The organism is Prevotella amnii CRIS 21A-A (genome assembly GCF_000177355.1).
In the GTDB taxonomy this organism is placed as follows: domain Bacteria; phylum Bacteroidota; class Bacteroidia; order Bacteroidales; family Bacteroidaceae; genus Prevotella; species Prevotella amnii.
Window position 1 is genome coordinate 1 of the sequence record NZ_ADFQ01000064.1, and the last position, 101,095, is coordinate 101,095.

At 36.2% G+C, this 101,095-nt stretch carries 87 protein-coding genes, 1 tRNA gene, 1 other RNA gene and 1 riboswitch; of the genes, 47 read left to right on the forward strand and 42 right to left on the reverse strand.

All coding sequences use genetic code 11. The annotated features are described in order from the left end of the window. Positions 1-123: 123 nt before the first annotated feature. Positions 124-399 carry a 30S ribosomal protein S15 gene (gene rpsO / locus HMPREF9018_RS05625; protein ID WP_008449347.1) on the reverse strand — a complete coding sequence of 92 codons (276 nt, stop codon included), beginning with the start codon at positions 397-399 and terminating at the stop codon, positions 124-126. A gap of 209 nt (positions 400-608) precedes the next feature. Between rpsO and typA the strand changes: the two genes are divergently transcribed. Beyond that, entirely contained in the window at positions 609-2,411 is a 1,803-nt protein-coding gene (gene typA / locus HMPREF9018_RS05630) for a translational GTPase TypA (protein ID WP_008449260.1), read from the forward strand. 96 nt (positions 2,412-2,507) lie between these two features. On the opposite strand, the gene HMPREF9018_RS05635 is transcribed toward typA, so the two are convergent. Continuing rightward, positions 2,508-4,025, reverse strand: coding sequence for a DUF438 domain-containing protein (locus tag HMPREF9018_RS05635; RefSeq protein ID WP_008449232.1), 1,518 nt, complete (start codon positions 4,023-4,025; stop codon positions 2,508-2,510). Between the two features lie 329 nt (positions 4,026-4,354). Between HMPREF9018_RS05635 and HMPREF9018_RS05640 the strand changes: the two genes are divergently transcribed. The 5 genes from HMPREF9018_RS05640 (at position 4,355) to HMPREF9018_RS05660 (ending at position 9,444) form a co-directional block, all read left to right on the forward strand. Beyond that, positions 4,355-4,780, forward strand: coding sequence for a DUF2147 domain-containing protein (locus tag HMPREF9018_RS05640; RefSeq protein WP_008449381.1), 426 nt, complete (start codon positions 4,355-4,357; stop codon positions 4,778-4,780). Positions 4,781-5,140: 360 nt separating this feature from the next. Further along, positions 5,141-5,239, forward strand: a riboswitch (TPP riboswitch). Between the two features lie 25 nt (positions 5,240-5,264). Then, the gene (locus HMPREF9018_RS05645; protein ID WP_008449282.1) at positions 5,265-7,664 is read left to right on the forward strand and encodes a TonB-dependent receptor; all 2,400 of its coding nucleotides are present in this window, start codon (positions 5,265-5,267) and stop codon (positions 7,662-7,664) included. A 25-nt stretch (positions 7,665-7,689) separates the two neighbouring features. Then, positions 7,690-8,307 carry a nicotinamide riboside transporter PnuC gene (pnuC, locus tag HMPREF9018_RS05650; RefSeq protein ID WP_008449314.1) on the forward strand — a complete coding sequence of 206 codons (618 nt, stop codon included), beginning with the start codon at positions 7,690-7,692 and terminating at the stop codon, positions 8,305-8,307. Between the two features lie 4 nt (positions 8,308-8,311). Beyond that, entirely contained in the window at positions 8,312-8,986 is a 675-nt protein-coding gene (locus HMPREF9018_RS05655) for a thiamine diphosphokinase (protein WP_008449228.1), read from the forward strand. Between the two features lie 137 nt (positions 8,987-9,123). Further along, positions 9,124-9,444, forward strand: a complete 321-nt coding sequence (locus HMPREF9018_RS05660; protein WP_008449351.1) for a cupin domain-containing protein — start codon at positions 9,124-9,126, stop codon at positions 9,442-9,444. 30 nt (positions 9,445-9,474) lie between these two features. Here the strand turns inward: HMPREF9018_RS05660 and queG are convergent, their stop codons facing one another. From queG to HMPREF9018_RS05695, 7 genes are all read right to left on the reverse strand, one after another. Next, positions 9,475-10,407 (reverse strand): tRNA epoxyqueuosine(34) reductase QueG, encoded by a 933-nt coding sequence (queG, locus tag HMPREF9018_RS05665; RefSeq protein ID WP_008449251.1) that lies wholly within the window; start codon positions 10,405-10,407, stop codon positions 9,475-9,477. Between the two features lie 158 nt (positions 10,408-10,565). Next, on the reverse strand, positions 10,566-11,204 hold the full coding sequence (locus HMPREF9018_RS05670) for a polysaccharide deacetylase family protein (RefSeq protein WP_008449306.1): 639 nt from the start codon (positions 11,202-11,204) through the stop codon (positions 10,566-10,568). Positions 11,205-11,302: 98 nt separating this feature from the next. Then, positions 11,303-14,635: a glycosyltransferase family 117 protein gene (locus HMPREF9018_RS05675; RefSeq protein WP_008449325.1), complete on the reverse strand. Its 3,333-nt coding sequence runs from the start codon at positions 14,633-14,635 to the stop codon at positions 11,303-11,305. Positions 14,636-14,999: 364 nt separating this feature from the next. Further along, positions 15,000-17,147 carry a peptidylprolyl isomerase gene (locus tag HMPREF9018_RS05680; protein ID WP_008449271.1) on the reverse strand — a complete coding sequence of 716 codons (2,148 nt, stop codon included), beginning with the start codon at positions 17,145-17,147 and terminating at the stop codon, positions 15,000-15,002. A 95-nt stretch (positions 17,148-17,242) separates the two neighbouring features. Beyond that, positions 17,243-18,508, reverse strand: a complete 1,266-nt coding sequence (locus HMPREF9018_RS05685) for a hemolysin family protein (protein WP_008449320.1) — start codon at positions 18,506-18,508, stop codon at positions 17,243-17,245. Between the two features lie 13 nt (positions 18,509-18,521). Then, complete coding sequence (gene lptC, locus HMPREF9018_RS05690) at positions 18,522-19,181, reverse strand: LPS export ABC transporter periplasmic protein LptC (RefSeq protein ID WP_008449370.1); 660 nt, start codon at positions 19,179-19,181, stop codon at positions 18,522-18,524. 7 nt (positions 19,182-19,188) lie between these two features. After that, positions 19,189-20,496: an outer membrane protein transport protein gene (locus tag HMPREF9018_RS05695; protein WP_008449355.1), complete on the reverse strand. Its 1,308-nt coding sequence runs from the start codon at positions 20,494-20,496 to the stop codon at positions 19,189-19,191. Between the two features lie 154 nt (positions 20,497-20,650). Here HMPREF9018_RS05695 and HMPREF9018_RS05700 point away from each other — a divergent pair, with 154 nt between their 5' ends. The 7 genes from HMPREF9018_RS05700 (at position 20,651) to HMPREF9018_RS05730 (ending at position 30,545) form a co-directional block, all read left to right on the forward strand. Beyond that, a complete protein-coding gene (locus HMPREF9018_RS05700; protein WP_008449309.1) occupies positions 20,651-21,880 on the forward strand; it encodes a lipoprotein N-acyltransferase Lnb domain-containing protein in 1,230 nt (409 codons plus the stop codon). Between the two features lie 14 nt (positions 21,881-21,894). Beyond that, the gene (locus HMPREF9018_RS05705) at positions 21,895-22,251 is read left to right on the forward strand and encodes a hypothetical protein (RefSeq protein WP_019035607.1); all 357 of its coding nucleotides are present in this window, start codon (positions 21,895-21,897) and stop codon (positions 22,249-22,251) included. Between the two features lie 168 nt (positions 22,252-22,419). Continuing rightward, entirely contained in the window at positions 22,420-25,773 is a 3,354-nt protein-coding gene (gene secA, locus HMPREF9018_RS05710; protein ID WP_008449235.1) for a preprotein translocase subunit SecA, read from the forward strand. A 236-nt stretch (positions 25,774-26,009) separates the two neighbouring features. Beyond that, positions 26,010-27,875, forward strand: coding sequence for a DNA topoisomerase 3 (locus HMPREF9018_RS05715; protein WP_008449295.1), 1,866 nt, complete (start codon positions 26,010-26,012; stop codon positions 27,873-27,875). 4 nt (positions 27,876-27,879) lie between these two features. Next, entirely contained in the window at positions 27,880-29,199 is a 1,320-nt protein-coding gene (locus tag HMPREF9018_RS05720) for a methyltransferase RsmF C-terminal domain-like protein (RefSeq protein WP_008449293.1), read from the forward strand. Positions 29,200-29,224: 25 nt separating this feature from the next. Next, on the forward strand, positions 29,225-30,019 hold the full coding sequence (locus HMPREF9018_RS05725) for a thymidylate synthase (RefSeq protein WP_008449336.1): 795 nt from the start codon (positions 29,225-29,227) through the stop codon (positions 30,017-30,019). Between the two features lie 40 nt (positions 30,020-30,059). Then, positions 30,060-30,545 carry a dihydrofolate reductase gene (locus tag HMPREF9018_RS05730; protein ID WP_008449220.1) on the forward strand — a complete coding sequence of 162 codons (486 nt, stop codon included), beginning with the start codon at positions 30,060-30,062 and terminating at the stop codon, positions 30,543-30,545. A 52-nt stretch (positions 30,546-30,597) separates the two neighbouring features. Here the strand turns inward: HMPREF9018_RS05730 and folK are convergent, their stop codons facing one another. The 6 genes from folK to HMPREF9018_RS05760 are packed head-to-tail and all read right to left on the reverse strand — an operon-like array spanning position 30,598 to position 34,940. Beyond that, entirely contained in the window at positions 30,598-31,020 is a 423-nt protein-coding gene (gene folK / locus HMPREF9018_RS05735) for a 2-amino-4-hydroxy-6-hydroxymethyldihydropteridine diphosphokinase (RefSeq protein WP_008449363.1), read from the reverse strand. Next, the gene (locus HMPREF9018_RS05740; RefSeq protein WP_008449257.1) at positions 31,013-32,197 is read right to left on the reverse strand and encodes an S-adenosylmethionine:tRNA ribosyltransferase-isomerase; all 1,185 of its coding nucleotides are present in this window, start codon (positions 32,195-32,197) and stop codon (positions 31,013-31,015) included. The genes folK and HMPREF9018_RS05740 overlap by 8 nt, the downstream gene beginning before the upstream one ends. 10 nt (positions 32,198-32,207) lie before the next feature. Further along, complete coding sequence (truB, locus tag HMPREF9018_RS05745; RefSeq protein ID WP_008449368.1) at positions 32,208-32,909, reverse strand: tRNA pseudouridine(55) synthase TruB; 702 nt, start codon at positions 32,907-32,909, stop codon at positions 32,208-32,210. A gap of 34 nt (positions 32,910-32,943) precedes the next feature. Next, positions 32,944-33,798: an undecaprenyl-diphosphate phosphatase gene (locus HMPREF9018_RS05750; RefSeq protein WP_008449288.1), complete on the reverse strand. Its 855-nt coding sequence runs from the start codon at positions 33,796-33,798 to the stop codon at positions 32,944-32,946. Continuing rightward, positions 33,798-34,034, reverse strand: a complete 237-nt coding sequence (locus tag HMPREF9018_RS05755; RefSeq protein WP_008449341.1) for a DUF3098 domain-containing protein — start codon at positions 34,032-34,034, stop codon at positions 33,798-33,800. Before HMPREF9018_RS05755 ends, HMPREF9018_RS05750 begins: the two co-directional genes overlap by 1 nt. A 27-nt stretch (positions 34,035-34,061) precedes the next feature. After that, complete coding sequence (locus tag HMPREF9018_RS05760) at positions 34,062-34,940, reverse strand: cell division protein FtsX (RefSeq protein ID WP_008449327.1); 879 nt, start codon at positions 34,938-34,940, stop codon at positions 34,062-34,064. Between the two features lie 193 nt (positions 34,941-35,133). Between HMPREF9018_RS05760 and HMPREF9018_RS05765 the strand changes: the two genes are divergently transcribed. The 3 genes from HMPREF9018_RS05765 to HMPREF9018_RS05775 all read left to right on the forward strand — a co-directional run bounded on the left by HMPREF9018_RS05765 (position 35,134) and on the right by HMPREF9018_RS05775 (position 38,231). Continuing rightward, positions 35,134-35,916, forward strand: a complete 783-nt coding sequence (locus tag HMPREF9018_RS05765; RefSeq protein WP_008449330.1) for a radical SAM protein — start codon at positions 35,134-35,136, stop codon at positions 35,914-35,916. 519 nt (positions 35,917-36,435) lie between these two features. Next, positions 36,436-36,627 carry a hypothetical protein gene (locus HMPREF9018_RS05770; protein ID WP_100067228.1) on the forward strand — a complete coding sequence of 64 codons (192 nt, stop codon included), beginning with the start codon at positions 36,436-36,438 and terminating at the stop codon, positions 36,625-36,627. A 56-nt stretch (positions 36,628-36,683) separates the two neighbouring features. Next, positions 36,684-38,231 carry a hypothetical protein gene (locus tag HMPREF9018_RS05775; protein WP_008449344.1) on the forward strand — a complete coding sequence of 516 codons (1,548 nt, stop codon included), beginning with the start codon at positions 36,684-36,686 and terminating at the stop codon, positions 38,229-38,231. A 151-nt stretch (positions 38,232-38,382) separates the two neighbouring features. Here the strand turns inward: HMPREF9018_RS05775 and tamL are convergent, their stop codons facing one another. From tamL to HMPREF9018_RS05820, 9 genes are all read right to left on the reverse strand, one after another. Then, a complete protein-coding gene (gene tamL, locus HMPREF9018_RS05780; RefSeq protein ID WP_008449242.1) occupies positions 38,383-40,725 on the reverse strand; it encodes a translocation and assembly module lipoprotein TamL in 2,343 nt (780 codons plus the stop codon). Positions 40,726-40,749: 24 nt separating this feature from the next. Then, a complete protein-coding gene (locus HMPREF9018_RS05785) occupies positions 40,750-45,870 on the reverse strand; it encodes a translocation/assembly module TamB domain-containing protein (protein WP_008449312.1) in 5,121 nt (1,706 codons plus the stop codon). Positions 45,871-46,019: 149 nt separating this feature from the next. Beyond that, the gene (locus HMPREF9018_RS05790; RefSeq protein ID WP_008449289.1) at positions 46,020-47,429 is read right to left on the reverse strand and encodes a threonine/serine exporter family protein; all 1,410 of its coding nucleotides are present in this window, start codon (positions 47,427-47,429) and stop codon (positions 46,020-46,022) included. A 178-nt stretch (positions 47,430-47,607) separates the two neighbouring features. Beyond that, complete coding sequence (ettA, locus tag HMPREF9018_RS05795) at positions 47,608-49,305, reverse strand: energy-dependent translational throttle protein EttA (protein ID WP_008449267.1); 1,698 nt, start codon at positions 49,303-49,305, stop codon at positions 47,608-47,610. 218 nt (positions 49,306-49,523) lie between these two features. Next, on the reverse strand, positions 49,524-49,976 hold the full coding sequence (locus tag HMPREF9018_RS05800; RefSeq protein WP_008449279.1) for a DUF4293 domain-containing protein: 453 nt from the start codon (positions 49,974-49,976) through the stop codon (positions 49,524-49,526). A gap of 3 nt (positions 49,977-49,979) precedes the next feature. After that, positions 49,980-50,321, reverse strand: a complete 342-nt coding sequence (locus HMPREF9018_RS05805; protein WP_008449253.1) for a DNA-directed RNA polymerase subunit omega — start codon at positions 50,319-50,321, stop codon at positions 49,980-49,982. Positions 50,322-50,350: 29 nt separating this feature from the next. Further along, positions 50,351-51,175, reverse strand: a complete 825-nt coding sequence (locus HMPREF9018_RS05810) for an outer membrane protein assembly factor BamD (RefSeq protein ID WP_024992626.1) — start codon at positions 51,173-51,175, stop codon at positions 50,351-50,353. A 117-nt stretch (positions 51,176-51,292) separates the two neighbouring features. Beyond that, entirely contained in the window at positions 51,293-51,772 is a 480-nt protein-coding gene (locus HMPREF9018_RS05815) for an S-ribosylhomocysteine lyase (protein ID WP_008449338.1), read from the reverse strand. Between the two features lie 15 nt (positions 51,773-51,787). Continuing rightward, entirely contained in the window at positions 51,788-52,483 is a 696-nt protein-coding gene (locus HMPREF9018_RS05820) for a 5'-methylthioadenosine/adenosylhomocysteine nucleosidase (RefSeq protein ID WP_008449353.1), read from the reverse strand. Between the two features lie 120 nt (positions 52,484-52,603). On the opposite strand from HMPREF9018_RS05820, the gene HMPREF9018_RS05825 reads away from it, so the two are divergent. Both HMPREF9018_RS05825 and HMPREF9018_RS05830 read left to right on the forward strand, forming a co-directional pair. Next, positions 52,604-55,126, forward strand: a complete 2,523-nt coding sequence (locus HMPREF9018_RS05825; protein WP_008449387.1) for a YfhO family protein — start codon at positions 52,604-52,606, stop codon at positions 55,124-55,126. Between the two features lie 51 nt (positions 55,127-55,177). Continuing rightward, entirely contained in the window at positions 55,178-55,987 is an 810-nt protein-coding gene (locus HMPREF9018_RS05830) for a GSCFA domain-containing protein (RefSeq protein WP_008449361.1), read from the forward strand. A 132-nt stretch (positions 55,988-56,119) separates the two neighbouring features. Here HMPREF9018_RS05830 and HMPREF9018_RS05835 read toward each other — a convergent pair whose 3' ends face one another. The 3 genes from HMPREF9018_RS05835 to HMPREF9018_RS05845 form a co-directional block, all read right to left on the reverse strand. Beyond that, on the reverse strand, positions 56,120-56,395 hold the full coding sequence (locus HMPREF9018_RS05835; protein ID WP_008449224.1) for a hypothetical protein: 276 nt from the start codon (positions 56,393-56,395) through the stop codon (positions 56,120-56,122). Between the two features lie 266 nt (positions 56,396-56,661). Then, positions 56,662-58,074 carry a tetratricopeptide repeat protein gene (locus HMPREF9018_RS05840; RefSeq protein WP_008449299.1) on the reverse strand — a complete coding sequence of 471 codons (1,413 nt, stop codon included), beginning with the start codon at positions 58,072-58,074 and terminating at the stop codon, positions 56,662-56,664. Positions 58,075-58,147: 73 nt separating this feature from the next. Then, positions 58,148-59,110: a PstS family phosphate ABC transporter substrate-binding protein gene (locus tag HMPREF9018_RS05845; RefSeq protein WP_008449276.1), complete on the reverse strand. Its 963-nt coding sequence runs from the start codon at positions 59,108-59,110 to the stop codon at positions 58,148-58,150. A 442-nt stretch (positions 59,111-59,552) separates the two neighbouring features. On the opposite strand from HMPREF9018_RS05845, the gene HMPREF9018_RS05850 reads away from it, so the two are divergent. The 12 genes from HMPREF9018_RS05850 to HMPREF9018_RS05905 all read left to right on the forward strand — a co-directional run bounded on the left by HMPREF9018_RS05850 (position 59,553) and on the right by HMPREF9018_RS05905 (position 70,259). Further along, positions 59,553-60,749 carry a pyridoxal phosphate-dependent aminotransferase gene (locus tag HMPREF9018_RS05850; RefSeq protein ID WP_008449239.1) on the forward strand — a complete coding sequence of 399 codons (1,197 nt, stop codon included), beginning with the start codon at positions 59,553-59,555 and terminating at the stop codon, positions 60,747-60,749. A gap of 225 nt (positions 60,750-60,974) precedes the next feature. Next, positions 60,975-61,814 (forward strand): MotA/TolQ/ExbB proton channel family protein, encoded by an 840-nt coding sequence (locus HMPREF9018_RS05855; RefSeq protein WP_008449304.1) that lies wholly within the window; start codon positions 60,975-60,977, stop codon positions 61,812-61,814. A gap of 30 nt (positions 61,815-61,844) precedes the next feature. Continuing rightward, the gene (locus tag HMPREF9018_RS05860; protein ID WP_019035579.1) at positions 61,845-62,498 is read left to right on the forward strand and encodes an ExbD/TolR family protein; all 654 of its coding nucleotides are present in this window, start codon (positions 61,845-61,847) and stop codon (positions 62,496-62,498) included. A 1-nt stretch (position 62,499) separates the two neighbouring features. After that, a complete protein-coding gene (locus HMPREF9018_RS05865; RefSeq protein ID WP_008449286.1) occupies positions 62,500-63,189 on the forward strand; it encodes an ExbD/TolR family protein in 690 nt (229 codons plus the stop codon). A gap of 36 nt (positions 63,190-63,225) precedes the next feature. Continuing rightward, complete coding sequence (locus HMPREF9018_RS05870) at positions 63,226-64,110, forward strand: energy transducer TonB (protein ID WP_008449365.1); 885 nt, start codon at positions 63,226-63,228, stop codon at positions 64,108-64,110. A 324-nt stretch (positions 64,111-64,434) separates the two neighbouring features. Next, positions 64,435-65,103, forward strand: a complete 669-nt coding sequence (locus HMPREF9018_RS05875) for a DUF3298 domain-containing protein (RefSeq protein WP_232724648.1) — start codon at positions 64,435-64,437, stop codon at positions 65,101-65,103. A gap of 9 nt (positions 65,104-65,112) precedes the next feature. Next, positions 65,113-65,739: a 16S rRNA (guanine(527)-N(7))-methyltransferase RsmG gene (gene rsmG / locus HMPREF9018_RS05880; RefSeq protein ID WP_008449384.1), complete on the forward strand. Its 627-nt coding sequence runs from the start codon at positions 65,113-65,115 to the stop codon at positions 65,737-65,739. A gap of 53 nt (positions 65,740-65,792) precedes the next feature. After that, entirely contained in the window at positions 65,793-66,437 is a 645-nt protein-coding gene (locus HMPREF9018_RS05885) for an MBL fold metallo-hydrolase (protein WP_008449266.1), read from the forward strand. A gap of 5 nt (positions 66,438-66,442) precedes the next feature. Continuing rightward, positions 66,443-67,024 carry a crossover junction endodeoxyribonuclease RuvC gene (ruvC, locus tag HMPREF9018_RS05890; RefSeq protein ID WP_008449241.1) on the forward strand — a complete coding sequence of 194 codons (582 nt, stop codon included), beginning with the start codon at positions 66,443-66,445 and terminating at the stop codon, positions 67,022-67,024. A gap of 474 nt (positions 67,025-67,498) precedes the next feature. Then, positions 67,499-68,068: a xanthine phosphoribosyltransferase gene (gene xpt, locus HMPREF9018_RS05895; RefSeq protein WP_008449317.1), complete on the forward strand. Its 570-nt coding sequence runs from the start codon at positions 67,499-67,501 to the stop codon at positions 68,066-68,068. Between the two features lie 108 nt (positions 68,069-68,176). Beyond that, positions 68,177-69,520: a nucleobase:cation symporter-2 family protein gene (locus HMPREF9018_RS05900; RefSeq protein WP_008449291.1), complete on the forward strand. Its 1,344-nt coding sequence runs from the start codon at positions 68,177-68,179 to the stop codon at positions 69,518-69,520. Between the two features lie 247 nt (positions 69,521-69,767). After that, positions 69,768-70,259: a hypothetical protein gene (locus tag HMPREF9018_RS05905; protein WP_008449226.1), complete on the forward strand. Its 492-nt coding sequence runs from the start codon at positions 69,768-69,770 to the stop codon at positions 70,257-70,259. Between the two features lie 222 nt (positions 70,260-70,481). On the opposite strand, the gene HMPREF9018_RS05910 is transcribed toward HMPREF9018_RS05905, so the two are convergent. Genes HMPREF9018_RS05910 through HMPREF9018_RS05920 form a run of 3 tightly spaced genes read right to left on the reverse strand, consistent with a single transcriptional unit; the run spans position 70,482 to position 72,183 of the window. Then, positions 70,482-70,751 (reverse strand): hypothetical protein, encoded by a 270-nt coding sequence (locus HMPREF9018_RS05910; RefSeq protein ID WP_008449333.1) that lies wholly within the window; start codon positions 70,749-70,751, stop codon positions 70,482-70,484. Between the two features lie 12 nt (positions 70,752-70,763). Then, complete coding sequence (gene pssA / locus HMPREF9018_RS05915) at positions 70,764-71,474, reverse strand: CDP-diacylglycerol--serine O-phosphatidyltransferase (protein WP_008449345.1); 711 nt, start codon at positions 71,472-71,474, stop codon at positions 70,764-70,766. Position 71,475: 1 nt separating this feature from the next. Continuing rightward, complete coding sequence (locus HMPREF9018_RS05920) at positions 71,476-72,183, reverse strand: phosphatidylserine decarboxylase family protein (protein WP_008449322.1); 708 nt, start codon at positions 72,181-72,183, stop codon at positions 71,476-71,478. 127 nt (positions 72,184-72,310) lie between these two features. Here HMPREF9018_RS05920 and dnaE point away from each other — a divergent pair, with 127 nt between their 5' ends. Together dnaE and trxA are read left to right on the forward strand one after the other, a co-directional pair. Further along, positions 72,311-76,036 (forward strand): DNA polymerase III subunit alpha, encoded by a 3,726-nt coding sequence (dnaE, locus tag HMPREF9018_RS05925; protein ID WP_008449315.1) that lies wholly within the window; start codon positions 72,311-72,313, stop codon positions 76,034-76,036. A gap of 86 nt (positions 76,037-76,122) precedes the next feature. After that, the gene (gene trxA, locus HMPREF9018_RS05930) at positions 76,123-76,437 is read left to right on the forward strand and encodes a thioredoxin (RefSeq protein WP_008449269.1); all 315 of its coding nucleotides are present in this window, start codon (positions 76,123-76,125) and stop codon (positions 76,435-76,437) included. A gap of 177 nt (positions 76,438-76,614) precedes the next feature. Here the strand turns inward: trxA and HMPREF9018_RS05935 are convergent. From HMPREF9018_RS05935 to HMPREF9018_RS05950, 5 genes are all read right to left on the reverse strand, one after another. Beyond that, positions 76,615-76,685: transfer RNA gene (locus tag HMPREF9018_RS05935), tRNA-Cys, on the reverse strand. Positions 76,686-76,769: 84 nt separating this feature from the next. Beyond that, positions 76,770-76,961: a hypothetical protein gene (locus HMPREF9018_RS05940; protein WP_008449273.1), complete on the reverse strand. Its 192-nt coding sequence runs from the start codon at positions 76,959-76,961 to the stop codon at positions 76,770-76,772. Positions 76,962-76,977: 16 nt separating this feature from the next. Continuing rightward, the gene (locus tag HMPREF9018_RS05945) at positions 76,978-77,406 is read right to left on the reverse strand and encodes a hypothetical protein (RefSeq protein WP_008449386.1); all 429 of its coding nucleotides are present in this window, start codon (positions 77,404-77,406) and stop codon (positions 76,978-76,980) included. An 87-nt stretch (positions 77,407-77,493) separates the two neighbouring features. Then, positions 77,494-77,877, reverse strand: an RNA gene (gene rnpB, locus HMPREF9018_RS10485) — RNase P RNA component class A. A gap of 88 nt (positions 77,878-77,965) precedes the next feature. After that, a complete protein-coding gene (locus tag HMPREF9018_RS05950; RefSeq protein ID WP_039864549.1) occupies positions 77,966-78,862 on the reverse strand; it encodes a tRNA modification radical SAM protein MnmL/YtqA in 897 nt (298 codons plus the stop codon). 686 nt (positions 78,863-79,548) lie between these two features. Here HMPREF9018_RS05950 and HMPREF9018_RS10690 point away from each other — a divergent pair. The 5 genes from HMPREF9018_RS10690 to HMPREF9018_RS05980 all read left to right on the forward strand — a co-directional run bounded on the left by HMPREF9018_RS10690 (position 79,549) and on the right by HMPREF9018_RS05980 (position 84,910). Further along, positions 79,549-80,874, forward strand: coding sequence for a Spi family protease inhibitor (locus tag HMPREF9018_RS10690; RefSeq protein ID WP_008449262.1), 1,326 nt, complete (start codon positions 79,549-79,551; stop codon positions 80,872-80,874). A 4-nt stretch (positions 80,875-80,878) separates the two neighbouring features. Beyond that, on the forward strand, positions 80,879-81,322 hold the full coding sequence (locus tag HMPREF9018_RS05965) for a hypothetical protein (protein WP_039864543.1): 444 nt from the start codon (positions 80,879-80,881) through the stop codon (positions 81,320-81,322). A gap of 399 nt (positions 81,323-81,721) precedes the next feature. Then, a complete protein-coding gene (locus tag HMPREF9018_RS05970; protein WP_008449323.1) occupies positions 81,722-82,165 on the forward strand; it encodes a hypothetical protein in 444 nt (147 codons plus the stop codon). 252 nt (positions 82,166-82,417) lie between these two features. Then, positions 82,418-83,899 carry a proline--tRNA ligase gene (gene proS / locus HMPREF9018_RS05975; RefSeq protein ID WP_008449237.1) on the forward strand — a complete coding sequence of 494 codons (1,482 nt, stop codon included), beginning with the start codon at positions 82,418-82,420 and terminating at the stop codon, positions 83,897-83,899. A gap of 87 nt (positions 83,900-83,986) precedes the next feature. After that, positions 83,987-84,910, forward strand: a complete 924-nt coding sequence (locus tag HMPREF9018_RS05980; protein WP_008449372.1) for a hypothetical protein — start codon at positions 83,987-83,989, stop codon at positions 84,908-84,910. A 156-nt stretch (positions 84,911-85,066) separates the two neighbouring features. Here the strand turns inward: HMPREF9018_RS05980 and nrdG are convergent, their stop codons facing one another. The 6 genes from nrdG to HMPREF9018_RS06010 form a co-directional block, all read right to left on the reverse strand. Beyond that, positions 85,067-85,528 (reverse strand): anaerobic ribonucleoside-triphosphate reductase activating protein, encoded by a 462-nt coding sequence (nrdG, locus tag HMPREF9018_RS05985; protein ID WP_008449230.1) that lies wholly within the window; start codon positions 85,526-85,528, stop codon positions 85,067-85,069. A 21-nt stretch (positions 85,529-85,549) separates the two neighbouring features. Next, the gene (gene nrdD, locus HMPREF9018_RS05990) at positions 85,550-87,646 is read right to left on the reverse strand and encodes an anaerobic ribonucleoside-triphosphate reductase (protein ID WP_008449367.1); all 2,097 of its coding nucleotides are present in this window, start codon (positions 87,644-87,646) and stop codon (positions 85,550-85,552) included. A gap of 286 nt (positions 87,647-87,932) precedes the next feature. Continuing rightward, positions 87,933-88,547, reverse strand: a complete 615-nt coding sequence (locus HMPREF9018_RS05995) for a tetratricopeptide repeat protein (RefSeq protein ID WP_008449264.1) — start codon at positions 88,545-88,547, stop codon at positions 87,933-87,935. 26 nt (positions 88,548-88,573) lie between these two features. Beyond that, a complete protein-coding gene (gene def / locus HMPREF9018_RS06000) occupies positions 88,574-89,134 on the reverse strand; it encodes a peptide deformylase (RefSeq protein ID WP_008449255.1) in 561 nt (186 codons plus the stop codon). Between the two features lie 64 nt (positions 89,135-89,198). Next, a complete protein-coding gene (ruvX, locus tag HMPREF9018_RS06005; protein ID WP_008449284.1) occupies positions 89,199-89,618 on the reverse strand; it encodes a Holliday junction resolvase RuvX in 420 nt (139 codons plus the stop codon). Between the two features lie 3 nt (positions 89,619-89,621). Beyond that, a complete protein-coding gene (locus tag HMPREF9018_RS06010; protein ID WP_008449328.1) occupies positions 89,622-90,101 on the reverse strand; it encodes an SPOR domain-containing protein in 480 nt (159 codons plus the stop codon). A 227-nt stretch (positions 90,102-90,328) separates the two neighbouring features. Here HMPREF9018_RS06010 and HMPREF9018_RS06015 point away from each other — a divergent pair, with 227 nt between their 5' ends. Genes HMPREF9018_RS06015 through HMPREF9018_RS06025 form a run of 3 tightly spaced genes read left to right on the forward strand, consistent with a single transcriptional unit; the run spans position 90,329 to position 91,256 of the window. After that, complete coding sequence (locus HMPREF9018_RS06015; protein ID WP_019036682.1) at positions 90,329-90,547, forward strand: YtxH domain-containing protein; 219 nt, start codon at positions 90,329-90,331, stop codon at positions 90,545-90,547. An 11-nt stretch (positions 90,548-90,558) separates the two neighbouring features. Next, on the forward strand, positions 90,559-90,909 hold the full coding sequence (locus HMPREF9018_RS06020) for a hypothetical protein (RefSeq protein WP_008449376.1): 351 nt from the start codon (positions 90,559-90,561) through the stop codon (positions 90,907-90,909). Positions 90,910-90,953: 44 nt separating this feature from the next. Beyond that, positions 90,954-91,256 carry a hypothetical protein gene (locus tag HMPREF9018_RS06025; RefSeq protein ID WP_008449258.1) on the forward strand — a complete coding sequence of 101 codons (303 nt, stop codon included), beginning with the start codon at positions 90,954-90,956 and terminating at the stop codon, positions 91,254-91,256. Between the two features lie 152 nt (positions 91,257-91,408). Here HMPREF9018_RS06025 and HMPREF9018_RS06030 read toward each other — a convergent pair whose 3' ends face one another. After that, positions 91,409-92,212 carry a hypothetical protein gene (locus HMPREF9018_RS06030; protein WP_008449335.1) on the reverse strand — a complete coding sequence of 268 codons (804 nt, stop codon included), beginning with the start codon at positions 92,210-92,212 and terminating at the stop codon, positions 91,409-91,411. Between the two features lie 566 nt (positions 92,213-92,778). Here HMPREF9018_RS06030 and uvrB point away from each other — a divergent pair. From uvrB to HMPREF9018_RS06060, 7 genes are all read left to right on the forward strand, one after another. Further along, positions 92,779-94,824 carry an excinuclease ABC subunit UvrB gene (uvrB, locus tag HMPREF9018_RS06035; RefSeq protein ID WP_008449339.1) on the forward strand — a complete coding sequence of 682 codons (2,046 nt, stop codon included), beginning with the start codon at positions 92,779-92,781 and terminating at the stop codon, positions 94,822-94,824. A 154-nt stretch (positions 94,825-94,978) separates the two neighbouring features. Continuing rightward, the gene (locus HMPREF9018_RS11255; protein WP_019036687.1) at positions 94,979-95,209 is read left to right on the forward strand and encodes a hypothetical protein; all 231 of its coding nucleotides are present in this window, start codon (positions 94,979-94,981) and stop codon (positions 95,207-95,209) included. Beyond that, positions 95,210-97,573, forward strand: a complete 2,364-nt coding sequence (locus tag HMPREF9018_RS06040; protein WP_008449308.1) for a putative porin — start codon at positions 95,210-95,212, stop codon at positions 97,571-97,573. Positions 97,574-97,620: 47 nt separating this feature from the next. After that, positions 97,621-98,577 (forward strand): 1,4-dihydroxy-2-naphthoate octaprenyltransferase, encoded by a 957-nt coding sequence (menA, locus tag HMPREF9018_RS06045; RefSeq protein ID WP_008449371.1) that lies wholly within the window; start codon positions 97,621-97,623, stop codon positions 98,575-98,577. Then, positions 98,578-99,216 carry an HD domain-containing protein gene (locus HMPREF9018_RS06050; protein WP_008449302.1) on the forward strand — a complete coding sequence of 213 codons (639 nt, stop codon included), beginning with the start codon at positions 98,578-98,580 and terminating at the stop codon, positions 99,214-99,216. Between the two features lie 59 nt (positions 99,217-99,275). Then, positions 99,276-99,743: a nucleoside deaminase gene (locus HMPREF9018_RS06055; protein ID WP_008449297.1), complete on the forward strand. Its 468-nt coding sequence runs from the start codon at positions 99,276-99,278 to the stop codon at positions 99,741-99,743. 209 nt (positions 99,744-99,952) lie between these two features. Then, complete coding sequence (locus HMPREF9018_RS06060) at positions 99,953-100,987, forward strand: OmpA family protein (RefSeq protein ID WP_008449318.1); 1,035 nt, start codon at positions 99,953-99,955, stop codon at positions 100,985-100,987. Positions 100,988-101,095: the final 108 nt, after the last annotated feature.

Sequence of the window (101,095 nt, forward strand, 5' to 3'; positions counted from 1 at the left end):
AATATATATATCATAATTTTAGCCTAAACAAACTTAGGCTGATAACTATTTTATATAAAATAAGAACAAAAAAAAAAGAGGTTAGAAACATATCCTAACCTCTTTTATCTCTTAGCAAATATCTTACTTACGAAGACCTAAAGCTTTTACAATAGCACGGTAACGCTCAATGTCTATCTTATACAAATAATTCAAAAGAGCACGACGCTTACCTACTAAACGAGTTATAGAACGAGTAGTAACATGGTCTTTACGATTTTTCTTAACATGCTCTGTTAAGTTTTTAATACGATAAGAGAAAAGAGCGATTTGGCTTTCTGCTGAACCTGTATCAGTTACTTTTTGTGCTTTACCATACTGTTCAAAGATTTCTTGCTTTTTTTCTTTGTTTAAATACATTGTCTTAAAATGGATTAATTGTTTGTTGCAATTACATTTTTCTATTGCGTTACCGTCATTAATCACAGCGGGGTACAATATCAAATGCATCGGATTTTCCGAAAAAGCGATGCAAAGGTACAACTTTTTATGCATATAGCAAACGTTTCCAACTTTTTATTTGTACTTTTGCATCTGATTTTAAAGAAAAATCTTTTTAAGGTAAATTCATGCAAGATATTCGTAACATCGCAGTTATTGCGCACGTTGACCATGGTAAAACCACTTTGGTTGATAAAATGATGCTCGCTGGAAAGTTATTCCGTGATGGACAAAACAACAGCGACGAAGTACTCGACTCTAATGATTTGGAACGAGAACGAGGCATTACTATTCTTTCAAAGAATGTTAGTATTAATTGGAAAGGAACTAAAATAAATATTCTCGACACTCCTGGTCACTCCGACTTTGGTGGTGAGGTAGAACGAGTTTTAAACATGGCAGACGGCTGTTTGCTCCTTGTTGATGCTTTTGAGGGTCCTATGCCACAAACACGTTTTGTGCTTCAAAAAGCTTTAGAAATAGGGTTAAAACCTGTTGTAGTAATAAACAAAGTGGACAAACCTAACTGTCGTCCAGAAGAAGTTTACGAAATGGTATTCGATCTTATGTGCGATCTTAATGCAACAGAAGAACAACTTAATTTTCCTGTTGTATATGGTTCTGCTAAAAATGGTTGGATGGCTAAAAGTTGGAAACAACCTACAGATAATATAGAATACTTACTCGACTTAATTGTAGAGGCTATCCCTGCTCCTAAGTTATTAGAAGGAACACCACAGATGCTCATTACTTCGCTTGATTATTCTTCATATACTGGTCGTATTGCCGTTGGTCGTATTCACCGTGGCAGCTTAAAGAACGGGCAAAATATCACTATATGCCATCGTGATGGCTCTAAAGAGCGAACAAAAATAAAAGAGCTACATACCTTTGAGGGAATGGGGCATGTTAAGACAGATGTTGTAACAAGTGGTGATATTTGTGCTGTTATAGGGTTAGAAAACTTTGAGATAGGCGATACCATTGCCGATTTTGACAATCCAGAGGCTTTACCTCCTATCGCTGTTGATGAACCTACTATGAGCATGCTTTTTACTATCAACGACTCTCCTTTCTTTGGTAAAGAAGGAAAATTCTGCACATCACGCCATATTAATGAGCGCTTAGAGAAAGAGTTAGAAAAAAATCTTGCTCTTCGTGTTCGTAGCTTTGAAAATAGTACAGATAAATGGATAGTTAGTGGACGAGGAGTGCTACATCTTTCTGTTCTTATTGAAACTATGCGCAGGGAAGGCTATGAGCTTCAGGTTGGTCAGCCACAGGTTATCTATAAAGAAATAAATGGGCAAAAATGTGAACCTATAGAAGAGCTTACTATCAATGTACCATCTGACTTCTCGAGTAAGATGATAGATATGGTAACACGCCGCAAAGGAGATTTATTAGGTATGGACGCAGAAGGAGATCGCGTTAATATTACTTTTGAAATACCATCTCGTGGCATTATCGGTTTACGAACCAATGTTCTTACAGCAAGTCAGGGCGAGGCTATTATGGCTCATCGTTATAAAGAGTATCAGCCCTTTAAGGGTGAGATAACTCGTCGAACAAATGGCTCTATGATTGCCCTTGAGGCAGGTACTGCTTTTGCCTATGCTATAGACAAGCTGCAAGATCGTGGTAAATTTTTCATCGATTCTGGAGAAGAAGTTTATGGCGGAGAAGTAGTTGGAGAGCATGTACACGATAACGATTTAGTAGTAAACGTAACAAAAGCCAAACAGCTTACTAACGTCCGTGCTTCTGGTTCAGATGAAAAAGCTCGTGTTATTCCAAAAACTGTAATGAGTTTAGAAGAATGTCTGGAATATATTAAAGCAGATGAATATGTAGAAGTTACTCCTAAGAATATTCGTATGCGCAAGATTATTCTTGATCACAACGAGCGTAAACGTGCCAATAAAGAATAGACACACATATTTTATATATTTTCTTTACAAAAGGTAGCTAATCTTTAAAAGTAAGAAGAGCTACCTTTTGCTTTATATTTTACATAGAAAATATATCTATAAACTTGTGATAATATCTTTTATTAGTTTTATCATTCTATCAACTCCCAACCCAGACCTCTCACCAGCCAACTGTATAGTAGCACGTTTTAGCATTATTTTCCCTAACGGGCTATTAAGCATTTTAAAAGAGGGATAACGCTTGGCAAGCTCTTTTTTCACCATAGGATATATTTCAAAAATATCTTTTAGCTTAGTTTCTGGAGTAATTTCTATACCTTTTACTACATCTTTTGTTGTTACCTTTTCTTCTGAAGTAGAGCTTTTTTCCTCTTCTCCTGCCCATGTTAGCAAAGTTTGCGAACCTGTTAAACTACGAATATGGGTACAATCTTGCATCATTTCAAGTACTCCACAAAATTTGCCCTTTTCATCTCTCACTGCCGTATAATGTATGTATATAAACACATCAGGCTTATTTATCCAGAACTCTGCATAATCTTGCTCACCTTTACGAAACTTATCTACTATTTCCTTTACTATGTGTACACTCTTTCGTGGGTGGCAATTAGTAACTTCTCTACCTATAACATTCTTAGAACGAGGAAATATACGATGATTAGTATCAGAATAAAATTTCACTAATTCGTTTTCATCTACAAAAGAAATATCTATGGGAAGATGTTTGTAGATAAGATTTATTTGCTTTAAAGTCAGCTTGCCTGTTGTAACATTAAGCTCTTCATTTTCACCTACCCCATAACCATATTTAGAGAGCAGATTCTGTAAATCGGTAGCAAATGATTCTTTTGCAGCAGTATTTTTAAGTGGTTCTGGTTTTGGCGAAGTAACATTAATAAAAGCAAATCCTATCTCTTGATCTCCTATTTTCATATCTTCAAATTCATCTTTTGTGATAAGAGCAAGTGCAGTAGGATATAAAATAGTTTCTTCTTTCTCCATCAAATCTCGTGCATGAACTATCAAATCATGCTGTTTAGCTATAAAGGCATCTTCATCTGTAGCTTCTAACAATTGTTCTGAACTACGAATCTCATCACTTATTATGTCATCAAAAGTCCACATAGTTGTAGTAGGACGATCAAACCCCTTCTTCTCAAGTAAAGGATATAGCTGATTTTGCTTACGTTTATAGTGTATAGGATATTGCTTTATATCATCATATAACTCTAACCACTGGTTTTTTATAAGTGGATATTGCACTAAATCTTCTACCTTTAAGAGCAACTTTCTCATCTCATCATTTTCTTTGTAATAATGAGCCAAAGGGTGATCCTCAGCTAATTCGGGGCGTTTGTTCTCCATAAAACCTTCTAAAAGCTCTAATACTTTATGCATATCTACACGCACACATTCATCTTCATTGCCTTCTTTTAAAGTCTGTTCCATATAGGCAATATGATAGGGATATATTTTACCTACTTCGTTTCTGAGCCTTTCACGCCCCTCTTCTAAAGTTATTTTACCCTGTTCGTATTTCTCTTCAATGTCTAATAAGCTCTTCATTCTTTCTATTTCGATAGAAGGAAGATGGTCTTTCATTTTATTTATCATACTACTAAACTGTTTAAAAATAGTATCACAAAGGTATAATTTAGCAAAATATCAGCTTATAACAAATGTTACCACGTAACGTTAAAAAAAACAAATAATACATTTACAGTACAATTTCTATATTTCCATGCTATTCCTATTTAATGCCATTTACTTATACTTTTAATCAGTATTTTACAAAACTATTAAATATTTTATCCTTTCAGGAGCATTTTCTTTAAGTTATATGTCTTAATATGAAAAAGTAATATTATTATATAAAATCATAGATATTACGAAAAAAATTATTACTTTTGTATGTACTTTCAAACAAACAAAAACAAATAAGAATGAAGAAGATGTATTTTATGTTCTGCCTTTTCTTTGTAATAACTTGCAATGTAATGGGTCAGACCACAATAGCAGACAAACTCATTGGTACTTATCTAACCGAAGGCGGTAAAGCTAAAATAGCTATAGCAAAGAGTGGCAACACATATTACGGCAAGCTCATTTGGAGCATAACTAAGAATGCTTTAGATAAGAATAATCCTGTAAAATCTGAACGTACAAAGAAATTAGCAGGTAAAATAATCCTTACAGGCTTTAAATATGCAAATAACGACGTATGGAACAATGGTAAGATATATGATCCTGAAAATGGTAAAACTTATAGCTGCAAGATTACAAGGAAAAGTAATGGCGATTTAGTTGTAAGGGGATTTATAGGTTTTTCCCTTTTAGGACGTAATACTACATGGATACGCCTAAAATAACAATAAATATAAGACATATATAATATTGTTTTTATTACAAAAAAGCCTTTTCATGGCTTTAATATATCAAAGTTAGTTATACAATAAGTTTTTTAGAAAATATTTTTTTCATTTCGGTATATGGTACATATTGTTAATGTGTACCATATATATTAGTAATGTACATCATCTACACTATTGGTGTATATCATCTACACTACTGGTGTACGTCATCTACACAAGTAGTGTATGCCACATACACTGGTATTATTTATAAGATTATACTAAGTATATAGTCTATAAATCATCTTCTACATATTTTATTTAACGTTTCTTTGGCTTTTCGGAAAAAGAGTATTAACTTTGTACTTGGTTTTAAAATATAAAACTAAGGGGTGCTTGCCTGTGTAGGCTTGCTGAGATTATACCCATAAACCTGATACGGGTAATGCCGTCGTAGGGACATTTTCCCCTTTAATGTTAAATTATAATATAAATTACATTCATGAAAAGAATGGTATTTTTAGTTAGCACACTTACTTGTGTTAGCGGACTCATGGCACAAAACAGGATTGATACTTTAAAGAGTAGACAGCTCGACGAAGTAGTTGTTGCCGGTGTAAGAGTAACAAAGAATGCGCCTTACGCTGTAGCTAATATTAAGAAAAGTGAGTTAGAAAGTTTTAGTAAACAAGGTAAAGAGCTTCCTTTTCTCTTTGCTCGTACTCCTGGCATTATAGCTTGGGGTGAAAATGGGTTAGGTACTGGTTCTGTATATATGCGCATGAGAGGCGCAGGAGCAAGTAGGATAAATGTCACTTTAGATGGCATTTCGCTCAATTCACCAGAGGATCAAGCTATTTTTTGGGCTAACATGAATTCGTATGCCACACTTTTAGGTAGTGTACAGATACAGCGTGGTATAGGAACTTCTACAAATGGTGATGGTGCCTTTGGAGGTTCTATCTCTTTAGCTACAGCTTCCCCACTGTTAGTTCCTTCTTTAGAGTTAAGTACTTCGTATGGGTCTTATAACACTTATTCTGTAGGAACTAATTTTTCTACAGGCTTGTTAGGAAACAAATTTATCTTCGATGGGGCATATCACGAAACAGGAACAAAAGGTTTTGTTCACGGCACAGCTGGAAGGTCTGGTTCTTATTATGGAGGATTAACGTGGCTTCCTAATGACAGGCTGCGCATAAGCTATAAAAACATTGGCAATTTTGAAAAAACTGGTCAGGCTTGGAACGGTGTAACAGCAGGTAATGGTGATGGAAGTTTAATAGATGGCAGCTATAAAGAACGTACAGGAATTACCACATATAAAGATATGTACAAGAATGGCTTAGGTAAATATAACACCTTGTATGAAAACTTAATAAAGGGTAAAGATGGAAAGTTTGAAAAAGATGCCGATGGCAATTATAAAACTTATCGTTATAAAATGCGTGATGGCTCTTATTGGGATAAAACTACGGATAACTTTTATCAAAACCATAATATTCTCTCTTTTTCATACAAACCAAATAACAACTGGAGCCATCGCTTAGCAATACACTATACTTATGGTTATGGATATTATAACGAGTTTAAAGAGAATAAGAAACTAAAGTATTTTGGATTAACCTTTACAGGTGCAGACGGAAAAGAGGTAAAGAAATCTGACTTTGTACGAAGAAAGGGCTTACAACAATATACATATAGTTTAGTATATACTAACAATTATAAAGACGATAAGTGGGATATTCTTGGAGGAATTAACCTTCAACAATTTCATTGCAACCACTTTGGTTACCTTACTTATATAGGTAATGAGGAACTTGATGCCAAGTTTCGCCCAAATGGTGTAGACTATAAATATTACGACTCAAAGGCATTTAAGCAAGACAATAGTGCTTACATTAAGGCAAGCTACCATTTTAACAACTTTTTAAATGTTTTCACTGATGTACAATACCGCTACGTAAACTACACATCTGATGGTGTCAATGATAAGTTTTATAAAAATAAAGAAAAAGGTGGATACATTAACCAGAATATAAACATTGATAAACAATACCATTTCCTTAACCCAAAAATAGGTTTAAGCTATTATAAAAAGGGGCATAAAGCATATACCTCTTTAGCATGGGCACATCGTGAGCCTGAGCGTAACAACTTTACAAATAATGGTAAGTATCCTGCTCCTAAGCCAGAACAATTACTCGATTTAGAACTTGGCTACCAATATCAGGCAAATATATGGCATGCAGGAGCTAACTTCTACGGTATGTGGTACCACAACCAGTTTGTACAAACAGGTGAACAAAGCGACATTGGCGAAAATCTAACTACCAATATTAAGCGAAGTTATCGTATGGGTGTAGAGCTTGAGGCTGGTGTACAACCTTTATCATGGTTATCTATAGAAGGTAATGCTGCTTTAAGTAAAAATAAAATAAAAAATTTTGATGAAATGGCAAGTGTTGATTATGAAAATAGCTTTGAAAAAATACATTATAATAATTCTACCCTTGCTTTCTCACCATCAGCTATCTTAAATGGTTTTATAGATGCCCATTATAAAGGTTTTAAAGCCACTTGGCATACTAACTTTGTGAGCCGTCAATATCTTGATAACACAGAGAATATTACACGCTCATTACCTTGTTATAGCCAGACTAACGTAAACGTTAGTTATACGTTCCGTTTCCATCGTAAATCTTTTGGATTAAAAGAGATTGTTCTTAGCAATTATTTTAACAACATATTCAATAAGCATTATGCTGCATCAGGCTGGGTTTATACCTCTATATTGAAAAGCGAAAATCATAATAATACAAACGATAATCGTTATACCCAAATAGGATTCGTACCTATGGCAGGATTCAACTTTATGGCTAACATAACTCTGAAGTTCTAATAAAATTTCTCATTGTTATACATACATGACAGAAATCTTAAACACCCTCCACAGTTTCTTTACCGACTATCAAAAACTTGAGATAATAGGGACTGTGGTGGGTTTAATATATATTTATCAGGAATATAAAGCAAGCATCTGGTTATGGCTTACAGGTATCGTTATGCCCATAATATATCTCGTCGTATACTATGAAGCACAGCTTTATGCTGATTTTGGAATGCAGGTCTACTATATTATTGCTGGACTTTATGGATTCCTTTATTGGAAATTTTCTAATAAAGAAAAACAAAAAAAACTGGCTATAACTCATTTACCACGTCGCTATCTAATACCTCTTATTGTAATTTTTATAGCACTATGGTTTGTTCTTTATACAGTTTTAGTACATTTTACCAATTCTAACGTACCTCTTTACGATAGCTTTGGTAATGCTGTTAGTATTTTAGGGCTTTGGGCTTTATCAAAAAAGTATATAGAACAATGGCTGTTTTGGATAATAGCAGATATAGAATTAGCTGTGCTTTATGCCTATAAAGATATACCTTTTACTGCTGGATTATATGCTCTTTATGTTATATTAGCTATTATAGGATATAGAAAATGGAAAGCAGAATACCATAAAAATAAAAAAGAAAAATAATATAATGAACGATATTATAAATAATTTCCCTATATATTATGATGCTGTAATACTCGCTGCAGGCGATTTCCCACAGCATTCTTTACCCATAAAAATATTAAGACAAGCTAAAAAACTTTTTGTTTGTGATGGTGCTTTAGCTAACCTCTTAAAACTTAACATTACACCAACTGCTATTATAGGAGATGGCGACTCTATAAACAACACTTTAAAACAACGCTTTTCTGATATTTATCACCAAATAGAAGAACAAGAAGAAAACGATCTGACAAAAGCTACTCGATATGCTCTTGCACATATAGACAAAGAACATGTTGGTAAACAGCTACCTCGATTTTGTTACATAGGTGCTACTGGTAAACGAGAAGATCACACCATAGGTAATATTTCGTTAATGATGTATTATTATAAAGAATTAGGAATTATACCAACAATGATAACTGACTATGGATATTTTCATACTTCTAATGGTGAACATACATTCAGCTCTTTACCTAAACAGCAAGTAAGCGTTTTTAATTGCTCTTGCACTTCTCTAAAATCAGAAGGACTTAAATGGGATATTTACCCAATGAAGCAGTTTTGGCAAGGTACGTTAAATGAAGCTTTAGCTAATAGTTTTACTATCAATGGCAATGGGTTTTATCTTGTTTATCAAACATTTGCCCAAAAAGAATAAGCCATCACCCATTTGCATCGTTCATCTTACATAAAAAATAGTAACATTTGTTGCTTTTAGTCATCTGGCACAAATATTGTACATATAACAATATTAGAAAAACTCTTTTTAAAAAAAAGAAATTATAAATAACAAAGATGATAGAAAAAGCAAAGGTTCTCACTATTAGTGAAATGATAAATTATGCAGAAGGAAGCATTGTAAGTAAAGAATTAGAGCATAACAGCTCTGGTAATATAACCATATTTAGTTTTGATATAGGTCAGAGATTATCAGAACATTCTGCACCTTTTGATGCCTTTATACAAGTAGTTGATGGTGAAATGGCACTAAACGTAGAAGGTATTACCTATAATATTAAGAAAGGAGAATGCTTTATTATACCGCAAGGAGCACGCCATTCTGTTTATGCCCCACAACGCTTTAAGATGTTACTAACAATGATTAAGGGCGAATAATGAGGCTAAAAACATATTAAACAGACGTTTTTACTTATTGTTTTTAGCTGCAATGTTTCTCTTTAGTCCTTCAAACTTCACACGCTTTACAGCAGATCCTTTAAACAGCTTACGATACTCTTCTACCGTAAGATTATGCCAATCTTCCTTAGTCATCATGAGAAGTTCTGGTTTTGGCTGCAATTTAGGCTCTGTAGTGGGTACAGAAAAACGATTCCATGGGCAAGAAGTAAGACACCTATCACAGCCATAAATAGTATTACCCATAGCCTCTTTTGCCTCAGAAGACAGTTCCCCACGATTTTCTATAAGCTGATAAGATAAGCATTTATCCGATTTAAATACAGGATCTTCACTAATAGCCTTAGTAGGGCAAGCATCTAAACAACGATGACATTTACCACAACGACCCTCTATAGGCTCATCGTATATATCTACTTCAAAGGGAAGAAATACTTCTCCTAAGAAAAACATTGAGCCTGCATGTGGTATGATAAGTTGATGGTTTTTACCTATCCAGCCTAATCCCGCCTTAGTAGCCCAATAACGCTCTAACACGGGAGCTGTATCACAAAAACATCTCACAACATTATCACCTATTTCAGATAGTGGCACAGGTAAGATCTTTTCTGCAAAAACACGTAATCGCTCCTTCATCAATGTGTGATAGTCCTGCCCAAGCGCATATACTGATATTTGGTATTCGGTATCTGGAATAGTTTTAGAAGGCGCATAGCTTAATGCTACTGATATTATTGTTTTTACTCCGGGCACAAGCAAACGAGGGTCTAATCGCTTCTCAACATTATTTGCCATATATAACATTCCTGCTTCATTACCACTATCTATCCATTTTCTATATGCTTTTGCTACCTTTTCTTCTACAGGTAAAGCCTTTGCCATACCACATGCAAAGAATCCTAACAGTTTGGCTTCTTGTTTTATTACATAAGAAGAAAGCATATAAATAAGTGTTTTTTTAGAAAGAGACAACTACCCTTTATTATTATAAAAACAAAACAGAATGTCTTAATTTAGATAAACATATAAGAAAACATACATCTATAATTCCTCTTATATATGAAACTATTCCTATAACTATTCATCTACTTTTTTTACAGCTAAAAGTTATAAGTATCTTTAGGATCTTTAGGAAACAGCTTAAACTCATATCCTTGTTCCTTAAGCCATTGCAACGATTCTGGAAGAGCCGTTTTTAGCTTATCAATACTTTTTAAAGAGTCATGAAAGGTTATTATAGATCCGTTGCGAGCATATCTTTTTACATTGTCTACAACATCTTTTGCAGTAAGATATTTAGAATAATCACGTGTAACAAGATCCCACATTACTACACGGTAATGTTGCTTAATCCACCAATATAACGTGTGGCGTAATATGCCATGTGGTGGACGAAAATATGGCGACTTTATTATAGCATCTGCCTTTGTAACATCTATAGCATAAGTTAAAGTCCAATGCTTAAAAGATCCTAAATGATGATAGGTATGATTTCCTACCATATGTCCACGTTTTTTTATCTCTTCAAATAATTCTGGATACTTTGCTACATTATCAGCAACTACAAAAAACATCGCTTTTGCTTCAAACTCATCTAACACATCAAGAATGAATGGTGTTGCTTCTGGTATTGGACCATCATCGAAAGTAATATAAACAGAATGATCTTTCTTGTCCATTCGCCATAAAGCATGAGGATAAAAAAGCCTAAGCCATCGTGCTGGTTGTTCTATAAGCATTTATAATATTATTTTTTTATAAACAATTTAAATAATGAAAAGCCGAGAGATAGTCTTTATCTTAAACTATCCTCGGCTATAATTTCTGCTCTGTTTCCCTATTGACCATAAGCTCTTAAAGCCCCACCCAATGCCTCAAAGTTTTGCATAAGCATACTTAATTCTTTTGCATGTTTCGTTGCCCATGAAGAATTGAGCATTTTGTTATCCTGAATAATGTTCATCATTATTTGGAAATGCATCTTACATGACTCTTGCGTCATATCAAAATAACGACTATTAAGACTCATATAATAATTGACGTACTGCTTAGAGTTTTTCCAAAGCTTGTCATATATTTGGGTAGCTTTGGCTTTCTTTCCAAGTAAAGAATAAGCTTTTGCTAAGCTTTCAGCACCACTCATATACACACATGGTACTACCGAAAAAGGTATTTCTTTATCAACCTTTTGTAAAACCTTCAAAGCCTTATCCTTTTTACCTTCTGCTATAAGGTTTAAAGCTAACTGACCTACCTCACGTCGGTGAGTATAAGCCATACGAGCAATAGTTTCATCAAGATAGAAATGAGGATTAGAGAGTCCGCCCCATTTAAACTTATGCATAACAGCATCATACGTTTTCTCTGTATCATAATTGCGAATATTTAACGTCTTACCTGCGTTATTTTCTGTAGTTGTAAATGGAGTAATTCGATAAGCTAAACCTTCTTGTATGAAGTTGTCGCCAAGATTCATGAAATTTTCTCCTCCTACAGTAATTGCTACATATAGAGGACGAGTCCAATTAGTATTCGCAATCATCTCAAGCATCATCAAGTCGTTCTTATATAGAGCATCTTTACCTTTTAACGAAATAATCATCTTATCTGGTATAGAGCCTGAAGGCAACATCATTCCACTACGTTTTACCGCTTCTTTATCTATTGTCATATAAATAGTATCAGTAGGAATAACATGCGTTTCATCATCTTTAGAACGTACCCAATACCTCAAAATATTCTTCAATTCAAAAGGATCTTTGCCAAAAACCCTCTTCGCTTCTGCTGGATTTTGATGATAAAACTCTTTTATCTGCTCCTTTAATCCTGGCTGTATTGGTATCATTTCGTTAGTCCCACTTACGTAATCTAAACGCCGCCATTTAATAGGCACACTTGGAGAGTTATAAGCTGGACGACGCATCTGGTCGATATACCAATCTGTCTGCAGATAATTTAAGTTACATACACGTACATCTGTACGCACACCTTCTACCTCCTGATTATACCATAAAGGGAAAGTATCATTATCACCATTAGTAAATATTATAGGATTACCTTTCTTTTGTAGTGAGTTAAGATAATTTTGTCCGAAATCTCTACAAGTATAACGCCCTGAACGGTCGTGGTCGTCCCATGTTTGAGATACCATTTGAATAGGAACAAGTAAACATATTATACTAACAACTGCTGCTGATACTACTGCAGGCACTTTAAGTTTTTTAGCCCAATCATATAAAGCTGCAACACCCAAACCACACCAAATAGAAAAAGCATAGAATGACCCTGCATAAGCATAGTCACGCTCACGTGGCTGCCCAGGATATTGATTAAGATATAATACGATAGCTAAACCTGTCATAAAGAACAGGAAGAAGACTACCCAAAATTGTTGAATCCCACGTTTTCCACGCCATGCTTGCCAAAAAAGTCCGATTAATCCGAGTAGTAAAGGTAAGCAATAGAACACATTATGACCTTTGTTCGCTTTCAAATCGTCAGGCATCAAACTTTGATTACCATACAAAGCATTATCTATAAATGGTATACCTGTTATCCAATTACCATGCTCAGGCTCGCCATTCCCCTGTATATCATTTTGACGTCCGGCAAAGTTCCACATAAAATACCTCCAGTACATGAAATTACACTGGTATGAAAGAAAAAAGCGAATGTTCTCTGCTTGTGTAGGCATCTTCACACCATCTACATCATGACCTGTAATACCTCCCATCCATTGCTCATATTGTCCTGCATGTTGATAATCCCACATTCGTGGAAAAAACATATTCTGTGAATATTGCAATTTATCTTTAGTGCGGACAACAAAATACGAATCCTTCTCCGTAGGTGAGGCTTTCTCCTTACGCTCATAAACAGGCGCACCTTTTGTAAACTTGTAATGCTGCCCATCTTCAGCTACTGCAGGCTGACTTGAATAAGCCTGACCATAAAGCAAAGGATAATCACCATACTGATTTCTACTCAAATAACTTCCTAAAGTAAAAATATCTTCTGGCGAATTTTGATCCATTGGCGGATTAGCTGTAGATCTAATCACTATTAATGCATATGAAGAATAGCCTATAATAAGCATCAACATACATAGCAACGCTGTGTTTTTTATACGAGAAGATATAAGAGGTGTTCTACCATTTTTACCACCTATGGTTCTTTTACACTTTACATGCAATACACCAAAGACTATTACAAGTATCACAATGCCTGTGAAAAAAGCCTTCCAACCAAAACCTACAAAAGGAATACCTATCAAAGCTAAAGCTACTAAAAAAGCAATATTCTGACGCTTCTCATTACTATTTTGATAAGTTTCATAAATAGCCCAAATAAACGAACCTATCAATAAAATAATATAAATAATAGTACCTGTATTAAAAGGCATTCCCAAGGTGTTTGTAAAGAACAATTCAAACCAACCTCCTACGGTAATAATTCCCGGCACAACACCATAAAGCACAGCAGCAACCAATATAATAGATATTAGCAAAGCTATAAGAGAGCCTTTAAGATTAGCATTTGGATATTTCTTATAATAGAATACTAAAACTATAGCAGGTATACAAAGAAGGTTTAATAAATGAACACCAATAGATAGACCTGTCATATAAGTTATAAGTACTAACCATTTATCAGAATGTGGCTTATCAGCATTATCCTCCCATTTAAGTATAAGCCAAAACACTACTGCTGTGAAAGCCGAAGAGTAAGCATATACTTCACCCTCTACAGCAGAAAACCAAAAAGTATCACTCCATGTATAAATAAGAGCGCCTACTAACCCTGATGCTTCTATTGCAATAAGTTTTGGCAAAGAAATACTTCCTTTCTCACGCACTATAAGGCGACGAGTAAGGTGAGTAATAGTCCAAAAAAGAAACATAATACAAGTAGCTGACAACAAAGCACTCATTGTGTTTACCATTCTTGCCACTTGCGTAGGATCACTGGTAAAGTGTGAAAAAAGATTAGCTGTTATTGCAAAAAAAGGAGCCCCAGGAGGATGTCCTATCTCAAGTTTGTAACCTGTTGTGATAAATTCAGGGCAATCCCAAAAGCTCGCCGTTGGCTCGATAGTGGAAACATAGGTAAAAGCAGCTATAAGAAAAGCCACCCAGCCTAAAATGTTATCCACAAGTCTAAACTTTTTCATATATTTATTCTGTTTTAAAAATAATTGCAACTAACTAATAGTAGCTATCTTATTTTATTAATTCTACGATATTTGTTGCAAAGATACCAATATAAATTATATTATATAGTGAAAGCTATAAGAAAAAAACAAAAAAAACTTAGATAGAAAATATTATAAAATAAACCCATAGATACCAAATTTAAGCTAAACTTTGAATAACTCTTATTTTATTACAGTAAAACTAACTTTTCCACACCGTACTTCTCTTAGTATTCTGTTAAACAGAAACTTTGCTTTTAAGTATACCTTTAATTATAAAATAAAATAGCCGCTCTTGTTATAAGAACGGCTCTTTTTATATAATATCAGTAAATTATTTATATTAGAAGAATAAATAGCGATTATCTACAACATGAGCTTTAAGCACTAAATCCTGCATAAAACCGCCTACTATTTGCATTGACTGCTGAGATAACTGCTGCTCAAGCTGTGCCTCATTAAACTTAGACCCTGCTCGCATAGCTTTCTTTAATACTTGGAAAACATATACCCCAGCATTACCCTTTACTGGTTTTTTAGAGAACTTGCCTTGCTCTGTAGCTGCTACGGCACCAGAAAGCGCTGGCTCAACAGCACCTACCGACTGAATAAATGCTGGTGATGCAAAAGTAATCTGGTTAACTATAGATACTTTAGCTCCCTTAGCTTGAGCTGCAGCTATAGACTTTACACCTTTTAATTTTGCCATTAGAACTTCAGCTTTCTTATCTTTCATTACTTCACGCTTTAGAATTTCTTTCACCTCAGCATCATTCCATGGACGATAACCCTGCTCATGAATCCCGTTCAGAACAAGTACCAACATGTGATCATTATCCCCTACTTCAAAAAGAGGTGAAATATCCCCTTGCTTAGCCTCAAAGATCCATTTCAAAGCATCTCGTGTGCCACGGATACCTGCCACATAATGCTCTGCTGTGGTTATACCTTTCAAGTCCTTTACTAAATAACCATATCTACCAGCATTCTTTTGAAGATCTGCTAAAGTAGTACTTTTCGCTACAAATTCAGAGAATTTATTATATGCTATACCTCGAGTTTCTTTTGAGAAATCAATAGCTTTCTTTATAACTGCAGCAACCGACTTAGTTGTCATTGCTCGTTTTTCAAGAACTTCTACAATAACGTTTCCTTGTGTCAAAGCTACGTTTTGGATAGCATTAACCTCTCCCTTTAACAATGACAGTAAAAAAGTACGATTATCCTGTCCTATACTTGGAGCAGATTCATATTGCTGACCTGTGAGCCATGCCTTTGCACCTGTCTGACCATAACGCTTAGCAATAGTAACAAAATCAGCTCCTCCTGCCAAAGCCTTTTGTATAGAGTCTGCCTTTACCTTAGATTCTTCTGGAGTGTTTGCTACAACCTGTATCTGACGGAACTCTACAGAGTCTGGCAATTGCTCTTTAGAAAGAACACGGATAACATTTAAGGTATTATCTTGAGTGTTTTCAGTAACTCCTGTTGTACCTACATCTAAAGTTTCTATCTTAGAAGCTATGTCAGGATATTGCTGATAAGCCTTACTACTTACAGGAACATCAAGATAAGGTATTATGCTACCACTCTTACTTACAACAGAAGAAACATCGGTAGTTGTAGATAATTCTTTTTGCAAACTATTCATATTATTCATTATAGCTCTACGATCGGCTGCACTTGCCTTAATCTGAACATCTACATACTTAACATCACGACTTTCTACTGCCTGACGGAACATACCCTTTAGCTCATCATACTTTGCCTTTAAATCATCATCAGATATTTTTATATCGGCATCTTTTACACTGCTATAAGGAAGTGTAGCAAGCTGTATCTGAGCTTCTTCATTATTATCTTTAAAAGCTAACTTAGCCTCAACCTTATTAGAAAGCACACAAGAGGCAAGCAAGCTCTGATATTTCTGACCAAGAAGCTGCGAACGAAGATTCTTCTCTACAAACAACCAATAGTTGTAAATGCTCTGCATCTGCTCTAACTGTGGAGAATTAGTATCTTTTGCTTTATTATAACTATCAAGAAACTGTTTTAATATATTAACATCGAAACGCCCCGTCTGCTGATTTACAAAAGGGGTTTGCGCTAAAGCAGGATTAGTACCATCACTGAGCACATTCTGTATTTCTTGCTCTGTTACTGTTAATCCTACCTTCTTAGCATCTGCCTCTAATACACGATTACTAACAAGCTGATGCCATACCTGATCTTTTACCTGATTAAGCTCTTGTTCTGATAAGTTATCACGCTGCATAGTTAGCTTAATAGCCGACTGATATTCATCTATTAATTTCTGAAAATCCTGATTACTAATCTTTTCACCAAGAATTTCTCCTACTTGCGAACGTTGCTCGTTTTTCAAACCGGAACAAGATCGTGCTCCTTCCTCTACAAGAAAACCAAGCAAAGCCAAGCCGATAACGATCATAAGTAAAGTTCCTTTACTTCTAATTTTACCTAATACTGCCATTTTATATATTTATTTTATTTCTTAATTATTATCATTTTTAAAAATTGCCTACAAAAATACAAACAAAAATACAATTAACATAATTTCTGATGTATTTAATCTTTAGATAATACTTTTAATTTAACAAGTTCTATCTTTGTCATTGTCTTTTTTATAATACGAAATTCATAATTATCCACCTTTATTACCTCATTTAATTTTGGAAAACTTTGATATGTATGTAGAAGCAATCCGCTTAATGTCATATACTCATCACTCTCTGGAAGATTAATATTAAACAGATCATTCACCTTATCTATCTCAAGACGAGCCGACAATAAATACTCTCCATTACCCAAATCTTTTGCTATATACTTAGCATTATCATGCTCATCTTCTATATCTCCAAAGATCTCTTCTACTATATCCTCTAAAGATACTATACCACTTGTACCACCAAACTCATCAACTACCACCCCTAAACTTTTCTTCTGTTGTAGAAAAATCTTCATCAAATTTTGAGCAGTCATTGTTTCTGGTACAAAAGGCATTTCAAGAATATGTTCCTGCCAACTTTGTTTATGACGGAAAAGCTCTGAAGAATGAATATAACCTTTTATATGATCTATATCTTCTACATAAACTAATATCTTAGAATTACCACTTTCTATGAAACGTTGCAAAAGCTCTTCTGTTGTACAATTTTCCTCTACTGCATTAATCTCTGTACGAGGAACCATACAGTCGCGTACTTTTATTTCAGAAAAATCTAAAGCGTTTTGAAATATCTTCACCTCTTCTTCTATATCATCTTCGCTTTTTGCATTATCTATAGAACTTTGTACAAGATAATCAAGATCCACTTTTGAAAAGGTTTCACTACTCCTCTCCTCATTCATTTTGACACCTAACAGCCTCAAAAATATCTTTGCTATAAAAGTAGCAAACCTGCTTATGGGCCAAAGGATAATAAAAAAAAGATAAGCTAATGGCGCAAAAAAAGTAAGTAAACGATTAGGATTACTCTTAAATAACGACTTAGGTAAAAACTCGCCTGTAAATAATATTACCATTGTTGATAACAATGTATCACAAAAGACGCGTGTAGCAGGCTCAAAAGAAGAAAATAATGTGGCATCAAATATCTTTGCAAATAAGATACCATATATAACTAAAACAATATTATTTCCTACAAGCATAGTAGAAACAAAGCCATTTGGGTTTTTATAGAACTGAGAAAGACATCTCTGTGCTAACCCATTCCTTTCTTTATCCATTTCGGCAAGCATACGATTACTTGCCACAAAGGCTATCTCCATTCCTGAAAAAAATGCAGATAACACCATTGTTATGACAATTCCTATAATAGAGTTTATAGTCACTTTTTTAGTTTTTTTATTTATTATACACCGGACCCTTAAAGTTATCTCGATGTAAAGTATCTATAGGAGCAAAAGCAGGAGTAGGTGTCGTTGCCTCGCCATCATCTTTAGGCTCCGAAAAGACACTCCAGCCTTTTGGATTTCTAATTTCATAATCTATCATTTGCTCATCGCTCTTAAACCACGAGCCCTCCATTTCTTTATCCGGCGTGCGCAAATAAGAATGAGTATGCGACCATAGAAGATGGTCGCGTTCGTCCCAAGTAAGCTGATTACTTCTAAAAATAAGTCCGTTTGCAGTAAGCACACGTACACGCCCACGAAGCTCCCAACGCTGCAACTCATCGTAATACACTGCTGTATCGCTCTGAATATATCCTACTACATGCTTCTTTAAATCAAACTGTGTTAGCAAAATACCTTTATTAAAAGTCCATCGTGAAGGCTTTTTATTTTGATTTACCTCCCACTCTTCTGTTACTATACGGTATTTTATAACCCCTGAATCGGATATAAGAGTATTTACACCATAAGTAGTCATTACTGCTACTGAGTCCCGTTGATGTATAGCAGGGGCTATATGCTCCTGTCCTTTATTACATGAGCATAATAAAGCATAAGAACCTAATAAGGCAAATATAACAACTACAGAATAACAGAAAGAGCTTTTCATCGATCCTTTATTCTACCTTAAACTTAGCAAACCAACGCTCATTAAACGTTAGAGATACGTTAATACGAAACATATTCTCCTTTACCATTCCCATAACACTCTGATTAACCCACTCTGCACTAACATTAAGCATACTATAACGACTATATCCACTCGTTAAAGGTAAGCCTACACCAATAGTAGCAGCAAACTCTTTAGGTCCATCATGACCATTTATCTTAAAATAAGGCATTGCATAACTAACTCCTGCGCGAAAATGCATACGATTAATATATTTACTATATTGATCTCCATTAGTATAGTCTGCACCAAGAGATACTTTATGACGATTCTTATACAAATCTCTTACCATATCATACCTTCTTTCCTTTCCTTTACCAACAAGCTGTGGCATTTCTAAGCTACTCCATTTCTGAAACTGATAATCAACTCCCATTTTTAACTTGTTATGATGATTATACATTATACCTGTTCCAAAGACGTGAGGCAACTTAAGTTCTCCATTTGCTCTATAAGTAATACTGTCCGAAACGCTTGTCTGAGGATTAGTTGATATTAATAAACATTCTGGATTTCCTTTCAGCTTATGTCCAAAAGAGTATGTAGCTCCAAAGGTAAACTCATCTTTATTTTTCAAAGGGAAAGTATACTGTATACCAAAGTCTGCCTTATAACTTCTAACCGTAGTATTATAAACCTTCGACAAGGTGTTGATACTTCCTTCACTATAAGTATTATCTATTCTATGCTGCAAATCTCCCCAAAGATAAGCAATATTAAAACCTATAGAGAGATTAGATAAAGGCGAATAGCCCGCTCCTAAGTATATCTGGTGAAGACCACCACTTCCACTATATATATTAGTATAAGTAACATCAGGAGACGATGTGCTTGGAGAATCATTCACATTTGATGTTATACTATAATTATAACCTATATTAGTATAAGGTAATAGCCCAAAGCTAACACCAAAATGCTTAAAAAGGCGAAACGACGAGACAACATACTCAAAATTAGCATTCTGTGCACTTCGTTTTACACCTCCCTCTTCAAAGTTAGTAAGCTGTAAACCTAAACCTGCATCAAACAAAAACGTAAGCGAATCGACAGAAGCATACGAAGCCGGATTTTGATAATTTACCTGATTTTGTTCATGAAAGCCATAAGCAACACCTGCCATTCCACGATTAAAACTTGTAGATAGTGGCGATATTGTTCCTAATCCAAACCTACTATATGGGGAGTTTGTACTACTTTGGGCAAATGCCACCATTGATGACAGGCCTATCACAATTGATACTATTATCTTTTTCATTATGCTTATGACTGCTTGTTATTTACACGTTATAATATATACAGGGTACAAAGTTATTAAAAATTTTTGGTGTTAATAGAAACACACCCGCATAATTTGTTTTTTTAAAGCTTTCTTTGGCAAATCCCTTTTTTCTATTACCTTTGCAAATAATATGAGAAGTCGCTACGTTTACATATTTATTATTAGTTTACTTGCATCTTTACAAGCATGGGCAGAAACGCCTATTGTAGAGCCTTCACATCTTAATCCTAAGACTTTACAAATATCATTGCTAACATGCTCCCCCGGCAAAGAGATATGGGCATTGTTTGGACATACTGCTATACGGTTTAAAGAAGATAACGCTTATGCCTACGATGATAATTTCGACATTGTGGTAAACTATGGCATGTTTTCTTTTAATCAGCCCCATTTTATCCCTCGCTTTGTTTTAGGAAAGACCGATTATCAAATGGGAATTGTTCCGATGAATATCTTTATGAAAGAATATGCTTACGAGGGCAGAGGCATAACAGAACAAATTCTTAACATTTCTGACAAAGACAAAGAAGCCATTTTACAGGCTCTTATAAAAAACACCTTACCTGAAAACATAACCTATAGATATAACTTCTTTTACAATAACTGTACAAGCAAGGCAAGAGATCTTATTATAGACAACCTTAATGGTAAAGTAAAATATAACAGGAATATAGAAAACGTTAGTTTCAGAAATATTATTCATCGTTATAATAATGTAGATAAATGGGCACAACTTGGTGATGATATGCTGCTTGGAGTAAAAGCTGACAAGCCTACCAACAGGCAAGAGCAACAATTCTTGCCCGATAACCTTATGCACGATTTTGCTTCTGCTACATACGATGGTAAGCCTTTAGTAAGCAAAACTAATAAGCTCCTACGTGTTATACCACACAAAACAAACACAACAGATTTTAGCTTTAGCGACAACTTTATACCATCACCGATGATTTGTGTTATAATCTTTATCATTATAACTTTTATTATTAATCTCATCGAAGTAAAAAAAGTAATAGCAATATCGCTTTGGGACTCTTTTCTAATGATTTTTACAGGCATTATAGGGATAATTCTCACTGTCATGATTTTCTCAGAACACCCTTGTGTTAATGCTAATGGGCTTATCTTTATCTTTAACCCACTACCTCTTTTCTTCCTTTATACTACTATAAAAAGAAACAAAACTCTAAAGAAAAACATCTGGTGGAAGCTATGGGCTATACTTATTATAATAGGGCTTCTTATAGGGTTTATACAATATTACCCCACTCCTGCTATAATTGTGGCATTATTCTTGCTCCTTAATTGTGGAGTACATATATTAATTGAACACGAAAACAAACTTAAAACGGTAAAATAGTGTCGTCTACAAAAATGAATAAATATATAACAGCTTTCCTCGTAGTGTTAACCGCTACGGGTGTAGAAACACAAACTTACCAAGCTATACTGAAAGCAACTTTAGGCGATGCCGCTATAGAAAATCTTTATACATATCAGGACTTTAAAGACTTAGAAGATAATATCACCAACATCATAAAGCTACTATATGAAGAACATAAAGATAACAAAACACAGCCTATACAAGAAAAATACTTTATATGCCAAGTAGACACAACTATTATTGGAAAAATAACAGATTGTTGCCTCTTAAATATCAATAATAATAAGGCTAATTTACCATACAAAACTATAACAAACCCTATTTTTATTAGAGGTCCAAACTGTTAGTATTTTTTTTTACAATTACATATCAAAAAATAAAGGATAACAGTTTACTGTGCAAAAGATAACCTTTTACACTACAAAAGGTAACCTTTTAAAAACAACAGGTAAAGCTCTGATATTTAAATATTTCAAAAGGAGCATACCATAAAATAACAATAAAACATAGAAGTAATGAATTTTAACAAAATATTAAAAGCCATTTTCGGAGATAAGTCTTCACGCGACTTAAAACTTATACAGCCACTTGTAGACAAGATAAAAGCGGCTTACCCAGAGATACAAGCACTTAGCAACGATGAGCTACGTGCTAAAACAAAAGAAATAAAACAGTTTGTACAAGATGCAGCTAAAGAACAACGCGAGAAAATAGCAGAACTACGTGCCACCATAGAAGGCACACCAATAGAAGAACGTGAGAATATCTTTAACCAAATAGATAAGTTAGAAAAAGAAGCTCTCGACAATTACGAAGCTGCTCTCGACGAGGTAATGCCTGTAGCATTCTCTATTGTAAAAGATACTGCACGCCGCTTTGCTGAAAACGAAGAAACTATAGTTACAGCAACCGACTTTGATCGCAACCTCGCTGCCGACCCTACAAAAGACTTTATCTCTATAGAAGGCGACAAAGCATACTATCATAACCATTGGACAGCAGGAGGAAATGACCTGAAATGGGAAATGATACACTATGATGTACAGCTTTTCGGAGGTACGGTACTTCATCAAGGAAAGATAGCTGAAATGGCTACTGGTGAGGGAAAAACACTTGTTTCTACTCTTCCCGTATTCCTAAACGCGCTAACAGGTAATGGCGTACACGTAGTAACTGTAAACGACTATCTTGCAAAACGCGACTCTGAATGGATGGGGCCTTTATATGAATTCCACGGACTGTCGGTAGACTGTATTGATAAAACACAGCCAAACTCTCCTGAACGACGTCAAGCCTACCAAGCAGATATAACTTTTGGTACCAACAACGAGTTTGGTTTCGACTATCTACGCGACAATATGGCTGTATCACCTACCGACCTTGTTCAGCGTCAGCACAACTATGCTATTGTTGACGAGGTAGACTCTGTATTAATAGACGATGCACGAACACCTCTCATCATAAGCGGTCCTGTGCCTAAGGGAGATGACCAGATGTTTGAAGAGTATCAGCCTTTAGTGCAAAATCTATACGAGGTACAACGAAAACAAGCTACAGAACTTCTATCAGAAGCACGTTCTAAAATAAGCAAAGGGCAGAAAATGCCTAACGGAAAAGAGGCTTCGCAGATGTTAGAAGAAGGGTTCTTAGCTCTTTACCGTTCGTATAAAGCACTACCTAAGAACAAAGCTCTTATAAAATTCTTATCAGAAGAAGGTATCAAGGCTGGTATGCTCAAAACAGAAGAGTATTACATGGCTAATAACAACCGAGAAATGCCCAAGGCTATAGAGCCTCTTTATTTTGTAACAGAAGAAAAGATGAACTCGTGCGACCTTACCGATAAGGGGTCTGCATGGTTAGCTACACAAGTGAATGATGCTAAACTCTTCGTTTTACCTGACATAACTACCGAGCTTTCCGATCTTGAAAAACAAAAAGAAGACAAGGTTATTAACGAGCAAGAGTACATCGACAAAAAAGACGACATAATGAATAACTATGGCATTCAGAGTGAGCGAGTACACACACTGCAACAATTGCTGAAGGCTTATACCATGTTTAACAAAGATGATGAATATGTCGTACTTAACGGAGAAGTAAAGATTGTTGATGAACAGACGGGACGTATCATGGAAGGACGTCGCTGGAGCGATGGCTTACACCAAGCTGTAGAAGCAAAAGAACACGTTAAAGTGGAAGCTGCTACACAAACATTTGCTACTATAACGCTACAAAACTATTTCCGTATGTATCACAAGCTCGCTGGTATGACAGGTACTGCATCAACCGAATCGGGAGAATTTTGGGATATATACAAGCTCGATGTTGTAGAAATACCTACTAATAGGCCTATAGCACGTCATGATTTAGAAGACCGTGTCTACAAAACTGCAAGAGAAAAATATGCTGCTGTTATAGAAGAAATTATCGAAATGCGCAATGCAGGACGACCTACCTTAGTAGGTACTACGTCGGTAGAGATAAGCGAACTTCTAAGCAAAATGCTTAATATGCGTAAGATTCCTCATCAGGTGCTAAACGCTAAACAACATTTAAAAGAAGCTCAGATAGTAGCAGAGGCTGGTCGATCTACTAATGGTTTAGGAGCAGTAACCATAGCCACTAACATGGCAGGACGTGGTACTGACATTAAGCTATCACAAGAGGTAAAAGAAGCTGGCGGACTTGCTATCATTGGTACCGAACGGCATGAGAGCAGACGTGTAGACAGGCAGCTTCGTGGTCGTGCAGGACGTCAAGGAGACCCAGGATCTTCTGTCTTCTATGTATCGCTCGAAGACAAATTGATGCGCCTATTCGGGTCAGAACGTATCGCAAAAGTTATGGACCGTTTAGGATTCGCTGAGGGTGAACGCATAGAAAGCTCTATGATCTCTAACAGCATAGAACGCGCTCAAAAGAAAGTAGAGGAAAACAACTTTGGTATCCGTAAACGTTTATTAGAATACGATGATGTGATGAACAAACAACGTACTGTAATATACGAAAAAAGACGCCACGCCTTAATGGGAGAACGCATAGGTATGGACATATCTAACATCATCTGGGATAGATGTGTGAACACTCTTAACAACCAAACGTATGATGGTTGCGTAGAAGACTTTTTAAAGATTTTGTCTATAGAATGCCCTTTTACAGAGGAAGAATTCAACACTATACGCCACGATGATCTTGCAGAGAAATCTTTCCAACAAGCAATGGCAGCCTTCGAACGTAAGACAGAACGCATACAGACTGTGGCATGGCCTATCATAAAAGAAGTATATGAAAACCAAGGCTCTATTTATCAACGCATCATGGTTCCTATTACTGATGGTAAACGCGTATACAATATACCTTGCGACTTAAAAGAAGCATACGACACAGAAGCCAAATCGGTTGTGAAACAGTTTGAGAAAAGCGTACTACTACATATCATTGATGATGATTGGAAAGAAAATCTACGCCAGCTCGACGAACTGCGCCACTCTGTACAAAACGCTTCTTACGAACAGAAAGATCCTTTGTTGATATTCAAACTTGAAAGCGTTAAGCTATGGGACAATATGATTAACGATCTTAATAACAGAGCTGCAAGCGTCTTAATGCGTGGTCAGATACCAGAAATGCAAGGAGAACCCCCAGTAGAAAACACTAACACTGAGGCTCCAGCACCAAAGTATGTTGAACAAAAAGAAGAACTTGTAGACGAAAACCAATTAGCTGCCGCTTCACAAGACACACGTCAGGGAGCACAAAATGTTACTCGTACTCCATATATAGCAGAAAAGACTCCACGTCCTAACGACCCATGTCCGTGTGGAAGTGGTAAGAAATTTAAGCATTGTCACGGCAGAAACTTATAAAAGAACAAGCCATGTTTACCTATCAACTATATGGTAAACATGGCTTTTCACTTACGTACAATATAAAAAAAGTGGAGACTTTCCTATAAAAAACATATAATATAAACAACCTATATTATTATGTAGATATTATTTCTTTTATAGCTTTAAATAATTTCTGTATCTTTGTAACGTGAAAATTTCACTGCTTTTCACACACTATTATATATAAAACAGAAAAAGATATAAAACAAAAAATGAAAGTTTGCATAGCAGAAAAACCAAGCGTGGCACGCGATATAGCACGCATTTTAGGAGCTACAACACTAAAAAACGGATACCTTGAGGGTAATGGATATCAGGTAACGTGGACCTTCGGACATCTATGCGAACTGAAAGAACCCAATGATTACAATAACAAGTGGAAACATTGGAACCTGAGTTCCTTACCTATGATACCCTCTAAGTTTGGAATAAAACTAATAGAAGATGACGGAATAAAAAAACAATTTTCCATTATAGAAAAGCTATATAAAAACGCAGAAGAAATAATCAATTGTGGTGATGCAGGGCAAGAAGGAGAGCTTATACAAAGATGGGTAATGCAAAAAGCTGGTGTAACATGCCCTGTGAAGCGCTTATGGATATCATCTATGACTGATGAGGCCATACGCGAAGGGTTTCAAAATCTGAGAAATCAAGACCAATATCAATCACTTTACCTTGCAGGTTTAGCTCGCGCCATAGGAGATTGGCTCTTAGGAATGAATGCTACACGGCTATATACTATAAAATATGGCAATAATCAATATGGCAAAAAGCCCCAAGTACTTTCCATAGGAAGAGTGCAAACACCTACACTTGCACTAATTGTACAGCGACAAAAGGAAATAAACAATTTTAAGCCACAACCTTTTTGGGTGCTTGCTACGATATATCGTAATACGCTTTTTACTGCAACAAAAGGCAAGTTTACATCAAAAGAAGAAGGAGAACAGGCGTTTTCTACCATAGAAGGTAAACCTTTTGAGGTAACTAACATTACCAAAAAAAAAGGAACCGAACAGCCTAAACAACTATACGACTTAACTTCACTGCAAGTAGATTGCAACAGAAAGTATGGCTATTCTGCCGAAATGACTCTCAATCTTATCCAGTCTTTATACGAAAAGAAGATTACTACCTATCCCCGCGTAGACACACAATACCTATCGGAGGATATATACAAAAAGTGTCCGCAAATAATGAATGGCATCTTCCAAACTAAATTTGCAAACATAGCACCTTACAAAGAGCTTGTAAAAGCACTAAGCGGAAAAGATTTGCCTAAGACTAAAAGAGTTTTCGACAACACTAAGGTTACCGATCACCATGCTATAATACCTACAGGAGTTATCCCACGGGGGCTATCAGATGCAGAACGCAACGTTTTCGATCTCATTACACGACGCTTTATTGCAGCTTTCTACCCCGAATGTAAATACTCTACTACTACCATCGTTGGTAAAGTAAACTCTATAGAATTTAAAACTTCAGGTAAAGAAATACTCAAACAAGGCTGGCGGGTATGCTACGCCTTAAACAACAAAGAAGATAATAATAAAAAGGAAGACGAAAACGATGATAATACAAAAGATAAAGTAGAAGAAAAAATATTACCTACATTTACAAAAGGAGAACAAGGACCACATAAACCTACCCTAACAGAGAAACAGACTATGCCCCCAAAACATTACACAGAGGCTTCTTTACTCCGTGCTATGGAAACTGCGGGCAGGTTAGTAAACGACGATACACTACGAGCAGCTCTAAAAGAAAACGGCATAGGACGCCCATCTTCACGGGCAGGAATTATAGAAACTCTCTTTAAACGCCATTATATTAAACGCAAAAGGAAAAACCTCGAAGCTACTCCCATAGGTATAGCGCTCATTGATACTATAAAAGAGAAGCTCTTAACATCTGCAGAACTTACTGGAATATGGGAGAAAAAACTTCGTGATATAGAAGCTAAAAAATATGATGCAGCAATGTTTATTAACGAACTAAAGGAACAAATTAACACCATTGTGTGCGATGTGCTTTCAGACAATAGTAACAGAAAGATAACACTCAACGACTAACGATATGATAAACATTCCTAAAGACTTTGAAGAATATACACGCATCTTAATGGGAGAAGACCTATATCGCACACTAATAAAAGGCTTAAAGCAAGAAGATTGCCCTATAAGTATTAGGATAAACCCCTTTAAACGATGTGCTGTAAATATGGATTTAGTAAGTAATAACGTGCCTTGGTGTAAAGACGGATATTACCTAAAGGAGCGCCCTACGTTTACTTTCGATCCGCTTTTCCATGCTGGAAGCTACTATGTACAAGAAGCCTCGTCAATGTTTATTGACCATATCATAAGACAATATATACACTATCCTGTAACAGCTCTCGACCTATGTGCTGCTCCGGGTGGTAAAAGTACATGCGCACAGTCAGCCTCTCCTATAGGAAGCACGCTAATTGCCAATGAGCCTATTACTAAACGAGCACAAATACTATCAGAGAATATCCTGAAATTTGGACATTCTCAAATAGCTGTAACTAATAATTTCCCTAAAGATTTTAAAAAGACAAAGCTCCTTTTCGATATTATCATAGCCGATGTTCCATGCTCTGGAGAGGGTATGTTCCGCAAAGATCCCAAAGCAATAAGCTCTTGGAGCAAGGAAAATGTAAAGAAATGCTGCCAGCTACAACGCTCTATCATTAAAGACATTTGGGACAATCTTAAGGAAGGAGGTTTCCTTATATACAGCACTTGCACATTCAATTCACTTGAAAACGAGGAAAATGTAGCGTGGATAATAAAGGAATTAGGCGCAAAACTATTACCTATACACACAGAAAAAGAATGGAACATTACAGGCTCTCTAATAGGAAATCCGCTTAACGGAGCAGATTCCACAGCACAGCAATTCCCTGTTTACCGCTTCTTACCTGGCAAAACGCTTGGAGAAGGACTCTTTATCTGCTTACTTCAAAAGACCAAACCAGGACTAAATCCTATACCCTCTAATAACATATCATTATTACAAGAAGACTACTTTCGTAAGGCTTTAAAACCTCTAAAGCTATTAGCTTATGGCGTTAATGAGCCTGAAGAGAAAGGTAAACATAAGATTCCTCATATTAGTCAGGCTCTTATGAAAGATGCTGATAATAGCCTTTACCCCACTATAGACGTAAGCTATCACACCGCTATAGCCTATCTTAGAGGCGAAGCTATCACTTTAAGCCATGACATTCCTCACGGAATAATACTCCTAACATATAAAAACCAGCCCTTAGGGTATGCCAAAAACCTTGGAAACAGGGCTAACAACCTCTATCCACAAGAGTGGAGAATAAGGAGTACATACGTTCCTAAGGAACCTAACATTATTTTATAACGTATCATTAATAACAAAACATACAATGAAACAATATCAAGACCTGCTCAAACGCATCTTAAAAGAAGGAGTAAAGAGAGAAGATCGCACAGGCGTAGGTACTCTTTCTATCTTTGGACATCAAATGCACTTTAATATGGAAGATGGCTTTCCTTTGCTAACTACAAAAAAGCTACATCTAAAAAGTATAATATACGAGCTACTATGGTTTCTTAAAGGAGACACTAACGTAAAGTATCTACAAGAACATGGTGTAAAAATATGGAACGAATGGGCAGACGAGAATGGCGATCTTGGCCCCGTTTATGGGCATCAATGGCGCTCATGGCCAGATTATAAAGGAGGAAGCATAGACCAAATAAAAAACGTTTTAGATATGATAAAGCACTCACCTTCCTCACGCAGAATGCTTGTTACGGCATGGAACCCTGCCGAAGTAGACGAAATGGCTTTACCTCCCTGCCACTGTCTTTTCCAGTTTTATGTTGCAGAAGGTAAGCTCTCTCTACAGCTATATCAACGTTCTGCTGATACTTTCTTAGGTGTACCATTCAATATAGCCTCATATTCGCTTTTACTACACATGATGGCACAAGTAACGGGGTTAAAGGTAGGCGAGTTTATACACACCACAGGCGATACACACATATATCTAAACCACCTCGAACAAGTAAAGCTACAGCTCACACGCACACCTCGACCACTACCAAAGATAATCATTAACCCTGATGTTAAGGATCTCTTTAGCTTCCATTACGACGATTTCAAGATAGAAGACTACAACCCTTACCCACACATTCCGGGCACAGTGGCTGTTTGATAGTAGTTACTATACATAAAAAACATTACACTCTTATAACATGCAAATATCTATTATCGCTGCCATAGCAGCTAACAACGCCATAGGATATCAGAACAATTTGATATATTACATTAAGGACGATCTTAAACGGTTCAAAGCTCTTACAACGGGAAACACCATTATCATGGGTCGTAAGACATACGATTCGCTACCTAAAGGAGCACTACCCAACCGCCGTAACATAGTGTTAAGCAGAGAAAAAAAACATCTCCATAATTGCCAAGTGTATTCTTCTTTGGAAGAAGCACTCTCATCATGCAAAGAAGATGAGCATGTTTTTATCTTAGGAGGAGTGTCGGTATATGAAAAGGCTTTGCCCTTAGCTAAAGAGCTTTACCTGACAGAAATAGAGGCAACACCAGAACATGCTGATGTCTTTTTCCCACTATTCGACCGCTCACAATATAAAGAAACTTTCGTAGAAGAGCATAAAGCTACCCAAGATCACCCTGCTTTCAGATTTGTAAACCTCAAAAAGAAATAAGCTATAGATAATGCCTTAAAAGAAAACATTTCCTTTACAACAGGCAGACGGCTCAGCTTTTATGCTGTATCTCCTTTAAAGGCTTCATGACAAAGTCGCGCTCATACATCTTAGGATGAGGCACGGTGAGGGCTGTAGTGTTAATATTTATATCATCATAAAGGAGTATATCTATATCCATAGTGCGGTCAGAATACTGCCCATTAACCGACTTTTTTATACGCCCCAGCTCTCTTTCTATAGACTGTGTTACAGCCAATACCTCCCAAACGGAAAGACTTGTTTTTACCTTTACACAAGCATTAAGAAAAGTATTTTTGCTTTTAAACCCCCAAGCCTTTGTTTCATAAAAAGAAGATTGGCAGATAACATCGCCAATCTTCTTACTTATCTTGTCTATAGCTGCAAACATCAGCCCCTGCTTATCACCAAGATTGGTACCTAAAGCAAGGTATGTTATATGTGTTTTAATCATCAAGTATCAACATAGAATCGCCAAAACAGCCAAACATATATCCGTTCTTAACAGCCAAATCGTATGCCTGCATGATAAGATCATAACCTCCAAAAGCTGCAGTCTCCATTAAAAGAACAGAATAAGGGTGATAAAAGTTTACTAACATGGAATCTGCCAAGCCAAACTTGTAAGGAGGGAAGATAAACTTATTAGTCCAGCCATCATATTCCTTTAACAATCCGTCCGTACCTACTGCTGTTTCGCAAGCCTTAACCACACTTGCACCAACGGCACATACCTTATGACCATCTTTCTTAGTGCTATTTACCACAGCACAGGCTTCTGCATTGATATGCATCTCTTCAGAATCCATCTTGTGTTTGGTAAGATCCTCCACCTCTATATCATGAAAACTGCCCAAAGCACAATGAAGTGTTATAAAAGCACTCTTTATACCTTTTATCTCCATCATCTTCATCATGTGCTCTGAAAAGTGGATATTAGTGCCAGGAGCAGACACTGCACCCTCGTTTTTAGCAAACACCGACTGGAAATATTCTAAATCGTCCTCAGTGGCATGGGCAAAGTCTTCCCCCTCTTTCTTTGGACGATTGTCTATAATATAACGTGGTAATGGTGCCTCACCAAGCGAGAAAAGCTCACGCTTAAACTCATCATGATCGCAATCATAAAGGAAGCGTAGCGTACGGCCACGTGATGTAGTGTTATCTATTACCTCAGCAACCATTGTTCCCGATTCATCAAAAAACAACTTATTGCCTATACGTATCTTGCGAGCAGGCTCTACAAGGACGTCCCACAAGCGCATATCAGCGTTTAACTCACGAAGTAAGAACACCTCTATCTTGGCGTCTGTCTTTTCCTTTGTGCCATATAAGCGGGCAGGAAACACCTTTGTGTCATTAAAGATAAAAGCATCGCCATCATCAAAATAGTTGAGCACATCGCGAAAACGTATATAATCCTCTTCCTTAGGCTCGCCTGTAACCTCGCCTTTAAACATGTCTATTTTGCCCGACTTGCGATGAACTACCATTAATCTCCCCTCATCACGACGCACTACAGTAAACTTCTGCTCGCTACCATCTGCACGTTTTAATATACGCTCTGAAGAATGTGGATAGAGAGCCACCTGATCTTCTGGTAAGCTGAATTTAAATTGTGAAAGCTTCATATTCTTTTGTTTATTCTTTTTCTATTGTTTGACTACTTAACCACTTATCAAAATTGTCATAATCGATACAGTCGTCTATATTAATTGCACCTACCCGCACTCTGCGCAACGACCTTAGATAAGCACCGCTATGTATAAAGCGACCAAAGTCGCGTGCCAAAGCACGAATATAAGTACCCTTACCACAAACTACCCTTATGGTAATCTGCATCTTATAAGAATCGAATGATTGTAATTCTATCTCATCTATCTGAACCGTTTTTGGCTTTAGCTCCACCTGCTGACCATCACGACGAAGAGTGTAAGCACGCTGTCCTGACACTTTCACCGCACTATACGTAGGCGGCACCTGCTGTATCTCGCCCACAAAGCTCTGCAAAGCATCTCTTATAAGCTCCTCTGTAATATGAGCTGTTGGGAAACTCTCGTTCTCTTCATGCTCCATATCGTAACTATCAGTGGTAGCTCCTAACTGCAACGTAGCTACATACTCCTTAGTATGCGCCTGCAAAGACTCTATGAGCTTTGTCTTTCTACCCGTTGCAAGTATCAACACCCCCGTTGCTAAAGGATCTAAAGTGCCTGCATGACCTATTTTTACCTTGCCATCATTTACCTTACTGCAAAGGTAACGTATATGAGCCAACGCCTTAAAACTGGTTATACCATACGGCTTATCTATCGGAATAATAACCCCTTCTGTAAAATTCATATTTCTTATAAGGTGATAACAAATAATATTACTCTTACTCTATCATATTAAGATTAACACCCATTGCTAACAATATCAGGATAATACCACCCACTATGATACGATACCAGCCAAACAGACGAAAACCATACTTTGTAAGAAAACTAACAAACCACTTCATAGCCAGTAACGCTACTAAAAAAGCTATTACACACCCAAGTGCTAAAACGGTAAGGTTATGAAAGGTAGCCCACTGAGTGCCATGCTTTAACAAGTCGTACAAATCGAGCAATGTAGCAGCTGCCATTAAAGGAACAGCTACAAAAAAAGAAAACTCTGCTGCATGCTTACGCGTCAAGCCGCTTGCCATACCTCCCACTATAGTAGACATAGAACGGCTCATACCCGGCAAAACCGACAAACATTGGAACAGACCTATACAAAAAGCACGCCTTACATTTACCCTGTTCTCTTGCTTACCTTTATTAAAAAGCCTATCGCAAAAAAGCATAAACACACCGCCTAAAACTAACGTTACTGCCACCACAGAGACAGAATCTAATAGCCAATCGAGCAAACCACTCTTCTTAGCTAATAAGCCTACCACACCTGCAGGAAGACAGCCTATGAAAAGCAGCCAATAAAACCTAAAGAAACGCAATAATGAAGACCCTCTTTCTTTATCGACACACGATACATGCTTAAAACTAAAAAAACGTTTCCAATACAAACATACTACAGACAAGATAGCACCAAACTGTATTATGAACGTAAAAGCATGAACAAAAGGATCGCCTTGCTTAACACCTAAAAGACTTTGGGTTATTATCATGTGCCCTGTAGATGATACAGGCAAAAACTCTGTAATACCCTCTACGATAGCTATAATAATGGTTTGAAAAATAGTCATTAATGCTCTTTGTGCTTTTTAGGTTTATACAAAATAGCACCTATTATAGAAACAAAACCTATAAAGGTTACTATTGGAGCTAACGTGATGCGACGGAAGCTGAAAATGCTAACGTTAAAAAAATGCTCACCTGAACCACTTCCACTCATTAAGATAAAGCCTATCACCACTATTGCCACACCTATAGCAAGCAAGATGAAATTAGCCTTATCGAAAGCAAAATTCTGTTTTTCCATATTGTAAAAAATGTCTTATTCTTATTTCTATATTTTATATAAATCGCCTGCCTTCATACGCAAGAAACGATTAACTGACAATGCCGAACACAGCGTAGCTATAAAAATGCCAAAGCACAACATTATAAGCGCCGTAACAACTAACGTATCCCATGAAAGCACCTTGCTTATCTCTGGCTCATAGCTATACAAAGATAGAACGCAGCCACCTAAAACCACTATGGCTATCAAAGCAGACACAAAGCCCTGCATAATGGCACGCTTTAAGAAAGGAGCACGGATATAACCCCACGAGGCTCCCACAAGCTTCATGGTATGAATGGAAAAACGACGCGCATAAACGCTTAGACGAATAGTGTTGTTTATAAGCGAAAAAGACACTATGGTCAGAAGTATTGCTATAACCGATAACACTATACCTACCTTGCCCAAGGTGTTATTAACACTCTCTACCAAGTCTTGACGATAAGTAACATCGCTAACACCACGATAAGACTTTAGACGCTTTGATATCCAGCTTATAGAGTCGTTATTAGCATAATCGGCTTTAAGATTAACATCTATCTCACTGGTAAAAGGGTTTTGCCCTGCAAACTCGGCAGGATTTGCACCAAGCTCCCTCGTACCATCTGCCAAAGCTTGCTCCTTACTTATATAATTAACCACACTGGTAAACCTTTCGCCCTTAACCTGCTCGTAAAGAGTAGCAGCTGCCTGCTCGTCTATATCGGGCTGAAGAATCATTGTAACGCTAAGATTTTCCTTTACAAAAGAGCTTAGATTGCTGCTGGTAAACACCGTAAGTACCACCATTCCTATTAATATTAACACCATTGCAGTACTAATACAAAGGGTTACAACCTGTAAGCTATGCTGCCTGCGTACTTGCTTTCGCTTTTTTACCATATTATTAAAAAAAATACAATACAACAAATTTTCTACAAAGTTACTGGAAAATAAAATAAGGACAAAAGATTTTATATTTTATTTACGCTATTCATAAGAAAAGCTCACTCTGAGGGAAAGATTATAAACATACCCTTTTGTCTTAAAACATATTTATATTACCTTTGCCAACACAATATTTTTTCAAAGCAATATGAGTACTATTATTTACCCCTCACCCATCTTTGGACCTGTACATAGCCGCCGATTAGGCATTTCGCTCGGCATAAACCTCTTGCCTGCCGATGGCAAAATATGCACCTTCGACTGCATATACTGCGAATGTGGATATAATGCTCAGCGGCACACCTCATCACCCCACCCGCCAAGAGCATTAGTGGCAGAAAAGCTCGAAGAGAAACTAAAAGAAATGAAAGCTAACAATTACGCCCCTGACGTGCTAACCTTTGCCGGCAACGGAGAGCCTACATCGCACCCACACTTTTATGAGATTATACAAGACACCATCAGCCTAAGAAACTTATATTGCCCAACGGCAAAAATATCTGTCCTTAGCAATTCCACTTTCATTCACCGACCAAAGGTACACGAGGCATTAAGAATGGTAGATAACAACATCTTAAAGCTCGACACCATTAACACCGAATGGATAAAAAAGGTAGACCGACCCACAGCACCATCTTATAACGTAAAAAAAACAATAGAAAACATGAAAGCCTTTAAAGGGAAACTGATAATACAAACCATGTTCCTTAAAGGATATAACGACCAAGGGGAAAACATTACTAACACCTCTGAAACATTCGTTGCACCATGGCTCGAAGCCGTCAAAGCCATAGCCCCTAACGAGGTGATGATATACACCATAGAGCGCGAAACACCTGCATCGCACCTAAGAAAAGCCTCACACGAAGAGTTAGACGCTATATGCGAAAGAGTAAAATCGTTAGGAATAGCCTGCCAAGCATCTTATTAAAAGCCCCATAAAGCATAGGCTATTAAAAAACTTACCTTACTACTATCCAAAAGCAAAACACCTGCTTTTGCCTACACAAAAAGGACAGAAAAGAAAGGAAAAGATAAGAGACAGGAGGGAAAAATAAGCTATTTTTAGTGTATTTTTAACCTATTTTTGTTAGAAAAATAATTTATTTTTCCTTCCCAATCATCTCCTTTTTACCAAAAAAGGCTATATTATATATAGAAAAAAAATTACATTTTATAGCTTCTAAAGCCATGCCCTTTCTTACCTACTTTACATAAAAAATAAGCCTCCCTTTCAGTTTTCCGCCTACCTTTATACCAATAAATAACAGCCTAAAAAACAAATAATTAGGTGAAAATATAACAAATATCTTAAAAAAATATAATTCTTGGGGGGGGGGGGGAGAATATGCCTTTTTTAGAAATAAAAGTATTACCTTTGAAAAGGAAAAAGAGATCAAAATAATTAATATGTTTTGGCGCGTGATGCCAAACAAGAAAGGAAAAAGTAATGAAAAAAATGTACGAAAAGCCAGTCGCTACAATTCTAAAAATGGAAGACTCTATGCAGATAATTTGTAGCTCTGGGTTTACAAACAAAGAAAACTTCAAAGTAAATCCGTGGGAAAAACCTGAGGAGACTGACGCGAACGGAACGTCAGAAGCGATAGATGAACTCCCAGACTGGCTAAAAAACCCTTAAAAACATAATATCTTTTATAAAAACACACACACGGTAACAAAACATTATTAAAGCAAATGAAACACTTTTTTTTAAGCTATAAGGCTATTACCGCTGCCCTTACAATGGGTTTGGCAGCTATTACAACATCTTGCTCACAAGATATCGATAATAATAGCACTCATGTTAAAGACTACAAAGCAGAGAGCTCTAAGATAGTAAAGCTAAGCTTTGGACCTCACACACGAGGCACTATGTACGACGAAATATCACAAATGGCAGACAATGCTACCTTTGGTGTATATGGCTATGCACGTAAAGATAATGATCCTATATGCAAAGACCCTAACTTTATTAACAACGGCAGCGCAGAGAAGAAAGACGGTATAGTGCGTGTAGGCGGCAAAGTGGCTACATATAAGGACAACATGCCTAAGGTAAAGATAGCTGCCGTATATCCTAAGCTCGAGGACAACGCCTTTACAAGGACAGGCGATAACACATACACCCTTACATACGCCTTACAACAGGACATGTCTACACAACAAGACTTGCTGATAGGTGAGGCTCCTGAGTTTACCATAACAAGTGAGAACAGCAAAAACGACGTGATAGACGGTGAACAGATTGTAAACATGCATCATGCCCTTACAGCTATCAACTTTGCCATTGGCGACCGCGTACCTACTGGCTACACCATTGAGGGCATTCGCCTAACAGGTCTATATACCAAAGGTACCTGCAAGGTAGACTTATCGAAGACCACTGACGCAGAGCGTTTCACATGGGAAACCTCTGGCGAGAAGAGCTATGTGTTTATTAAGACAAGCAACATCACCACTACACAGGTAAACAGAACCCAGTTTACCGGGCTAAAAACATGCAACAAGTACGACAATCTTACCATCTTCATGATACCACAACCGGTAGGCGATGACGCCATAGCAGAGGTAGTCTTAAAGAAAGATGAAAAATATGGTGCTGATGGAAATATTTATCATGATTCTAGACTTCCACTAAAGCTGATAACCATTCCTCTCAAATTAAAAGATGACAAACCATATACAGCTGGTCAGGTAGAAAAATATAATATAGGTGCTAAGCCTCCTCAGGAAGATTTGAAACCACTATTATATTTTATTAAAAAAGATAATAGTATAGTGACAAGTTCTACAATATTTAATTTAAAAACAGATGCAGATAAAGAAGAAAAAACTAATGAAGGAACTACAAAATATCACTTAACTATATTCAGTGCTCGATACGTAGCGGATAAAAACGATGGTCATGACGGTAAAACATTTACCCCTTTAATAGTGGCACCTCATACGTTTAGAATAGTAAAAATTACGTATGACCATTATTATAAAGGTAAGGATAAAAAGGGCAGAGAAAAAATACTGCGTGAAAAAGACGTAAAAGTACCTGAAGGAAGTGTAGTTGTCGAAGACATAAAGCAGCCTGATAGCAACGATAAGAATGGGCATTTCACCTTAACTTTCAATCCAAAAAAATATCCAGACCTTCCTAAGGGAAAAAAATTTGATAAGATTTACATACACATAGAGCTTGATGGCGCAGTAATGACACTTCAACAATCAGTAAAAGGTTTCCCCCTAAAATAGCCCAACACCCCTAACAGCTGACATCAGGCAAGCAGCTAAGCGGTAAGAAAAGAAAGCGCAACGCCACGTAATGATATACGTAAGGCGTTGCGCTTTATCTTTGCTTATGCGTAGAGCTTTAACATAGAGCAGGCTTAAGAAAGCGAGAGTTTTAGAAGGGCAAGCCTATAGCAAGGTGTAAGGCTTGCGCATCACGGAAAGAAGAGATGTTATAAAAACCTGCCTTACCTGTTGGGTAAGGCACATGGAGGCCTACACCCCAGTCGAGCCTAATCATAAAATAGCCTATGTCGTAACGAAGCCCCACGCCTGTGCCTACACCTATCTGTGTAAGCATATTAGGGAAGAGGAGCTGCCCCAAAGGGCGTTCTGCCTCGTTATGCAAGGTCCATACGTTACCCGCGTCAAGGAAGATAGCCCCATAAAGCTCTCTAAAGAGGTGAGGACGATACTCTATGTTAGCCTGCAGCTTTACGTCCCCAGTCTGCTCTACATAAGACGAGGCTACCGACTTAGAGCGGTATCTGCCCGGTCCTATCTCACGCACATTAAAGGCACGTATGCTGTTAGCTCCGCCTATATAAAACTGTTCCGTATAAGGAGCAGCCTCACTGTTGCCATATACCCATATTATGCCTGCATTAAGATGGGCAGCAAGCGAAGAGAGCTTAGACAGCTGCCAGGTCTTAGTAAAGTTAGTTTCCACTTTAACAAATTGTGCATACGGGTTTTTAAACATCTTTTTATTGCTCTGCTGCCACCTCTTCCCTGCTGCCATATATCCTAAGGAGAGTATGTTAGACGCCTCGCTCACCGTAGTCCACCACTTTATAGGGTTGGCATAGCTGCTACTGCTCATATAGGTGTATTGGAATTGCATCTTAGGTATAAACTGGTCAGCCATAGATATTTTAAGATATGGCAAGTCGTCTGTCATGCTGGTATATGCCTTTGTGGTAGCATTCATATATTCGTAGGTTAAGGTAAGCGGCGAGAAGGTAAACATGCTTTGCTCGGTAGGTTGCCACTGATAGGTAAAATCGGCAGAAGCTACATGACGGCGAAAGTATCCGGCACGGTTAATTACGGCAAAAGACGCCTTTAACGTAGTAGATGGTGTGGAAAAGAAAGCCCTTTTACCTCTTTTCTTAGCAAAGGTTATAAATGTAGGGGTTAAGATGCGTGGATATTGTATGCTTGTTTCCAAGCCATACTCATAGTTGTCTAAGCTAAAAGTGGCATTGCTGTTACTCCGAGCCGTCGACCACGCATAAGAGCCATGCACATTTACGTTAAGCAGTTCGCCTGCTCTAAAGGCATTACGCTTGGTAAGTCCCACTACAAGCTCTGGCCCGTAACGCTGATTTGTCTTACCCTTTCCGTATGCTTCCACAAAAAAGCTATATGGCTTATCAAATACAGCGTCTACGTTTAGGTTAAGCACCTTGCAGGTATCTGTAGCGTCTTTTGGCGAAAAGGTAAAGGCAGCCGTCTGAAAGATACCCGTAGAGCTTAGCTTTTGCCTGTAACGCTGCATCTTCTCATAGTTGTATATTTCGTTTTTCATATCCTCCACCTCGCTACATAGCAAGCGTGGGTGTAGCTGTGGACGCTTACCGTTATAGTTTATAGTAAGGCTCCCGTAGTGCTTATGCTTAGCTAAGGGCTCTTGATAGTCGTGGCGCAGATTTATGGTAACATCTCCTATATGCCACTGTCGTAAGGCTTTGCTGCTCACAGAGTCGGCTAACTGAAGACGAATGTTAGCTCTGCCGCTCACCTCGGCGGTGTCGGCAAGGTAGCTTGCGTTGTTGTTTTGGTAATAGTAGTAACCATTGTCTTTAAAGAGCAGTGTGATGCGTTGTCGCTCTTTTTCTAAAGCAGCAACATCGAAAGGAGAGCCTTTTTTTATTTCAGACTGCTGACGGCTTGCCGCTATGAGCTTGCTCATCTGAGCAGGGAAGTTAGTATAGCTTATGCTATCTATAGTCCACAAGCGTCCCATGCTAACGTTATATCTTAGCTTTACCTTCTTCTTATTGCTTTGCTGTATAGCATCATAGGTTATCTTACCATCAAAATATCCTCTTTTGTTAAGCAGATTCTCTCCCACTTTCACCCTAAGCTCTGGTGTTACGGTGCTTAATGTTACCGGTGTAGAACCAAAAGCCTTTGTTATCCAGCGGCTAAAGCGTGTGGTGTCGTTAGCAAAGGCGTTCCATATCCATAGCCCTATAGGGAAAGGCGAGCGTATAGATGGGCTTCCAAGCAGAGAGCCGTTAGGCTTAGAGGCAAGGACAAGGTCAAGCTCTTCTTGTACATTATAGAAATGGCTGTTCTTGGTGTAGTTATCATATTGTGTTTTCAGCATTCCTGTGTATAGCTGCTGGTCGTCGCGAAGCCCTGACGTGGTGCTACAAGCCGAGAGCATTAACACGGTAATGAGCAAGAGAGGATACTGCTTTTTTAGCTTTTTTATATTCATACGTTTCATTAGCAATATGTGAAAAGAGTAGTTTTAAAATTTTAAAGGAGGATATTTTATAATATCAGGTATGGTATCTGCTATAACAGGCTTTGGCAAGGAGCCGGTATCTTTCCTTAGTCTTAATATGTCCCAAAACCTGCTGATCTTACGTCTCCAAAGAAAACCTATACCATATTCGCTCAGATTACCTTCCAGCCAGTCGTATGCTTCACGTTCGTAATAGAGCTTAAGATATTTTGTTTCGTTCCTGTTAAGGCGATATTCTATGGAGAAATTGTCAAAGTAAGCTCCGTTTTCGCGTGCTAAGGCAGAGCCTGTAGACACACGTCCGCCTAATATTATTTTAAGTCTGTTGTTCCATAGCCGTTTAGAAAACTTAAAAGTATAATCGGTATGTAAAGCCCCGTTTACATCGGCAGCCGTTTCTAAGTTAGCCGAAAGGTCTAACCCCATAGAGTTTAAAGCTCGCCCGGTGATAGAGTTTACTTGCGTTTGCAGGAAACTTGCCAAAGCTCCACTCATGGCATTGTTAGCATTAGAGATATTATCTCCATCGAAATATAATCCTGATGCTAACATCGTTACAGCCAGCTTAGAGCGTTCCTCCACCGATTTTGTCTTCAGCGAGTTAGTCATCTCCTGGTCCTCTGGTGCTTCTATGATAAACTCTATGCTTGGTTTGGGGAACTGCTTGGTAAGTTTCACCCCACAAAGAAAGTCTACTAACCTGCCGCTTCCTGTCCCCGTAGACACATTAGCACGTACGTTTTCGGTAGCCTCTATGTTTAGCGTAGGCAGCATAGGGTCGCCTGTAAAGTTTACATAGCTTCCTTGCCTTATGTAAAAGGTGCGCAGAGGTATTACGTCCATAGTATATTTCATCTTACCACTGTTTAGCGTATATCGTCCACGTAGCTGCACACCATTAACGGGGTCGTAGCTAAGGTTTAGGTTTCCCCCTCCTATCATGTCTATGTAGTTAGTATGTTCGGGGTTAAGGATAGTTTTTATACGTGCTTGCTCGTCTATGTTCATGTGTAAGTCCATAGAGAATCCTTTGAGATCGCCGCGTGGTATCACCTTAGTGGTAGTATCTTTAAAGTTAGCGAACTTCACCAAGTCTTGCAGCTTTGTATCGCTCATTAGGCTTTGATCTTTAACAATATAGTTCATATCGGTGCTGCCAAGCACGTTAAGTATGCCAGACAGGTGAAGATTGCTTACCTCTCCCCTCACACTTCCCATAAAATCTACTATAGCTTTACCATAGGCTTCTGAGCGTGGGTTCTCTTTAGCATTGATAAGCTGGAAGTTTTGAGCACGAAGAGCCACATTAAGCATCATATTGTTAGTGTTTGAGATGTCTAATGTGCCGTTAAGCGTTAAGGGATTGTTATTGTTGTCATACAGCTTAAAGTCGGTAAGAGCTATTTTGCTATCCTCTATTACCAAAGGTTTCTCACCAAAGCGCATCTTTACGCCATAGGGATCGCTCCTTAGATAAGCCCCATGAGCATATACCTTACCTGTTATGTCAAGACTGCTTAGCTTGCCTTGCACGGTAAGAGAGCCTTCGCCTTCACCATATAAGCCTACTATCTTTTCAGGTACAAAACCATTAACATAGCTTAAAGGGAACTTGTTCATGCTTAAAACAGCGTTAAGGCAGCCCTCGCCTGCGCTGTCGTAAGTACCATTAAGCGTACCCACTTCTACATCGTCCTTACTTATTATAGCGTCTATGTAATGGCTTTTATCCCCTTTTGGCATATATACCATTTGTAAGCCTACGTTGCCTATAGGACTGTTTTCATAAACAAAGTGTTTTATGCCCATATCGCTCGACACGCTTACCTGTGTAGGTGTTTGTATAATGTGGTAATCGCCGTCTAACTCTCCTGAAAGGTTTGGCATGAAAGGTATTAACCTAAAGAGATAGCCTAACTCAAACTTATGCACAGAGAGTGTGAGGTTTTGCAGCGAAGCTTCATCATCGTCGTCGGTGCGTACCTTAAGACCAGTGCCGTCTTTAGCCACAAAATCGAGGTTAGCAGATACGCGCTTATCTCGTCCTATATAGATATAGTTTAAAGGGTTTACATTAAAGGTTTTATATCCCACTATAGCTTGTTTTGATATGATGTTAAAACGCAAACCATTCTCTGCCATAGCAAGCTGCAAACCTATATCTATACCTACACGTCCTTTTTCGTCAAGAATGGCAGAGTGGGTTTTTATACCACCTTCATATAACGCTCCATCAAAGAAAGCTGTGTAAGGATAGCTGTTTTTAGAGCTATTGGCAACCCATGCGTTATACCCTATCTTGCCATCGGTGCTCTTTAGCTCTATATTAACCTTATCCATTTGCATACTATCGCATACTAAAGAGTCTATTTTTATAACGCCATCTAACCCTCTACTGGGAGAAGACATTAAGCTAACATCAGTATGTGCGAAGCTATAACCTTTGCTTGACAGAAGCTCTCTAAAGAGGTTTGAGCTTCCAGACTTGAGCTGTAAGATGCCACGCGGCAAGAGGTTAAGCAGTGCCTGCTGGTCTATATGCTTATCCTTTATCTGCTTAATAATAGCCTGAGAGAGGGCATCAGCGTTCTTACCCAGTTGTAACAAGCCCTTATCCATAGTAGTATATAAATGGAAATCGCCGCCATCTACCTTTGCCGTAAAGCTGTTTTGCTTGCTTGCTACATCTATTAGCACATCGTCTGTGGTATATTGCTTGTTTTTTTCGTCTATAACAACTTTGCCCAATAAGCCCTTAGCTTTAAGCTCATCACCCCCATTCGATGCAAAGGATATGTTTAGCTCTCCGCTTGCACGTAAAGGCTTATCTACAACACCCACCTCATAGAGGTCTGCATGAGAAAGATTACCTTCCAAGCTGCCCCCTATATGCTTGCCTTTCATAGATAGGCTCATGTCAAAAGAGCCCTTTAGCAGCGGTATAACAGTGTTATCACGATGTTCTGTAAGAGCAAAATCGCTCACCTTGCCCGTTATGTTATGGCTATTAGCACCACTTTGGGTATAAAGAATATTAGCCCTTGTGCCTATATGGTAAGCCTTCTTGGTTATGTTAAGGGCTTTTAGGTTAGCATCTACGATGTAGCCTTGCAGCTTTGCTTGCATACGCTTTCCAGCTACATCAACCATAGCAAGAAGATTGTCCGTTAAGAGTAATTGTTTGCCTCGTTTGCTTTCGTCAGTAATCTTAAGAGTGTGAAGCGTGCCTTTAAAGAAATGCTTATCCTTCATGTTAGAACTTACATGAGCATCTGTCCACCCCGATAAGACATAACGCTCTTTCATAGCTCCTAACGAGTGTAGGTCTATGCGTGTAAGATGTCCTTTTATACGCCCGTCTATGAGCTTTGAGGACACATTACCTTTGTAAGTAAACCGCCCTCCTATCATCTTGTTAGTACTGTTAATAGCTGCAAAGAGCTTATTGCCGTGCTTACTTATCTTACCACGAAAACCATCTAAGGTATATTTATCATATCTTAGCTGTGCTATGTTCATAGCAACTGTGCTATATGAGCTTCGGCTCATCACGTCCGTTCCCCTGCCATAAGCCATCAGAGCACCGGAGAAACGGCTAAGCCCCATTGTAGGCAGAAAATGGTGTAAGGGAAATTGGCGTGCTTTTATGTTTGCTTTATAGCTGTTAGCATGTATGTTATAAGCAAAAAGAGCCTTTACCGTTCCGCCTCCCTGCGAGAGAAACATATTACCGGCATAGTAATTTTTGCCAAGAGTAAGATGCCCATTAACACCAATATTACGCGGTAGAAGAAGAGTTTTTGCTATACTTTTAGGCATTATATCTCTTATAAAGTAGAGGTTCTCGGCATTACCCTTAATACTAAAATTGCTATAAAAGGGCTGTTTACCAACGATGTTGGCTATATTGCCCGAGCCTGAAAAATCAAAGTGTCCTAACATGGCTATTCGCAACTTACGAAAAGAGATGTGTTGTAAGTTGCCCACCACAGTGCCACTCATTTTTAAAGGAGCAGCAGGCAGACTTTTATATACGCTTCGAGGCATAGCATAGAGGAAAGGCTTAAGATCAGCCTTAGTAACATACCCTTCTAAAGCTGTAGTAAGCCTGCCCGGATTAATAGCATCGAAAGCATTTAGATCCATTGCCAAGCGTCCGTTTAGCATAGAAGTAGGCAGCTTAATATGGAAGTCTGACAGATTTATAGCCTTATTATTATAAGCAAAAGCACCAGAAAGCTCGTTTATATTAAGCCCACTGCCTTCCCTCATATTGGCAGCACGCACTGCAAACTTTAGACATTCCTTAGAAAATATAAAAGAGCTTAGCCCTATGTTTATGTCTTTTATATGTAAGTGGTTAGCATCAAACCCTTTTTGTTTTGCCTTTTTATAAGGCAAAACATACGAAAAAGCTCCACCATTCCAGTCGAACTGACCTATTTTATATATGTCGTCATGTAAAAGGAGCTGTGTTTGTAGAGCCTCAACTTTATCGAACTGTGCCTTTAGCTGCAAAGAGTCTCCGGGAAGGTGCAGCGCAAAACGGGTTTTGTCTATATTTATTTTATCTATCTTAATTTTCCAAAGCGTCTTTTTTTTAGTAGTATCCTTAGGTATAGTATCGCCCAAGGCTATATCTAACCAGCCGCCTCGTATGTCTGCCCTATTGAGCTTTAACGCCTCGTCCTTAATATCTATATTATGACTTATTAAGTGTAACCTGTCTATATCTCCACGAATGCGAAGGTCGCCTATGAAATTAGCAGTATTAGCTTTTAGCTTTTTAAAGGTAAGCTCATCTACCTCTACCTTACCATCTATGAGCGGCATAAGCTGTACCTTTGCTATAAGTTGTTGCATATCAGCAATGGTATCTATCTTGTTTTTTATAGATAGGTTAGGCTGAGTCAAGAGAAGGCTATCCAGCTGCAAATCTAACGGGAAGCTAAGCCTTACGTGTTTTAAGCTAACGGTCATATTAGTAGTTTCAGAAACGTGAGCAGCCACTTTTTTTACAGCCCAATTCTGCACTGGCGGTATATAAAGTAGTAATAGTAATAACAAGAAAGTAATAACAGGCGTCAGCACAATGGCTATCATAACCTTTAGTCCTTTTTTCATAAGCGTTTACAAGGATTTTCCAAATATAAAACAAATATAAATATTTTTTTTATCTGTTTCAAAAAAAAGCACATTTATTGATAACTTTTCCTTAAAAAAAGCCATTACCTTTTTATATATAAGGCAATGGCTATGAAGAGAGAGTATAACTAAATTTCTTGTAAATCTACAAACTTGCCTCGTTCCTTTCTCTCTTTAATGAGGCGTTGTAGCTTTTCCTTACGCTTAGGAGCTATCCATTTACGTGCAAAGATATTAGGTATAGCCACTCCAAGAGCTATACATATAAGCACCAAAGTGCCGTTAATAGCATTATGCATAGCTATTGTAACTTCGCCTACCACACCCTGCATCTCAAAAAAGCCATAAAGAGCACGATACATTAACACACCCGGGATAATAGGTATCACAGCAGGAATGGTAATACACTGATGAGGGGTATGAAACCAATGAACAGCCTTAATATTTATAATAGATATTAGAGCCGAGCCACACAGCGACCCAAAAACAAGCCCCATACCTAAACCTATATTATTAGTGCTTGGACCTAAGTTGATAAAATTTCGTGAACATACGCAGATAATACCACCTATGGCTATCCATGGCATTAAGCGATAAGGAATATTATATATAGTAGCAAACCCCATTGCTGAGATAGCAGCAGCAGCAGCATATTCGTAAAAGTTATGATGAGGCACTAAAGAGAGATCTTTTACAAAATTGTCTATACTACCACACTTAATAGCAAGCACAATACCAAAGGCTAAAGCTGTTATCATAAGCGCAGTGTTTGCAGCACGTATCAAGCCGTTTTCTAAATAGTTGTCGAGCATATCATTAACAGCATTAATAAGTGGCACACCCGGCACTATCCATAAGCTACAAGCTAAGAGCGGCCTAAAAGGCGTTGAAGATAACAGTATATGTGCCACACCAGAGGGTAAAGCATCTTGCACTATAGGCATAGAGAGGTAAGACGACAACCATGCAACAATGGTTGAGACAAAAGCTCCTACAGCAAAGTTAGCATACACATTAGACCCTATACTATTAAGATACATACGAAAACGATTACCTAAAATAGCAGCTATAGAAGCATAAAAGAAGCCCGTCCAGTCGGCACCAAACTGAATGCTAAAGCCACCACAGGCAAAACCTGCACAGATAGCTATCACCCATTCGGAATAATAATGCCTGCCATGGGCTATCTTTTCCAGCTCATCGGCATACTGATCTATACTATAATCGTACTGAATAGCTTTCCATGTAAGCTTTGAAATGTCTTGGATAATAAGCATATTTATAACATGCTTATTACATCGCTGCATTTTAGAAAAGCTATGCCCCTCATCACTTATATTTACCTGAAGCATATCATAATTGACGTAAATATGAGTGTTCTCTTTTGGTAATCCTAAGAAAGCCGCAGCACGTTCCATATTACGCTTAACCCGACTTGTGTCGGCTGCACTCTCCATTAATAGTTGTCCTGTTCGCAATAAAAGATCTATCTTCTTGCGCAATGTGCTAACCTGAATAGCAGATGTAGTATTATCCATTAAAACTAAAAATAATTGTGGAATTTGCCTGCAAAGGTATAAAAAATAATTGGGATATGAGCCATTGTTATTTACTTATCATGCCCATATCCCATAGTATTTCATATATGCAAATAAAGTTTTTATACTAATTATACTAAAGCGAAACAATATTATCTTTTTTTATATACTTGCCTTTTTAATCTTCCATAAGCTTGCGATAACGCCCTTTTTTTATCTCCTCATTACCTAAACGTCGAGCTTTATTTATCTCATATTCAGAGTAATCACCTTCAAAGAACACCACTTCGCCGTTACCCTCAAAAGACAAAATATGCGTACAGATACGATCTAAAAACCAACGGTCGTGACTAATGACAACCGCACAACCTGCAAAGTTTTCTAATCCTTCTTCTAACGCACGTAATGTGTTTACATCAATATCGTTAGTAGGCTCATCTAAAAGCAAAACGTTTCCTTCTTGTTTTAAAGCAAGGGCAAGCTGTAAACGATTACGCTCTCCTCCAGAAAGTACCCCACAAAGCTTACTTTGGTCAGTGCCTGAAAAATTAAAACGTGAGAGATAAGCACGCGAATTAATATCCCTGCCTCCCATACGGAAGGTTTCGTTACCTTGTGCTACTACATCATAAACACTCTTATTAGGATCAATATCCTTATGTTGCTGATCTACATAAGATATTTTAACCGTTTCGCCCACTTCAAAGGTTCCACTATCTGCCTGCTCTAAACCCATGATAAGACGGAAAAGGGTTGTCTTCCCTGCCCCATTAGGCCCTATAACCCCTACTATACCGTTAGGAGGCAAACTAAAATTAAGATCCTTAAAGAGCACCTTATCATCGAAGGCTTTTTGTACATGTTGAGCCTCAATAACCTTATTACCCAAACGAGGACCATTAGGTATATATATTTCTAATTTCTCTTCTCGCTCTTTCTGTTCCTCATTAAGCATCTGATCGTACGATTTAAGACGAGCCTTACCTTTTGCTTGTCGGGCTTTTGGAGCCATACGCACCCATTCTAACTCACGCTCTAACGTCTTACGACGCTTAGAAGCACTCTTTTCTTCTTGAGCCATACGTTGAGTTTTCTGCTTAAGCCATGACGAATAGTTACCCTTCCAAGGAATGCCCTCGCCACGGTCGAGCTCCAATATCCACTGGCTCACATCATCAAGGAAATAACGATCGTGAGTAACAGCAATAACAGTTCCCTCATACTGCTGAAGATGTTGTTCTAACCAGTCTATACTTTCAGCATCTAAATGGTTAGTAGGCTCATCAAGTAACAATACATCTGGCTTTTGAAGAAGCAAGCGGCATAATGCTACACGACGACGTTCACCCCCTGAAAGGTTACTAACCGGCTTATCTCCCATAGGACAACGTAAAGCGTCCATAGCACGCTCAAGTTTAGAATCTATATTCCAAGCATCTGTAGCATCTATAACGTCTTGCACCTCTGCCTGCCGCTGCATCAGTTTGTCCATCTTTTCAGGATCGCTATAATATTCCTCTAAGGCAAACTTCTCATTTATTTCATCATATTCCTTTAAAGCATCATATATATGCTGTACACCTTCCATGACATTTTCCTTAACAGTCTTTCCCTCATCAAGAGGTGGATCTTGCTCTAAATAACCTACGCTATAACCCTGACTCCACACTACATCTCCAAGTGTGGGCTGTTCTATGCCTGCAATAATCTTCATAAGGGTAGATTTTCCTGCCCCATTTAAGCCTATAATACCTATCTTAGCACCATAGAAAAAAGAAAGATATATATTCTTTAGTATTTGTTTTTGGTTTTGTGGTATAATCTTAGATACTCCCACCATTGAGAAGATAATCTTCTTGTCGTCTACTGTAGCCATGTTTTGTTTTTATTTTATAAGTTTTATATTTACACAAAAGTTTTTTTATTAAAAGCAGAACAAGGTAAAAGCAACATCATCTCTTCCTTTCTTCACGCTCTAAACAAAGTACTTATAAACACCTTTAGATTATAAAAAAATAATAAGAGGGCAAGCAAAATAATAATCTTTGCTCACTCTCTCATATCTAATATATTATAAGGTGAATATACTTTTTATTATCTTATTCTGTCAGCAGCTCTTACTAATGCCTCATCGGCTAATATAGCTTTACGAGCCATAAATAGCAATATAAGAGATATTAAAGGCAGACAAGCTGCAAACTTTACATTAAAGCTGCCTAAAGCTGTTAACATCTGGCTAAATACCCCATAAACAATATACCAACCCAACATCAACAACATAGAGAAAACACACAAACGACTCTGACGCTTGCGGTTACGAAAATCGAATATTGCAAAAAGATTTATAGGGCAGCTTATTACTAAAAGCCCAAATAAAGCCCATACGCTATACTCTTTATCACCGTTAGAATGTTGTATCCATAGGTTATAGACCTCTTGGTTAGCTGCCATCGCCTTAGCCTCTATGTGCGCAATAGGCATAGCCATACATGCAAGTATAGCAATGATAGCTAATAATAAGAAAATAGTTTGCTTTCGCTGAATCATGATTTAATCTTCGTATTCTCCTTTTACATCTTTAGAAGGATCGCGCCAATAAATGCTATTATTAAGAAACTCTTCCGTTGCAAGCAAAGTAGGCTTTGGAAGCTTCTCATAATAACGGCTAATCTCTATCTGCTCACGATTCTCAAAAACTTCTTCTAAAGAATCATTATATGAAGCAAATTCAGCTAATTTCTTGTTTAAATCTTGCTTTATCTCTACTGATATCTGATTAGCACGCTTTGCAATAATAGCGACACTTTCGTAGATATTGTCGGTATCTTTCCAAAGCTCTTGTACATCTCTTGTTACCGTGTTTGACGGTGCTTTTGACTTCCTGTAATCCATTCTTGTAAATATAATATTTTATAATCGCTTTAATCTTTTGTAACCTGCTTACATTTTTTTATATATTCCTCCGCAGTATGACGCTCCTTAGAGTCGGGAAACTGATTGATAAATCCATAACACTCATCTTCTGCATCTTGAAAACGTTGTAGCTTTTTAGCATCTACACTCATATGCGCCAGCTCAAACTTGCTCTTCATTATTAATATGGCAAACTCCTCACGCAGATTACTATAAGGATAATCATTTATAGCGTTTTGAGCCGTTATAACACAAGCCTCATAATTATTACCTCCACTTGTACAGTTACCAAAGTAAGAACCAAGATTATAATAAAGCTTTGCATTCAAATATTCTTTTTTTACTAATTTGTCTTGAAGCTCAAACATTCGCTCTTGCGCCTTTTCTTTCATCTTACCATCTGGGAAAAGATCTAAATAGTCCTGAAAAGCCTGTATTGCTGCAATGGTAGGTGTCTGATCTAACCTCGGCTCTGGAGCATTTTCATACAAACATTGCCCAATGTTAAACTGTGCCATCTCTGCATATATCCCCTTAGGATAGCTCTGATAATATTTTTTAAATATTTCTGAAGCTGCATCATAGTCCTTCATGCCATATTCTGCCTTTGCTAACATATATAAGCTCTCCTGACCATTCTCTGTACCTTTTAGCGTAACTACCAAATCTTGCAAAAGAGGAATAACACTTGCAAACTTACCTTTAACAAATAACTCTTTAGCAAACTCGTACTTATATTCTGGGTCTGCACTCTTATATACTACATTATATTCGTGGGCACAGCTGCAAAAAATAAGTGCCACACAAAATGATAAAATAATGCTTTTCTTCATATTTACAATTTGTGATGCAAAGATAAGTATTATTCTGCTAATATGCAAGAAGTTAGATTTGCTTTTTATATATATTACACCTTTATTATATGGTTTTTCTTGCACATTATACCATTTTTATTGTGGATAGATAAGATTTTCCTGGCTTATATTATCTAACACTTCTGTTAAAAACTTCTTAGCCTCCCACCTTGCTATGGGCAGATTGTTCATTAAATAGTTGCCACAGTCGCGTGGTGTTGCACCGGGTATTTCTCCCTCAAAATTGGCAATAAAGGTAAATGTACGACGCATTAGGTCGACAATGTCAACCGAATCAAGGTCGCCTTTAAGGATAAGATAGTTGCCAGTCAAACAACCCATAGGCCCCCAATATATTACCCTATCCTTCCACTTTTCATCATTACGCAAAAAAGTAGCTGCAAGATGTTCTATCGTGTGTATAGACTCTACATGCAATGTAGGCTCGCGATTAGGCTCTTTCATACGAATATCAAAAGTAGTGATAACCTCACTACCTATATAATCCTTCCTGCTAACGTAAATGCCACGCTTTAGAGCAAGATGATTTATAGTAAAAGAAGATATTTTATCCATTTTCTTATTTTTACTTTAAAGAATGTTCAAGAAATGTTTTGTTACCTCAAAGCTACCTTCTGCTATCTTTTCCCAAAAGTTGAAATACTGAAAAGCGTTCGTATCTTTCAAAGGAATATCGCTTATAACACGAAACGAAACAAAGGGTACACCATATATATAACACACCTGAGCAATAGAACAGCTTTCCATGTCTACAGCTTTTGCGTCAGGAAAATGATTAATTATGCTTTGCATTTTATCTTTCGTATTAACGAACCATTCGCCACTCACCGTAAGTCCTGCTTTTATAGTAGGGATTTTACCCTTAATATCATTTAATGCTAAAGCCTTGTCTATATATTCCTGACTCGTTTTAAAACGGGCAGGCATTCCCATTATCTGCCCAAAGAGCTGCTCATCACCACAATAAGCATCATGGTAAACACACTCTTTTGCCACTACCACTTGTGCAACCTCTAAAGATACATCAACCCCACCAGCACAACCACTTGAGATAATCAAATCTGGGTGATAATTATTTATCATTTCTACTGTACCTACAGCAGAATTAACCTTTCCTATTCCACATTGCTGTAAAATGATTTTTTTATCATTAAGAGCTCCTATTATAAAGTCTTTATTATTAAAACGCTCCGTTTGAATGCTACTGAGAATGGCTTTGAGCTGTGTCAGCTCTTTATCCATAGCAACAATAATTCCTATTTTCATAATGCAAAGATACGAAAAAGATGATAGTTACACATGGTAACATACTATATTTTTGTATCTTTGCAATGTTTTAGAGTAGTAAAACACTACTTAAAGGATAGAATATTTAAATAAAAAAATATGAATACTTGGAAGAAATTTTTACCCGATCTTATTATCGTAGTAGCTTTTGCGGTTATTTCATTTGCTTATTTCATTATTCCTGTAACACAAGGAAAAATATTATACAGACACGATGCTTCAGCTGGTATGGGCGCAGTGCAAGAATTAGGAAAGTATAAAGAAGCTACAGGTGAAACGACACGCTGGACTAACTCTATCTTCAGCGGTATGCCAACTTATCAGATATCACCTTCCTACAATTCTACAGATGGGCTTGCTGTAGTAATGAATGCTTACCACTTATGGCTACCTGATAACGTATGGTTTCTTTTTGCTTATATGTTAGGCTTTTATATCCTTTTAAGAGCTTTCAGTTTACGTCAATCTTTAGCTGCTTTAGGTAGTATTATTTGGGCATTCTCTTCTTACTTCTTAATAATAATAGCAGCTGGACATCTTTGGAAAGTAATGGCTTTAGCTTACCTTCCGCCTATGATAGCAGGTATTGTTTTAACCTATCGTGGGAAATATCTTTTAGGGTTTGTTGTAGCAGCTATATTTACAGCATTTGAGATTAAGGCTAACCATATTCAGATGACTTACTATTACCTGTTTATTGTCTTCTTTATGGTAATGGCGTATCTTTATAAAGCCATAAAAGATAAACAGATTATAACCTTCGTAAAGTCGTCTATAGTTTGTCTTATAGCTGCCGGAGTTGGGATAGCTATTAACATTTCAAGTCTTTTTCATACATGGCAATACCAAAAAGAGAGCACACGTGGTAAAAACGAGCTTGTAAATAAAGCCTCTAATAATCAAGCCAGTTCCGGGTTAGATCGCGAATATATCACACATTGGAGCTATGGCATAGATGAGACAATGACTCTTCTTATCCCTAACGCTAAAGGTGGAGCCTCCGTACCTTTATCGCAAAGCAAAACTGCCATGTCTAAAGCCGACCCTACTATACAAAGTTCTATCCCAGTATTATACGATTCTTTTCCACAATATTTTGGGACACAACCCGGCACAAGTGGCCCAGTATATGTAGGTGCGTTTGTTATGCTACTTTTTATAATGGGTCTATTTATAGTACGCACACCTCTTAAATGGGCATTATTAGCAGCAACAATACTCTCTATACTTTTATCATGGGGTAAAAACTATATGTGGCTTACCGATTTGTTTATAGACTATTTCCCGATGTATGCTAAATTCCGTACAGTGTCAAGCATTCTTGTTATAGCAGAATTTACAATCCCTCTACTTGCTATTTTCACCCTAAAAGAAATTATCGATAAACCAGATGTCTTAGTTAGTAAAGCTCGTTTTATCTATATTAGTATAGCTCTTACACTTGGAGTTTCTGTTATAATTGGTATTTTCCCAGACCTAATGGGGCCTTTTGTTAGCTTACAAGAAAGGAATATGCTAAGTTCTATACAAGGAATGGATAATAACTCTTTACAATCTATTTTATCGAATATAGCAACAATGCGATCAGCTTTAGTAAGCGCAGACGCTTGGCGTTCGGTAATAATAATAATAATAGGCTTAGCTTTAATATATGCTTTTAGATGGGGTAAACTAAAAGCCAACATGATGATATATGCTATCACTGTGTTATGCTTTATAGACATGTGGCAGGTGGACAAACGTTATCTTAATGATGATATGTTTGTCCCTAAAAGTGAGCGTGATGCACCGCAACAAAAAACAGCCACCGATGACGCTATTTTACGCAATTCTGGTAAGGACGACCGTGTTCTTAATTTTGCTTCAAACACATTTAACGAAAATGAAACCTCTTTCTTTCATAAGAGTATAGGTGGCTATAATGCAGCTAAGCTACGCCGCTACCAAGATATTATAGATGGATACATAATGCCAGAAATGCAACATACTATGAAAGAGGTGATAAGGTATAGAGGAGATATGCAAAAAGTAGATGGTAAAAGACTATTCCCCGTGCTAAACATGCTTAACGCAAAGTTTTTTATATTTCCATTACAAGGAGGGCAGACCATGCCTATAAATAATCCATACGCTATGGGTAATGGCTGGTTTGTCAATGACATAATATTCGCTGATAATGCTAATAAAGAATATGACCTTCTTGGGAAGATAGATCTTCGACACCAAGCAGTTGCAGATGTTAAGTTTAAAAACATACTAAAAACAGCTGCAACAAAAGATAATATTACAGCAGACCAAGGTAAAGTCCGTTTAGATAAATATGCACCTAATCATTTAGAGTACTCTGCTTATTCAAAACATGGTGGCATTGTAGTTTTATCAGAGATATATTATCCCGGTTGGAAAGCCACTATTGATGGTAGCGAAGTGGAAATTGGGCGTGCTAACTATATTCTACGTGCCATTAAAGTACCAGCTGGAAAACATAAGATAGTATTCGATTTTCACCCTAAGAGCATTGCTATTACCGAAACTATTGCTTATATTGCTATTGCTATCCTCTTATTAGCGTTAATATTTATTGGTTATGTAGAATGGAAGAATAAAAAGAAGCAAATGTAATTTTTTTAGATAAAGATATGTATTTGGAATATTTTTAATATTAAAAGTTATATGGAATTTCGCACAATAGTTACCTTACCCTCTCCCCCTTTTAAGTTTGAGCCTTTAGAAAATATTCTCTTTGTAGGTTCTTGCTTTGCTACTAATATGGGTAAACGCTTCGAACAGGAAAAGTTTCATACAACAATCAATCCCTTTGGAGTTATGTATAATCCTGTATCGATACTTCACACAGTAGAACAAATAAATAAAAGTTTCGATACAGTAGTTATAACGCTTGGTACTAACCATGTATATCGCGAAAAAGCTACGGGCAAGATTGTAGACAATTGTGCCAAACGCCCTCAAAACCTTTTCACCGAAGAAGAATTATCTATAGAGGAATGTTTTACTACCCTCGTTGCTATTTACAAAAAACTGTTAGAGTCTAATATAAACATAAAGGTGATTATTACAGTTAGCCCTATACGCTATGCAAAATATGGTTATCACAAAAGTCAGCTTTCAAAAGCTATACTCCTTTTGGCGGCAGATAAATTTGTACATACCTATCCTAAACAGGTATTCTATTTCCCTGCTTACGAAATAATAAATGATGAGTTACGCGATTATCGCTTTTATACAGCTGACATGTTACACCCCAGTCAGCAAGCTGTGGAATATATATGGGAACGTCTACAACTATCGTGTTTCTCCTCAACACTAAACGATTTCTTAACTGCATGGCAACCCATTAAAGAAGGATTAGCACATCGTCCTTTTAACCCTACATCAAAAGATTATCTAAAATTTATAGAAAAATTAAAGATAAAAGCAAAAGAATTACAGCAGAAATATCCTTCTTTAGAATTAGATTTCTAAAGATATATATAACTTATTCTTAATCCTTTTGTATATAAATACATAACTCTATACTCCTTTTAATTACAATTTCAGAAAAACATATAACTCTATAATTCCCCTTAATATTATAACCTTTCTATCTTAAAAGTTTTACCATTCGCGTCCTTCTAAATCGCTCTGTGGAGCGTATTCGTTAGGGTTTTTATATTTTTTTGTTGCATTGTTATTAGGTTTTACTTTAAAAATAAGTTCATCATCTCCATTATCTCCATTATCATCTGCTCTATTCTCATGATAAATCCAATTTATTCGTGCAGTATCTTTTCCAATAAATCTATTAAATCTATATAGCTTCTTACATGAAGAAGTTATAAATAATAAGAAAAAGGCAAAGATAAAATATTTACTTTTTTGTAAATTATCCATAAATAGAAATCTTTTAGAGATATGACAATAAGCAAATAGTAAATTGTACAAAAGGTATCTTGTTTGGATATAACTTCATAAGTTTTGTTCTTTTTTGGATAGTATAATATTTTTGTAATGATAAAGTTTTAAGTATATTGTGTTTTCTTTCATGGTATGACTAACCACCCTTTGGTATATTGTCTTACTTTTTCAAACAGAGATGTTTCTTAAATTTCATAGAAACATCTCTGTTTGGTATTTTTAATAGCTTCTCTTGTATGAATTTACATACCTAATGCTTTCTTAGCATTTTCATTATTAGGATTTACTTTTAACACTTTGTTATAGTAATCCTTAGCAACCTCAGCGTTACCTTTCTTAGAATTATAATAACCTAAACCATAATAAACATTCTCAAGATAACTCTTTTGGTCGGCATTAAGACTTGGTTTAGCCTCTTCGAAAGCAGCTACTTTCTGGTAAATCTCTGCTACCTTATCAGGGTCATTTAAAGTATTAGCAATATTAGCTTGATTTAACCAAATCCAATCAGATATAGAAGGGAATTTGGTAAGCATATCTTCATATACTGCCATAGCCTTAGTAAGTGTAGCCTTTTTCTCTTCACCTGTCAACTTCTCGGCCTTTTGTACATAAGTACCTGCAAGAGATGAGAAGTCTGAAGAGTTTGCATTTGGATTTTTTTGTAAATATTCCTGTTGTGCTTCTAAAGCTTTATCTTCATCACCTTGTAATACATATATATCTGCAAGAGCCTTAATAGTAGCAATACTATTAGGAGCTAACTCTTTAGCTTTTTCTATAGCTTGGAAAGCTTGGTCAAACTGCTTATTACCTGCTAATGCTTTAGCATATACAAGATAGTCGTTAGCCACCTTTTTACTCTTACCTGCAAAAAGCGTATTAGCATAGCTTAAAGCTTCTGCATATAGAGCTTTACTTGTAGAAGCCATCATACCTACACGACTAAGATATTCACTATTTGGATATTTCTGCAAACCTGTCCTTACTACATCAAGGGCTTTATCATAGTTTTGATCTACAAAAGCAGCAAACCCATAGTTATAGAAATTGCTCTCTGTAAGATTAGCACGATTAGCCTTATCATACCATTTTAATGCTTCTTCATATTTGCCATCGCCAATAAACAAGTCGGCAGCAGTAGCCTCTACAGGATAATTAGGCTCCACCTTACGAAGCTCTTCTAATTTTTCTATCGCTGTGTTAGCGTTTACATGACGATATACTTTCGCATAACGCTCATAAGCTGCAACATTATGAGGATCAAGGCTAATAGCTGCCTGATACTGTGATGCAGCATCTCCGGCATTACCTATAGAATCCTTTAAGGCTGCAATATCACCTAGCAAGACATAAGCTAAACTACCATTAAACCTCTTGTTCGTAGTAATGTTATTAGCAATAGCTGTTGCAGCATCATAATTACGCTGCGCAAGATAAACATTACCAAGAGCTACAAGAGCCTTCTCATCTTTCTTGAATGTCTTTTGGTAGACTTTTACAAGGTTTTTTACTACTTTAGGATCGTTTGGAACAGCTTCCAAAGCTGATACAATAGGCTTTAAAGCTGCTTTATAATCAGCCTCCTGAGCCATCAAAGGAGTTGACATTCCCAACATCAATGCTCCTACTAATACATATTTAATTTTCTTCATAACTTCAAACCTTTCTTTTATTTATAGCTTCCTTATACTATAATTACATTTGTTTTTCCCAAAATAATTATTTCTAATTTTTAACCTCCACCCTACGAATATTTATATTGCCACGATAAGGTAATAGACCTGCCTTTAATACTATCATCTGACCTACTGGACCTGTAATAAAATTAGCAAACGCCCATGGCAAAGCCTTATGAGGGTCAGCAACTATTGCATATATAGTACGCACAAAAGGATAGCGACCATTTAATAAATAGGCTTGATAAGGCTGCCAACTATTTGAAGGCATAGCTTGGGTGGTTTGAGACACGGCTACAACTCTAATACCTTTCTTAAAAGTAGTATTTGTAGTATCACGCCTATCATATAACCAATTTGAGCCTACAACGCCTATGGCATTCGGAGTTTTATTTACATATTCTATAACTGAAGAAGTGTTCTTTGCTGCTACAATATTTTTACTCATGTTCTTTTGACCACCTAAAATAGAGTCCGCTACAAAATGTAACGTAGCAGATGCTTTTGAATCGAACACTATCTCAATATTTTTTTGTAAATTTTGCTTGCTAACCTGCCGCCACTGAGTAAATTTACCTCCTAAAATTTGCTTAATTTGGCTAACAGTAAGCAAAGAATCTCTATTAGCTTTATTGACTATAAAAGCTATACCATCATAACCTATTGGAAATACAGAAGGAATAGGCCCTTTGGTTTGTATTAAAGCCTCTTCACCTTTTTCTAACTTATGCGATGTAAAAAAAAGATTTACTTTTTGATCTATTAAAAGCCTCATACCTGTATTGTCATCTGTATAAATAGGCAATAAATGAGTTTTAGGGAAGCGATATTGATATGTCTGAAGCTCCTCTTCTATAATAGGAGCAAAACTTTCGTCTGAAGCAAACTTAATAGTTCCAGAAATGGGAGTATCAGTTCTGCCATCTGCTGCTTTCCTCTTACCACATGCAACTAAGACAAAAGTAGTAAGAATAGCTATGCTTAAAAAAACGTTATGCGATGCCCTGTACATATCATTAATATTTTTAGTGTAATAAATCTGTCGTAAAGTTATTAGGTATTATCCGTATTCCAAAATTTATTATAATTAATTTATACTTTTATAGAATTTCTTAATTATCATATCTATATATTCCTCCTTATATAAATTCATCGTAATATACCTTCCTTTTACTTTTTATGACTGCAAAGATATAAAAAAAGACATATTTACACAATAATAATATCGCAAATATATACTTTTTAAGGTTAGAAAAAACTTTTTTCACTATTTTATTCGCATTATACTTATACTTATTACAAATACCTTTTAAATGTCTACAAAAATGTTTATATTATACGTGTTATTACAAATTAGGGGGAGAATTATTTAAATATTAGTCTAAAAAGTTCCATATTATAATAAAAAGTATTATTTTTGCAGCGTTTATTATTCACAATGTAATATCTGCTATATGACACAACAACTGTCGAAACGTTTAAAAAGATTATCACCTTCTGCCACTTTGGCTATGTCGCAAAAGAGTAGTGAAATGAAAGCTACAGGTATTGACGTTATTAATATGAGTGTGGGAGAACCAGACTTTATGACCCCTAACCACATAAAAGAGGCTGCTAAGAAGGCTATCGATGAGAACTATTCTAAATATTCACCAGTAGCTGGCTTCCAAGAATTACGTAAAGCCATAGTTAATAAACTAAAAATAGAAAATAATCTTAACTACAATACAAATGAAGTGGTAGTAAGCACGGGAGGTAAGCAGGCTGTTTGTAATACCATACTATCTTTAATTGATCATGGAGATGAGGTAATTATACCTGCACCCTATTGGGTAAGTTACCCTCAAATGGTATTATTAGCAGGAGGTAAACCTATATATGTATCGGCTAGCTTTGAGCAAAACTTTAAAATAACTCCTACGCAAATAGAAAAGGCTATTAGCGAAAAAACAAAGTTGATTATACTATGTTCGCCAAGCAATCCAACAGGTAGTGTATACACTGCTGATGAATTAGAAGCATTATCAAAGGTAATTCTTAAATATGAAAATCTCTACGTACTTTCAGATGAAATATACGAACACATTACTTATACAAACACACATACAAGTATAGCTTCTTTTAAAAACATGAAAGACCGCACTATCATCTGCAATGGTGTTAGTAAAGCTTATGCTATGACAGGATGGCGATTAGGTTGGGTGGCTGCTCCTGAATGGATAGCAAAAGGTGTTTGCAAGCTACAAAGCCAATATACTTCCGGAGCAAGCAGTGTAAGTCAAATGGCTGCATTAGCCGCTTATGAAAGCAATCAAAGCTGTGTAAAAACATCATGTAGTAAATTTAAAAAGAGAAGAGACCTTATAGTAAATTTAGCAAAAGAAATAGCAGACATCGAAGTAAATGTACCAGAAGGAGCTTTTTACCTCTTCCCAAAATGTTCTAAACTTTTTGGTAAAAAATATAACGACAAACAAATTAATACCGCTACAGATTTAGCAATGTTTCTTTTAGAGGAAGCTCATGTCGCAGTAGTAGGAGGCGATGACTTTGGCGCACCAGATTGTTTTAGAATTAGTTATGCTACAAGTGAAGAAAATATTATAACAGCATTAAAACGAATTAAAAGCGCATTACTAAAATTAAAATAAAAAAAAATTACAATATAAGAATTTTATTAGATTGAAACATATACAAAATATGATTGTTAAAAGTTACTAATTATCGTGATAGTTTGGTATTAATTGTTATCTTTGCGCTGTTAAACATCATGAAAATGTCAATAAAGTCATAGAGTGATAATAAAGCTTTTGAAATCAAATAAATAATAACAAATAAATTCATTAATAACTAAAAAATTAAAAGTTCATTTAATTATGGCAACAACACAAAAAAAAGCAGCCCCAGCTAAGAAGTCTGAGGGCTTCACAGGAGTTAGAGGCGCATTTTGGATAATCGTCGTTTGCGCAGTCGTAGCATTTGTATTGTTTTTCACATGGTTTGCTAACCCTATGCACTTCCAAGATGGTGGAACAAGAGAAACTCCTGCTGACGTTTGGGGTACTATCTATAAAGGTGGTGTTGTGGTACCAGTTATCCACACATTATTACTCACCGTTCTTGCAATGTCTATAGAACGTTGGCTTGCTCTTAAAACAGCTTTCGGCAAGGGTGCTCTACCAAAGTTCGTTCAGAACATTAAAGCAGCATTAAACAATAATGATTTAGCAAAAGCTAACCAGCTTTGTGATCAACAAAGAGGTTCTGTTGCAAATGTTGTAAAAGCATCTTTGAATGCTTACAAAAACATGGAAACAGGTGCTAATTCAAGTTTAAAGAAGGCTAACAAAGTGGCTAAAATACAGCAAGCTCACGAAGAGGCTACTCAGTTAGAAATGCCTACATTAACCATGAATCTACCTATTGTTGCAACACTTGTTACACTTGGTACTCTTACTGGTTTGTTAGGTACTGTAACCGGTATGATTAAGTCGTTCTCTGCTTTGGCTTCTGGTGGCGGTGCAGACTCTGCTGCTCTTTCTGCTGGTATTTCTGAGGCTTTGATCAACACTGCTTTTGGTATTGCTACTTCGTGGTGTGCTGTAGTTTCTTACAACTATTTCTCAAACAAGGTAGACAAGTTGACATACGCTCTTGATGAGGTTGGTTACTCTATTGCTCAGACATACGAAGCAAACCACACAGACGAAGCTTAATTTTTGCTAACCCTTTAAATATTTATCGCTATGGGTAAAGTAAAAATTAAGAAGTCGGACACGTTTATAGACATGACACCTATGTCTGACGTTATGACCCTTCTTCTTACCTTCTTCATGCTTACATCTACATTTGTAAAGAGTGAGCCTGTAAAGGTAAACACCCCAGGGTCTGTGTCAGAAACAAAAGTGCCAGAGAATGGTGTCTTAACAATTATCGTCAGCCCTGAAAAGACGGCTGCAGGTACACCTACGGGGAATGGTCAGGTATTCATGAGCTATGATAACACTAATCAACTGGCTCAAATAGTAGATAACATGACAACATTGACCCCTGCACAGAAAAAAGTATTTGTAGCAGAATCAACATTCGGTACTCCTTTGGACAAACTCCCAGAATACTTAATGCTACCTGCTGCAAAACGTACAACAGAACTTCCAAAAATGGGTATTCCACTTGACAGTATCAAAGGACAAGACTTTACAGAATTTCAACAATGGGTAAACGCTGCACGCCAAGTTAATCCTAAAGTAAGATTAGCTATAAAGTCGGATGCAGATACTCCTTATGGCACTGTTAAGAAAGTAATGAGCGAACTTCAAGATATGGACGAGAGCCATTACTACATGATTACTCAATTGGATGCTAAAAAGGCCGCACAGGCTAGAGAGGAGGTTAAGTAATATGGCAGAAATGGTTTCTAATAACAACGGAGGCGGGAAGCAAAAGAAAATGACCGTACGTGTCGATTTTACTCCGATGGTGGATATGCTTATGTTGCTTATCACATTCTTCATGCTATGTACATCTTTAAGCAAGCCTTCTACCATGGAGCTAACTATGCCAAGTAATGACAAGAACACTCCAGATGCTAAAAAGAATGAAGCTAAAGAATCTCACTCTATTACCATTTATATCGCTGATGGTGATAAGATGTTTTACGGTGAAGGTAAGCCAGAGTATGATAATCCATCTTGGTTAAAGCCTGCTGATTGGACTAAAGGCACTACAGGTATCCGCTATGTCCTTCAACACAAGCAAATTGGTGGTGGAGATACTGGGGAGAATGCTTCAATTCCTTATCAAGATCTTAGCATTGCTATGCAAGAACTTGAAAAGAAGAAACAAGCTAATCCTAAAGCTTATCCTGACAGTGTATATCAGGCAGAGGTAGCTAATATTAAGAGTGGTCAGATAAATGGCACTAAGGTTGGTACATTAACTGTTGTAATTAAACTAACAGATAAGGCTTCATATCATCACTTAGTGGATATCCTCGATGAAATGCAGATTTCATACATTGGAACATTTGTTATTGATAAATTGAATGACCAAGACAAGGCTCTTCTTGTTAAAAAAGGTGTTCAATTATAATCAATATACTAGTAACAATTAAAGAATAGAAAGACAATGGCAAAAATAGATCTATACGATCCTAAATGGGTCGAAATGGTATTCGCCAACAAAAACAAAGAGTATGGAGCTTACAAGCTACGTAAGGGAACATCTCTGCGTAATATTAAGGCGTTAGCTATATTGCTTATTGCTGCATTCCTTGGAGGAGGCTATTTAGCTTACCAAATCAAAAAGCACAATGACGATTTGGCAGCTCAAGCAGCATATGCAGCAAAGATGGAAGCAGCAGCTCTGGAACAAGCTAAAAAGGAACAAGCTGAACGTAAGAAGCAACAACCTAAAGCTGAGCCCAAGAAGATTGAGCCAGAAAAGGTTGTTCCTCAAACTCGTGCAACAGTTAAGTTTACTGCTCCTGTCATCAAAGATGATAAAGATGTTAAGGAAGAAATGCCTCCTATGGTGAAGATGAACAAGGAGACAAAAGCTATTGGTAGTGAATCTAAGGAAGGTGTAAATGATCGTACCGAAGTGGCTGCAAGAAGTACTGTAGCAACTCCAGACCAAATTGTTCCTAAGATAGAAGCACCTAAGGTTGAAGCTAAACAAGAAGCTCCAGCTGAGGATATAGCTACTAAAGTTTTCACCGTAGCAGAACAAATGCCTACTTTTAAAGGTGATGTTAACAGCTGGTTAAGTTCTCATATTACTTATCCTGCAGTGGCTGCAGAAAATGGTGTTCAAGGTAAAGTTATTGTTAAGTTCGTTGTAGGACGTGATGGTAGCGTTAGTCAAGCACAGGTACTTCGCGGTGTAGACCCTGCCCTTGATCGTGAGGCTCTACGAGTTGTGAACAGTATGCCTAAGTGGAATCCTGGCATGAATAATGGTCAGGCTGCCAATGTATGGTTTACTCTTCCTATTACATTCAGATTGCAATAATAACTAATTTTCCTTTTTAATTAGTTAAATCTTATTCAGAGGAGATATGGAAAAATATAGCCATATCTCCTTTTTTATTTTCCAAATAAACCTTTATCTTTATTATAAACAAACAAGATTATCGGAAAGTACCTTCCATTTTCTCATCAACTACTTTTATGGCTTTAAAATATGGTAAACTTCAGCATTTATGCAAAAGTTACAGCTATTTTTTGTAATTTTGTTCATATTATGACAAAGAAATCATTTATATTATGTACGTTCTTAGTTGTAGGGAGCTTTCTTTTATGTAGCTGCTATAAAAAAAACAAATCAGCTAAAGTATTGACGCTTCCAATAACTAAAGCCGTTATAGACACAACAGCACATCTTTCAGATAATATTACTTGTGAAGTTCATGTAGAGTTTTCTTATTTAAAAGGAGAAAAATATTCTACTACTACCGATTCTTTACTAAGAATGGGGTTGTTACAACCAGATTATCTTTCCATTTTAAACGAGCACATCACTCCAAAACATGCCTTGATAATTTTTGCTGAAAAATATATAAAAGAATATTTTTATATGGCTAAACTTATTCGCCAACATGAAAAACAAAATGCAAAAACAAAAGGTAAACTATTTATAAATGTTACATTATCTTCTGGAGATGGTGACAATATAGTGGCAACATCCAACATATCGATAGATGATGGCAGTGGTATTAAAACAAAATACTGCATTATTCGCAATTTTAATCCTAAAACAGGAAAACTTCTTACACTAAAAGATAGATACGGAAATAAAGAGATGAATAATGTTATCATAGATGCTTTTGGTAAGAAGCTAAACATTGATGATCCTACATTAAAAGATATTCAAGCAAAAGGCTTTTTTGAGAATATAAATATTTATCCTGCAAGCAATTATATTTTTACTGACGATTCCACTATTTTTGTCTATAATCCAGGAGAAATTAATAGTAAGGGGATACGAATAGCTATTAAAAAATAAATTACTATTATGCAAATAGACATTATAAAAAAATATTTTAAGGATCTCAGTGATAAACAAATAAAACAGTTTAGTTTGCTGTACGATCTGTATCAAGATTGGAATGCTAAAATAAATATTATTTCTCGTAAAGATATAGATAACTTATATGAACATCATGTGTTACACTCTATGGCTATAGCAAAGCTGATACATTTTAAGGCTGGCACTACTATTCTCGACTTTGGCACTGGTGGAGGTTTCCCCGGAATACCTTTAGCTATTTTGTTCCCTGAGGTAAGTTTTAAAATGATAGATGGTACTGGTAAGAAGATTAAAGTAGCCACAGAGATAGGTAAAGATATAGAACTAAGAAATATCCTTCCTATGCACATGCGCGGAGAAGAAGAAAAAGATAAGTTTGATTTTATCGTATCTCGAGCAGTAATGCCATTACCTAATTTGATAAAAATAGTAAGGAAAAATATTTCCAAAGAGCAGCACAACGCTTTACCCAATGGTGTTATAGTACTAAAAGGAGGAAATCTTAAAGAAGAAACTAAATCATTTAAAAAAATTATAGAACAGATAGAGCTTACTCAATGGTTTGAAGAAGAATGGTTTAAGGACAAATATATTCTATATTTACCTTGTTAAATTTTATTTTAAAAAGTTCTATATAAATTATACTTTATTTTGGGAGATATGTTATGATCAAAGTAGAATGTTTTTCATGTAATATGTTAGCAGAGAATTGTTTTGTTGTAAGCGATGAAACTAAAGAATGTGTTATTATTGATTGTGGTGCTTATCGTAGCGAAGAGCGAAATAAGATTATAAAATATATACAAGAAGAAAAATTAAAACCTGTTCATCTGCTTTCTACGCATGGACATCTTGACCACCATTTAGGTGATAACACAATATTTGAAACATACGGGCTCAAGCCAGAAGCACATGAAGGGGATCGCACTTGGATGGAAAATCCTCAAAATGCTGCTTCAACAATCTTTGGTATAACATTAAATTACGATTTGCCCGAAACCAATTATTGTATAAAAAATAATACCATCATCAAGTTTGGGACACATTCTTTAAAAACTATAGCTACTCCTGGCCACTCCAATGGCTCAGTATGTTACTATTGCGAAAAAGAACACTTACTTTTTACTGGAGATACTTTATTCAAAAGAAGTATAGGAAGAACAGATTTTCCTGGAGGCAGTATGTTTCAAATGGTAAGTTCGTTACGCTTATTAGCACAATTACCTGACGAAACTATCATATACCCAGGCCATGGTGATAGCTCCACTATAGGTTACGAGGTTGCCCATAATCTTTATTTAGATAGATAAAATAGATGCTTTCTCCTACTTCAAAAACAGAAAAAATCATTTTAGGCATAGACCCTGGCACTAATGTTATGGGATATGGTTTACTCCGCGCTGTAGGTAACAAAGCAAACCTGATTGTTATGGGTATTATAGATATGCGTAAAGAAAAAGATATATATTTACGCTTAGGGAAAATCTTCGACCGCGTAACAGGGATTATTGAAGAATACCTACCTGATGAGTTAGCCATAGAAGCACCTTTCTTTGGTAAAAATGTGCAATCTATGCTCAAACTTGGTCGTGCCCAAGGTGTTGCCATTGCTGCTGCTATACATCATGATATACCAATACATGAATATGCTCCACTGAAGATAAAAATGGCTATTACTGGCAACGGTGCTGCTTCTAAAGAACAAGTTGCTAATATGTTACAAAAATTATTACATTTAAGAGATGACCAAATGCCCCATTTTATGGATGCCACTGACGCTGTAGGTGCAGCCTACTGTCATTTTTTACAAAGTAATTGCCCTGAAACTGATGCTAAACATTATGGCTCATGGAAAGATTTTATACAAAAAAACAAGAAAAAAGTTTTGCAAGGTTAAAAGATTATCCCTACCTTTGCAGCGTTATCCTGAAAACAATCTTTTTACCTTACAAAACTAATACCTATTTGAAATTGAAGCGGTCACCTGTGAAGGACACTGCTTCTTTTATTTTATACCATATCATAAAAAACGCTTTCATCTTTATATGCCTTCTTCCTTTATAAAAATTTGTTATATTTTCACTTACAAGTAAATATTTTTTTTAGCAAAACAACCAAACCTTTTTTTTTGTTTTTTAAATGATAATCTTTTTTACCAAACAGCAATATAATTTTTAGGATAATACTTTTTAAATCCTTGACATAAGACTATCAGAAAATTTCTCATTCTTGTCTTAATAAAAAAGCAAAACTATTCTTTTTATATATGTTATTTTTAGTAAATTTGCATGCAATTAATTATGGAGTGAGAGTGAATAAATATTTTCTTTTCATTTCTTTTTTTATTAAGTATTGAAAATTAATTGTAATAATGAAAGTTTTATGTGAGCGTATTCTAAAAGAGGGTAAATGTTTTGAAGGTGGTATTCTTAAGGTAGATAAGTTTATCAATCATCAAATGGATCCTAACTTGATGAAACAAATAGCTGTAGAATTTATCCGTAGATATGCATCTACAGAAATTAACAAGATTATAACCATAGAAGCAAGTGGTATTGCACCTGCTATAATGATGGGATTTTTACTCGATCTACCCGTTGTTTTTGCTAAGAAGAAAACACCTTCTACTATGAGTGATATGCTTATTACTAAAGTTTTTTCGTTTACTAAGCAAAGAGAGTATAACATTGTTATATCAAAAGAATATCTTACAAAAGAAGATAAGGTTTTATTTGTAGATGATTTCCTCGCTTATGGTAATGCTGCAAAAGGGATAATAGACTTATGTGCTCAAGCAGGTGCTGAGCTAGTGGGCATGGGGTTTATTATAGAAAAGGAGTTCCAGCATGGCAGAAGTATAATAGAAAAAGCAGGAGTTCGCTGTGAGAGTTTAGCTATTATAGAATCGCTTGAAAACTGTAAAATAAAATTGAGGAGATAATTAAAACATAAAGAGGTGGGCTTATTAAAGTTCACCTCTTTACATATATATTTTTATAATTAAGATATATTATAAGACAAGTATAAAAGAATAAATTTACTTTATGTTATGGAAGAAAAGAAAGAACTTATCTATGGACTTAATGATCGTCCTCCATTTCGTGAATCTCTCTTTGCTGCTATGCAGCATTTATTAGCAATCTTTGTGGCTATCATAACACCACCTCTTATTATTAGTTCTGCTTTACAGTTTGATATAAATACTACTGCTTTTATGGTGTCAATGTCTTTATTTGTATCAGGTATAGCGACGTTTATCCAATGTCATACCATTGGCCCTATAGGAGCTGGGTTACTATGCATTCAGGGTACTTCTTTTTCATTTATTAGTCCTATCATAGGAGCAGGAATGTTAGGTATGGTAGGTGGAAAGATGAATGTAGAAGTGGGGTTAAGTTATATTTTTGGAGCGTGCCTTGTTTCGTCAGTAGTTGAAATGGTCGTAAGTAGGATACTACCCTATACCCGCAAGATAATTACTCCTTTAGTATCAGGTATTGTCGTTACTTTAATAGGTCTGTGTTTGATAAAAGCTGGTATCACATCATGTGGAGGAGGCCAAGGTGCTATGAGTAAAGGTACCTTTGGCTCTATTCAAAATCTTAGCATAGCTCTTTTAGTATTAGTAAGTATTATCTTTTTTAATCGTTCTAAGAATCGCTTCTTGCGAATGGGGTCTATTGTGCTTGGTTTAATTATAGGCTGCTTAGTAGCTTATTTTTGGGGCATGATAGATTTTAGTACATTGACAGAGTCTACTTCTTTTTATCTTCCCGTACCATTTAAGTATGGTTTACGCTTCGATTTAGGCACTATCATAGCTATAGGTCTTATCTACCTTGTTACTGCAGTAGAGGCTTTTGGAGATATTACAGCCAATTCGCTTATTTCGGGGCAACCTGTAGAAGGCAATGTCTTTATGAAACGTGCACGAGGAGGTATATTAGCAGATGGCTTCAATTCTATGTTAGCTGCTATCTTTAACAGCTTTCCAAACTCTATCTTTGCACAAAACAACGGAATGATACAGCTTACAGGTGTAGCAAGTCGTTATATTGGTTATTTCATAGCAGCTGCATTAGTAATTCTTGGATTATTTCCCGTAATAGGTATTGTCTTTTCATTAATTCCTGACTGCGTTTTGGGAGGTGCCACTTTGTTAATGTTTGGTACAGTAGCTGCTGCAGGTGTGCGCATTATATCTTCTACAGAGATCAACCGTAAGTCTGTTCTGGTCATAGCTATTAGCTTTGCTATGGGATTAAGCGTGGAGCTTGTACCTAACATTCTTGACAAAATGCCTGATGTTATTCATAATATTTTCTCCAGCGGTATTACCACAGGTGGTTTAACAGCCATCTTAGCTAATGCCTTTATTCGTATAAAGGAATAGTCTTTTATTGTTGCTCATTTGAAAGTTCATTTTTATAACGGGTGTACAGACTGCGATAATATTAAATTAAAAGAAAAACATCTTAAGCCATAGCTTATCATGATGAGTGAGCGTCAGTTTGGAGTTGAATCTACGATAGCATTTCTTTTAAGATAAATTATCCACTTTACATATAAATGCTTATCTTTGTACTACTAAATGAAAAGGTTTAATTCACATTAGATGTAGTAATATTTATAACAAATTTATGGCAAGAAAGAATAAATTTACGAAAAGTCTACCATTTAGAATAATATGCATTATAGCTATAATTTTATTTTTAGGAATAGCTTATAACTTCATCGTAGATATAGGCAAGAAAAGTAATATTACAGAAGAAGATACACAGACAGAACTGCAAGATAAAGTTTCACATGATACCATAGATATAGTTGGTGATTATTTATGGAGCAACTCAAAGAAAAAGAGCAAAAGTGAAACTACAAATGCGTCATCTACTACAGATGGGGATATAAATAATAGGGTGAAACAAGCAGATAATAAAAATAAAAAGAAGGACTCTGACCACAAAGATCCTCTCCCTCTTCCTGCTCCAGAGATAGGACCAGTACCTGAGGTGCCTCAATCTTCTACAATAACTCCTTCAAAAGCAGAATCATCATCTAAACAATCTGTACCTACTAAGCCAACGACAAAGATTGAGAAAACAGAGCCTACAAAAATAAATAAGATAGATTAGGATTTACATAACACACAATCTACAACATAAACGTTTTTCGTCATACGCGCTATTTATATTATTGGCATAAAGATATAAGCCTTTAAAGAAATAGTAAGTAGGTGTGCTTTGTGAGTAAATATCTTGTTTTATTGGTGTATGAAAACGGTTTGTTTATATAATAGATAGATAGGTAATTATAGCTAACTCATATAACCCTTCATTTCTTTTCTATAATTTTTTTTATAAAGAGGTATTTGACGGATTATTAGTTTCTGTAAAATTAACATATTCTCCCTCATTGTCTTTTATCACCTTCTTTGTACGTTGTTCCATAGATCTTTTATCTATTATAGTTTCTTCTCCTTCACGTTTGGGATTAGCATGTTGGGTAAAAAAGCCAAATCGCTGAGCATTTTTACGCACTTGCTTATAGAAACTATAAATAATCCATACTAAAGCAATGAATAGAACGATAAAAAGTAACAGAGCTAATTTTAAAAAAGATATCATAATATATAATATTTAGCCGATATTAGATTTTTCTTTTTTCATTACTATTACTGATAAAACAACATACCAAGCTATTATTATAGCAAAAGCTGTTATACCAAAAATAAGTAACAAAGGTAAGCAAGTTAATAAAAAGATGAATTTTATTTCGTTTCCTTTCCATTTCCATTGCTTAAATTTTAAAGCAAACATAGGAATCTCAGCTACCAAAAGATATGAGCTTACCAGTATCCCTGCTAATATAAAGAATAAAGCCACCGGATAACTATCAAGCTTATCCCCTATTCCTAATATTAATGATCCCCAAAACAAGGCATTAGCAGGAGTAGGCAATCCTATAAAACCTAAAGTCTGCCTCTCATCAAGATTAAATTTAGCTAATCTCAAGCCAGAGAATGCTGCCATTATAAAAGCCACGAAAGGTAGATATTCTCTTAAGGGCTCACAAAAAGATGGATATGTCATAATACCAAGTTGAGAAAACACTATTGTAGAAGGAGCCACACCAAAGGTAACTACATCAGCAAGAGAATCGAGCTCTTTACCTATAGGCGAGCTTACATGCAAAAGCCTTGCCACCATACCATCGAAGAAATCGAACACTGCTCCTATAATAATCCAAATAAAAGCATATTGAAAGTCACTAACAACAGCAAATGCTATAGCTATGCAGCCTGATATTAGGTTACAACAAGTAATACAGTTTGGTATATGTTTTTTCATTTTAAGCTTTAGTCTTTGTTTTTAATTTTGCTATAACCGTTTTATCACCTGTTGTGCTTTGCCCCATTTTTACACATATATCAGCATCAACAGGTAGGAATAAATCTACACGACTACCTAACTTGATAAATCCGAGATGCTCATCAATATAACATTCTTCTCCTTTTACTGCATAAGTTTTTACCCTACGAGCCATGGCACCAGCTATTTGGCGACATAATATATCCTGCCCATCGGCAGTAGTTATAATAACATCTGTATGCTCATTTTCTTCACTCGCTTTTGGCAGCCATGCTTTATAAAAATTACCATTAAAATGTTTTACAAATTTTACGACACCATCAACAGGAAACCAATTAGCATGTACGTTAAATAAGCTCATAAAAATAGATACCATGATTCGTTTTTCATGAAAATATTTATCCTCATTCACTTCTTCTATAACAACGATATGACCATCTGCAGGAGCTACTACTATGCCCTGAGTATCTTCAGAATCAAAATATCTGATAGGACAACGATAAAAGTTTAAAACAATACCAAATATTATTCCAAAGACTATTACAAATATACCAAATGGAACTTTGGACGGAATTACAAACCAAAGAATTAAAGCTATTATGATAAGGGCAATAGCTGAAAATAATAAGGTATTAGTACCCTCGTGATGTATTCGTATTTTCTTAAGTTTCTTTATTCTTTTTCCCATTTATGAAGACGTAATTTTATACTTTGCAAAGGTAAGTCTTTTTCATTATTCAAACAAATATTTAATAATTAAGTTTTGCTATCTGCTGTTTTCATCGTAACTTTGAAAGCGCAAAACAGAAAGTTTAATGGAAGATTATATACATTTACATGTTCACACACACTATTCTATCCTTGATGGTCAGTCGAAGGTTAGTAACCTTGTCGATAAGGCTATAAATGATGGAATGAAAGGAATGGCTATTACCGATCATGGAGTAATGTTTGGTATTAAAGAGTTTGCAGATTATTGCGCGACAAAGAATAAGGAACGTAAAGCTAAAGGTGAAGAGCCCTTTAAGCCCATCTTTGGTTGTGAGATGTATGTAGCTCGTCGTAAGTTGACTGATAAGGTGAAAGAGATGCATGACAACTCTGGTTATCATCTTATAGTGTTAGCAAAAAACTATAATGGATATAAAAATCTAATAAAATTAGTATCTAAATCTTGGGTCGATGGCTATTATTATCGCCCGAGAACAGATAGAGAACAATTAGAAAAATATCATGAAGATCTTATCATTTGTTCTGCTTGTCTGGCTGGCGAGATACCCTCTAAAATAAGAAAAGGAGACATTGAGGGAGCACGTGAAGCGTGCTTATGGTATAAGAAACTATTTGGAGACGATTTTTACCTTGAGCTTCAACGCCACGAAGTAACTGACCCTAATTTAATAGCTAATCGTGAGGCTTTCCCTCTGCAACAACAAGTGAACAGGGTGTTAATGCAGTTTGCTAAAGACTACAATATTAAGCTCGTTTGTACTAATGATTGCCATTTTGAGGATAAGGAAACAGCTGAAGCACACGACCATTTGCTTTGTCTTTCCACCAATGACGATTTAGACGACCCTAAGCGTATGCGCTATTCTAAACAAGAATGGTTTAAAACGCGAGAGGAAATGAATCAGATCTTTAGTGATGTGCCAGAAGCGTTATCAAACACCATAGAAATATTAAACAAAATAGAAATTTATGATATTAATCATGGTCCTATAATGCCCTTCTTCCCTATTCCTGAAGACTTTGGGACAGAGGCTCAATGGAGAGAAAAGTTTAGTAAAGAAGATCTTTACCATGAGTTTACATCTGATGAAAATGGTGAAAATCAGTTACCTGAGCAAGAGGCTAACAAGGTAATAGATCGTTTAGGAGGCTATGAAAAAATATATCGTATCAAGTTTGAAGCCGACTATTTAGCAAAATTGGCGTATGATGGTGCATGCCGATTGTATGGTGATCCTTTACCAGAAGAGGTAAATAGCCGCATTCGTTTTGAGCTTCATGTCATGAAGACCATGGGCTTCCCCGGATATTTCCTTATAGTGCAAGATTTTATAAATGCTGCTGAAAATGAGCTTGGCGTAATGGTAGGGCCAGGACGTGGGTCTGCTGCCGGCTCTGTTGTAGCTTATTGTTTAGGTATTACCAAGATAGATCCTTTGAAATATGACCTCCTTTTTGAGCGTTTCCTAAATCCTGACCGTGTCAACCTTCCAGATATTGATACCGACTTCGACGATGATGGGCGTGGTAAAGTCTTGCAATGGGTAATGGATAAGTATGGCCATGAGAAGTGTGCCCATATCATTACTTATTCTACAATGGCTACAAAAAATTCTATTAAAGATGTAGCACGTGTAGAAAAATTACCTCTTGAGCGTTCAAATGCTTTATGTAAAGCCATTCCTGATCGTCTTCCCAACGGAATGAAGATGAACTTGAAGAATGCTATTTCATGCACTCCAATGTTACAAGAGGCTATGGTGAGCGAGAACGAACGTGAACGCAATACTATAAAATATGCTAAAATGCTGGAAGGCACTATACGCGGTACAGGTATACATGCTTGTGGCTTTATTATTTGCCGCAATCCTATAGACGACTGGGTACCAGTATCTACGGCTACAGATCCTGACTTCCCAGACAAAAAAGTGCCAGTAACACAATATGACGGGCATGTTATAGAAACTACAGGATTGATAAAGATGGACTTTTTAGGTCTAAAGACTTTATCCGAACTCAAAGAGGCTTGTAAAGTAATTAGGCAAACTACAGGGAAAGTCATAGACATAGAAAAAATACCTATAGATGATGCTCTGACATATCAGCTTTATCAAAAAGGACAGACCGTAGGTACTTTTCAGTTTGAATCGGCTGGCATGCAGAAATATCTTAGAGAGCTCCACCCTACTGTCTTTGAGGATCTTATTGCTATGAATGCGTTATATCGACCGGGTCCGATGGATTATATACCAGACTTTATTAAGCGTAAAAACGACCCTTCCCTTGTACAGTATGATATACCTTGTATGGAGAAATATCTTAAAGACACATACGGTATTACTGTTTATCAAGAGCAGGTAATGTTACTTTCACGTCAGCTTGCTAACTTTACCCGTGGCGAAAGTGATGCCTTACGTAAGGCTATGGGTAAGAAAAAGAAAAACATTGTTGACGCCATGAAGCCTAAGTTTATTAAACAAGGGCAGGAGAATGGACATGATCCGAAGATCCTTGAAAAGATATGGAGCGACTGGGAGAAGTTTGCAAGCTATGCTTTTAACAAGTCGCATGCTACTTGTTACTCATGGGTAGCATATCAAACAGCCTATCTTAAGGCACACTATCCTGCTGAATATATGGCAGCATTAATGACAAGGCGTTTTAGTCAGATTACTGAAATTACAAAGCTGATGGAAGAGTGTAAGGCTTTAAAGATAGAAACTCTTGGACCTGATGTAAATGAAAGCCAGATAGGATTTGGAGTAAACAAACATGGAGAAATACGCTTTGGGTTATCGGCTATCAAAGGTATAGGAACAGGGGCTGCTGAAAACATTGTAAAAGAAAGAGAGAAAAATGGCCCTTATAAAGATATCTTCAACTTTATAGAGAGAGTAGATTTATGTAGCATAAATAGGAAGGTTATAGAAAGTTTAGCTTATAGTGGAGGATTTGACAACTTAGGACCTATCAAATGCCGTGAAGAGTATTTTGGTGTGAATGCTAAAGGAGAGGTCTTTCTTGATACCTTGCTACGTTATGGACAGCTTTTCCAAACGGCGAAGGCTGAAGCTGCCAACTCCTTGTTTGGAGGCTTTGATAGTGTTCCCGTTACCCGACCAGCCATTCCTGTAACAGAAAAGTGGGCTACTATAGAAAAACTTAATAAAGAGCGTGAGTTAGTGGGTATATATCTTTCTGCTCATCCGTTAGACGAATTTGCAGTGGTGCTTAATCACTTATGTAATACTCACTGTTCTCAAATACATCGTAATGCCGATATGGCAGAATTGGCAAAGACTGAAGAGATTACTTTTGGAGGAATAGTTACTAAAGTGAAAGAGTCTTTTTCTCAAAAAACTAATAAGCCTTATGCTTTTATCTCTATAGAAGATTTTGAAGGTACAGCAGAAATAGCTCTCTTTGGGGACGACTGGATACGCTGGAGCGGATTCCTTAAAGAAAGCTACACTGTATATATCACTGCAAAATGTCAGCAACGCTATAGATATAACACAAAGCTTTACTCACTTAATGTGCAGAACGTACAGCAGCTATACGATGTTAAGAATAATCGTTTAGAACGTTTAACCATAAGCGTAGACGCGTCTACATTAGATGAAAATATGATAAATGAGCTGTCTTCCGTATTTGCAAAACATAAAGGGAACACACAGCTTTATTTTAAATTGCGCAATCCTAATAACGAAAGTTTGCTCCTTCATAGTAAAGACATTGTTGTTAATCTTGATCGTAAGCTAATATCTGTACTCGATAGCTATGATGATATAGAATATAAAATTAATTAGACAAGTTCTTGCTTTTATGATGTAGTATTTAATAAAATATTATCATAAGATGAGAAAAGTATTATTAACAATTAAATAAAAAAAAGATGGAAGTAAAAATTACATCAGAAAACTTTGAAAGTTATAAGAAAGGCAACTTGCCTTTAGTAGTAGACTTATGGGCAACATGGTGTGGTCCTTGCAAAATGGTAGCTCCTATTATTTCAGAATTGGCTGAAGACTACGATGGAAAGATAGTTGTAGGCAAGTGTGATGTAGAGGAAAATGATGATGTAGCTATAGAGTATGGCGTACGTAATATACCTACTATATTGTTTTTTAAGGGAGGAGAACTCGTTGATAAGTTTGTAGGAGCAGCCTCAAAAGCTGTTCTTGACGAAAAGTTTAAGGCTTTATTATAACATTTCTTTTTTCAGTTCTTTTAATAACAAACAAAAAGACATATCTATAAAGGCATAGATATGTCTTTTTTTATGAGTTCCATTCACATAAGAGCTTTGCTCTTTTCGTAAGAAAAAATAAGAAAAGCTGATAAGGGATAAAACAAAAAAAACTTCTTAAATAAGAAGTTTTTAGTGAGGTGCCTGGCGGAATCGAACCGCCCTACACGGTTTTGCAGACCGTTACCTAACCGCCCGGCCCAGGCACCATTGTGTTTTGCGAGTGCAAAGATACCAATAATCTTCTATTCAGCCAAATAATTATACAGTTTTTTATTAAAAAGCAATACCTATTAGCTTTTGTTATGACAACCTTGCTTTGAATGTTTTACTGTTTTTTGATGTTCCCTTATCTTTTTTCTGATAGCACAACCCTTGCAGCCTCCACATGGATCTTTTGCTGCACGAATAGCTTCTATTATCTGCTTACAAGCATAGCATATTGCTATAAATAACACTATACTTATTATAAAATACTGCCACATAAGGTATCTTTATAGCTTAAGCCTCAAAGGATAGTACTTCGTCTACGTAACGTCTTGCCTCTGGGTAAGTAGATTTTACTTTTCTTATTTTGTTCTTAATAATTATTGAAACTATAATACGATAAAAAGCAAAGAGTATTAAGCCTATAACTACTGCAAAAATAACATTTAAGATGCCTTTAAACGGCAAGTTTTTATCAGGAAAGGCTGATATTATAAGGATAGGTAACACCATAAGACCACCAGCTATAGTATATTGAGTGCGCTCAGAGCCACTATAATCTAAAGCTGCTTGATAGAAGAAAAGATAGTCTGACAACTCTTCTTCTGAAACCTTAGCACCACGTACAGGAAAACCCGGAGTGCCATCTAATCGTTTTATCTTATTTTCTACTTTATGCTGAAAATCGTTTAATAAAGTAGCCTTATTGTGCCAATCCTTCATTGTGTCATAACATTAATATTAAGAAAAAAACTCCTTTACCTGCCCCCTGCAAGCTTTTCGCTTACAAAAGGGGCATAGCATAAGGAGAAAAGCAGTGCTCCTATAAGCCGGGTTCTGTGTATTACATATCTTTTAATATGCAATATGCCTGTCATTTATCTACTCTAAGGATTGCTCCATAGCTCTAGCATTCTACCCTCCGTTGTGTCTACAGACTTGGACGGGACTATCCTCTAACAACGGTTTACATGAACTTGCAGCTCCTGAACGGCACAGCCAGCTGATCACCCAACTGCTGGTAGTCTCTTACACCACCTTCTCACCCTTACCAATTCTTTAGAATGGCGGTTTTTTCTTCTGCCTACATCTACTGTTACCAATAGCTTCTATTTTCGGAAGCAGGACGCCCTATGCTGCCCGGACTTTCCTCTCGCACATTAAAATGTGCCAGCGACAGAGCCAGAACACTGCCTTTATGAGTAGCAAAGGTACATAAAAAGCTTTAAATGACAAAATGGGTAAATAACATTAAAGCATAAATAAAACAAAATGTAAATATTCATACTTTTCTTATTCGCTCTAAATAACTGTTTAGCTTATTGGTAAATTCGTAATTTTTTAATCCCCATTTGGGGGCTAATAATAAGTTATCTGGACTTTGACTTACAAAACGTTCTAAGACAAGGTCTTTGCGAAGCAAGGAAATATAGTCGGCTATTAATGTGATATATTCATCTACTGTATAGAGATGGAAAGGATTCTCTACATACATTTTGGCAAGTTTTGTACCACGTATTATCTGCATTTGATGTATTTTTAATGTCGTCAAAGGTAAAGAAGATATAATAGGAGCTTGGCGCAGGCTCTCCTGCCTATCTTCCCCAGGTAAGCCAAGAATGATATGTGCACCTACACGAATACCACGAGCAGCCGTGCGCTCTATCATCTGACGTGAACAGGCAAAAGTATGACCACGATTTATTAATCGTAACGTAGCATCATTTACTGTTTCTATGCCATACTCTACGAGCAAAAAAGTGACCTTGTTAAGCTCCGTAAAATAGTTGAGTAAATCTTCACTAACACAGTCTGGACGTGTGCCAATGACTATCCCCACAACATCTTCCACTTGTAAGGCCTCGCTGTATAGGCGCTTTAAGTGCTGAATATCACCATAGGTGTTAGTATAAGCCTGGAAATAAGCAAGATACTTCATGTTAGGATATTTTCCTGAAAAAAATCTCTTTCCTTCTTCTATCTGACGCGTAACCGATTTGTTTTCTACTGAACAATATGAAGGATTAAAGGTTCTATTATCACAATAAATGCACCCACCCTTGCCTATGCTGCCATCTCTATTAGGACAAGTAAACCCTGCATCAATAGAAATCTTCTGAACCTTAAAATTAAATTCTTCATGTAACCAACTTCCAAAATCTCTGTAATACTGCGCCATATTCATACTATATTTATAAAAGCAAAGATACAAAAAGAATATAAAAAACATCTTCTATAAAAGATAAAGGATAGCTTTTCTTTTTGTAAAAAATATATATTTAAAAGATAAAAATAACGTCCTAAAAACAAAAATAGATTATTTTTACTTCATTTTTAATCTATTTTTGTGCTAAAAATAGATTATTTTCACTTCTCAACGTTTTCGTTTTCAATTACAACACATGTCTTCTTAATAATATATAAATGAGCTTTTTATAAATAGCTTGTTAATATTTGAGATAACATCTTCGCTGCTTCCTGTATATTGGTTGAGCGGACACGAAGTGATTTTCTTAATATTTGACATCTTATAAAGTTACTAATAATAAGCTATTTAACCGATTCTTAACAGTTGTTTTAAATCAATTAACCATCTCTTTTTTAACTATTACATTGGGAATAACGGAGTGTTAAACTATTTTTTTTATAAATAACAAACAAAATTGATGCAAAATATTTGTAGTTAATAAGAAATATATTACCTTTACAGAGGATTTTACTAAAACTATAATATATATGCATAACATTAAAAAATATGTTCATAAAAAAATAACTAAGTACTCATTAATCTATATAATTATAAGTACTATCGTAAGTTGTCAACAAGACGAAACTATGTTGCAACAAAGTGTAAAAGAAAAGCAAATGTCAGAGACAAAATCATTTTCTTTCACAAGAACGCCATATGAGGCACAAAGTGCTGTAATAGAATTTCTTTCTAACAAAATATCAACACGTAGTTTAAAATACACAAGGAGTATTGAAAAAGTTATAGATTTAGAAAGAAATCCCAAAACAAGAACTAATAATTTTCTAAATACATTCGCAGAAAAATTCTATGTTATTACTTTCAAGCACAAACAAGGTTATGCGATAGTATCAAAAGACAATAGAACCTTTCCCCTTTATGCTATTTTAGACTCTGGAGAATTTAAGGAGACTGACTTATACAATAATGAAACTTTACGCTCTCATGTAGTTGGTATGATTAGAGGAAACAATATAGAAATAAACAATTTTAATAATACAATAAGAGAAAGTTTACACCAAAATACAACAAGAGGGCATAAAGGTAATGCTTTTGAGAATTCTGAAGAAGCAATAGATAATATGCTACGAGATGGTTGGGAGATACAAAGACAAACTGAAAATCGCTTGAAAACAAAATGGGGTCAACACGTATATGGAGATAATTTTTATTTTAATACCAATGGGGTGCCGTATGCTATAGCATATCCTAATAAAAACATGAAGGATAGCCCTATATTTACAAGAGTTGCAGTTAGTGAAGTTGAGTGTTTTGGATGTACCCCCGTTGCTTTTGGACAAGTTATGTATGCCTTAAGAAATTTTCCTGGATTTAAAGATTTAAAGTACTCAAATGGAGAAAGAGTTCTTTGGGAGAACATGGAAAATCCGGAATACTGGAAAATTGAGAGAAAGAGATTTCTTGGTTGGTTTGCTGCAAATTGTAAGCCTACTTACCTTAAGAAAGGTACTATGATATTTAATATTAATGCTACAAAATTTCTAAGAAAAATTATTGGTGAAAATATTGAATCACGCTATGACAATTGTATAGTTGGTGATGGAGACTTTGATGGGTATGGTTGGTCTGAGGACAAAAAAGTATCAAGAGACTTCTTCAGTCACCCAAACGCCTTTGTTATAATGACAGCCTCTGCAGGCAGCCTTAATTACATCTCATATCATACCTTCGTTATTGATGGAATGGTAGAATTTACAAAAAGAATAAAAGGCAGTGGCTTTCTTGGGACAGGCTTATTTAAAAAGTGGAGAAATGGAATAAGACATCTTTATCATGTTAATGCTGGTTGGAATGGTCTTTCAAATGGTTATTATCTATATGTTCAAAATGTAAATGACGAATTTAAATATACAGGTAGTAATGACGCTATGGACTATCGTTCTAAAGTAGCATATTTAATTTTATGGCCAAAAAATAATTAAAAGTATGAAACACATATTGATATTAATTTTACTCTTTTCGCTTTCTGCGTTATCATCATGCGACGATATGAGTGACGAGCCTAAGGCTAATACTCATAAACTTGTTTTTGATGCAAAAGGAGGAGAGCAGTCTGTGCAAATAATAATAAAAAGGATCACATGGAGATTTGAGAGATTAGATATATACCCACTTCTACACACCGAGCGTATTGAAAATTATGACAAAGATGGATCTATAAAGAGAGAAAAGATGCAAATATCTAACTTAAGTGATGGAACACAGAGTATTCACTATGATTGGATTACCTTTATTGTTTCAAAGGATAAAAGACACATTAGAGTGCTCGTAGAAAAGAATGATACAAAAAAAGTTAGAGGAATAGAGTTTATAGGTCGAGGGGATAAAATTTGTAGTGCTTCCTTTAAAGTATTTCAGTCGGCAGAATAATAGTGTATCATGGCTATTACTCCTTTACTCTATACAATATTTTGTAATTTTGCACTTGCTGGTTGACTCTACGCATTTACTTATATACCTTATCCTTATTAAACAAATTAATATATTGCTATCTTTTTGCCGACATTTTTTTGTAAATTTGCACAAAGATATTAGAATAGGTAAATATCTATATATACATTCTTAACAGACTTTATAAAAAGATATTTCCATCATATTAAAGACATAACATTAATAGAAAATATGGCAAAAGAACTAAAAGAGCTTACCAAAAGAGCTGATAATTATTCTCAATGGTACAACGACTTAGTAGTAAAAGCTGACTTGACGCTATGGACTATCGTTCTAAAGTAGCATATTTAATTTTATGGCCAAAAAATAATTAAAAGTATGAAACACATCTTAATATTAATTTTACTCTTTTCGCTTTCTGCGTTATCATCATGCGACGATATGAGTGACGAGCCTAAGGCTAATACTCATGAACTTGTTTTTGATGCAAAAGGAGGAGAGCAGTCTGTGCAAATAATAATAAAAAGGATCACATGGAGATTTGAGGGATTAGATATATACCCACTTCTACACACCGAGCGTATTGAAGATTATGACAAAGATGGATCTATAAAGAGAGAAAAGATGCAAATATCTAACTTAAGTGATGGAACACAGAGTATTCACTATGATTGGATTACCTTTATTGTTTCAAAGGATAAAAGACACATTAGAGTGCTCGTAGAAAAGAATGATACAAAAAAAGTTAGAGGAATAGAGTTTATAGGTCGAGGGCAGAAAATTTGTAGTGCTTACTTTAAAGTATTTCAGTCGGCAGAATAATAGTGTATCATGGCTATTACTCCTTTACTCTATACAATATTTTGTAATTTTGCACTTGCTGGTTGACTCTACGCATTTACTTATATACCTTATCCTTATTAAACAAATTAATATATTGCTATCTTTTTGCCGACATTTTTTTGTAAATTTGCACAAAGATATTAGAATAGGTAAATATCTATATATACATTCTTAACAGACTTTATAAAAAGATATTTCCATCATATTAAAGACATAACATTAATAGAAAATATGGCAAAAGAACTAAAAGAGCTTACCAAAAGAGCTGATAATTATTCTCAATGGTACAACGACTTAGTAGTAAAAGCTGACTTGGCAGAGCAGTCGGCTGTACGTGGTTGTATGGTGATAAAGCCTTATGGATATGCTATTTGGGAGAATATTCAAGGACAATTAGATAAGATGTTTAAGGCTACTGGTGTGCAAAATGCTTATTTTCCACTGCTAATACCAAAGAGCTTCTTATCGCGTGAGGCTGAACATGTAGAAGGTTTTGCTAAAGAGGCTGCCGTTGTTACACACTATAGATTGAAAACTAAAGAAAACGGTGAAGGTGTAGAGGTTGACCCTAATGCAAAGTTGGAAGAAGAATTGATAATTCGTCCAACAAGTGAAACTATTATTTGGAATACTTATAAGAACTGGATACATTCGTGGCGCGACCTTCCCTTAATGTGTAACCAGTGGTGTAATGTGATGCGTTGGGAGATGCGCACACGTCCGTTTTTGCGTACTTCGGAGTTTTTATGGCAAGAAGGACATACAGCTCATGCCACAAAACAAGAAGCAGAAGAAGAGGCTAAACTAATGCTAAAGGTATATGCCGACTTTGCAGAGAAATGGTTAGCAGTGCCTGTTATTCAAGGAGTGAAAAGCGAAACAGAACGCTTTGCAGGAGCTTTAGATACATATACTATAGAAGCAATGATGCAAGACGGCAAAGCCTTGCAAAGTGGTACCTCACATTTCTTAGGGCAAAATTTTGCAAAGAGCTTTGATGTAACTTTCTTAAATAAAGAAAATAAGCCAGAATATGTATGGGCAACATCTTGGGGCGTTAGCACTCGTCTTATAGGTGCTTTGATAATGACCCATTCTGATGATAATGGGTTGGTACTTCCACCAAAGATTGCTCCTATTCAGGTAGTTATCATACCTATCTTTAAGGGTGAAGAGCAGCTTGAGCAGCTTAAGAACAAGCTACAACCCGTCATTGATGAGCTACGTGAAGCAGGGGTAACAGTAAAATTTGATGATAGCGACAACAAGCGTCCCGGCTTTAAGTTTGCTGACTACGAGCTAAAAGGAGTTCCTGTACGCTTAGCTATGGGCGGAAGAGATCTCGAAAACAACACCATAGAGGTAATGCGTCGCGATACATTAGAGAAAGAGAGTGTAAGTTTCGATGGTATTACCGATTATATAAAACATCTTTTAGACGAAATACAAGATAATATCTTTAAGAAAGCACTTGCTTTTCGTGATGCTCATATTTATGAATGTGAGGATTATGAAGAGTTTAAAGAAAAAATAAAAAATGGTGGATTCTTCTTATGCCATTGGGACGGAACAGAAGAAACTGAAGCTAAAATAAAAGAAGACACACAAGCTACAATTAGATGTGTACCATATATGTTCGAGCAAACTTTAGGGGTAGATATGGTAAGTGGTAAACCTGCTAAATATCGCGTATTGATAGCAAGATCTTATTAATTATAATAGCAAGTCCGTATTATATAATGGCTATATAAACCATTATTGCGGACTTTTTTCTAAACATATATATATAATGTAAAGCTTATGAAAAGATTAGTTTTATCTATTGCTATCATTACAGCAGTTTTTAGTGCAAGTGCACAAACCTTTGTTAAGCCAGAGCTAAAAAAAGGAGATGTTGCTCATTATGAGAATGAGACTACTATGAAGATTAGTCTTCCTATGGGAAGTGGTACAAAACAAGTAAAGACAACATATTTATCTACCATCACAGTGAAAGATGTTAATGATAAAGGAGCCTTGCTTGAAGACGTAACATCAAAGCTAAACATAGAAGGAGAAGCTGTTTTGGCTGGTAACACACTTGGCGCAGGAAAGTATCTTGTAGATACTCCTATATTATTGCAGACAGATAAGAATGGGAAGCTGATAAAAATAGTAAACTATAACGATATTATTGCAAAGATTTCAAAAGGAGCTATAGCTGACATAGAAAAGCTATATAAAGAAAATCCTGCTCTTAAAAAGAATGTTTCAAAAGCAAAATTAATAATGGCACTTTCTACAAAATTCTCTGAAGAAAATTTGCTCAAGACCTTTATGCAGACTGGTATCTATTCTGTTTATGGGAAAACCTTTAAAAATGGGAATAGTGAGATAAGAGAGTTTAATGGGTTAAAGATAAAAACAACATGGGGGATTTCTTCTATTTTAGGCACTACGAGCATTGTTGGTAATAGCAAGGCAAATATGAATAGTGCAGAAACTAAAGATTACATTTTCAACCAGCTTAAAGAACAAGGGCTTGATGACGATGCTATACAAAACATAAAAAACAACTGGGAACAGTTAAAACAAATGGGACTGGATAAGGTAGACGCTAATATAACAGAACATATACTTTTATCAAGCAAGAAAATGGTAACTAATTATAGCACAAAGGCTAAGATGATGGTAATGGGATCAGAGGTAGAGCTTAATTCCAATACTAAGTTATTAGATAAATAAGTTTAGATATAAATATATCAGTTTTCCTCTTATGGTATATCCCAATTATGGGGTTGTCTGTTAAAAGCAAAAAATAAATAAAAGAGAGTGTGTCAGAAAACACACTCTCTTTTATTTATACTCTAATCATTATCTTAACCATCAGAAGGATATATATTACTGAAAACGGTAGGTTATATCTACCATCTCGCCAGAAGAGCTAATATGATACATACGTTGATTGGTGCGTTTCGACTTTAATCCACCCAAATGCTTTAGATAAGGTCCTATCTTAATGTAATCGAAATTGCACAATTCTATATCTGAAGCTATAACCGTTCTTCCAGAATACCACCCCACTTTAAGTTCTGGGTGATGCGCCTTAATGTACCGTGCAAAACTGTTTATACACTTAGGATTAGCATCACCACCCATAAACCCAACGCATGAAATGGAGCTTTCGGTACTTTCTATCAAGACTTCTAACACCTCTGTGGAAAGCATCTGCCCTGTGTTTTGTGCCAAAAAACTACTATGACAGCCAGGACAGTGGCATGGACACCCCGAGATATTTATAGCAAGAGTTATCTCATCTGGATACTCCTGACACACTATATCTGTACCTACAAATCTGAGCATACCATTCTTTTTATGTTTTTACTATTCCATCTTATCGCTTCCCGCATAAAACCTCTTTGCAGCTTCTTGCTGTCGAGGCTGAGAAAAGTTGCTTACCCGCTTCATATACCCTATAACACGTGTAAGATAGTCTACATTCTTAGAATGGCAACAAGGACACTCTTTTAGATAACGCTTATCTATATGTCCACAATCGTTGCATACAGTATTAGGAATATTAAAGGTAAAATAGTTACAACCTTCCTTAGCAGCCACTGTTAAAAGCTGCTTATATTGTGCTTTAGATAGATGTTCATCTAAATTCATGTGCAGGGCGGAGCCTCCTGTCAAATGCTCTATATAAGGCGCACCATGCAGCTTAAACTTGTCTAAAATAGTAAGCCCTGTATCCTCTACACGATAAAAATAGCTATTATAACAATCACGAGGCACAAAGTAGCCATCTTCCCTATCCCACTTTGCATGTTTTACACCTACATTTTCGGCAGGTATCATCTCACAATTAAACATAGCTTCCTTAGTCCTAAAGGCTTTATTGTTTTGCTCTATAAGACCTAAAACACCCTGAACAAAATGTTTATAATCTTCATTAGGGGTAATATCAAGCCCCATAAACTCGGCTGCCTCTACAAGCCCATTAATGCCTATAGTAAGATATTGCCTGTTAATGTTAATATATCCAGCATCAAACAAGGGCAACATCTTATTCTTAAGGAAATTTTTAAGGTTTTCGTTATATGCTAACTGCACCTTATGGCAGAGCTTTATAATGTGATCTAAGAATAGTTTATAATCTTCTCCTTTATTAACAGCATACTGTATGCAACGGTTAAGGTTTATGGTTAGCACACTCTTTGAGCCTGTAGATACACCTCCTGCACCAAGTGTATAAGAAAAGCCGTTGTCTTGTATCTCATTACGAAGACGACAACACGAACTTAAAGAGTCGGCATTATCGCTCATATACGTAAAGAAGCTATGCCCCTTGCTATACATTTCTGCTGTAAATTCGCCCCACTCCTTATCTCTACACTCACCGTTTTCTGTAAGAAGAGCCATAGTTTCAACCGGGAATGTAAGCACAGCACGCGTACGCTCCTTGTTAAACCATGTCATAAACCTCTTTTGTAGCCACGACAGCCCTTCCCAGTCTGGTTGTGAACCATCAGGAAAATAGAAATTACCAAACAACGACTCAAAATAATACTTATCATAATAAGATATGTTCCAGAAGACAGCCTGAAAATTTCTCGCACCTGTTGGCTGATTAAGAGAATAGACTATCTGCTCAAAATAGTCGGTAATAACCTTATCTATCGTACGCTGACGCAAACTAAGATCCACTACCTTGTCGGCATTCTTCCAATAATCTTTACCATATTCCTTTTGTATAAAATAGTTCATATACATAAGAAACTCTGGCGTAGCACATGCCCCTGCAAGCATACTCGAAACTATGAAGACCATATTTATAAAGCCTCCACAAAAGCTCTTTAAGTTAGTAGGAGCAGAAGAGTTGCCCCCTATGGCAGTAGTGCCTCCAATGAGCCATGGATACATAGTTATGGAAGCGCAGTAGTTTGCAAGATTAGTTTCGTCGTTCTTATATATAAAATGATGGGTAAGGAGGTCTAAATACTCGTTGGCAAGCTCTTTACCATACATCTGCTTTATCCTATCGGTAAGCAAGCGCCTATTAATGCGTATAAAGCCTTGCTTAGGCAGCTCACCTATCAAAGTTGCTATGTTTTTATTTTCCACATTAGCATTAGCATCATACTTCGAGCCTGTGGCAGCATTGCTCGCACCACAATATTCGGTAAGAAACTTTATCTTATCCTGTGTTTCCCTGTCCTGACTGTGCTGATGACGATACACTATAAAGCTTTTAGCTACATCGTAATAACCTTCTTTCATAAGAGCCTGCTCCACTTGGTTTTGTATATCCTCAACGGTAATATCATTATGTATGGTAAGGTCTGAAAGTATCTTAGACACCGCAGCAAGGTCAGTAGGAGCATTTACACTCTCAAAAGCCTTTAAGATAGCACCCATTATCTTATCTAAAGAAAACATTTCCTTAGAACCATCACGCTTAGTAATTGTAAAATTTTGCATAGTTATATAGTTTTATTATTTTTCTTTTTTACATATTTATGAGCATAAAAGCTGTGTAAAGTTTTCCATTTTAGAAAACTTTTTATTTTTAACATCGTAAAAAGTTTTCTTTTTTGGCAACTCTTTCACCACAAAGGTAACTAAAGTTTTCTGAAAAAGCACACCTTTTTTTCATCTAAAATATGTTAAGATGGCCTATTTATACTTTCCTTTTATACTAATTTTTAATAAGCAAGAAAAGGTTTACTATCTTGCTTTCATAGCGTTACACACTAAATATATATGCTTACTTTAAGGGCAGAAGAGGCAACGAGTGTAAATTAGGTGTAATCTTTAATGTAGGGACAAAAATATTAAGCACACTCTTTATTTTCTTTTGCGGTGTCTTATTATGCTTAATATCATCTAAAAGGGTTATAGCTTGTGTAAAGTTTTTCCACCGATCAGTTATAGCTAAAAGCTCTCTTTCGGCATCTTTCCTCTGACCGTTCTCAAAATAACAATATGCTCGGTTAAAGAGGTAAGTCTTGTTATCCTTATCTAAAGCAAGAGCCTTTGTGTAAGCCTCTATAGCACTGTCATAATTTCCCACCTTTATACAAGCCATAGCATAAAGGTCGTATATCTCTGGTATATAGGGCTGCAAGAGTAAAGCACGCCTGCTATCGTTAGCAGCACCTTTAAAGTCGTCGAGGTTATATTTCGACTTTGCCATCATATACCATGCTTCATACATATCGGGCTTCAGCCCTACTATACGCATTCCTATCTGCATAGATGCTACATAATAGCCTTGCGAAAAGCTTTGCTGCCCCTGCTCTAATAGCCTTTTTATGTTATATTGAGCAAGAGAAGGCATGCAAAACATTACTACCAAACCTATTATGCCACTTCTAAGCATCTTTTTCCTATACCTTTAGTAAATAACTACTTCAGAGGTGGCTTCACCCTATAGCTACATCTTACCTTGCCTTGTAACAGAGCTTTCATCTTCTTCTTTATCATCTGTTTACGAAAAGGCGAAACTCTATCTGTAAAGACCTTACCTTCTAAGTGGTCGAACTCATGCTGCACCACCCTTGCCAAGAAGCCACTTAGCCACTCATGGTGCTCTTCCATATTTTCGTCTATCCACTTTACACGCACACGCTTTGGCCTTTCTACCTTCTCGTGAAGACCTGGTAGCGACAAACAACCCTCTTCCATAACCTCTGTTTCAGTATCGTCCACCTCTGTGATATGCCCGTTTATAAAAGCATGGCGAAAGCCTTTATACTCAGGGAAATTGTCTGAAACCACGTCAAGATCTATCACTACCACTCGTATAGGCTTACCCACTTGCGGAGCAGCAAGCCCTACACCATCGCTGGCAGAACAGGTTTCAAACATGTCAGCAATAAGCTCTTGCAACTCGGGATAACTCTCTGGTATATCTTGAGCTATCTTTCTTAACACTGGCTGACCGTATGTATATATTGGTAATATCATTTATTATCCTCTCTTTTTTCTAAAATAAAATAAATAGCTTATAAACACAAAAAGGAATGATGGGTTACATTCCTTTAGAGCGCATAAAATCTTGTAATATGATAGTAGCCGAAATTTCGTCTACCAACCCCTTATCTTGCCTCCTTACCTTCTTCTTTACGCCCCCACTTATCATAGCTTGATGGGCTAAGGCTGAGGTAAAACGCTCATCGTAATACTCTATAGGTACGCTCGGACACGCCTTCTTCCATCTAAGGACAAACTGCTCTACACGCCCCATATTTTCGCTGGGCTTGCCGCTGAGCTGTGTGGGCTTACCCATTACTATAAGGTCTACCTTTTCGCGCTGTATATATTCTTGCAAAAAGGCATATAGCTCTGGAGTAGAAACAGTAGCCAACCCATTTGCTATGATACGCAAAGGGTCGGTAACTGCTATGCCTGTACGCTTCTTACCGTAATCTATGGCAATTATACGCCCCATTACTTAGTTAGCAAGGAGCCATGCGTCGTGGTAAGAAGAACGCAACTGGTTACGGCTCTGCACAGCAGAAGCCTTATCATTAAAGCTCGATGCCACTACACGATACATTCTGTTACTACCATTATACACCACCTGTGCATCATAACCAGCGCTCTTTAGACGGCTCTGAAGACCATCTGCATTAGCCTTTATGCTGAAAGAGCCTACTACTACGCTAAAAGCCTTTAAGCCATTACCACTAACTACAGCTACGTTCTCATGACGCACTGGCTCGTTATCATAGCTCTCCTGCTCACGATTATCTGTTACTGGAGCCGTCTCTACGGTGCTGTTAGAAGGAGCTTGGCTCTCCTCTGGGGTAACTGTAGCAGCTTGAGCCTTAGCTCTCTCATAAGCCTTTTTATAAGCACTCTCGCTCGATTTACAGCCTGTAAATGCTATTGCCACTAATAGGGCACTGCCAAAAAACATCGATTTTCTCATATCCTTATATATTAATAGATTATATTTTATACTTTATTTTACCTTTGCGAAATTACAAATTAACTATCGAACATATACACCTTAGCCATATAAAGATTGTTAAATAGGGCAAAGATTGTAAGGTTTTTATATATTTATAGTTTTTCTTTTTGTCATTTCAAGAAAATATTATTATATTTGCCATTAACTATTATAACAATATTCATTATTTTAAATTTTTATCAACAATGAAGACATTAGGTTATTTATTCGCCTTTATAGGCGGCGCTATTACAGGAGCAGCTGTAGGACTTTTAGCAGCTCCAGAGAAGGGCGAGGATACTCGTAATAAGATTTCAAACGCTGTAGACGACTTTTGCAAAAAGCATGATATAAGGCTTAGCCGCAAAGAGACCGACGAGTTTGTAGAAGATATTAAGGAAGCTGCCTCTAACATAGCAGAATAAAGGGGAGAGTTATGTTCTCTAACGATAAGAATGTAGAAACAATAGCACAGCTCTTTAAGGTGCTGAAGAGGTATTTTGGGCTACAGGCAGAGTACACAAAGCTCTCTATTGTAGAGATAATAGTAAGGCTACTGACAGCTGTTGCCTTAATAGCTGTTTTTGTTACGCTATTTCTTATTGCTTTAATCTATTTTTCCTTTGCAGCTGCCATAGCTATAGGAGAGGCTTTAGGTTGTGCCCTTTGGGGTTATCTCATAGTAGGTTTCGCCTACATAATATTATTTCTCATTATGCTAATGCTACGCAAGGTAATAATAGAAAAGCCCTTGGTAAGGTTTCTTTCAAGTCTGCTTTTATCTTAAAGCCACAACCATGAGAGAAAAAGTAATATACACATTATATAAATATGAGCTTAAACATCTTTTCTTATGAGCAAGATAAGTGTCGCTCTATGAGCGATCTTCGCCTTCGCAAGGCAGAGCTAAAGGCTGAAATAGCCCAGCAAAACGGTACCATGAATGCTCTTTGGCAGAAGCTAAAGAGCGAGCCAAAAGAGCATTCTACCCCTTCGCAGCGTTTTAAAAGCATGTTCTCATCGGGGGCAAATATCATGGACGGCTTAATATTAGGCTGGAAGCTATACCGCATCTTTGGCTCAAACCGAAAGCAAAGTCGCAAGGGCTTATTCTCTTGGAAGAATTTCCTGTAATGCTGGGGGCGAGCCACTTTCTAAGGTAAAACGCTAAAAGTTTAGTATAAACATAATAGCTTTAACATAAAAGCGTGGAAATAGTTAAATGCTAAAAACGAGGCTTTAGATAGAAGATAAGCTATAGTTTAGAGCTTAGGAGCGCAATACTTCTAAGCTCTAAATTTATATATCAGCTTACCACTTGCTACGGTGTTAAGCTCTACGGCAAACTTTTCCTTATTATAAATAGCCTTAAGAAATGTATTAGGTATAAAAAGACGGCTACCGTTTTCTGCTATTTTCCCTCTAAATACTCCTATCTCCTTACCATGTGAAAGCAGCCTTATAGTGGCAAAAGCCTCACCATCATCTGCAGCAAAACGCTCCCCATAGCTAAGTTGAAGACTTAATGTAGGAGCTTTATACCTGCTTTTTACTATACAAAGGCGACTATAAGGAGTTATGTTAGAGCCTTGTTGCATCTGGCTATATAGCTTGCTGTGTATAGAGTCTTCACTTAAAAGCCAGCCCTGTGAATCCTTCTGCGAAGAAAGAGGTAAACTATCGAGGCACACTGCCTTAATGGTGTCCACTCGTGTGGTATCATAATGGGTGTTACGAGATGCTATACCACCACAAGCAGTAAGCCCCACTAAAGCTCCAATAGCTACCACTACAAAGAAAAAAAATGAAGAGCATACGTTCTTAAATGTTTTATTATATCCTCTACATACTACTGCCTCAACCCCAACACTACCTAACCTATCTGCAGTAAGGAAGAAACAATAATTGGTTTCTATAATAGAGAAAGTATCATTAAGACGTAATTTGTTAAAGTGTATCCTACACAGCTCAACCTTCCCCTTATACTCGTCTACCGACTTATATATTATCCTCCACAAACTGCCATATTTACTACTAACATTAGCAGATAAGGCAAACTTTATCTTATCTTCCTTATTAATATTTTCCACCTCTAACTTATCTTCTATATATTATATAATATCGTTATTGCCTATAATGGTTAGACTTTCCTATACCTGTTTTTATATCCTCAAACAAAATATCCCCCCTGCCGTTATCTTATTATGAAGACGAACATAAATATACTTTATTTCAACAAGATGTAAAACCTTATCACTTAACAGAATATTCATGGAATCTGATATAATAACCTTTATTACTTTTACATAATGATGTGTCTCTTTTTTCTTCTTATAGAAAACTGACTGTTATAACATACGTTTATTGCGCACAAAAGTACCTTTTTTTTATCTGGTTTTAAAAATTTCTTTATAATAATTTTAATACACATTTCTTTATACAAATACTTTCCATACATAAACACCTAACACACAAAATATTATATCAATATCTTTAATATCAAAAACATATCCTTTTACTTTTAACATAATAAGCTTTATCATCTCTTTGTTGCTATTTTGCAGCTTTAAAGAGATATTTTTTTACTTATATATTATACAGATAACAGTATTAAGCTGCTCTGTTTTATTATTATTTTAGTAACTTTGCTTTTATAATGAGTTTTGAATTAACCTCAACATATAAGCCCACAGGAGATCAGCCTGAAGCAATCAGAGCTCTCACAGAAGGTTTGAAGCGTGGCGAACATAGTCAGGTACTACTTGGTGTAACTGGTTCTGGTAAGACCTTTACAGTGGCTAATGTCATTGCTAATATTAATAAGCCTACACTAATCTTATCCCACAACAAGACTTTAGCAGCACAACTCTATGAAGAAATGAAAGGTTTTTTCCCTCATAATGCCGTAGAGTACTATGTATCATATTACGATTATTACCAGCCAGAGGCATATATCCCAACTACAGATACGTATATAGAAAAGGATTTAGCTATAAATGATAAAATAGACAAGCTACGACTTTCTGCAGTATCATCATTATTATCAGGCAGAAAAGATGTTATAATAGTATCTTCCGTATCATGTATATATGGTATGGGCGGGCCTGCAGCTATGCAAGAAAATGTAATCCACATAAAAAAAGGGCAGAAGATGGATCGCAACTACTTTCTACGTCAGTTAGTTAGTTCGCTTTACTTACGTAATGACATGGATCTACAACGCGGATATTTTCGTGTAAAAGGCGATACTGTAGATATTGCTATGGCATATAGTGATAATGTTTTACGCATTACATGGTGGGACGATGAGATTGATTCTATTGAGGAAGTAGACTCTATAGCCTTTCACCGACTATCATCTTTCGATACCTACGAGATATATCCTGCTAACCTTTTTGTTACATCAAAAGAGCAAACACAACAAGCCATTAGCAAGATACAAGACGACTTAATGATGCAGATAGACCATTTTAAGCAATTGGGCGAAAATATTAAGGCAAAGCGCATAAAGGAACGTGTGGAGTATGATATAGAAATGATTAAAGAATTAGGACACTGTTCTGGTATAGAGAACTACTCTCGCTACTTCGATGGAAGAACAGCAGGGCAACGCCCATATTGTCTGCTCGACTTTTTTCCAAAAGATTATCTTCTCGTGATAGATGAAAGCCATGTCAGTGTGCCACAAATATCGGCAATGTATGGTGGCGATAGAGCTCGAAAAACAAATCTTGTAGAATATGGGTTTAGATTGCCTGCAGCATTGGATAACAGACCTTTAAAGTTTGAAGAGTTTAAAAGCATGATACACCAAGTAATCTATGTATCAGCCACACCTGCCGACTTTGAACTGAAAGAGGCTGATGGAGTGGTCGTAGAGCAATTAATCCGCCCAACGGGATTATTAGACCCTGAGATAGATGTGCGCCCATCAGAAAATCAGATAGACGACTTGATGAACGAAATTCTTATACGAGCAGAGCGACAAGAACGTATCTTAGTAACTACTCTTACCAAACGCATGGCGGAAGAGCTTACCGAGTATCTTCTCAATCACGATGTTCGTACAGCTTATATTCACAGTGATGTAGCAAGTTTGGATCGTGTGAAAATAATCAACGACCTAAGAGCAGGCTTATATGATGTGCTTGTAGGAGTAAATCTCTTACGTGAGGGGCTTGATATTCCTGAAGTATCGTTAGTAGCTATACTCGATGCCGACAAAGAAGGCTTTCTTAGGAGCCATCGCAGCTTAACACAAACAGCTGGTAGAGCTGCTCGAAACATAAACGGTAAGGTAATAATGTATGCAGATACCATTACTGAAAGCATGCAAAAAACAATAGACGAAACCATGCGAAGACGCATCAAACAGCTAAAATATAACGAAGAGCATAACATAACTCCTGCTCAAATTGTAAAAACTATAAAAGATATATTGCCTACAAACAAAGAGGGGGACAATAACTTTAAAAACACTACAAATAAGACTATTAATAAAAAACCTCATATAGAAGATATTAAATCTGATACTTTTGCTTCTGACCCTATTATTAAAAGTATGTCAAAAGAGCAGCTGGAAAAGAGCATAAAGAACACAACAGAACTCATGAAGCAAGCTGCAAAAAATTTAGATTTCCTACAGGCTGCTCAATATCGTGATGAAATATTAAGACTACAGAAAGAGTTAGAACAAAAATAAGACAGATAAAGGTATATATATAAAACGTTAAAAGCAGAAAAATACCTGTTTTTTATCAATAAGAATGTGTATCTTTGTTTTCCAAAATAATAATTTAAAGTGCAAAATAGCAATAAACATAATAAAGCTGTTTTAATATAATAACTTATAAAAAATGGATAATAATAAAAGTACAGTACGCCGACCCAATCACAGATTAAGACCTATGAGAGAGCGAGGGAGATTCTTTATTACACGCCAATGGTTAAATAGCATCTTCATGCTGGGAGCATTAATTGGTGGTATCTTCTATTTTGCTACTGATTACACTAATGTTGGTATTATAATTATTCTTATTTCAATGGTTTTTAAGATCATTGAATGTATACTCCGTTTTATAAAATAAATGAAGAAAACGCTTATCCTCCTTGTAATGTTTTTATCTGTAATAAATATACAAGCACAGATAAATGACAGAACCTTTACTGCTAATGATTATCAAAATGGCAAAAAACAAAATGCTTCCGATTCTATAGATAATAAAAATAAAGATATTCCGCGAGGCATTAAGGCATGGACTATAGACGAACACTTTGGAGACAAAACCCCTGCAGTGCTCGACACTTTATCATATATGTATATGAACACCATCTTCACTACAGGGTTAAGAGGAGAATATAACACCTTAGGCAACGTAGGCTCACCACGACAAAACCGCATTCTGCTGGAAAGAAGTTTTCCCTCTGAGTTTATTTTCATAGATCCATACGACCAGTTTGTAATAAAACCAAGCAACTTCCTTTTTACATCTACACTCTCACCCATCACCATTCTCTCATATAACACGGCAGGAAACGATTTACATGGAGAAGACCATTTCAAAGCATTCTTTGCTGTTAATGCAGGTAAAAAATGGGGATTTGGCTTTATTTTCGATTATATATATGGACGAGGCTACTATAACAGCGTAAACACCTCACACATGAACTACTCTATGTGGGGGGCATATATAGGAGAACGTTACAATGCAAACTTGCTTATGTCGCTTAATCATCAAAAGGTAGCAGAAAATGGAGGAATAGCCAATGATGCCTACATAACTCATCCTGAAAAGTTTAAAGACAATTTCACTACTGATGAAATACCAACGATATTAGAAAATAACTGGAACAGAAACGATAACCAACACTTTTTTTTCAATCATCGCTACAGCTTTGGATTCTTTCGTAAAGTGCCAATGACGAAAGAAGAGATAGAAGCACGTAAGTTTGCTATCAAATCGGAACAAGCTAAAGCAAAAATGCAAGCTAAAGAAGAGGCACGCCGTAAAGCAAAAGAAAATGGAGACGACTTTGATGAAGAACAATACGACAAACAACATCAATCAAGCGGACGACCAGATGATGCAACCATTGCAGGAGATGCCCCCACACAAAACTTAAAAACACCTAAGGAAGACAACAGAATAAAGGTAAACATGCAGGACTCTGCTCAAATGGCAATGCTTAACAAAAAAAGTATTGAAAAAAAAGATACCACTCTTCAATGGATGAAAAGAGAGTATGTACCTGTTACAAGTCTTATACATACAATGCGTTTTGACAATTACCAACGTATATATCAAGCTTATAAAAGTCCTGAAAACTATTATGCAAATAACTTTTATAACTATGGCACTACTGCAAACGACTCTATTTATGACCAAACTAAGCACTGGGCATTAAAAAACACTTTTGCAATAGCACTATTAGAAGGATTTAATAAGTGGGCAAAAGCTGGTCTAAAAGCCTTTGTATCTCACGAAATACGACACTATGAGTATCCTTCTTATAAAACTTTTAATAATCTTTCGCTATTCGAAAGATATGACGCAGAAAACCAGAATGATATTTCTATAGGTGGGCAGCTACTTAAAATGACTGGTAAAACTTTGCATTACAATATAAATGCAGAAACATGGATTGCAGGAAAATCATTAGGACAATTCCATGTTGATAGTAATATCGGGATAAACATTCATCTTTTAGGCGATACTACACAATTATCCTTAAATGCTTTTATACATCACGACTATCCTTCTATGTACTATACTCGCTATGTTAGCAAACACTTTATATGGAATAATGCCTTAAAAAAGCAGCTACACTCGCGCTTAATGGCAACACTTTATATAAAAAAGACTGACAGCAAGTTGCGCTTTGGATATGATCTGCTTAATAACTATACTTACTTTGGACTTCAAAATGATCGTGTTTTAAATGGCAATAATTACCTTGTGAAAAATAATCAAATAAATGTCCGACAAGATAGTAAACCCATTAGCGTAATAACTATGCAGCTAATGCAAAACATACACTGGGGCATTTTTCATTGGGACAATGTTTTAACATTCCAAAAAACAAGTAACGAGATAGTACTTCCTGCGCCTACTATAAATGTTTATAGCAACCTATACTTACGGTTTAAGATAGCAAAAGTGCTAAAGTGCGACTTAGGTACAGACATGCGTTGGTTTACAAAATATTATGCGCCTGAATATATCCCAGCTATAGGCGCGTTTGGTATTCAAGAAACTAAACTTAGTCGTACAAAAATAGGTAATTACCCTATTATAAATGCTTATGCTAATTTCTCTTTGCAACATACGCGCTTCTTTGTTATGTTCTCACATATCAATGCTAACAATAATGGAAATTATTTCTTTACACCACATTACCCTCTAAATCAGCGTATATTTAGGTTTGGACTAAGCTGGAATTTCTTTAATTAAAACTAATCTTACCTATAGCTTCTCCATATATATAATATAAACATATAATGCAAACACAAAGAAAAGATAATACTAATATAGATAATATAAAAGGCTTAAAAGCATGGATTCTTGCTGCTCGTCCTAAAACTTTATCAGGAGCAGCAGTACCTGTTATGATAGGTATAACTTTAGCTTTTAACATAAAAGGATGGCAAGAATTACAGCTAATACCTGCTGGTTTATGTTTACTCTTTGCTTTCATCATGCAAATAGATGCCAATTTCATCAACGATTACTACGATTGTTTAAAAGGAAATGACAATAGCGATACCCGGCTCGGTCCAAGACGTGCCTGCAGTGAAGGCTGGATCAGCTTATCAGCTATGAAACGAGGCATTATAATTACTACAATCTTAGCTTGCCTATGTGGGCTTCCTTTAGCCTTTTTTGGTGGTTGGGAAATGGTTATAATAGGAATTATATGCGTTATTTTCTGTTTTCTCTATACTACAACACTCTCTTACTTAGCCTTGGGCGATATTCTTGTACTTTGCTTTTTTGGTATTATTCCTGTATGCCTAACATACTTTCTATGCACTGACAATGATACATTAACTGCGATACCTTACCAAGTTTTACTCATCTCAATAGCTTGTGGCTTAATAATAGATACACTATTAATAGTAAACAATTATCGTGATTATGAAAATGATAAAAGTAATGGCAAAATGACTCTCGTTACACATATAGGACAAAAATACTCTGCCTTACTATATTTTGCTTTAGGCCTTATAGGAGCACATATTACCGGTATTCTAATACTGAAGCAACATAGGTTAATCGACTTTCTTTTAGCTACACTTCTTATGCTCGTATATCTAACTCTTCATGCCCGCACATATCGTAAAATGAAAAAAACACAAGGTAAAGAACTCAATAAAATATTAGGTAAAACTGCCCGTAATATATTTATTTTTGGATTACTTACAACAATTTCATTTATACTTAAAGCATTAATATAAATGCAAAAAATAGCAAGTTTAGATATTGTAGCTTTTGTTGAACAACATATTCTGCCACGATACAATACTTTCGACAAATCACATGGGCTCATACATGTACAACGAGTTATAGCTAACTCTATGACTTTAGCACAAGATGTGGGTGCTGATCTTAATATGGCTTATGTTATAGCTGCTTATCACGACTTAGGTATGGAAGGTCCGCGAGCTATTCATCACCTTACAAGTGGTAAAATTCTTATTGCTGATGCTCGGTTAAAGAAATGGTTTTCACCAGAACAACTTAGAATAATGAAAGAAGCTGTAGAAGATCATCGCGCCAGCCTATCACGAACACCACGAAGCATATATGGGAAAATAGTAGCTGAAGCCAATAGAAATTTAGAACCAAAAATAGTTTTTCACAGAGCAATACAATATGTATTAAAAAAATATCCTACAGCAAACAAAGAACAATTATGGAAACATTTCTACAATCACATAAAAGAAAAATACGGCAGGACAGGATACATAAAATTATGGATTCCTAATTCTACAAATGCTAAATATTTAGATACAATATACAAAGCAATAGAAAACGAAGATAAATTGCGACAAATATTCTATAACATCTACCAGAAACATTTCAATATTATCTAATTATATTTACAGGGATAGATTAACTAATTAGCTCCCTTAACTAATAAAAAGTATAAAAAATGACAAAAAAAGAACTTATGCTAAGAGCCATTGAGCTTTCTATAAACAGCGTACGCAATGGCGGCGGACCTTTTGGAGCAGTTATCAGCCATAACGGAAAAATTATAGCTGAAGGTAGCAATAAAGTTACAATAAATAACGATCCTACAGCTCACGCTGAAATTTCCACTATCCGTATTGCATGCGAAAAACTTAAAACTTTCAATTTATCAGGGTGCGAAATATATACCTCTTGCGAACCATGCCCTATGTGTTTAGGAGCTATTTATTGGGCACACTTAGATAAGATATATTACGCTAACGATAGAAAAGATGCTGCTAAAATAGGCTTTGATGATGATTTTATCTATCAAGAAATAGAAGTGGAACCACAATACCGTAAAAAGCCATCAGAAATATTATTACAATCGGAAGCTATAAAAGCCTTTGATCTGTGGCGAGAAAAAATGGATAAAATAGAATATTAACACTTAAATTTATATCAAAATTCGCCTTTTTTTTGAGATATTACCATAAATCTATCTATATCATACACTAATATTAGCATGCAAAGAAATGGTTACCTTTAGAAACTTTTATCATAATAATTTGGTATTCTCATTTATTTTACATTACTTTGCAGACGATTTTAAATAGGTAAAAATAAATTATAAATAATAGATTAATTCAGAGGAACATGAAAAAATTATGTTTAATGTTTGCTGCTATTTCTATGGCAGCTTCAGTTTCTGCTCAAACTTTAGCAGAGAGTAAAACTTTTGACAATTGGTACATTGGTGTCAATGGAGGTGTTTCTACAGTAACAAAACACAATGTCTGGTTAAAAAACTTGAATCCTAATGCAGGTCTTCGCATTGGTCGTTATTTTACTCCAGTATTCGGATTGGCTGCAGAAAGTAATGCTTATTTCTCTAATAAGCCTTTTGATTCTCACGGTACTTTTATTCGCTTTATCAATACTTCTTTATTAGGTACTGTTAATTTAACAAACTGGATAGCTAATTATAGTGGTGAACCTCGTGCTTTTGAGGTTAGTGCTGTTTATGGTTTAGGCTGGTTGCGTACATTTAATAGTCATAACGAAAACAATTTAAATATTGCAACTTCTAAAGTTGGCGTTGATCTTGCTTATAACTTCGGTTCTAAGAAAGAATGGCAGCTATATGTAGAGCCTTCTATAACTTATCTATTGAATGGTGACGGATACGAAGGTATAAAGTATGATGTAAACAATTCTATGGTTCAATTAAATGCAGGATTGATTTATAAGTTTAAGAATTCTAATGGTACTCACAATTTTGTCAAAGTAACTCCACGTGATCAAACCGAGATTGATGCTTTGAACGCACAAATAAACGAACTACGTAATCGTAAGCCAGAAGTTATAACAAAAGAGGTTATTAAGGAAGTACCTGCTAATAAAGATCTTTCTGCTTCTAACCTTTCTTTTGTAACCTTTGCACAAGGGAAATATACTTTAACTACAGCTGCTAAGACTGAACTTAACAATATCAAAGAAGGTAGTCGTGTACAAATTGTAGGTACAGCTTCTCCTGAAGGTTCTGCTAAGTTTAACAAGAAGTTGTCGGAAAACCGTGCTAACGTAGTAGCTCATTACTTGCGTAGCCGTGGTGTTATTGTAGAAAAAGTTACAGGTAAAGGAGTAGAAGGTATAACCTCTAACCGTCTTGCTGTTATTTACGTTAAGTAAAACTTTTATAAGATACAGTTATTATAATAAATATATAAAGGAGATGTGTCATAATGATACATCTCCTTTATTTGATTATTGATATTAACTAAAACTATAATTTAATAG

What these genes read in the sequence shown, in the direction of transcription:
- HMPREF9018_RS05775 (WP_008449344.1), top strand. Translation starts at nt 36,684, where the DNA reads ATGAAACACTTTTTTTTAAGCTATAAGGCTATTACCGCTGCCCTTACA.
- HMPREF9018_RS05695 (WP_008449355.1), bottom strand. Translation starts at nt 20,496, where the DNA reads ATGAAAAAGATAATAGTATCAATTGTGATAGGCCTGTCATCAATGGTG.
- HMPREF9018_RS05845 (WP_008449276.1), bottom strand. Translation starts at nt 59,110, where the DNA reads ATGTACAGGGCATCGCATAACGTTTTTTTAAGCATAGCTATTCTTACT.
- HMPREF9018_RS05645 (WP_008449282.1), top strand. Translation starts at nt 5,265, where the DNA reads ATGAAAAGAATGGTATTTTTAGTTAGCACACTTACTTGTGTTAGCGGA.
- HMPREF9018_RS11255 (WP_019036687.1), top strand. Translation starts at nt 94,979, where the DNA reads ATGGATAATAATAAAAGTACAGTACGCCGACCCAATCACAGATTAAGA.
- HMPREF9018_RS05870 (WP_008449365.1), top strand. Translation starts at nt 63,226, where the DNA reads ATGGCAAAAATAGATCTATACGATCCTAAATGGGTCGAAATGGTATTC.
- HMPREF9018_RS05970 (WP_008449323.1), top strand. Translation starts at nt 81,722, where the DNA reads ATGAAACACATCTTAATATTAATTTTACTCTTTTCGCTTTCTGCGTTA.
- HMPREF9018_RS05750 (WP_008449288.1), bottom strand. Translation starts at nt 33,798, where the DNA reads ATGACTATTTTTCAAACCATTATTATAGCTATCGTAGAGGGTATTACA.
- HMPREF9018_RS05840 (WP_008449299.1), bottom strand. Translation starts at nt 58,074, where the DNA reads ATGAAGAAAATTAAATATGTATTAGTAGGAGCATTGATGTTGGGAATG.
- pssA (WP_008449345.1), bottom strand. Translation starts at nt 71,474, where the DNA reads ATGAAAAAACATATACCAAACTGTATTACTTGTTGTAACCTAATATCA.
- HMPREF9018_RS05700 (WP_008449309.1), top strand. Translation starts at nt 20,651, where the DNA reads ATGAGAAGTCGCTACGTTTACATATTTATTATTAGTTTACTTGCATCT.
- HMPREF9018_RS05640 (WP_008449381.1), top strand. Translation starts at nt 4,355, where the DNA reads ATGAAGAAGATGTATTTTATGTTCTGCCTTTTCTTTGTAATAACTTGC.
- HMPREF9018_RS05675 (WP_008449325.1), bottom strand. Translation starts at nt 14,635, where the DNA reads ATGAAAAAGTTTAGACTTGTGGATAACATTTTAGGCTGGGTGGCTTTT.
- HMPREF9018_RS05950 (WP_039864549.1), bottom strand. Translation starts at nt 78,862, where the DNA reads ATGGCGCAGTATTACAGAGATTTTGGAAGTTGGTTACATGAAGAATTT.
- HMPREF9018_RS05760 (WP_008449327.1), bottom strand. Translation starts at nt 34,940, where the DNA reads ATGGTAAAAAAGCGAAAGCAAGTACGCAGGCAGCATAGCTTACAGGTT.
- tamL (WP_008449242.1), bottom strand. Translation starts at nt 40,725, where the DNA reads ATGAAACGTATGAATATAAAAAAGCTAAAAAAGCAGTATCCTCTCTTG.
- HMPREF9018_RS05825 (WP_008449387.1), top strand. Translation starts at nt 52,604, where the DNA reads ATGAATACTTGGAAGAAATTTTTACCCGATCTTATTATCGTAGTAGCT.
- truB (WP_008449368.1), bottom strand. Translation starts at nt 32,909, where the DNA reads ATGAATTTTACAGAAGGGGTTATTATTCCGATAGATAAGCCGTATGGT.
- HMPREF9018_RS05920 (WP_008449322.1), bottom strand. Translation starts at nt 72,183, where the DNA reads ATGGGAAAAAGAATAAAGAAACTTAAGAAAATACGAATACATCACGAG.
- HMPREF9018_RS06060 (WP_008449318.1), top strand. Translation starts at nt 99,953, where the DNA reads ATGAAAAAATTATGTTTAATGTTTGCTGCTATTTCTATGGCAGCTTCA.
- HMPREF9018_RS05850 (WP_008449239.1), top strand. Translation starts at nt 59,553, where the DNA reads ATGACACAACAACTGTCGAAACGTTTAAAAAGATTATCACCTTCTGCC.
- HMPREF9018_RS05905 (WP_008449226.1), top strand. Translation starts at nt 69,768, where the DNA reads ATGGCAAGAAAGAATAAATTTACGAAAAGTCTACCATTTAGAATAATA.
- HMPREF9018_RS05835 (WP_008449224.1), bottom strand. Translation starts at nt 56,395, where the DNA reads ATGGATAATTTACAAAAAAGTAAATATTTTATCTTTGCCTTTTTCTTA.
- HMPREF9018_RS05755 (WP_008449341.1), bottom strand. Translation starts at nt 34,034, where the DNA reads ATGGAAAAACAGAATTTTGCTTTCGATAAGGCTAATTTCATCTTGCTT.
- HMPREF9018_RS05865 (WP_008449286.1), top strand. Translation starts at nt 62,500, where the DNA reads ATGGCAGAAATGGTTTCTAATAACAACGGAGGCGGGAAGCAAAAGAAA.
- HMPREF9018_RS05910 (WP_008449333.1), bottom strand. Translation starts at nt 70,751, where the DNA reads ATGATATCTTTTTTAAAATTAGCTCTGTTACTTTTTATCGTTCTATTC.
- HMPREF9018_RS05720 (WP_008449293.1), top strand. Translation starts at nt 27,880, where the DNA reads ATGATAAACATTCCTAAAGACTTTGAAGAATATACACGCATCTTAATG.
- dnaE (WP_008449315.1), top strand. Translation starts at nt 72,311, where the DNA reads ATGGAAGATTATATACATTTACATGTTCACACACACTATTCTATCCTT.
- HMPREF9018_RS05660 (WP_008449351.1), top strand. Translation starts at nt 9,124, where the DNA reads ATGATAGAAAAAGCAAAGGTTCTCACTATTAGTGAAATGATAAATTAT.
- HMPREF9018_RS05810 (WP_024992626.1), bottom strand. Translation starts at nt 51,175, where the DNA reads ATGAAGAAAAGCATTATTTTATCATTTTGTGTGGCACTTATTTTTTGC.
- HMPREF9018_RS05635 (WP_008449232.1), bottom strand. Translation starts at nt 4,025, where the DNA reads ATGATAAATAAAATGAAAGACCATCTTCCTTCTATCGAAATAGAAAGA.
- HMPREF9018_RS05900 (WP_008449291.1), top strand. Translation starts at nt 68,177, where the DNA reads ATGGAAGAAAAGAAAGAACTTATCTATGGACTTAATGATCGTCCTCCA.
- HMPREF9018_RS06015 (WP_019036682.1), top strand. Translation starts at nt 90,329, where the DNA reads ATGAAGACATTAGGTTATTTATTCGCCTTTATAGGCGGCGCTATTACA.
- HMPREF9018_RS05885 (WP_008449266.1), top strand. Translation starts at nt 65,793, where the DNA reads ATGATCAAAGTAGAATGTTTTTCATGTAATATGTTAGCAGAGAATTGT.
- menA (WP_008449371.1), top strand. Translation starts at nt 97,621, where the DNA reads ATGCAAACACAAAGAAAAGATAATACTAATATAGATAATATAAAAGGC.
- HMPREF9018_RS06050 (WP_008449302.1), top strand. Translation starts at nt 98,578, where the DNA reads ATGCAAAAAATAGCAAGTTTAGATATTGTAGCTTTTGTTGAACAACAT.
- HMPREF9018_RS05730 (WP_008449220.1), top strand. Translation starts at nt 30,060, where the DNA reads ATGCAAATATCTATTATCGCTGCCATAGCAGCTAACAACGCCATAGGA.
- HMPREF9018_RS05765 (WP_008449330.1), top strand. Translation starts at nt 35,134, where the DNA reads ATGAGTACTATTATTTACCCCTCACCCATCTTTGGACCTGTACATAGC.
- HMPREF9018_RS05815 (WP_008449338.1), bottom strand. Translation starts at nt 51,772, where the DNA reads ATGGATAAAATATCTTCTTTTACTATAAATCATCTTGCTCTAAAGCGT.
- nrdG (WP_008449230.1), bottom strand. Translation starts at nt 85,528, where the DNA reads ATGCTCAGATTTGTAGGTACAGATATAGTGTGTCAGGAGTATCCAGAT.
- rsmG (WP_008449384.1), top strand. Translation starts at nt 65,113, where the DNA reads ATGCAAATAGACATTATAAAAAAATATTTTAAGGATCTCAGTGATAAA.
- HMPREF9018_RS05965 (WP_039864543.1), top strand. Translation starts at nt 80,879, where the DNA reads ATGAAACACATATTGATATTAATTTTACTCTTTTCGCTTTCTGCGTTA.
- HMPREF9018_RS05995 (WP_008449264.1), bottom strand. Translation starts at nt 88,547, where the DNA reads ATGCTTAGAAGTGGCATAATAGGTTTGGTAGTAATGTTTTGCATGCCT.
- HMPREF9018_RS05740 (WP_008449257.1), bottom strand. Translation starts at nt 32,197, where the DNA reads ATGAAGCTTTCACAATTTAAATTCAGCTTACCAGAAGATCAGGTGGCT.
- HMPREF9018_RS05855 (WP_008449304.1), top strand. Translation starts at nt 60,975, where the DNA reads ATGGCAACAACACAAAAAAAAGCAGCCCCAGCTAAGAAGTCTGAGGGC.
- HMPREF9018_RS06020 (WP_008449376.1), top strand. Translation starts at nt 90,559, where the DNA reads ATGTTCTCTAACGATAAGAATGTAGAAACAATAGCACAGCTCTTTAAG.
- HMPREF9018_RS05680 (WP_008449271.1), bottom strand. Translation starts at nt 17,147, where the DNA reads ATGGCAGTATTAGGTAAAATTAGAAGTAAAGGAACTTTACTTATGATC.
- HMPREF9018_RS05715 (WP_008449295.1), top strand. Translation starts at nt 26,010, where the DNA reads ATGAAAGTTTGCATAGCAGAAAAACCAAGCGTGGCACGCGATATAGCA.
- HMPREF9018_RS05820 (WP_008449353.1), bottom strand. Translation starts at nt 52,483, where the DNA reads ATGAAAATAGGAATTATTGTTGCTATGGATAAAGAGCTGACACAGCTC.
- ruvX (WP_008449284.1), bottom strand. Translation starts at nt 89,618, where the DNA reads ATGGGGCGTATAATTGCCATAGATTACGGTAAGAAGCGTACAGGCATA.
- HMPREF9018_RS05705 (WP_019035607.1), top strand. Translation starts at nt 21,895, where the DNA reads ATGAATAAATATATAACAGCTTTCCTCGTAGTGTTAACCGCTACGGGT.
- pnuC (WP_008449314.1), top strand. Translation starts at nt 7,690, where the DNA reads ATGACAGAAATCTTAAACACCCTCCACAGTTTCTTTACCGACTATCAA.
- HMPREF9018_RS05980 (WP_008449372.1), top strand. Translation starts at nt 83,987, where the DNA reads ATGAAAAGATTAGTTTTATCTATTGCTATCATTACAGCAGTTTTTAGT.
- typA (WP_008449260.1), top strand. Translation starts at nt 609, where the DNA reads ATGCAAGATATTCGTAACATCGCAGTTATTGCGCACGTTGACCATGGT.
- uvrB (WP_008449339.1), top strand. Translation starts at nt 92,779, where the DNA reads ATGAGTTTTGAATTAACCTCAACATATAAGCCCACAGGAGATCAGCCT.
- folK (WP_008449363.1), bottom strand. Translation starts at nt 31,020, where the DNA reads ATGATTAAAACACATATAACATACCTTGCTTTAGGTACCAATCTTGGT.
- ettA (WP_008449267.1), bottom strand. Translation starts at nt 49,305, where the DNA reads ATGGCTACAGTAGACGACAAGAAGATTATCTTCTCAATGGTGGGAGTA.
- rpsO (WP_008449347.1), bottom strand. Translation starts at nt 399, where the DNA reads ATGTATTTAAACAAAGAAAAAAAGCAAGAAATCTTTGAACAGTATGGT.
- HMPREF9018_RS10690 (WP_008449262.1), top strand. Translation starts at nt 79,549, where the DNA reads ATGTCAGAGACAAAATCATTTTCTTTCACAAGAACGCCATATGAGGCA.
- def (WP_008449255.1), bottom strand. Translation starts at nt 89,134, where the DNA reads ATGATATTACCAATATATACATACGGTCAGCCAGTGTTAAGAAAGATA.
- HMPREF9018_RS06040 (WP_008449308.1), top strand. Translation starts at nt 95,210, where the DNA reads ATGAAGAAAACGCTTATCCTCCTTGTAATGTTTTTATCTGTAATAAAT.
- HMPREF9018_RS05940 (WP_008449273.1), bottom strand. Translation starts at nt 76,961, where the DNA reads ATGTGGCAGTATTTTATAATAAGTATAGTGTTATTTATAGCAATATGC.
- lptC (WP_008449370.1), bottom strand. Translation starts at nt 19,181, where the DNA reads ATGAAAAGCTCTTTCTGTTATTCTGTAGTTGTTATATTTGCCTTATTA.
- HMPREF9018_RS05655 (WP_008449228.1), top strand. Translation starts at nt 8,312, where the DNA reads ATGAACGATATTATAAATAATTTCCCTATATATTATGATGCTGTAATA.
- nrdD (WP_008449367.1), bottom strand. Translation starts at nt 87,646, where the DNA reads ATGCAAAATTTTACAATTACTAAGCGTGATGGTTCTAAGGAAATGTTT.
- HMPREF9018_RS05830 (WP_008449361.1), top strand. Translation starts at nt 55,178, where the DNA reads ATGGAATTTCGCACAATAGTTACCTTACCCTCTCCCCCTTTTAAGTTT.
- queG (WP_008449251.1), bottom strand. Translation starts at nt 10,407, where the DNA reads ATGCTTTCTTCTTATGTAATAAAACAAGAAGCCAAACTGTTAGGATTC.
- HMPREF9018_RS05860 (WP_019035579.1), top strand. Translation starts at nt 61,845, where the DNA reads ATGGGTAAAGTAAAAATTAAGAAGTCGGACACGTTTATAGACATGACA.
- HMPREF9018_RS05770 (WP_100067228.1), top strand. Translation starts at nt 36,436, where the DNA reads ATGAAAAAAATGTACGAAAAGCCAGTCGCTACAATTCTAAAAATGGAA.
- HMPREF9018_RS06025 (WP_008449258.1), top strand. Translation starts at nt 90,954, where the DNA reads ATGAGCTTAAACATCTTTTCTTATGAGCAAGATAAGTGTCGCTCTATG.
- xpt (WP_008449317.1), top strand. Translation starts at nt 67,499, where the DNA reads ATGAAAGTTTTATGTGAGCGTATTCTAAAAGAGGGTAAATGTTTTGAA.
- HMPREF9018_RS05785 (WP_008449312.1), bottom strand. Translation starts at nt 45,870, where the DNA reads ATGAAAAAAGGACTAAAGGTTATGATAGCCATTGTGCTGACGCCTGTT.
- HMPREF9018_RS05800 (WP_008449279.1), bottom strand. Translation starts at nt 49,976, where the DNA reads ATGATTCAGCGAAAGCAAACTATTTTCTTATTATTAGCTATCATTGCT.
- HMPREF9018_RS06055 (WP_008449297.1), top strand. Translation starts at nt 99,276, where the DNA reads ATGACAAAAAAAGAACTTATGCTAAGAGCCATTGAGCTTTCTATAAAC.
- secA (WP_008449235.1), top strand. Translation starts at nt 22,420, where the DNA reads ATGAATTTTAACAAAATATTAAAAGCCATTTTCGGAGATAAGTCTTCA.
- ruvC (WP_008449241.1), top strand. Translation starts at nt 66,443, where the DNA reads ATGCTTTCTCCTACTTCAAAAACAGAAAAAATCATTTTAGGCATAGAC.
- trxA (WP_008449269.1), top strand. Translation starts at nt 76,123, where the DNA reads ATGGAAGTAAAAATTACATCAGAAAACTTTGAAAGTTATAAGAAAGGC.
- HMPREF9018_RS05670 (WP_008449306.1), bottom strand. Translation starts at nt 11,204, where the DNA reads ATGCTTATAGAACAACCAGCACGATGGCTTAGGCTTTTTTATCCTCAT.
- proS (WP_008449237.1), top strand. Translation starts at nt 82,418, where the DNA reads ATGGCAAAAGAACTAAAAGAGCTTACCAAAAGAGCTGATAATTATTCT.
- HMPREF9018_RS05790 (WP_008449289.1), bottom strand. Translation starts at nt 47,429, where the DNA reads ATGGATAATACTACATCTGCTATTCAGGTTAGCACATTGCGCAAGAAG.
- HMPREF9018_RS05945 (WP_008449386.1), bottom strand. Translation starts at nt 77,406, where the DNA reads ATGAAGGATTGGCACAATAAGGCTACTTTATTAAACGATTTTCAGCAT.
- HMPREF9018_RS05805 (WP_008449253.1), bottom strand. Translation starts at nt 50,321, where the DNA reads ATGGATTACAGGAAGTCAAAAGCACCGTCAAACACGGTAACAAGAGAT.
- HMPREF9018_RS05725 (WP_008449336.1), top strand. Translation starts at nt 29,225, where the DNA reads ATGAAACAATATCAAGACCTGCTCAAACGCATCTTAAAAGAAGGAGTA.
- HMPREF9018_RS06010 (WP_008449328.1), bottom strand. Translation starts at nt 90,101, where the DNA reads ATGAGAAAATCGATGTTTTTTGGCAGTGCCCTATTAGTGGCAATAGCA.